Annotated in this window: 111 protein-coding genes, 1 other RNA gene and 2 pseudogenes (2 of these 114 running past the window's edge); 34 read left to right on the top strand and 80 right to left on the bottom strand. The window is 42.4% G+C overall.

The window, feature by feature from the left end; genetic code table 11:
- Together ACIPK1_RS07630 and ACIPK1_RS07625 are read left to right on the top strand one after the other, a co-directional pair.
- Nucleotides 1-268, top strand: partial view of a TVP38/TMEM64 family protein gene (locus ACIPK1_RS07630; protein WP_005229140.1) — the final stretch only. It extends 332 nt beyond the left edge of the window; the window shows 268 of its 600 coding nt (coding positions 333-600); its start codon lies beyond the left edge, outside the window; the stop codon is at nucleotides 266-268.
- Nucleotides 269-438: 170 nt separating this feature from the next.
- Nucleotides 439-2,241, top strand: coding sequence for a glycerophosphoryl diester phosphodiesterase membrane domain-containing protein (locus ACIPK1_RS07625; RefSeq protein ID WP_086299271.1), 1,803 nt, complete (start codon nucleotides 439-441; stop codon nucleotides 2,239-2,241).
- Between the two features lie 61 nt (nucleotides 2,242-2,302).
- Here the strand turns inward: ACIPK1_RS07625 and ACIPK1_RS07620 are convergent, their stop codons facing one another.
- From ACIPK1_RS07620 to gdhA, 3 genes are all read right to left on the bottom strand, one after another.
- The gene (locus ACIPK1_RS07620; protein WP_016619871.1) at nucleotides 2,303-2,512 is read right to left on the bottom strand and encodes a hypothetical protein; all 210 of its coding nucleotides are present in this window, start codon (nucleotides 2,510-2,512) and stop codon (nucleotides 2,303-2,305) included.
- A gap of 362 nt (nucleotides 2,513-2,874) precedes the next feature.
- The gene (locus tag ACIPK1_RS07615) at nucleotides 2,875-4,221 is read right to left on the bottom strand and encodes a glucose-6-phosphate isomerase (protein WP_005229134.1); all 1,347 of its coding nucleotides are present in this window, start codon (nucleotides 4,219-4,221) and stop codon (nucleotides 2,875-2,877) included.
- A gap of 102 nt (nucleotides 4,222-4,323) precedes the next feature.
- The gene (gene gdhA, locus ACIPK1_RS07610) at nucleotides 4,324-5,673 is read right to left on the bottom strand and encodes an NADP-specific glutamate dehydrogenase (protein ID WP_087664370.1); all 1,350 of its coding nucleotides are present in this window, start codon (nucleotides 5,671-5,673) and stop codon (nucleotides 4,324-4,326) included.
- Nucleotides 5,674-5,833: 160 nt separating this feature from the next.
- Between gdhA and ACIPK1_RS07605 the strand changes: the two genes are divergently transcribed.
- Both ACIPK1_RS07605 and ACIPK1_RS07600 read left to right on the top strand, forming a co-directional pair.
- Nucleotides 5,834-7,096, top strand: coding sequence for an NAD(P)/FAD-dependent oxidoreductase (locus tag ACIPK1_RS07605; RefSeq protein ID WP_400450421.1), 1,263 nt, complete (start codon nucleotides 5,834-5,836; stop codon nucleotides 7,094-7,096).
- 139 nt (nucleotides 7,097-7,235) lie between these two features.
- Complete coding sequence (locus tag ACIPK1_RS07600; RefSeq protein ID WP_005237193.1) at nucleotides 7,236-8,273, top strand: tagatose 1,6-diphosphate aldolase; 1,038 nt, start codon at nucleotides 7,236-7,238, stop codon at nucleotides 8,271-8,273.
- 55 nt (nucleotides 8,274-8,328) lie between these two features.
- Here ACIPK1_RS07600 and ybaK read toward each other — a convergent pair whose 3' ends face one another.
- The 3 genes from ybaK to ACIPK1_RS07585 are packed head-to-tail and all read right to left on the bottom strand — an operon-like array spanning nucleotide 8,329 to nucleotide 10,798.
- Nucleotides 8,329-8,820 carry a Cys-tRNA(Pro) deacylase gene (ybaK, locus tag ACIPK1_RS07595; RefSeq protein ID WP_005237194.1) on the bottom strand — a complete coding sequence of 164 codons (492 nt, stop codon included), beginning with the start codon at nucleotides 8,818-8,820 and terminating at the stop codon, nucleotides 8,329-8,331.
- A gap of 50 nt (nucleotides 8,821-8,870) precedes the next feature.
- Nucleotides 8,871-9,623, bottom strand: a complete 753-nt coding sequence (aroD, locus tag ACIPK1_RS07590; protein WP_005229128.1) for a type I 3-dehydroquinate dehydratase — start codon at nucleotides 9,621-9,623, stop codon at nucleotides 8,871-8,873.
- 5 nt (nucleotides 9,624-9,628) lie between these two features.
- Nucleotides 9,629-10,798: a class I SAM-dependent rRNA methyltransferase gene (locus ACIPK1_RS07585; RefSeq protein ID WP_400450418.1), complete on the bottom strand. Its 1,170-nt coding sequence runs from the start codon at nucleotides 10,796-10,798 to the stop codon at nucleotides 9,629-9,631.
- Nucleotides 10,799-11,035: 237 nt separating this feature from the next.
- On the opposite strand from ACIPK1_RS07585, the gene ACIPK1_RS07580 reads away from it, so the two are divergent.
- The 3 genes from ACIPK1_RS07580 (at nucleotide 11,036) to ACIPK1_RS07570 (ending at nucleotide 14,490) form a co-directional block, all read left to right on the top strand.
- The gene (locus tag ACIPK1_RS07580) at nucleotides 11,036-13,120 is read left to right on the top strand and encodes an LTA synthase family protein (protein ID WP_016613914.1); all 2,085 of its coding nucleotides are present in this window, start codon (nucleotides 11,036-11,038) and stop codon (nucleotides 13,118-13,120) included.
- A gap of 180 nt (nucleotides 13,121-13,300) precedes the next feature.
- Nucleotides 13,301-14,038, top strand: coding sequence for a hypothetical protein (locus tag ACIPK1_RS07575; protein ID WP_005237197.1), 738 nt, complete (start codon nucleotides 13,301-13,303; stop codon nucleotides 14,036-14,038).
- Nucleotides 14,017-14,490, top strand: a complete 474-nt coding sequence (locus ACIPK1_RS07570) for a hypothetical protein (protein ID WP_005237198.1) — start codon at nucleotides 14,017-14,019, stop codon at nucleotides 14,488-14,490. The genes ACIPK1_RS07575 and ACIPK1_RS07570 overlap by 22 nt, the downstream gene beginning before the upstream one ends.
- A 117-nt stretch (nucleotides 14,491-14,607) precedes the next feature.
- Here the strand turns inward: ACIPK1_RS07570 and ACIPK1_RS07565 are convergent, their stop codons facing one another.
- Genes ACIPK1_RS07565 through ACIPK1_RS07555 form a run of 3 tightly spaced genes read right to left on the bottom strand, consistent with a single transcriptional unit; the run spans nucleotide 14,608 to nucleotide 17,112 of the window.
- Nucleotides 14,608-16,068, bottom strand: a complete 1,461-nt coding sequence (locus ACIPK1_RS07565) for a sensor histidine kinase (protein WP_005237199.1) — start codon at nucleotides 16,066-16,068, stop codon at nucleotides 14,608-14,610.
- Nucleotides 16,068-16,781, bottom strand: coding sequence for a response regulator transcription factor (locus ACIPK1_RS07560; protein ID WP_005237200.1), 714 nt, complete (start codon nucleotides 16,779-16,781; stop codon nucleotides 16,068-16,070). The genes ACIPK1_RS07565 and ACIPK1_RS07560 overlap by 1 nt, the downstream gene beginning before the upstream one ends.
- On the bottom strand, nucleotides 16,762-17,112 hold the full coding sequence (locus tag ACIPK1_RS07555; protein ID WP_005237201.1) for an SdpI family protein: 351 nt from the start codon (nucleotides 17,110-17,112) through the stop codon (nucleotides 16,762-16,764). The genes ACIPK1_RS07560 and ACIPK1_RS07555 overlap by 20 nt, the downstream gene beginning before the upstream one ends.
- Before the next feature lie 145 nt (nucleotides 17,113-17,257).
- On the opposite strand from ACIPK1_RS07555, the gene ACIPK1_RS07550 reads away from it, so the two are divergent.
- Both ACIPK1_RS07550 and ssrA read left to right on the top strand, forming a co-directional pair.
- Nucleotides 17,258-18,028 (top strand): Cof-type HAD-IIB family hydrolase, encoded by a 771-nt coding sequence (locus tag ACIPK1_RS07550; protein ID WP_016619858.1) that lies wholly within the window; start codon nucleotides 17,258-17,260, stop codon nucleotides 18,026-18,028.
- Between the two features lie 62 nt (nucleotides 18,029-18,090).
- Nucleotides 18,091-18,454: a transfer-messenger RNA gene (gene ssrA / locus ACIPK1_RS07545) on the top strand.
- Nucleotides 18,455-18,777: 323 nt separating this feature from the next.
- Here the strand turns inward: ssrA and ACIPK1_RS07540 are convergent.
- Nucleotides 18,778-18,993 carry a helix-turn-helix transcriptional regulator gene (locus ACIPK1_RS07540; RefSeq protein ID WP_034872498.1) on the bottom strand — a complete coding sequence of 72 codons (216 nt, stop codon included), beginning with the start codon at nucleotides 18,991-18,993 and terminating at the stop codon, nucleotides 18,778-18,780.
- A gap of 114 nt (nucleotides 18,994-19,107) precedes the next feature.
- Here ACIPK1_RS07540 and ACIPK1_RS07535 point away from each other — a divergent pair, with 114 nt between their 5' ends.
- The 3 genes from ACIPK1_RS07535 (at nucleotide 19,108) to ACIPK1_RS07525 (ending at nucleotide 21,533) form a co-directional block, all read left to right on the top strand.
- Entirely contained in the window at nucleotides 19,108-19,407 is a 300-nt protein-coding gene (locus ACIPK1_RS07535) for a hypothetical protein (protein WP_016613909.1), read from the top strand.
- A gap of 147 nt (nucleotides 19,408-19,554) precedes the next feature.
- The gene (locus ACIPK1_RS07530; RefSeq protein ID WP_005237205.1) at nucleotides 19,555-19,923 is read left to right on the top strand and encodes an ACT domain-containing protein; all 369 of its coding nucleotides are present in this window, start codon (nucleotides 19,555-19,557) and stop codon (nucleotides 19,921-19,923) included.
- A 509-nt stretch (nucleotides 19,924-20,432) separates the two neighbouring features.
- Nucleotides 20,433-21,533 (top strand): mandelate racemase/muconate lactonizing enzyme family protein, encoded by a 1,101-nt coding sequence (locus ACIPK1_RS07525; RefSeq protein ID WP_400450417.1) that lies wholly within the window; start codon nucleotides 20,433-20,435, stop codon nucleotides 21,531-21,533.
- 53 nt (nucleotides 21,534-21,586) lie between these two features.
- Here ACIPK1_RS07525 and ACIPK1_RS07520 read toward each other — a convergent pair whose 3' ends face one another.
- Together ACIPK1_RS07520 and ACIPK1_RS07515 are read right to left on the bottom strand one after the other, a co-directional pair.
- Nucleotides 21,587-23,002 (bottom strand): glycoside hydrolase family 1 protein, encoded by a 1,416-nt coding sequence (locus ACIPK1_RS07520; RefSeq protein ID WP_400450415.1) that lies wholly within the window; start codon nucleotides 23,000-23,002, stop codon nucleotides 21,587-21,589.
- A gap of 15 nt (nucleotides 23,003-23,017) precedes the next feature.
- Complete coding sequence (locus ACIPK1_RS07515; RefSeq protein WP_015510115.1) at nucleotides 23,018-24,322, bottom strand: PTS sugar transporter subunit IIC; 1,305 nt, start codon at nucleotides 24,320-24,322, stop codon at nucleotides 23,018-23,020.
- 170 nt (nucleotides 24,323-24,492) lie between these two features.
- Here ACIPK1_RS07515 and ACIPK1_RS07510 point away from each other — a divergent pair, with 170 nt between their 5' ends.
- Nucleotides 24,493-25,194 carry a GntR family transcriptional regulator gene (locus tag ACIPK1_RS07510; protein ID WP_086338009.1) on the top strand — a complete coding sequence of 234 codons (702 nt, stop codon included), beginning with the start codon at nucleotides 24,493-24,495 and terminating at the stop codon, nucleotides 25,192-25,194.
- A 49-nt stretch (nucleotides 25,195-25,243) separates the two neighbouring features.
- On the opposite strand, the gene ACIPK1_RS07505 is transcribed toward ACIPK1_RS07510, so the two are convergent.
- From ACIPK1_RS07505 to ACIPK1_RS07490, 4 genes are all read right to left on the bottom strand, one after another.
- On the bottom strand, nucleotides 25,244-26,011 hold the full coding sequence (locus ACIPK1_RS07505; RefSeq protein ID WP_400450413.1) for a serine hydrolase: 768 nt from the start codon (nucleotides 26,009-26,011) through the stop codon (nucleotides 25,244-25,246).
- A gap of 36 nt (nucleotides 26,012-26,047) precedes the next feature.
- Nucleotides 26,048-26,959, bottom strand: a complete 912-nt coding sequence (locus tag ACIPK1_RS07500) for a C40 family peptidase (protein WP_008377632.1) — start codon at nucleotides 26,957-26,959, stop codon at nucleotides 26,048-26,050.
- Nucleotides 26,960-26,980: 21 nt separating this feature from the next.
- Nucleotides 26,981-28,054, bottom strand: a complete 1,074-nt coding sequence (locus ACIPK1_RS07495; RefSeq protein ID WP_400450411.1) for a dipeptide epimerase — start codon at nucleotides 28,052-28,054, stop codon at nucleotides 26,981-26,983.
- A gap of 183 nt (nucleotides 28,055-28,237) precedes the next feature.
- Entirely contained in the window at nucleotides 28,238-29,899 is a 1,662-nt protein-coding gene (locus tag ACIPK1_RS07490; protein ID WP_400450410.1) for a peptide ABC transporter substrate-binding protein, read from the bottom strand.
- A gap of 710 nt (nucleotides 29,900-30,609) precedes the next feature.
- Here ACIPK1_RS07490 and ACIPK1_RS07485 point away from each other — a divergent pair.
- Nucleotides 30,610-30,945 carry an antibiotic biosynthesis monooxygenase family protein gene (locus ACIPK1_RS07485; protein ID WP_400450408.1) on the top strand — a complete coding sequence of 112 codons (336 nt, stop codon included), beginning with the start codon at nucleotides 30,610-30,612 and terminating at the stop codon, nucleotides 30,943-30,945.
- 74 nt (nucleotides 30,946-31,019) lie between these two features.
- On the opposite strand, the gene ACIPK1_RS07480 is transcribed toward ACIPK1_RS07485, so the two are convergent.
- The 15 genes from ACIPK1_RS07480 to rpsP all read right to left on the bottom strand — a co-directional run bounded on the left by ACIPK1_RS07480 (nucleotide 31,020) and on the right by rpsP (nucleotide 41,421).
- On the bottom strand, nucleotides 31,020-31,793 hold the full coding sequence (locus tag ACIPK1_RS07480) for a hypothetical protein (protein WP_218193508.1): 774 nt from the start codon (nucleotides 31,791-31,793) through the stop codon (nucleotides 31,020-31,022).
- 168 nt (nucleotides 31,794-31,961) lie between these two features.
- A complete protein-coding gene (locus tag ACIPK1_RS07475; protein WP_005237217.1) occupies nucleotides 31,962-32,189 on the bottom strand; it encodes a hypothetical protein in 228 nt (75 codons plus the stop codon).
- A 181-nt stretch (nucleotides 32,190-32,370) separates the two neighbouring features.
- Nucleotides 32,371-32,832 carry a GAF domain-containing protein gene (locus ACIPK1_RS07470; RefSeq protein ID WP_400450407.1) on the bottom strand — a complete coding sequence of 154 codons (462 nt, stop codon included), beginning with the start codon at nucleotides 32,830-32,832 and terminating at the stop codon, nucleotides 32,371-32,373.
- Nucleotides 32,833-32,998: 166 nt separating this feature from the next.
- On the bottom strand, nucleotides 32,999-33,649 hold the full coding sequence (locus ACIPK1_RS07465) for an NAD(P)H-binding protein (protein WP_016613898.1): 651 nt from the start codon (nucleotides 33,647-33,649) through the stop codon (nucleotides 32,999-33,001).
- 130 nt (nucleotides 33,650-33,779) lie between these two features.
- A complete protein-coding gene (locus ACIPK1_RS07460; protein WP_008377620.1) occupies nucleotides 33,780-34,211 on the bottom strand; it encodes an Rrf2 family transcriptional regulator in 432 nt (143 codons plus the stop codon).
- A 192-nt stretch (nucleotides 34,212-34,403) separates the two neighbouring features.
- A complete protein-coding gene (locus ACIPK1_RS07455) occupies nucleotides 34,404-34,808 on the bottom strand; it encodes a VOC family protein (RefSeq protein ID WP_005237221.1) in 405 nt (134 codons plus the stop codon).
- 267 nt (nucleotides 34,809-35,075) lie between these two features.
- Nucleotides 35,076-35,795: an AraC family transcriptional regulator gene (locus ACIPK1_RS07450; protein WP_176257029.1), complete on the bottom strand. Its 720-nt coding sequence runs from the start codon at nucleotides 35,793-35,795 to the stop codon at nucleotides 35,076-35,078.
- 95 nt (nucleotides 35,796-35,890) lie between these two features.
- Complete coding sequence (adhP, locus tag ACIPK1_RS07445; protein ID WP_086299213.1) at nucleotides 35,891-36,904, bottom strand: alcohol dehydrogenase AdhP; 1,014 nt, start codon at nucleotides 36,902-36,904, stop codon at nucleotides 35,891-35,893.
- Nucleotides 36,905-37,677: 773 nt separating this feature from the next.
- The gene (gene rplS / locus ACIPK1_RS07440; protein ID WP_002357176.1) at nucleotides 37,678-38,025 is read right to left on the bottom strand and encodes a 50S ribosomal protein L19; all 348 of its coding nucleotides are present in this window, start codon (nucleotides 38,023-38,025) and stop codon (nucleotides 37,678-37,680) included.
- A 166-nt stretch (nucleotides 38,026-38,191) separates the two neighbouring features.
- Entirely contained in the window at nucleotides 38,192-38,938 is a 747-nt protein-coding gene (gene trmD / locus ACIPK1_RS07435; RefSeq protein WP_005237230.1) for a tRNA (guanosine(37)-N1)-methyltransferase TrmD, read from the bottom strand.
- Entirely contained in the window at nucleotides 38,928-39,452 is a 525-nt protein-coding gene (gene rimM / locus ACIPK1_RS07430) for a ribosome maturation factor RimM (protein ID WP_005237231.1), read from the bottom strand. Before rimM ends, trmD begins: the two co-directional genes overlap by 11 nt.
- 155 nt (nucleotides 39,453-39,607) lie before the next feature.
- On the bottom strand, nucleotides 39,608-40,432 hold the full coding sequence (locus ACIPK1_RS07425) for a hypothetical protein (protein ID WP_400450404.1): 825 nt from the start codon (nucleotides 40,430-40,432) through the stop codon (nucleotides 39,608-39,610).
- 86 nt (nucleotides 40,433-40,518) lie between these two features.
- Nucleotides 40,519-40,776, bottom strand: a complete 258-nt coding sequence (locus ACIPK1_RS07420) for a hypothetical protein (protein WP_400450403.1) — start codon at nucleotides 40,774-40,776, stop codon at nucleotides 40,519-40,521.
- 112 nt (nucleotides 40,777-40,888) lie between these two features.
- Nucleotides 40,889-41,134: a KH domain-containing protein gene (locus ACIPK1_RS07415; protein WP_005228918.1), complete on the bottom strand. Its 246-nt coding sequence runs from the start codon at nucleotides 41,132-41,134 to the stop codon at nucleotides 40,889-40,891.
- Nucleotides 41,135-41,145: 11 nt separating this feature from the next.
- A complete protein-coding gene (gene rpsP / locus ACIPK1_RS07410; protein ID WP_005228917.1) occupies nucleotides 41,146-41,421 on the bottom strand; it encodes a 30S ribosomal protein S16 in 276 nt (91 codons plus the stop codon).
- 254 nt (nucleotides 41,422-41,675) lie between these two features.
- On the opposite strand from rpsP, the gene ACIPK1_RS07405 reads away from it, so the two are divergent.
- Nucleotides 41,676-42,227: an NADPH-dependent FMN reductase gene (locus tag ACIPK1_RS07405; protein ID WP_016613846.1), complete on the top strand. Its 552-nt coding sequence runs from the start codon at nucleotides 41,676-41,678 to the stop codon at nucleotides 42,225-42,227.
- A gap of 83 nt (nucleotides 42,228-42,310) precedes the next feature.
- Here ACIPK1_RS07405 and ACIPK1_RS07400 read toward each other — a convergent pair whose 3' ends face one another.
- Nucleotides 42,311-42,844 (bottom strand): dihydrofolate reductase family protein, encoded by a 534-nt coding sequence (locus tag ACIPK1_RS07400; RefSeq protein ID WP_005237235.1) that lies wholly within the window; start codon nucleotides 42,842-42,844, stop codon nucleotides 42,311-42,313.
- Nucleotides 42,845-42,850: 6 nt separating this feature from the next.
- The gene (locus ACIPK1_RS07395) at nucleotides 42,851-43,429 is read right to left on the bottom strand and encodes a DNA-3-methyladenine glycosylase I (RefSeq protein WP_016619836.1); all 579 of its coding nucleotides are present in this window, start codon (nucleotides 43,427-43,429) and stop codon (nucleotides 42,851-42,853) included.
- A 100-nt stretch (nucleotides 43,430-43,529) separates the two neighbouring features.
- On the opposite strand from ACIPK1_RS07395, the gene ACIPK1_RS07390 reads away from it, so the two are divergent.
- Genes ACIPK1_RS07390 through ACIPK1_RS07380 form a run of 3 tightly spaced genes read left to right on the top strand, consistent with a single transcriptional unit; the run spans nucleotide 43,530 to nucleotide 45,967 of the window.
- Nucleotides 43,530-43,916 (top strand): GntR family transcriptional regulator, encoded by a 387-nt coding sequence (locus ACIPK1_RS07390; protein WP_008377404.1) that lies wholly within the window; start codon nucleotides 43,530-43,532, stop codon nucleotides 43,914-43,916.
- Nucleotides 43,913-44,794, top strand: coding sequence for an ABC transporter ATP-binding protein (locus ACIPK1_RS07385; protein ID WP_005237238.1), 882 nt, complete (start codon nucleotides 43,913-43,915; stop codon nucleotides 44,792-44,794). The genes ACIPK1_RS07390 and ACIPK1_RS07385 overlap by 4 nt, the downstream gene beginning before the upstream one ends.
- Nucleotides 44,795-44,806: 12 nt before the next feature.
- Nucleotides 44,807-45,967, top strand: a complete 1,161-nt coding sequence (locus tag ACIPK1_RS07380; protein WP_400450399.1) for an ABC transporter permease — start codon at nucleotides 44,807-44,809, stop codon at nucleotides 45,965-45,967.
- Between the two features lie 46 nt (nucleotides 45,968-46,013).
- On the opposite strand, the gene ACIPK1_RS07375 is transcribed toward ACIPK1_RS07380, so the two are convergent.
- From ACIPK1_RS07375 to ACIPK1_RS07360, 4 genes are all read right to left on the bottom strand, one after another.
- Entirely contained in the window at nucleotides 46,014-46,214 is a 201-nt protein-coding gene (locus tag ACIPK1_RS07375; RefSeq protein WP_008377398.1) for a CsbD family protein, read from the bottom strand.
- 398 nt (nucleotides 46,215-46,612) lie between these two features.
- A complete protein-coding gene (gene ffh / locus ACIPK1_RS07370) occupies nucleotides 46,613-48,031 on the bottom strand; it encodes a signal recognition particle protein (protein ID WP_005228902.1) in 1,419 nt (472 codons plus the stop codon).
- 14 nt (nucleotides 48,032-48,045) lie between these two features.
- Entirely contained in the window at nucleotides 48,046-48,384 is a 339-nt protein-coding gene (locus ACIPK1_RS07365) for a putative DNA-binding protein (RefSeq protein WP_005228897.1), read from the bottom strand.
- Nucleotides 48,374-48,847, bottom strand: a complete 474-nt coding sequence (locus ACIPK1_RS07360; RefSeq protein WP_016608717.1) for a DUF523 domain-containing protein — start codon at nucleotides 48,845-48,847, stop codon at nucleotides 48,374-48,376. Before ACIPK1_RS07360 ends, ACIPK1_RS07365 begins: the two co-directional genes overlap by 11 nt.
- A gap of 150 nt (nucleotides 48,848-48,997) precedes the next feature.
- Between ACIPK1_RS07360 and ACIPK1_RS07355 the strand changes: the two genes are divergently transcribed.
- The gene (locus ACIPK1_RS07355; RefSeq protein WP_005228895.1) at nucleotides 48,998-49,705 is read left to right on the top strand and encodes a response regulator transcription factor; all 708 of its coding nucleotides are present in this window, start codon (nucleotides 48,998-49,000) and stop codon (nucleotides 49,703-49,705) included.
- Nucleotides 49,702-51,438 (top strand): two-component system histidine kinase PnpS, encoded by a 1,737-nt coding sequence (pnpS, locus tag ACIPK1_RS07350; RefSeq protein WP_400450397.1) that lies wholly within the window; start codon nucleotides 49,702-49,704, stop codon nucleotides 51,436-51,438. Before ACIPK1_RS07355 ends, pnpS begins: the two co-directional genes overlap by 4 nt.
- A 147-nt stretch (nucleotides 51,439-51,585) precedes the next feature.
- Here pnpS and ACIPK1_RS07345 read toward each other — a convergent pair whose 3' ends face one another.
- Nucleotides 51,586-52,494 (bottom strand): phosphate ABC transporter substrate-binding protein PstS family protein, encoded by a 909-nt coding sequence (locus ACIPK1_RS07345; protein ID WP_016608721.1) that lies wholly within the window; start codon nucleotides 52,492-52,494, stop codon nucleotides 51,586-51,588.
- Between the two features lie 194 nt (nucleotides 52,495-52,688).
- Nucleotides 52,689-53,858, bottom strand: coding sequence for a pyridoxal phosphate-dependent aminotransferase (locus ACIPK1_RS07340; RefSeq protein ID WP_400450395.1), 1,170 nt, complete (start codon nucleotides 53,856-53,858; stop codon nucleotides 52,689-52,691).
- Between the two features lie 177 nt (nucleotides 53,859-54,035).
- On the opposite strand from ACIPK1_RS07340, the gene ACIPK1_RS07335 reads away from it, so the two are divergent.
- Nucleotides 54,036-54,755 carry a DUF2087 domain-containing protein gene (locus ACIPK1_RS07335; RefSeq protein WP_061053872.1) on the top strand — a complete coding sequence of 240 codons (720 nt, stop codon included), beginning with the start codon at nucleotides 54,036-54,038 and terminating at the stop codon, nucleotides 54,753-54,755.
- Between the two features lie 160 nt (nucleotides 54,756-54,915).
- Here ACIPK1_RS07335 and ACIPK1_RS07330 read toward each other — a convergent pair whose 3' ends face one another.
- From ACIPK1_RS07330 to map, 8 genes are all read right to left on the bottom strand, one after another.
- Entirely contained in the window at nucleotides 54,916-55,443 is a 528-nt protein-coding gene (locus tag ACIPK1_RS07330; RefSeq protein ID WP_005237249.1) for a type II toxin-antitoxin system Phd/YefM family antitoxin, read from the bottom strand.
- A gap of 101 nt (nucleotides 55,444-55,544) precedes the next feature.
- On the bottom strand, nucleotides 55,545-57,869 hold the full coding sequence (locus ACIPK1_RS07325; RefSeq protein WP_400450393.1) for a heavy metal translocating P-type ATPase: 2,325 nt from the start codon (nucleotides 57,867-57,869) through the stop codon (nucleotides 55,545-55,547).
- A 118-nt stretch (nucleotides 57,870-57,987) separates the two neighbouring features.
- On the bottom strand, nucleotides 57,988-58,197 hold the full coding sequence (gene copZ, locus ACIPK1_RS07320; RefSeq protein ID WP_005237251.1) for a copper chaperone CopZ: 210 nt from the start codon (nucleotides 58,195-58,197) through the stop codon (nucleotides 57,988-57,990).
- A 37-nt stretch (nucleotides 58,198-58,234) separates the two neighbouring features.
- Nucleotides 58,235-58,681: a CopY/TcrY family copper transport repressor gene (locus ACIPK1_RS07315; protein WP_008377382.1), complete on the bottom strand. Its 447-nt coding sequence runs from the start codon at nucleotides 58,679-58,681 to the stop codon at nucleotides 58,235-58,237.
- A 141-nt stretch (nucleotides 58,682-58,822) separates the two neighbouring features.
- Nucleotides 58,823-59,809: an aldose epimerase family protein gene (locus tag ACIPK1_RS07310; RefSeq protein ID WP_061053870.1), complete on the bottom strand. Its 987-nt coding sequence runs from the start codon at nucleotides 59,807-59,809 to the stop codon at nucleotides 58,823-58,825.
- A 286-nt stretch (nucleotides 59,810-60,095) separates the two neighbouring features.
- Nucleotides 60,096-61,316, bottom strand: coding sequence for a glycosyltransferase family 4 protein (locus tag ACIPK1_RS07305; protein WP_061053869.1), 1,221 nt, complete (start codon nucleotides 61,314-61,316; stop codon nucleotides 60,096-60,098).
- Between the two features lie 19 nt (nucleotides 61,317-61,335).
- A complete protein-coding gene (locus ACIPK1_RS07300) occupies nucleotides 61,336-62,259 on the bottom strand; it encodes a YihY/virulence factor BrkB family protein (RefSeq protein WP_005237256.1) in 924 nt (307 codons plus the stop codon).
- A 79-nt stretch (nucleotides 62,260-62,338) separates the two neighbouring features.
- Complete coding sequence (gene map / locus ACIPK1_RS07295) at nucleotides 62,339-63,103, bottom strand: type I methionyl aminopeptidase (protein ID WP_008377375.1); 765 nt, start codon at nucleotides 63,101-63,103, stop codon at nucleotides 62,339-62,341.
- A gap of 176 nt (nucleotides 63,104-63,279) precedes the next feature.
- Between map and ACIPK1_RS07290 the strand changes: the two genes are divergently transcribed.
- Nucleotides 63,280-63,726: a flavodoxin gene (locus tag ACIPK1_RS07290; RefSeq protein WP_005237258.1), complete on the top strand. Its 447-nt coding sequence runs from the start codon at nucleotides 63,280-63,282 to the stop codon at nucleotides 63,724-63,726.
- A gap of 54 nt (nucleotides 63,727-63,780) precedes the next feature.
- Here ACIPK1_RS07290 and ACIPK1_RS07285 read toward each other — a convergent pair whose 3' ends face one another.
- Nucleotides 63,781-64,356, bottom strand: coding sequence for a TetR/AcrR family transcriptional regulator (locus tag ACIPK1_RS07285; protein ID WP_005228861.1), 576 nt, complete (start codon nucleotides 64,354-64,356; stop codon nucleotides 63,781-63,783).
- Nucleotides 64,357-64,587: 231 nt separating this feature from the next.
- Between ACIPK1_RS07285 and ACIPK1_RS07280 the strand changes: the two genes are divergently transcribed.
- The 11 genes from ACIPK1_RS07280 to vanS all read left to right on the top strand — a co-directional run bounded on the left by ACIPK1_RS07280 (nucleotide 64,588) and on the right by vanS (nucleotide 76,049).
- Complete coding sequence (locus ACIPK1_RS07280; RefSeq protein ID WP_008377373.1) at nucleotides 64,588-65,823, top strand: aminopeptidase; 1,236 nt, start codon at nucleotides 64,588-64,590, stop codon at nucleotides 65,821-65,823.
- 142 nt (nucleotides 65,824-65,965) lie between these two features.
- Nucleotides 65,966-66,613, top strand: a complete 648-nt coding sequence (locus ACIPK1_RS07275) for a metal-dependent transcriptional regulator (protein ID WP_008377371.1) — start codon at nucleotides 65,966-65,968, stop codon at nucleotides 66,611-66,613.
- A 9-nt stretch (nucleotides 66,614-66,622) separates the two neighbouring features.
- Nucleotides 66,623-68,149, top strand: coding sequence for a glucose-6-phosphate dehydrogenase (gene zwf / locus ACIPK1_RS07270; RefSeq protein ID WP_008377369.1), 1,527 nt, complete (start codon nucleotides 66,623-66,625; stop codon nucleotides 68,147-68,149).
- 103 nt (nucleotides 68,150-68,252) lie between these two features.
- A complete protein-coding gene (gene thiD / locus ACIPK1_RS07265; RefSeq protein WP_400450388.1) occupies nucleotides 68,253-69,041 on the top strand; it encodes a bifunctional hydroxymethylpyrimidine kinase/phosphomethylpyrimidine kinase in 789 nt (262 codons plus the stop codon).
- A complete protein-coding gene (locus tag ACIPK1_RS07260) occupies nucleotides 69,038-69,517 on the top strand; it encodes an ECF transporter S component (protein WP_005237264.1) in 480 nt (159 codons plus the stop codon). The genes thiD and ACIPK1_RS07260 overlap by 4 nt, the downstream gene beginning before the upstream one ends.
- Before the next feature lie 5 nt (nucleotides 69,518-69,522).
- Nucleotides 69,523-70,068, top strand: a complete 546-nt coding sequence (locus ACIPK1_RS07255; protein WP_008377364.1) for a TIGR01440 family protein — start codon at nucleotides 69,523-69,525, stop codon at nucleotides 70,066-70,068.
- Nucleotides 70,069-70,413: 345 nt separating this feature from the next.
- A complete protein-coding gene (gene vanC / locus ACIPK1_RS07250) occupies nucleotides 70,414-71,466 on the top strand; it encodes a D-alanine--D-serine ligase VanC (RefSeq protein WP_194188534.1) in 1,053 nt (350 codons plus the stop codon).
- Nucleotides 71,463-72,035, top strand: coding sequence for a D,D-carboxypeptidase/D,D-dipeptidase VanXY (vanXY, locus tag ACIPK1_RS07245; protein WP_194188533.1), 573 nt, complete (start codon nucleotides 71,463-71,465; stop codon nucleotides 72,033-72,035). Before vanC ends, vanXY begins: the two co-directional genes overlap by 4 nt.
- Nucleotides 72,032-74,134 (top strand): membrane-bound serine racemase VanT, encoded by a 2,103-nt coding sequence (gene vanT / locus ACIPK1_RS07240; protein WP_400450386.1) that lies wholly within the window; start codon nucleotides 72,032-72,034, stop codon nucleotides 74,132-74,134. Before vanXY ends, vanT begins: the two co-directional genes overlap by 4 nt.
- A gap of 99 nt (nucleotides 74,135-74,233) precedes the next feature.
- Nucleotides 74,234-74,929: a vancomycin resistance response regulator transcription factor VanR-C gene (vanR-C, locus tag ACIPK1_RS07235; protein WP_400450385.1), complete on the top strand. Its 696-nt coding sequence runs from the start codon at nucleotides 74,234-74,236 to the stop codon at nucleotides 74,927-74,929.
- Nucleotides 74,919-76,049: a vancomycin resistance histidine kinase VanS gene (gene vanS, locus ACIPK1_RS07230; protein ID WP_034872467.1), complete on the top strand. Its 1,131-nt coding sequence runs from the start codon at nucleotides 74,919-74,921 to the stop codon at nucleotides 76,047-76,049. The genes vanR-C and vanS overlap by 11 nt, the downstream gene beginning before the upstream one ends.
- 83 nt (nucleotides 76,050-76,132) lie before the next feature.
- On the opposite strand, the gene ACIPK1_RS07225 is transcribed toward vanS, so the two are convergent.
- From ACIPK1_RS07225 to ACIPK1_RS07135, 19 genes are all read right to left on the bottom strand, one after another.
- Nucleotides 76,133-77,572 (bottom strand): glutamate synthase subunit beta, encoded by a 1,440-nt coding sequence (locus tag ACIPK1_RS07225; RefSeq protein ID WP_086299199.1) that lies wholly within the window; start codon nucleotides 77,570-77,572, stop codon nucleotides 76,133-76,135.
- A gap of 1 nt (nucleotide 77,573) precedes the next feature.
- The gene (gltB, locus tag ACIPK1_RS07220; RefSeq protein WP_400450382.1) at nucleotides 77,574-82,079 is read right to left on the bottom strand and encodes a glutamate synthase large subunit; all 4,506 of its coding nucleotides are present in this window, start codon (nucleotides 82,077-82,079) and stop codon (nucleotides 77,574-77,576) included.
- Nucleotides 82,080-82,445: 366 nt separating this feature from the next.
- On the bottom strand, nucleotides 82,446-85,241 hold the full coding sequence (ileS, locus tag ACIPK1_RS07215) for an isoleucine--tRNA ligase (RefSeq protein WP_400450381.1): 2,796 nt from the start codon (nucleotides 85,239-85,241) through the stop codon (nucleotides 82,446-82,448).
- Between the two features lie 668 nt (nucleotides 85,242-85,909).
- On the bottom strand, nucleotides 85,910-86,665 hold the full coding sequence (locus tag ACIPK1_RS07210) for a DivIVA domain-containing protein (RefSeq protein ID WP_005237274.1): 756 nt from the start codon (nucleotides 86,663-86,665) through the stop codon (nucleotides 85,910-85,912).
- 20 nt (nucleotides 86,666-86,685) lie between these two features.
- Nucleotides 86,686-87,468 (bottom strand): RNA-binding protein, encoded by a 783-nt coding sequence (locus ACIPK1_RS07205; protein WP_016613826.1) that lies wholly within the window; start codon nucleotides 87,466-87,468, stop codon nucleotides 86,686-86,688.
- 18 nt (nucleotides 87,469-87,486) lie between these two features.
- On the bottom strand, nucleotides 87,487-87,750 hold the full coding sequence (locus ACIPK1_RS07200) for a YggT family protein (RefSeq protein ID WP_005228822.1): 264 nt from the start codon (nucleotides 87,748-87,750) through the stop codon (nucleotides 87,487-87,489).
- Between the two features lie 26 nt (nucleotides 87,751-87,776).
- Nucleotides 87,777-88,430, bottom strand: coding sequence for a cell division protein SepF (locus ACIPK1_RS07195; protein ID WP_400450379.1), 654 nt, complete (start codon nucleotides 88,428-88,430; stop codon nucleotides 87,777-87,779).
- A 16-nt stretch (nucleotides 88,431-88,446) separates the two neighbouring features.
- On the bottom strand, nucleotides 88,447-89,118 hold the full coding sequence (locus tag ACIPK1_RS07190) for a YggS family pyridoxal phosphate-dependent enzyme (RefSeq protein ID WP_008377340.1): 672 nt from the start codon (nucleotides 89,116-89,118) through the stop codon (nucleotides 88,447-88,449).
- Nucleotides 89,119-89,130: 12 nt separating this feature from the next.
- Nucleotides 89,131-90,375, bottom strand: coding sequence for a cell division protein FtsZ (ftsZ, locus tag ACIPK1_RS07185; protein WP_005237278.1), 1,245 nt, complete (start codon nucleotides 90,373-90,375; stop codon nucleotides 89,131-89,133).
- Nucleotides 90,376-90,406: 31 nt separating this feature from the next.
- The gene (ftsA, locus tag ACIPK1_RS07180) at nucleotides 90,407-91,729 is read right to left on the bottom strand and encodes a cell division protein FtsA (protein WP_005237279.1); all 1,323 of its coding nucleotides are present in this window, start codon (nucleotides 91,727-91,729) and stop codon (nucleotides 90,407-90,409) included.
- A 153-nt stretch (nucleotides 91,730-91,882) separates the two neighbouring features.
- The gene (locus ACIPK1_RS07175; RefSeq protein WP_005237280.1) at nucleotides 91,883-92,875 is read right to left on the bottom strand and encodes a cell division protein FtsQ/DivIB; all 993 of its coding nucleotides are present in this window, start codon (nucleotides 92,873-92,875) and stop codon (nucleotides 91,883-91,885) included.
- An 86-nt stretch (nucleotides 92,876-92,961) separates the two neighbouring features.
- Nucleotides 92,962-94,056: an undecaprenyldiphospho-muramoylpentapeptide beta-N-acetylglucosaminyltransferase gene (gene murG / locus ACIPK1_RS07170; protein ID WP_005237281.1), complete on the bottom strand. Its 1,095-nt coding sequence runs from the start codon at nucleotides 94,054-94,056 to the stop codon at nucleotides 92,962-92,964.
- A 15-nt stretch (nucleotides 94,057-94,071) separates the two neighbouring features.
- A complete protein-coding gene (murD, locus tag ACIPK1_RS07165; protein ID WP_005237282.1) occupies nucleotides 94,072-95,430 on the bottom strand; it encodes a UDP-N-acetylmuramoyl-L-alanine--D-glutamate ligase in 1,359 nt (452 codons plus the stop codon).
- Nucleotides 95,431-95,442: 12 nt separating this feature from the next.
- Complete coding sequence (gene mraY, locus ACIPK1_RS07160) at nucleotides 95,443-96,405, bottom strand: phospho-N-acetylmuramoyl-pentapeptide-transferase (RefSeq protein WP_400450377.1); 963 nt, start codon at nucleotides 96,403-96,405, stop codon at nucleotides 95,443-95,445.
- Nucleotides 96,406-96,420: 15 nt separating this feature from the next.
- Nucleotides 96,421-98,616 carry a penicillin-binding transpeptidase domain-containing protein gene (locus ACIPK1_RS07155; RefSeq protein ID WP_008377336.1) on the bottom strand — a complete coding sequence of 732 codons (2,196 nt, stop codon included), beginning with the start codon at nucleotides 98,614-98,616 and terminating at the stop codon, nucleotides 96,421-96,423.
- Nucleotides 98,617-99,036, bottom strand: coding sequence for a cell division protein FtsL (gene ftsL, locus ACIPK1_RS07150; protein ID WP_008377334.1), 420 nt, complete (start codon nucleotides 99,034-99,036; stop codon nucleotides 98,617-98,619).
- A 5-nt stretch (nucleotides 99,037-99,041) separates the two neighbouring features.
- Nucleotides 99,042-100,001, bottom strand: a complete 960-nt coding sequence (gene rsmH / locus ACIPK1_RS07145; RefSeq protein WP_008377332.1) for a 16S rRNA (cytosine(1402)-N(4))-methyltransferase RsmH — start codon at nucleotides 99,999-100,001, stop codon at nucleotides 99,042-99,044.
- A 25-nt stretch (nucleotides 100,002-100,026) separates the two neighbouring features.
- On the bottom strand, nucleotides 100,027-100,458 hold the full coding sequence (gene mraZ, locus ACIPK1_RS07140) for a division/cell wall cluster transcriptional repressor MraZ (RefSeq protein WP_005228792.1): 432 nt from the start codon (nucleotides 100,456-100,458) through the stop codon (nucleotides 100,027-100,029).
- A 198-nt stretch (nucleotides 100,459-100,656) separates the two neighbouring features.
- Entirely contained in the window at nucleotides 100,657-101,025 is a 369-nt protein-coding gene (locus ACIPK1_RS07135) for a DUF3397 domain-containing protein (RefSeq protein WP_005237289.1), read from the bottom strand.
- Between the two features lie 332 nt (nucleotides 101,026-101,357).
- On the opposite strand from ACIPK1_RS07135, the gene ACIPK1_RS07130 reads away from it, so the two are divergent.
- Nucleotides 101,358-101,477 carry a DUF4044 domain-containing protein gene (locus ACIPK1_RS07130; RefSeq protein ID WP_005237290.1) on the top strand — a complete coding sequence of 40 codons (120 nt, stop codon included), beginning with the start codon at nucleotides 101,358-101,360 and terminating at the stop codon, nucleotides 101,475-101,477.
- Between the two features lie 62 nt (nucleotides 101,478-101,539).
- On the opposite strand, the gene cls is transcribed toward ACIPK1_RS07130, so the two are convergent.
- The 13 genes and pseudogenes from cls to ACIPK1_RS07065 all read right to left on the bottom strand — a co-directional run.
- A complete protein-coding gene (gene cls / locus ACIPK1_RS07125; protein WP_005237291.1) occupies nucleotides 101,540-102,985 on the bottom strand; it encodes a cardiolipin synthase in 1,446 nt (481 codons plus the stop codon).
- A gap of 123 nt (nucleotides 102,986-103,108) precedes the next feature.
- Entirely contained in the window at nucleotides 103,109-103,993 is an 885-nt protein-coding gene (ftsX, locus tag ACIPK1_RS07120; protein ID WP_400450430.1) for a permease-like cell division protein FtsX, read from the bottom strand.
- Entirely contained in the window at nucleotides 103,986-104,672 is a 687-nt protein-coding gene (gene ftsE / locus ACIPK1_RS07115) for a cell division ATP-binding protein FtsE (protein ID WP_005237293.1), read from the bottom strand. The genes ftsX and ftsE overlap by 8 nt, the downstream gene beginning before the upstream one ends.
- 112 nt (nucleotides 104,673-104,784) lie before the next feature.
- Nucleotides 104,785-105,892, bottom strand: a protein-coding gene (prfB, locus tag ACIPK1_RS07110; RefSeq protein ID WP_400450373.1) for a peptide chain release factor 2 whose coding sequence is annotated in 2 segments (ribosomal slippage) — nucleotides 104,785-105,819 and nucleotides 105,821-105,892 — 1,107 coding nt in all. Because the reading frame shifts where the segments join, the coding sequence is not laid out codon by codon here.
- An 88-nt stretch (nucleotides 105,893-105,980) separates the two neighbouring features.
- Nucleotides 105,981-106,055 (bottom strand): annotated as a pseudogene (locus ACIPK1_RS07105) (SEC-C metal-binding domain-containing protein); the annotation flags it as partial.
- 45 nt (nucleotides 106,056-106,100) lie between these two features.
- Nucleotides 106,101-108,485: pseudogene (gene secA, locus ACIPK1_RS07100) on the bottom strand (preprotein translocase subunit SecA); the annotation flags it as partial.
- 247 nt (nucleotides 108,486-108,732) lie between these two features.
- Nucleotides 108,733-109,548 carry a DUF1189 domain-containing protein gene (locus ACIPK1_RS07095; protein ID WP_086299192.1) on the bottom strand — a complete coding sequence of 272 codons (816 nt, stop codon included), beginning with the start codon at nucleotides 109,546-109,548 and terminating at the stop codon, nucleotides 108,733-108,735.
- 10 nt (nucleotides 109,549-109,558) lie between these two features.
- A complete protein-coding gene (locus tag ACIPK1_RS07090) occupies nucleotides 109,559-110,392 on the bottom strand; it encodes a sugar ABC transporter permease (protein WP_005237297.1) in 834 nt (277 codons plus the stop codon).
- Between the two features lie 2 nt (nucleotides 110,393-110,394).
- Complete coding sequence (locus ACIPK1_RS07085; protein ID WP_005237298.1) at nucleotides 110,395-111,684, bottom strand: carbohydrate ABC transporter permease; 1,290 nt, start codon at nucleotides 111,682-111,684, stop codon at nucleotides 110,395-110,397.
- A 160-nt stretch (nucleotides 111,685-111,844) separates the two neighbouring features.
- Nucleotides 111,845-113,110 (bottom strand): extracellular solute-binding protein, encoded by a 1,266-nt coding sequence (locus tag ACIPK1_RS07080; RefSeq protein ID WP_061053856.1) that lies wholly within the window; start codon nucleotides 113,108-113,110, stop codon nucleotides 111,845-111,847.
- Between the two features lie 156 nt (nucleotides 113,111-113,266).
- A complete protein-coding gene (locus tag ACIPK1_RS07075) occupies nucleotides 113,267-114,214 on the bottom strand; it encodes a LacI family DNA-binding transcriptional regulator (protein ID WP_086316959.1) in 948 nt (315 codons plus the stop codon).
- A 187-nt stretch (nucleotides 114,215-114,401) separates the two neighbouring features.
- Nucleotides 114,402-114,959 carry a ribosome hibernation-promoting factor, HPF/YfiA family gene (hpf, locus tag ACIPK1_RS07070; protein WP_005237301.1) on the bottom strand — a complete coding sequence of 186 codons (558 nt, stop codon included), beginning with the start codon at nucleotides 114,957-114,959 and terminating at the stop codon, nucleotides 114,402-114,404.
- 137 nt (nucleotides 114,960-115,096) lie between these two features.
- On the bottom strand, nucleotides 115,097-115,343 hold the end of the coding sequence (locus ACIPK1_RS07065; protein ID WP_008377318.1) for a ComF family protein. 437 nt of this gene lie beyond the right edge of the window; only the last 247 of its 684 coding nucleotides appear in the window; its start codon lies off the right edge, out of view; it ends in the stop codon at nucleotides 115,097-115,099.

Here is a 115,343-nt window from a genome sequence, read left to right as displayed (position 1 = left end):
ATTCATTTTAAGTATGATCAGTGACAAAACTTACGATAAATATATCGGCTGGTTAGACAACCAAAGCCGATTTGAAAAACTTTTCGCCCTTGCAATCTTTCTACCGGTTGCCCCTGATGATGCCCTTTGTCTAATGGCTGGCTTGACCAACATGACGGTGAAGAAATTTACGTTGATTATTTTGTTGGCAAAACCTGCTTCAATTTTCTTGTACAGTATGGCATTGATTTACGGTGGAACATTCTTAACTGGTTTGTTAGGCGGATAAGAATCATATGTAAGAAAAACGATCAATTCAGCGAGCCGAACGTAAAGAAGCTGCTTTTCAAACAGGGAACTATGCCTGTGGCAAATGTGCTTCTAAAACTGTTCGGCTCTTTTTTACCGCCTTTCTAGAATAAATTGAACCACAATACTTACTTTGTTAGGATGACGACCATGAATTATTTAAAAAACAGCTTAGTCAACACGTGGGATTTTTTGAAAGACAGCAATGCCTACTTCCGTGATGTTTTATTGATGCACGGTGCCTTGTTGTTCTTAGTGATCCCGATATTATCGGCTTCCACCAAGTTCGTCTTAAAGCGCGGCGGCTTGCCTTACCTTTCTTTCGATAATATCGGTAGTATCTTTACAGATCACCCTGTTGTGTTGCTCTCATTAACCCTGATTTTGCTTTTGATCTTATTAGCCGTCTTTTTTGAATTTACTTTCTTGCTGCTGAGTGTCTATTTTATCAAAAAGAAGCAGCCCATCAGCTTGCGGCAATTGTTACGAATGACTATTTTGCAATTGCGCAAATTACGGCCGATGACCTTTTTATTTTTCCTTTTTTACTTCTTACTGATTTTACCCATCGGTGGATTGAGTTTTAATTCGGATTTACTCGCAAAAATCAAAATCCCTGCTTTTATCATGGACTTTATTTTTGCCAATCGTGTCTTGATCATTGGGGCAGTGCTTTTGGTTTATGTTTTGTTGATTTACTTGGGGATTCGCGTGATCTTTGCCTTACCGGAAATGATTTTACGTGATCTGCCCTTTCGAAAAGCGATCAAAGAAAGCCTCCAAGTAACAAAACGCCGTTTTTTTGCCATCGTTGGTCAATTTGTCTTTATCGGTGGTAGTATCTTATTGATCACGACTCTGGGCTTCACGCTGCTGATTACCCTTCAAGCGGTGATTGAAGTTGTTACACCGGACTATGCGTTGTATAGTGCTGTTTTTATTATGACTTTCTTGCAGTTTATTTTGTTACTGAATGTCATTTTATCGACCGTGGCTATTTTTTACATCATCGTTGATTTCATGGATGATGAAGGCTTTTTACCAGAGATCCCTTCGTGGTTCCACCAAGAACCATTGAACCAGCGACATTTTCTAGGACTGAAAAGTTCCTTGTTTACCTTGGTCACGGTACTTTTTGGTGTTGGGGTTAGTCTGTATAATATGAACTATCTGACCTCAGCTGCTTCGATCCATCCGGTAACGATCTCCCATCGAGGGGTAAGCGACGGACAAGGGGTCCAAAATTCCCTTGAAGCGTTACGATTTACTAGTGAGAAATATCAGCCGGACTACGTGGAAATGGACGTCCAGCAAACAAGTGATGGTCATTTTATTGTCTACCATGATTTTTCTTACCGGCCTTTGACAGGCGGCAAAGGAAAACCCGAGCAATTGCCCTTGAGTTACGCCGAATCACTGACGGTTTCAGAAAACAACCAGACAGCCCGTATTCCAACTTTTGACGAGTACTTGGCGCTTGCCAATCAGTTGGACCAAAAATTACTGGTGGAGATCAAAACCCAACAAAAAGATACTGCGGCACTCGTAGATGCCTTCTTAGACCGATACCAAGAGGATTTAGTTGCAAATGGGCATATTATGCAAAGTCTCTCCTATACAGTTGTTGAAGAATTAAAAGAGAAGGCGCCTGAATTGACATCGGGATACATCATGCCTTTCAATGTCGTAGGGCCGCCACTGACCAGTGCCGACTTTCTGACAATGGAATACAGTACGATCAACCGCAACTTCATCGCTTCTGCCCGGACCGATGGCAAGGAAGTGTTCGTTTGGACCCCCAATGATGCGGATACTATCAGCCGAATGCGTTTTTACGGTGTAGACGGGATCATTACTGACCAAATGGGGATTTTAAATGAAGAGTTGAGTTTGTCGGAAGAAGACATGACTTATTCAGACAAACTATTGAATTTCGTGATTGGCGTTGGCTGATCTCACACAAAGAAAAATACTGCTCACGGTGATCCGTTGAGCAGCATTTTTTGCTAGTTGGTTAGGCAACGTTCGTTTGCGTACAAATTTTATTGAAACTGACGATCATCCGACGATTACAAGCTTCTACTTGTGCTTGATCTTCTTCTTCATAACTTGAAACGACGATCAACGCCGTATGTACGTATAGTTTTTCCACCACACCAATCACAGGCTTGCTCGCCCCGACAGGTCGGCAGACATATTTTTCACCGATCGTAATATTCTCCATATCCTCACCTCAACCGTTTTCTTTCATAAAGATATAATAACAAAAAAGCATCAAATTGAAAACGTTTTATTTCAATTTATCACGCATTTGTCACCAAGAAATGACAGTTTCGTTCGTTCAAACGCACTGGTTTGTTCGTGCCACTTCTTAAAAAGCATTTTATACTAAAGAAAATCAAAAGGAGATGAGTCAAATGCCAATTATTCAAACCTGTATCTTTGGACTATTGTCTGCTGCGTTGCTTTGGGGATTAAAAGAAGACCGCTGATTTTTTGGATCAACTATCGAGTAACACAACAAACGCGAAAATAAAACAACGCCTTGAGCCAATCAGAACTGGCACAAGGCGTTTCTTTGTCGAATTATAGGCGTTCGTTCAATTCTTTTGCAAGATCTTCGAAACCTGGTTTGCCAAGTAAGGCGAACATGTTTTTCTTGTACGCTTCAACCCCTGGTTGGTCAAATGGGTTCACACCGTTTAAGTAACCAGAGATACCTACAGCGATCTCAAAGAAGTACATCGTGTAACCTAACGTGTACGCATCCATTGTAGGAATTTTTACTAACAGATTAGGTACATCCCCATCTGTATGGGCAAGTAACGTTCCTTCAAAAGCTTTCGTATTAACAAAATCAACTTCTTTTCCTTCTAAGTAGCCAAGACCATCAAGATCTGCTTCTTGTGTAGGGATCGCAATTGATTTGCGTGGTTTTTCAACTTTTACGACAGTTTCAAAGATATTGCGACGGCCTTCTTGGATGTATTGACCAAGAGAATGCAAATCTGTTGAGAAGTTTGCACTTGAAGGATAGATCCCTTTTTGGTCTTTTCCTTCAGACTCACCGAATAATTGTTTCCACCATTCTGAGAAGTATTGCATGCCTGGTTCGTAGTTGATCAGCAATTCGGTTACTTTGCCTTTGCGATAAAGGATGTTACGCATTGCTGCATATTGATACGCTTCATTTTTTTCAAGGTCGTCACTTGCGTAAGCATCGCTAGCATCTGCTGCCCCTTGCATCAAGGCATCGATATCTGCTCCGCTGGCAGCGATTGGTAATAAACCAACAGCAGTCAATACAGAGAAACGGCCGCCGACGTCATCTGGAATCACAAAGGTTTCCCAGTTTTCGGCATCTGCTTCAACTTTTACTGCACCTTTCGCTTTATCCGTTGTTGCGTAGATCCGTTTGTTGGCTTCTTCTTTGCCGTATTTTTCAATCAAACGTTCTTTGAAAACACGGAAAGCGATCGCTGGCTCAGTAGTTGTTCCTGATTTTGAGATCACATTCACAGAGAAGTCACGGTCACCAATGATTTCGATCAAATCTGCTAAGTAAGTTGAAGAAATCGAATTACCGGCAAAAAAGATTTGTGGTGCTTTGCGTTCTTCATTTGGTAACAAGTTAAAGAAAGAATGATTTAAGAAATCAATCGCTGCTTTCGCTCCTAAATAAGATCCGCCGATCCCGATCACGACTAGTACTTCAGAATCAGATTGAATTTTTTCCGCCGCTTTTTTGATACGCGCAAATTCATCTTTGTCATAATTTTTAGGAAGGTCGATCCAACCTAAAAAGTCGCTACCAGCACCTGTTCCTTCGCGTAATTGTTTGTCTGCTGCTGTAACTTGACTTTGCATGTAGCTCAATTCGTATTCGTTCACGAATGGTGCTACTTTCGAATAGTCAAACTTGATGTGTGACATGATTTGTCCTCCTTGAAAAAATAGTTTTTCATACACTACCTACTTTACGTTTTTTTCCAACTTTTTTCAAGTAATTCCTGATAGATAGCCTGTCAGGTGATTTTAGACAAGTCCTTGAGCAAACATTGCTTTAGCAACTTTTTCAAAGCCTGCGACGTTCGCACCTAACATAAAATTATTTTTTTGATCGAAGGTTTCAGCTGTATCACGGCATGCTTCATATATCGACTTCATGATATCATCCAATTTGGCATCGACTTCGGCTTTTTCCCATTGCAATCGTTGGGAGTTTTGACTCATTTCTAAAGCAGAAACGGCTACGCCGCCGGCATTGGCTGCTTTTCCTGGGCAGTAGAAAATTCCTTCTTCAATAAAATATTCTGCTGCTTCTAATGAGCTAGGCATGTTCGCGCCTTCAGAAACGACCCGGACGCCATTGGCTTTTGCACGTTTGGCTTGCGAGAGATCAATCTCGTTTTGGGTCGCACAAGGAAAGGCTAATTCCGCTGGAGTATCAAAATCCCAGACAGTTGCCCCTTCATGATATTCCGCTGTTGGCCGTTCCTTGGCGTAAGCCGTCAAACGTTCGCGTTTCACTTCTTTGATCTCTTTTAATAAGGCCAGATCAATGCCGTCTTTGTCATAAATAAAACCAGAGGAATCAGAACATGTGACAGGGGTCGCACCTAATTCTTGCAATTTCTCAATTGCATAGATCGCAACATTGCCGCTTCCAGAAACGATCGCTTTTTTGCCTTCAAATGTTTCATCTAAGTCTGTCAATAAATGCTTAACGAAATAAACAGCGCCATAACCCGTTGCTTCTGTGCGGTTTTTACTGCCCCAGAAGTCTAGTGGCTTACCGGTTAAAATCCCGGCATCGTATTGTTTCAATCGTTTGTAGGCACCAAACAAATAGCCGATTTCCCGACCTCCGACACCAATGTCGCCAGCAGGAACATCTAGGTCAGGTCCGATATGTTTTGACAGCTCCGTCATAAAGCTTTGGCAAAAACGCATCACTTCGGCATCTGATTTGCCTTTTGGATCAAAGTCACTTCCGCCTTTGCCGCCGCCGATCGGCAGACCCGTCAAGCTGTTTTTGAAGATTTGCTCAAACGCCAAAAACTTCAAAATACTCAAGTTTACACTTGGGTGAAAACGCAAGCCGCCTTTGTAAGGCCCCATTGCAGAGTTGAATTGAATCCGATAGCCACGGTTTACTTGCCAGTTGCCTTGATCGTCTTGCCACGGGACTCTGAATTGGATAAAACGTTCTGGTTCAGTTAAGAGTGCAAGGATATTTGATTCAATATATTCTGGATGCTCCTCTAAAAAGGGAACGATCGTAGGTAAAAATTCGTCAATTGCTTGAAGAAATTCCGGTTGGTGTTGGTCTTTCTCGTGAATCTTCGCTTGAATTTCTTTCACGTAAGCTGAAGCTTTGGTCATAGTGCATTACCTCCTTTAAGATATTTTCTATTTTAAAGAAATTTTCTGAAATTGCACGCTTTTTTTTAGAATTGTCAGAATTTTTTATCATTCGAAAAAAATCGCCCTCTCCTTTCAGCAGTCATAGGCGATGTGTTACAATCCCAAAGAGGTGAGAAGAATGGAAAAAAACTATGATGTCATCGTTGTTGGTGCAGGTACGAGCGGTATGATGGCTGCGATCACCGCTGCCAAACAAGGTGCTAGGGTCTTATTAATCGAAAAAAACAAAAAAATCGGCAAGAAACTATTGATGACTGGCGGCGGACGCTGCAATGTAACCAATAATCGGCCGGTAGATGATTTAGTTGCTCATATTCCAGGAAACGGCAAGTTTTTGTATAGTACGTTTTCCCAATTCAATAACTATGATGTAATGGCGTTTTTCGCAGACTTAGGTGTCGTCTTAAAAGAAGAAGACCACGGACGGATGTTCCCTGTGACGAACAAATCAAAAACCATCGTCGAAGCGCTGCTTCAAGCAATCAACGATCATCACGTCACCCTGTTGACGAATACGGTCGTAACCAAGCTGATCCATGATGGCAGCCAAATACGCGGCGTACGAACCGAAACCGATGAGTTCTCTGCCCCAAGCGTGATTTTGACGACGGGTGGCCGCACCTATCCTTCCACGGGCGCGACGGGGGACGGCTATAAGATGGCGAAAAAAGTCGGGCATACCATTACGCCGCTTTATCCAACCGAATCGCCGCTTGTTTCAGAAGAATCTTTTATTCAAGAACGGACCTTGCAGGGCATTTCCTTACAAGACATCACCTTGAGCGTCTTGGATCAAAAAGGAAAGCCCATCGTCGCCCATACCATGGATCTTTTGTTTACCCACTTTGGGTTATCTGGTCCAGCTGCTTTGCGCTGTTCCTCTTTTGTGAACCAAGAATTGAAAAAGCAGCAACCAGTGACGCTTGTTCTGGATTGTCTGCCGACGAAATCCCAGGAAGCCTTGACCCAAGAATTGATTCAGTCTGCGGCTTCGAAGAAACAATTGCCGAATGCTTTAGCTGGCTTTTTGCCTGAGCGCTTGATGACCTTCTTTTTGCAGCAGCTAGACTTGCATGAGCTGGTTGCTGAAAAAGCCTCACCGGAACAGTTGACGGCGCTCGCTTCCTTGATCAAAGGCTTTTCAATCACCATTGTCCGCACGTTCCCATTAGAAAAGTCCTTCGTGACGGGCGGCGGGGTCCATCTGAAAGAAATCAACCCTAAGACCATGGAAAGTAAAAAAATCAATGGCTTGTATTTTGCCGGTGAATTGCTGGATATCAATGGTTATACAGGTGGTTTCAACATCACCGCTGCGTTTTGCACGGGTCATGTTTCTGGAAAAAACGCAGCAGAAACAGCTAGTTATTTCAATTATTGATCGACGACCCGGGTGTTCGCAGCAATATCCTGGCCTGTAGCTGCGAACACCTGGTTCTCCCCCTCTTTTTGCTTATTAGTTGGGTTTTTCTCAAAGTAGGCGTAGACTAAAGATAGCAAGATCGAGGGAGGTTTTTTTTATGAAACGAATTTCAAGAGGTAAATTTGAACGAATGCAAAAACTTTCAAATGAGGACGGTGTGATTGCCGCACTAGCGATCGACCAACGTGGTTCCATGAAAAAAATGATGAAGGCGGCAACTGGACCGGATGACTTTACGATGGAACACATTTATGAATTCAAACAGTTGGTTTCCCAAGAACTGACCAAATATGTCAGCAGTATTCTGTTAGATGAGGAATATGGCTTCTTAGGGATCGAAGCAAAGAATCCCAATGCTGGCTTGATCCTTTCCTATGAAAAAACAGGCTATGATGTCAACACGCCGGGTCGTTTGCCAGAGATTTTACCCAATGAATCGTTGCAGCGCTTGGTGAAAAAAGGTGCGGATGCTGCAAAAGTCTTGGTTTATTATAATCCAGATGAACCCCAAGAGATTTTAGATACCAAACATGCGTTTTTGGAGCGTTTAGGTACGGAGGCACAGGCGGCCGATATTCCCTTATTTGTGGAACCGATCGTCTATGATGATGAGATCACAGATGACAAATCACCTGCTTTTGCCAAGATCAAACCGAGCAAGGTCATCCGAACCATTCAGGAATTGACGAAAGATCACTACCATATCGATATTTTGAAAGTCGAAGTACCGGTTCAGTTCGACTTAGTGGAAGGCTTCCAAAAAGAAGGCTTAGAGGCCGTCTATACGCAAGAAGAAGCAGCCAATTACTTCAAAGAAGCCAGTGACGCCGCGACTCGGCCATTTATCTATTTGAGTGCGGGAGTTCCAGCGAATGTCTTTCGCGATGAATTGACCTTTGCTGGTCAACACGGTGCTAAATTCTCAGGAATCTTAGGTGGGCGAGCAACTTGGCGCGATAGTGTGGAAATTTATGGGAAACAAGGTGCCAAAGCGTTGTTGGAATGGCTGGACACCCAAGGGAAAGAAAATGTTGAAGAATTAAACGCCATTCTAAAACAATATGCCACTCCATGGTTTGACTTTTATGGTGGTTTAGAAAATATTGAGGTTTTCGATATTGAAGTAATGGAATAAAATAGTACAAAATAATCCCCGTGAACGGCATTTCAAGATGGTTCACGGGGATTTTTTATTCGTGTTCAGGTGCCAACAAATCGGCAAAGATCGCCCTAGTCAATTGTTGCAACGCTTGTGGAGCAAGCCCCATCTGCAACCCGCGCTTTCCTGCAGAAACCACGATTTCTTCCAGTGTCTGCGCCCCACGATCAATATAAGTAGGAAAGAGCTTTTTCATCCCGATCGGCGAACAGCCGCCGCGAATATAGCCAGTCGTTTCTTCTAAATCTCTCAGATGCAGCATCTCTACTTTTTTGTTTCCACTGACTTTGGCTAACTTTTTCAGATCCACTTCTCTGTTTCCAGGAATCACAGCCACTAGCGGACCTGTTTTGTTGCCCACTGCCACCAGCGTTTTGTAGATGGCTTGCGGGCGTGCTAGTTGCACAGCGACGGATTGCGCATCGAGATGGTCTTCCGACCACTCATAGGTGTATTCGTTATAAGCGATTTTCTGTTGTTCTACTTGACGGATCGCATTGGTTTTTTGTTTCTTCTTCGCCATTTTATCCCTCTTTTGTTTTGGTTTCTTTTAAGAGAAGGCCTTGGCTGGTCTTACTCATTGAGTGAAAATTCTTGTAAGTAGTTGGTCATTCGTTCGATCGGTATTTGTCCAGGTGCTGAAGCACCTTGCAACGAAGCAAAAGTAAAAACCGAACCAGTCAATGCCCCACTAACCCGGCTGATTTTCCCCAGCTCCCCCATCGACATGATCGCCAACGGCAGTTGGTTGAAGCCACGCGCTTTAGTAATGATCCCCATCAAACGTAAAACATCTTGGACTTGCTTGGGCATCATCGCTAACTTGCCAACATCGGCACCAAATTGATTCATTACGCCGATCTTTAAAATCAACACAGCATCTTCTGGCGTTTTCTCAAAATCATGATTGCTCAATATCAGCTTTACCTGTGCCTTTTTGATTTCTTGAATAAAGGCTCGACCTAAAAATTCAGCTTTCTCTAATTCGACATCGATCCAATCGATCAAGCCTGAATCAGCAGCAGCTAAACACAATTCTTTGTACTGGGTCAATGTGAACGCCCGCTCGCCCCCTTCTTCCAAGGTTCGAAAAGTGAAGAGCAGCTCTTTGTGCTTTAATGTCGTGCGAATATGTGATAACGCATCTAAGACCGCTTGCTGGTCTTCGACATGTTTGTAATGATCAACACGCCATTCGACGATCTGTGCCTCTGATTCCTCAGCAGCAATGGCTTGTTTCAAGATCTCTTCATTGGTTTTCCCAATCAATGGCACACAAATCAACGGTGTTTTCCCGTCTAACGTTACTGGTTTTGATCGGCTCATCTACTTCACTCCTTTTTCATTTGATAAAAGAATACTTTCAGATAGTTCCCTTCGGAAAAATGCTTATCTACCGCAAAATCAGCTGGTAGACGATAACTTTGAATACATTCATAAGCAACGTGTGCTTTCTCTAAGGATGCTTCGATCATTTCTTGAAACTTCCTCGGTGAAAGATTGGCCGCATTCGTTGAGGCGATCAACAAGCCATCAGGCGCTAAAATCGCCAAACTATCAGTGACTAAGTCGCCATAATTTTTCGCAACCGAGAAGACCTTTTTCTTGTTGCGGGCAAAACTCGGCGGATCTAAAACGATCACATCAAAGCGCAAGTCTTTTTTGCTGGCATAATTGAAGTAATTGAAAACATCCATGACATGGATACGCTGGGTATCTGGATCAATGCCGTTGACTGCAAATTGTTCGCGGGTCTTTTCTAGACTGCGTTTTGCCAAATCGACGCTCGTTGTTTGAGCAGCGCCACCGACAGCAGCAGCGACAGAAAACGCCCCCGTATAACTGAACATATTTAAAACCGTCTTGCCAGCTGCCAAGCCATCAACAAGTTGCCCACGAACTTCTTTTTGATCCAAAAAGATGCCCGTCATTAGTCCTTCGTTCAAATACGTCGCATACGTGACGCCATTTTCCTTCACCAGTAAGGGTTCAGGTGCCGTTTTTCCATAGACCCATGCTGATTCAGGCAGCTCAGACGTAAAGCGGATTTTTTCATAAGCCCCTTTGATCTCGGGAAATATTTGACGAAAAGCCGCCACGATCGCTTTTTTATGTTGATAAAGGGTGGCATTGTACCAAGAAAAAACGACATACTCGCCATACAAATCTACTGTAAGTCCCCCCATTTGATCCCCCTCGCCATTAAACAGACGAAAGGCATCTGTCAGGTCATCTTGATAGTAAGCAATGCGTTTGCCTTTTGCTTTCGCAAAGCGTTGCGCAAAGAATGCTTGGTCGATCACTGTTTCTTCAAAGGATACGACCCATCCGATCCCTTTATTTTGTTCCCCAAGATAGCCGACACCTAAGAAATGGTTGGCCTGATCAATAAAGGTGACCCACTCCTTCGTCTCGATTGCTTGTTGAAGATCTTCTCGTTGGATCAACGGATTCTTTTTGCGAAGCTTCGCTGATCCTTGCTTCGTTAGTTTTATTTTCATGTTCATCTGCTCCATTCATTCTCCTTTTTAGTATAGCAAAAAGCGACAGTATTGTCTGTATCCTTGAAAGTAAAGAAATACTTAATTCCGCGTCATGACAAGGAATTCATTTGACACGTCTTTCACAGCCTAGTAAAATGTACTGTGATGTAAAATCGTAATTTACCGGTTATACTGGAAAAAGAGAGGACGATTCCTTTGAAAAAAAATAAAGTATCCACCTTTGTGAATACAAGAATGGGCTTTTTTTTCCTATTAGCCCTATTATTTTGGCTAAAAAATATCTTTGCCTATATGGTGGACTTCCACCTAGGTATTGAAAGCAGCATTCAGTACTTCATCTTATTCATCAATCCGATCGCAACGACTTTGTTGTTGCTGTCGATCGCATTGTACGTAAGAAGAACCAAAGCAGCTTATATCACGATGCTTGTGATCTATTTCTTGATGACTCTGCTGTTGTTCTCTAATGTTTCGTACTATCGAGAATTCACTGACTTTATCACCATCAACACGATGCTCGGTGTAGGAAAAGTAGCAAGTGGTCTAGGAGAAAGCGCAATTCGCTTGTTCCGTCCCTACGATGTGTTGTACTTCATTGACTTTATCGTGCTGATTGCAGCCTTTTCAATGAAAAAAATCAAAATGGACACTCGTCCTGTGCGGGCACGGATGGCTTTTGCGATCTCAACCTTAGCTGTCATGGTCTTTTCTGCCAATCTTTTCTTAGCAGAAGCGGATCGTCCTGAACTGCTTACTCGAACGTTTTCTCGTGACTATTTAGTCAAATACCTTGGGATCAACGCCTTTACGGTTTATGATGGGGTACAAACTTATCAAGCTTCGCAAGTACGTGCCGAAGCGAGTCCCAACGACATGAACGAAGTAGAGAGCTATGTTAAAGAACATTACGCAGAACCAAATGATGATCTGTTCGGTATCGCAAAAGGCAAGAATGTCATTTATATTCACTTAGAAAGTGTTCAGCAATTCTTGATCGATTATAAATTGAAAGATGAAGATGGCGTGGAACATGAAGTCATGCCGTTTATCAATAGTTTATACCATAGCGATAGTACCTTTAGTTTTGATAATTTCTTCCACCAAGTAAAAGCTGGGAAGACCAGTGATGCCGAAACATTATTCGAAAATTCCCTGTTTGGATTGAATCAAGGAGCGTTATTCACTCAACTGGGTGGGAAAAATACCTTTGAGGCAGCTCCAGATATTTTAGGTCAAACGCAAGGCTATACCAGTGCTGTTTTCCACGGAAATACCGGTACCTTCTGGAACCGAAATGAAACCTACAAACGGTTTGGCTATGATTATTTCTTCGACGCATCTTATTATGATGTCAATGATGAAAATTCATTCCAATACGGTCTACATGACAAACCGTTCTTTGAACAATCCGTACAATACTTAGAACGTCTGCAACAACCGTTCTATTCAAAATTCATTGCGGTTTCTAACCACTACCCATATTCTGAATTTACCAATGAAGAAGGCGGCTTCCCGCTAGCGAACACTTCTGATCAAACGATCAATGGCTATTTCGCAACCGCGAATTATTTGGATAAAGCCGTGGAAGAGTTCTTCAATTACTTGAAAGAAAGTGGCTTATACGAAAACTCAGTCATCGTTTTATATGGTGACCATTACGGAATTTCCAATTCTCGTAACCGTAACTTAGCAGAATTGCTTGGAAAAACAAGTTCTACATGGACAAACTTTGACAATGCCTCGTTACAACGTGTGCCTTATATGATTCATATTCCAGGACAATCAAACGGCGGCATCAATCATACGTATGGTGGCCAAGTCGATGCCTTGCCAACCCTATTGCACTTACTGGGTGTGGATACATCAAACTATATCCAATTAGGACAAGATTTATTCTCTGATCAAAACGAACAACTGGTTGCTTTCCGCGATGGCGACTTTGTGACACCAGACTACACCTACTACAGCAGTACATTGTATGACAATCGTACCGGCATGCCGATCAACGATCCATCCGATGAATTGCAAGCCAAAGTCGATGAATGGAAAGCCAAAGTCGACAAGCAACTTTCGGTTTCTGATCAGATCAATAATGGTGACCTTTTACGATTCTACGCGAAAAGCGGTCTAGAAGAAGTTGATCCTTCGACCTATAACTACAAAGACGCCCTTCAGCAAATGATGGACATTGAAAAGAATCTAGGCAGTGATTCAACTAGTGCCTTTTCTCAAAATGGCAATCAATCGACCGTCGATCTGTATCAAACAAAAACCTTCCAAGAATACCAGCAGATGACGGAACAAGATAGCGGCGAGTAAAGTAAGAACAACCAATAATCAATCCAGTAAGGCACCTGCCTTGCTGGATTTTTTTGCACTATTTGATAGGAAAAAGTCGAACTTTCTTGCCACTTTTTTAGCTTCGATATTTTACTACAAGAACTTCATACTTTATTCAAACTCCCCTTTTATACTATGTACTAGGATGAGGTGACTTAGATGAAAACTATACATTTTGCGATTGCCAGCATTTTTTATCATAAAAAAGCCATGGTGCTTTATACGCTTGTATCCTTCTTTGCCGTGATTGGCTTGATCGTGACGTTTGCCTTGATCTATTCGATGGATCAAGTGATCGCTCAAACAAGAGATCTCTTGGCGACAGAAGATCTGCAAACGAAAGTAGCCGAAGAGATCCAACCAGTCACGACAATCTATCATCAACTGTTCTATTTGATTTTTAGTGCCTTTACACTGGTCTTTATTGGCTTTCAAGTTTACTATCAATTATATAAACGCTCGGAATACACAGCTTGGTTAGCAAGTGGCGCCACCACCAGACAATGGGTAGCGATGCAGATCATTGAAATGCTCTTGCCGCTCTTAGCAGCCGCTGTGATCGCCTTTGTCTTATTGCTACTCTTCCAGCCTTATTTCCAGCGGGAATTACTCAGTGGGCATATCATTGCCCTTGATCGAGAGCGTGCTTCTGATAACTTTTGGGAGGCTGTACAAAGTCTTCCTGGACAAGAATTCGCCATTACGATTCCGCAGAATAGTCAAATTCTGGTCCAAAATGTCGATTTGAACAGCACCACTTGGCTTGCTATTTTATTTGAAAGCACACGCCACACACTTGTCGTCTTACTTGCCGCTGTTACCAGTTTTACTGGTTTGATTGCCAGCGGACATAGTCTGTATTGGAGGAAAAAACAATGGAAAAACCAACTCAGCTAACGAAACCAATTGGTTTCTATTATGTTTCGAAAGACAATGAAACAAAAACTTCTGAATTAAGTTTGCTGCTTTCACAAAAAAAAGCCATCTTGATTCGTGCTCAATGGCCTTCCGTTCCCTTTTTATCCGTCATGGACAATGTATCTCTTGCAAATAAAAAAGGGGGCGATTTAGAGGGTGTTCTGCCTTATGTTCAGCTTCCCTTATCGGCTTTGAAAAAAGAGCGGACAGAATTAGGCCCCTTTGAGGAGATCAAAATTCAGCTGCTCTTAGCGTTACTTTCAGAAAGAGAAACCCTTTTAATCGAAAATGTCTTGAGCACGTTAACAACAGAAGAGGTCCAAATCCTGCTACCTTTGTGCCAAGAAATCGCCGAACAATTTGCTGTTGCCATCTATTTGATCCATGAAGACGAATGCTTTGCCCATACGCCCTATACCACTTATCTATAGTTTACATAGCCCTCATACAAAAAGGCTTGCTTGCAAAAGCAAGTCTTTTTGTTTGGGCTGCTGCCAATGAACCGCAAAAAAATCGACCGGCTAAGCGAATTGCTGCCGGTCGATTCCTTATTCTTCATTTAAGTCGATATCTGGAAAAGAGATTTTAAAGGTCGTGCCTTTGCCAAGTTCACTTTCTACACTGATCTTTCCTTTGTGCAGGCGTACGAGCTGTTCAACGATTGATAAGCCTAGACCTGATTCGCCAAATTGACGGTTTTTACGGGACGGATCGACTTTGTAGTAACGATCCCAAATATTTTTGACTTGTTCTTCAGACATACCGATCCCCGTATCACTGATTTCGATAATCGTTTCTAAATAGCCTTTTTCTATTCGGACCCGAATTTCTCCATCTTCCGTAAACTGGATCGCATTTTGTAAAATATTGACCATGATCTGGACGAAACGATCATAATCCGCGTAGACATCGATTGGCTCGGTTGTTTCTAAAATCAGCACATCTTTGGCAATTTCTGCCTTGCTCTCCAGTTGCGTCAACAGATTTTTGATGGTTTGCGTCGCATCAAATTTTTTGATGACCATCGAGATTTGATTGGTCCTGATTTTTTCGTAGTCAAGGTTTTCGTTGACTAATCGAATCAAGCGATTGGTTTCATTTTTCATCAAGCGGATCGCATTGTCTTTTTGATTCTCAGGAATTGCGTTGTACTCTAAGCCCTCCAATAAGCCATTGATGGTCGTCAACGGGGTACGCATCTCATGAGAAGCATCCGCCATAAATTGCCGACGACGTTCTTCTTGCCGTTCAATTTCTTCTTGGGATTCTTTTAAGGATTTCGTCATTAAATTAAAATCTTCGGCTAATTCATCAAATTCATCCCGATTATGCACCGGCAAGAAAATATCAAAATTGCCATTAGTAATTTCTTTGGTTGCTCGTTTCATTCGATTGATCCGTCTTACTTGGAACGTAGCGAAAAGGTAACTGATCAATAATGAGACAACGATCGAGATCAAACAAACTTTAAACAAGTTTTGATTAAAAGCACTGACAAGATTCAAAATACTGCTTGCCGATTGCGAAACCACCATTACACCGTAAAAATCCGTGCGATTGACAGAAAAAGGTATCAACACATAGGAAGTCAGTTCTTTTTCCCCGTATAAATTTGTGGCGGAAGTCAGTTGTAGACGCGCCCCATTTTCTAAGGATTGCCAGTCTTTTTCAGAGATCGGAAAATCAACAGCATGAGCGGTATCTAGTGGATAAATAATGTCATCAGGACTTTTAAAGAAAGCAAAAGAGATATCTTGGTTGCTCAAAATATTCTCAGCCAAACGCAAGGAATACTGTAGATAGCCATCCCGGGTCATATTTTGCTGTAAATATTCTGAATCACTGATTTGCGAAATCGTCGCGACCGACGAAGCATACCCCATTAACTGCTCATAATTCCGTTCTTGTAACGTTTGGCGTGTCATTTGAGTAAACGCAATACCAATCGTCATCAAGATCACGAAGATCACCACGAAAAATGCAATCAGCTGTTGATACAGGTAGCGCATTAAGCAGCACCCGCATCATCAAATTTGTACCCAACGCCCCAGACGGTTTGAATGATCTGTGGCCCCACTTTTTCAATTTTTTGTCTTAGTTTTTTGATGTGTGCATCAACGGTCCGTTCATCGCCAAAGTATTGGTAATCCCAAACCAGTTCTAACAGCTGTTCTCTCGAAAACACTTGTCGCGGTTTTTTCGCTAACGTATAAAGCAAATCAAATTCTTTCGGCGTCAACCCATCGATGGGTTTGCCATTTAAATAGGCTTCCCTTGTTTTTGTGTTCATTTTGAAATGATCGGTGACGATATCAAAGGTGGCATCGGAAGCTTCAGGTGTTGTTTTTTCAACCAATTCACTGCGGCGGTGTAATGCCTTGATCCGTGCAATCAAGGTCAATGGACTAAAGGGTTTCGTCACATAGTCGTCCGCCCCCATCTCTAACCCGATGACTTGGTCGCTTTCTGAATCACGGGCCGTCAACATAATAATAGGAACTGTACTAGAGATTTTACGAATTTCGCGCGCCACCATCATGCCGTCCATGGAAGGAAGATTCAAGTCAAGGGTGATCATATCCCACTTGTCTGGTTCAGCAGCAAAGGCCTCTAGTCCTTCTTTGCCATCGTATTTAAATACTGCTTCCCATCCTTCATTCAAGAAAAACATTTGCATCATTTCAGAAACAGATTCATTGTCTTCAATCATTAATATATTCATTTTCTTCACCTCTATGTTCTTTATCAAATCGTTGCAGATTTTCTTCGATCAGGCCAAAGATCGGCACGATGAACCAAGGGATCACGATCATTTCAACTAGAAAAAAATTGGTCCATTCTTGCCATTTCAAGACAAACCCAATGAGCGCCATGATTCCGCCAAAAAGCAGAAAGAATCGGGCAGATAGTTTTTGGGCCTGTCGCCAATTGCGTTCATTTTGTTTTGCTAGATAGGAACGGTAGCCATAAATAAGGTTCATTTTTTTTGATGGAAAAAGAAAAAAAGTGAGACCAATCAAGAAAAAAATGCTGCCAATTACTAAAAAAATCATCGTTTCACTCCATTCTTCCTATAGTATACTCGAATTTCTTTCTTCTACCAACAACTTCACCGATTATTCATAAAGGTTTGCCTTTTTTTCAATCTTTGATAAGATTGTGAGTGGACTATGACTATAAACCTTAGGAGTAAGATACATGACCTATAAAGCATTAACTTTTTTTGATCTTGACGGTACACTTTTAGATGAACACTCGCAAATCACTTCGGAAATTGCTGAGGCGATGGCGAGGTTGCGAAAAAACCAAGTACTGCCGATCATTGCAACAGGCAGAACCGAACCTGAAGTTACCGCTATTCGTGAAGCAGCTGGTATTACCTCGAACATCGTCATGAACGGTGCTTTTATCCGCATTGATGGCAAAGAAGTTTTTTCCGATACCCTTGAGCCTGAGCTTTGCGCAAGGATGTACCAAGCCGTCAAAGACAATGGCGATGAGCTGTGTTATTACAATGAGAAAGGCTATTGGGCGACTGGTCACACCGAGGAAATGGTTGGTGCATATAACTACGTCCGTAGCCCTCTACCAGAAATCGATCCTCTGCATTATGAAACTGATCGGACCAATATGTTGTTAGTTTTAGGTGTCGGCAACGATGCTTATTATCATGAGCGTTTTCCCGAACTAACTTTTTATCGTAATACGCCCTTTTCAATCGATGTCGTAAAATCCGGGACTTCTAAAGGGACTGGCGTAAAAACCTTGGTAGAATTATTGGGTCTAGAAGATGTACCTACCTTTGGCTTTGGTGACGGCAGCAACGATTTCGCCCTTTTAGAAGCTTGTGACCACAAGATTGCAATGGGAAATGGGATTCAAGAGTTAAAAGAGCTGGCAGACTTCGTGACCTTGAAAAATACCGAAGGCGGGATCGTACACGCCCTGAAACATTTTGACTTAATCTGATTCTTTGCACACGCACGAAAATATGGTATACTAGTGAATGGTAGCGATACCCCTTTTATCAAGGGGATGTTACGGATTCGACAGGCATAGTTGAGCCTGAATTGCGCTTCGTAGGTTACGTCTACGTTAAAACGTTACAGTTAAATATAACTGCTAAAAACGAAAACTCTTACGCTTTAGCTGCCTAAAAACAGTTAGCGTAGATCCTCTCGGCATCGCCCATGTGCTCGAGTAAGGGTCCTATTCTAAGTGGGATACGTTTTATCTTTCCGTCTGTAAGATAAAAAAGAGATCATCAGACTAGCGATACAGACTGCCTGTCACTCGGCAAGCTGTAAAGCGAATCTACAAATGAGTTGACTATGAGCGTAGATTTTTAGGTAGCAATATGTTTGGACGCGGGTTCGACTCCCGCCATCTCCATTTTAAACTGTCAGTAAGTGACACTAAGAGCCAAAACCTTGATTTTACAGGGTTTTGGCTTTTTACTTGTGCCAGTATGTGACACTATTTGACTACCAATCTAAATAGTTTTTTCAAAAGCACGCAAAAAAAATCCCGCCACTCCGAAAAGTGGTGGGCTAGAAGTGATGCCGTCCGCTGGCGTGCTTCCTAAATCCTTCTGTGTCGCCTTCTCTGATTTCTATAGGATATAAAAACAAAGAGAACCTTAGAATAGTCACGTCGCTACAGTGTGATTACGATATTCTAAGTGTTCTCTTTTTTGCCTTAGCCTACTTTTCAAAAAGTTATTTTTTCGTGAGTCTGATAATTTCTGAAATATCGTCAATTTCTAATGCATTAGCGATTCTTTCAATATGTTGAAGGTAAACTTTCTCTCGTTTTCCATTTGCCAGCTTATTAATAATCGAAGGTTCAATATCCGATAAGCGTGCTAACTCTCTTAGAGAAATTCCTCGGCTTTTTACAAGCTCTTTTAAGCCTATTTCTATTCTTCTGTTCATGTGTTCCCCACCTTTTCTGCAAACAGATGTTGTTCCTAGAGACATCATATAGTAAAATAGGATTAAAAGTGGTGTCTATACAAACATCAATAAAATCAGAATGGAGGCGTTACGTTGAAAGAAATAGAAAAGATGGGTATTAAGACGAGTAATAAGCAGCCGGTAAAAGAAATTAGCTACCAGGACATATATGGTTTAGGAGATACTTTGGAGCAATTGAAATCTTGGCAAGAACCACTCGGTGTATTAGAAAAATTTTTCAGTGACAAAAAAAGACCCGTGAATAAGCAGAAAATCATCCGAGATTATCATGCCTGCTCCTTATTATTCCATGTTTTTCTCACAGACTTAGGTAGCTCCCTCGAAAAACTGGAACTCCAGATTGGTGATTTAAAGACTCGAAGAAAAGTTTAATACCAGAACGATAGGTTGAGCTCCTATCAAGGTATAGACTATCGTTCTCTTTGCTAATTGGTTTGATAATTGAAAATGTTTAACAGCTTATTCCCTTAGTTCTTCCCATTTGATATGATGAAAGCATCAAACGAAGGACGTGATTAGATGAAACTAACCTTACTGGCTCCCTCTTTTTCTGTCATCCAAGTAAAGAGTATTGATCCTTCGATACTGAAGATTGTTCCTCTTTTTTTTGCCCATACGTCAGAAGAACTTTCTTTGGTGTTACCAACTGCAAACGTTCCAGCTGAAACGCTAAACAGAGAAGATGGATGGAAAGCGATGAAAATAATTGGTGTGCTGGATTTTAGCTTGATTGGCATTATTGCAAAAATCTCTTCCCTTCTAGCCGAGGAGTCAATCAGTATTTTTGCTGTTTCTACCTTCAATACTGATTATATTTTAATCAAGGAGCATCAGGTAGAACAAGCTCGTACTGTTTTAACCGCCAATGATTATTCTTTTGTCAATTGAGAAAAAACTTTTTCTTCCTTACTACAAGTTACTCTCGATCGCTTTATGAAATACAAAAGAACGACTGAACCAAAGAAGTTCAGTCGTTCTTTTGTATTTCACTTGTCGTTGAAGAAAGATAAGAGTACTGGGTATCCCAAATAAAAGACTTCCCCAAGCTTTCATTTTCCCCAGTACTCTTCATTGCTCGTTGTTAAGATAATCATAATACAAAAATGATTTTTATTCAATAACTATGCTTTAAAAATAAACAAAATGCTATTTTGTGACAATTTATAGGGGTTTCACTTCATTTCTAGCTAATATTCCCTATATCTGTTTATATTCTAAATCGTTACGTGAAGCATCAGTTGATGAGATGCGATCCCTTCGATAGCGATCCTCCTTCTTTTAAAGTTTTGAATTTGAGGAAATTCAGCCTTGTCAATCTCGCATTCCCATGCTAACATGAATATGCAAACGTTAACATTAAAATGCACACGTGAACATTAGTTTGAGGAGGATTTTTAATGGCAAAAATTACAGATGTACAAACAGTGTATTATCGGATACCTCTTCCGGAAATCATGGAAGATGCGAAGCACGGCTTACACACCCACTTTGAAGTGCCTATCGTCAAGATCGTTACTGATGAGGGACGTGAAGGTGTGGGCTATACGTATACTGGTGGCTTCGGTGGCGAATCGATTGCCAAACTGATCGACAAAGAACTAAAAGCAATCCTTTTAGGGAAAGATCCAGCATGTGTGGAGGCCTTGTGGGATCAGATGAACTGGGGCATTCACTATGTTGCCAGAGGCGGTTTAGCGAGTTTCGCCATTGCGGCTTGTGATATTGCCTTATGGGACTTACGCGCGAAAAAAGCACAAGAACCCCTCTACAAACTTTTAGGCGGCGCAAGTAACAAAGTCAAATGCTATGGTGGTGCGATCGATCTAAACTTTTCTCTTGAAAAACTCTTAGCCAATAATCAAAAATATTTAGACATGGGATTAAAAGCGGTCAAAATCAAATTGGGTCAAAAAACACTTGCCGAAGATATTGCTCGAATAAAAGCGGTCAGAGAATTGATTGGTCCCGATGTTGTCTTTATGGTGGATGCCAACATGAGCTGGTCTGTTGAAAAAGCAATCAAAGCCGCCAAACTGATAGCGCCTTATGACATTTTGTTCCTTGAAGAACCAACAATCCCCGAAGATTACGAAGGCTACGCTCGTATCGCTAAAGAAGGGCAAATTGCGGTCGCAGGCGGGGAAAACTTGCGCACCCCTATTGAGTTTGCTCATATGATCAAATATGGCAATGTCGATTTTCCACAACCCGACGCTTCCAATTGCGGTGGGATCACCGGATGGTTGAAAATTGCTACCTTAACACAAACAAGTAACTTATCTGTTTCTACACATGGCATGCAGGAATTACACGTCAGTCTACTGGCGGCGATGCCTAATGCTGGGTATCTTGAAATGCACAGTTTTCCAATCGATCAATACACCACGAGACCATTAGTGATCGATCCATCCGATGGCCGTGCGATTGCACCAGAAGAACCAGGGATTGGTGTCATATTTGACTGGGAGAAACTTGCTCCTCATAAACAACCCTTTTAACTGAAAACCCACGATTATTTCCTTTAGGATTAGGAAATAATCGTGGGTTTTTATTACAGAATCAATGGCTTTTCTTCAAATGGAAGCCACCGTTCATCAATAAGGGAACGATACCAAGCGGCTGATTTTTTTAATGACCGGGTCCGTTCTTCATTTAACTCAATTCGGACGAGACCATAGCGGTTCTTAAATGCATTCATAGGTGAAACACAATCGGTAAATGCCCAAAGCATATAGCCTTCGCAGTTGGCGCCTTCCTCGACGGCTTTTAGCAGCCAGTAAAGATGTTCGGTAATAAACTGAATCCGATAATCATCTTGGACTTGACCTGTGGCATCCATATACTGTTCTTCATTTTCCCGCCCCATACCATTTTCAGTGATCAGCCATGGAATATTGCCATAATTCTCTTTAAGATAATTAGCCATATCGTACATGACCTTCGGATAGATTTCCCAGCCACGAGAGTTATTCATTTGTTTTCCTGGCAAATCAAAGGTCTCATAAAACATTTCTGGATGAAATGGTGTATCCGAATGCCATTGATATCGTGGTGCCCGCACGCGTTTCGGGTAGTACTGATTGACACCTAAGAAATCCACCGTATGGGTGCGGATCGTTTCCAGATCTTCTTCTGTCGGATCAAAGTAGATGCCATAGGTTTGGCAAAGTGTGATAAGTTCCTCTGGATAATGACCTTTGACCATTGGATCAAAAAAGATCCGGTTGAAAAAGAGATCATACATTTTTTGCGCTTTTTGATCCTCCGGTGAGGAAGAGCGTGCGTAAACCATTTCTGGATTCAGCACACAACCGATGCGCCCCTCATAGCCTTTTTCATGATAGGCAGCCACTGCTTGGGCGGATGCCAATACTTTGTGATAGTTCCAAAGCATCCATTTTTTCGTATTTTGTTCATGGGGCCAGCGAATCGCGTCAAGATAACAACGGGTTTGAATAACGATCGGCTCATTGAAGGTGAACCACTGTTTGACTCGATCACCGTAACGTTCGAAGGCAATCTCGGCATAACGGGTATATAGATCGACCACTTTACGCGAGCTCCAACCATCATAGGCATCCATCAAACTAGCTGGCAGTTCATAATGTTCCAAACAAAGCATCGGTTCGACACCAGCCGCAAGCAATTGGTCGATAAGCTGATCGATATGAGCAGCATAGTCTTCATCAACGATCAGCTGCTCATGATCGGTAAAGAAGCGCGCCCAGTTGATCGATGTTCGATAATGGGTCAAATGAACCTCCTGCATCAGTTGAACATCCTCTGAAAACTTTTCCATAAAATTCGTCGCAACAGCAGGCCCGTAGCCATTATGCCAGACAAAGCGTTCTTCTTTGTACCAGCGATCGAGATACGAATCTTGCCCTTCTTTCTTTCCCTGCCAGCCTTCTGTCTGCCAAGCAGACGAAGCAGCCCCTAAAATAAATGTTTCAGGTATTTTTACCATTTTTTCAAAACTCCTTTATGCAACTTCATTGGTCGTACGATTCATTACCAAAACAAAAGGTAGATAGATCAAAATCGCCACGACAATACAGATCACTTGCGTGATCACAGCCCCGATATCTCCGGCAGTAGCTAGATAAGCATTGACGATCGGTGGCATCGGCCATGGGACCATTACCACCGCTTTAGCGGCAAAGCCTAGACTTGTCGCCACGTATCCAATCGTTCCTGTTACTAACGGTGTGAGGATAAAAGGAATCGCCAAAATGGGATTCAGCATGATCGGCATTCCGAAGATCACCGGCTCATTGATATTGAAAATTCCAGGTGCTAATGACAATTTAGTGATTTGACGCATGTCCTCCCGTTTACCGACGATCAAAATCGCAATCAGCAAACCAATCGTCACGCCAGAGCCGCCCATACTCATATACATATCCCAAAACGGCATCGTAATGATATTGGGTACTTCTTTCCCAGCTTCAAAAGCTTCCGTGTTGACGGCGATCGCTGCCAGCAACAATGGTTCTCGAATGGGTTTGACCATCTGGTTCCCATGAATCCCGATGACCCAAAAGACTTGTGCGATAAACATCAACAACAAGATGCCTGGTAAGCCTTGGACGATTCCTTCCAGTGGTCGTTGGACGACATTGTAGATGATATCGTAGGCATACATCCCTGTGAGTGCTTTGATAGCAAAACCAGCGGTGGCGATGATGGTCACGGTGAAAATCGTTGGAAACAATGCCGAAAAACTTGCCGAAACATTCCCTGGAACACTATCAGGCATCGTGATCTGCAGCCGTTTTTGTCTTCCTAACCACGCATAAAGCTCGATGGAAACGATCGCAACGAACATGCCTAAAAATAGGCCTTTCGTGTCAGTATATTGCTTAGCCAGCACGTTTTCGGCAACCACCGTCGCATCTTCGTGCAAAAATTCAAAGATCATTGGATTAACAGAAAGATAAGACATCACGGCGATGATTCCTGGAAAGACCCCAGAAATCTTATTTAATTTTGCTAGCTCAATCCCAATCAGGAACACTGCATAGATCGTTAAGAAACTCAACGTCACATAACTGACCGCAGATGAGATCGGTTTTAAACTTTCTAAGAAGCGCAGTGCCTCGATTTGTGCCAATCCATTTTCAGCATCAAAAACCATTGCTGAAAACAAAGTACCAAATGCCCCGGTAATTATTACTGGAATCAAAGCAGCAAAGGCATTTTTAATGACCATGATGTAGCGTAAATTGTTGATCCTGTTGGCAAATTTTCCCAAAACGTCAGCGAGTCGATCCATAAATCCTTGCATAAAACTCCCTCCTATACCCTATTCTTCAATTGACAGAAAACGATTACATTACAAATGTAATTCATTTCTTGAAGAATGTAAACGCAGGAAAAGCCTTTAAAACAGGGTATGTAAAGCTCCACGTTTACATACTTCGTTTTATCACTTATTATTATTTTGAGGTGAAGCAAATGGCGAACTACCATGACATCGCTGCCGATTTACGGAGCAAAATCAATCACGGGTTTTACGAAGAAGAGAAAAAATTGCCGAAGCAATCCGAACTGGCTGCGGATTATCAAACGAGCCGCGTGACGATTCAAAAAGCATTGAATATTTTACAAATGGAAGGCATTATTTACGGTAAAAAAGGCACGGGTACGTTTATCAGCGATTCCTATTCAACCTTCGATTACAACGCCAAGATCAATCGCGGGCTGACCAAGCGCCTTGGAGAAACAGGAAAGATCACCAGCAAGATCATTTCTTTTGCCATTCTTTTTCCCGATGAGAAAGAACAAGAAAAACTAAACATTCGCAGTGACCAGCAAATTTATGATATCGTTCGTTTGCGTCTATTTGACGATATACCCGTTGTTTTAGAATATACCATCATGCCGCTTCATGTCATTCCTGGCATTACCGAAGAAGTCTTAGCCTCTTCCGTCTATAGCTACATCACGAACCAACTCCACTCCTCGATTGGAACATCTGTCCGTCGTATCAAAGCGGATCGTGCAGACACCTACGACCAGCAATACTTAGCTTGTGCTGCCACCGATCCCATTTTAGAAGTGGAACAAACGGTTTACCTCGGCGATGGGACGCCTTTTGAATTTTCCCAATCACGGCACCGCTATGATATGGGGGATTTTATTGTTGTAAATAATTAATACGCTGCGTATCGATCCTCACTCAGAGGCACTCGATACGCAGCGTATTTTACTTAAAATACTGCTGATAGACTGTTTGACCAATTTCTCTTAGCCAACTGATCCCTCGGCCACTACCGGCTTTATCATAGGAAAATGCCGCAATGATGATCGTCGTTTCATTGGCTTGTAAATATGCTACATCGTGTTCGATGCGGTCAAGACGACCTGTCTTATTAAAAATGCGGCAAGAAGGCTGCGCAGTTTCAGCAAAATTCCCCGCTAATCCATCTTGAAATTGCTGCTGATTTAAAGGTGAAAATCCTAGTGCAGCTTCTTCTCGTTCCACACACCTTAGTAGCAGTTTGGCAGCCACCGAGGGTGTCAAGCGGTTCTCTTTGTCTTTGATCGGTCGCATCATATACCGTTCAAATTGGATCTCCGGCTCCTGAATCCATGCCTGAAGCGTGGGCAACCCTACTAAGTCCAATAGTACATTGGTCGCAGTATTATCAGATACGGCGATCATTGCCGTGAGAAGTTCACTGATGGTCCAACCTTTCTTTTGAGGAAAAAGACGGATCACCCCAGCACCCCCTGTCAGATCAACAGGGCTCACACAAATTACCTGTTGGGGATCGATCTTTTTTTCGATGATTTGTTCAAGATAATACGCGTACAAAACAAGCTTACTAATACTCGCTGCCGAAAACGACTTTTGACCCTGATAGTCAACAAGACATTCCGTTAGCGTACCGATCCATACCCCCATTTCCAACGTTGCCTGGTAGTTTTTTAGAATAGGATCAATTGCTACACGCAAGTCATCTTTTCCCATCAAATGCCCCTTTCCTTACGATCATGAAAAGAATGTTCATGAGTATTCCTGTGATTCATTCGGCTGGTTTTGCCAATAACGCGCCACAACTGCGAGTTCTGGTTCATAATTAGAGCCAGTGATTTTTGTTTTCATGACCCGTGACCCAGGTGTTCTTGAATGAATCATTTCGTCATCCCCCAAATATAGACCGACATGATGGACTTCGCCTTTTCCTTCTTCATAAGCAAACAACAGCAGATCCCCTGGTTGTGCCTGACTGTAAGGTACGATGTTTGCTTGTTGTGCTTGCTCGATCGTATCTCGGGGGATTAAAATACCATGAAGTCGATGCAGCGAATACATGAATCCAGAACAGTCAAAGCCACTGCCGCTAATGCCTGCCCAGACATAGGGCTGGTTTATAAATTGTTCTGCCAAGGCTATTATTTTTTCTGGGAGCTTTGCCCATGTGTCCGATAGGACGTGAGCAAAAGCTTTAGCGATCGTTGCTGGTCCATTAGGCGTAGCCACTTGATAGGAATCTGCGGTTTCCCCAACAAGTGGTAAAACTGTTCCAAAAGAAACAAGTCGTGTGGTCGAGTCAAAAACAAGCACGGCTTCTTTTGCAATCACACCAATCCTTCTTTTGGCTGTTGCATAGTCTGGTGACAATGGCTTCAATACCTCGTTCGGCAGATAACCCGGATACCCGAGTGGGTGTTTATTGCTTATTTGATCCAAGACGATCACATGGGACCAACCATCCGTTTGGGCGATGACTTCTACAATCGTCCCATATAATACTTCGGAGTCCACTAAGCTTTCCTGATAAAGCCGCATCGTATCTTCATCAGTCAAAAAAGTGTGCAGTGCTTCTAAAGGAAATGCTTTGATTTTTGCTAGTACTTTGTTTTCTTTGGGTTCCTTCCATAAGAAGGAAGAGCCAGCCTGAACAATTTGTTTCATCTTTGCTCCTCTCATAACTGTTTATTCGTTGATTCCTAGTCCGATGCGTTCGGTGACGCTCAAGCTTCCTGGACGCTGAAGAATCCCTTGCATTTCAGGGGAAGTCGTTTGGGTCTCCCACATAAAAGGAACATCCAGATCATAAAATTGGACATCCGCCATCCCCAAGGCAAAATGGGCGGCTGCAGCCATTCCCCCATACCCTTCAATCATCGAACCGACCATCACCGGCATTTGATGCTCTTTTGCCAATTGATAAATTTTTTGTCCCTCTTTGATCCCGCCGCTTTTCATCAATTTAATGTTCATATAATCGCAGCAGTTTTCAGCAATCAAACGTTTGGCATCCTCATAGGAAAAAAGACTTTCGTCTGCCATGATCGGAATCGTCGTCCGAGCAGTCACATAGCTGAGTCCAGCAAAATCATTGGCTTTGACGGGTTGCTCAACAAACTCGATCGGAATGTCTTGCCATTGGTCTAAAATCTGCACCGCTTCTTCTTTGGTCCAGCCTTGATTGGCATCAATTCGAAAGGGGATCTTTCCTGCCAAGCGTTCATTGATGCAGCGAATTTTCGCAACCTCCTCTTCGATCGCGCCTACTCCTAGTTTGATTTTCAAGGAGCGAAATCCCGCCTGGACTTTCGCTTTGGCATCATGCAGCATCTGTTCCTGTGAACCAACACTGATCGTATAGTCGGTTGTCAGTGTATTGGCAGAACCACCTAAATAGCGGTAAAGAGGCAAGTTTGCCGCTTTTGCCAGTGCATCATGCAACGCGATATCAATCGCCGCTTTAGGGCTCGTATGATGCTGGATCAACGCATGAAGCTCATCCATTACCAGCAATTGGGCATCTACCTTTCTTCCTAACAGGAACGGGGTAAAGACAGTTTCGATATCTGTTAAAATACTTTCTTTTGTATCACCGGTGATCACTTCGGTAGGTGCTGCTTCTCCGATGCCAACGATCCCATTGTCAAAAGAAAGCAGCACTCGAATCACTTCGACGGCGTGCACTTCTCTGAGCGCCGTTTTAAAGGGTGCATTCAGCTGGATCGGAATTAGCTTCGTTTCAACTGCTGTGATTTTCATTCGTGTTCCTCCCAAAAGGAAAAGCCGTTCTTATCTAGCTGGAATGAATGATTCCTCTTCACTGCTAGATAAAGAACGGCTTTATTCCTTGCTCTAGTTGCTGAACGCTTGGCGTTCCTCTTTTCTGCAGTACTGTTTGACTACGTCAGTCGGTAGATGTATGAAAGAATTGTTTTTTTTTACTTATTCTTCGACAAACACATTTTTATAATCATAGGCAGCACCGACACTATGAACGATGAGGCCTTTGATCTTAGGCGACCGCAGATGTGCTTCTGCACTTTGGAAAAGCGGTATAACGCCCAAATCTTCATTTAAGATTTTTTCTGCTTCCACCATATTTTCCCAACGGGCTTCTGGGTCGTTGGCATTTTCATTGGAGGCTTGTTCGATCAATTGGTCGTAGTCATCATTTAGCCATTTCCCACGATTGTAGGAACTGTCTTTTTTGAACAATTCCAAAAAGTTGATTGGATCTGCATAGTCCCCGATCCAATTGTTCATGACCATCTCAAAATCGCCGCTATTGGAACGATCCAAACGAACAGAAAAAGGAACGTTTGTGACTTCGACAGTCAATCCATCCAGTGTTTGCTGCAAGGTTCCTTGAATGTATTCCGCCATTTTTTTCGATTGGTCGGTATCTGAGGTCAGCAGCTCGAAAGACAACGTATCGATCCCCAGCTCAGCTTTGGCCTTTTCCCAATACTCTTGGGCTTTTTCTTCGTCATAGTCTAACGTCGTTGCCGCATCCTCAACAAAGTCAGCTTTTGTCTCTGGATTGAAAGCTAGGTCAGAAGGAACAAAACCGACAGCCGGTAATGAGCCGTTGCCTAAAATATTCTCAACGATTTGTTGCCGATTCATGCTATAAGAAATGGCTTGCCGCAAATTTGCATTTCGAAAAGGCGAATCTTCTGGTGCTTGATTCATTTCTAAATACTGAGTGGTTGCACTAGGCTGAACAATGTAATCAGGATGATTCACATTCTGCATCGCCAATTCACCGCTTAAAATAATGTCATCGGCTTGTCCGCTTTCGTACAAGTTATAAGCAGTCGATGAGTCTTTCACGACATCGAAATTAACTGTTTCAAGTTTGACTGAATCGGCATCCCAATAATCCGGATTTTTTTCCAATGACCACTGGATATCGGTGCCTGGGCCAGCATAATTGGTCAATAGGAATGGTCCATTGTACGCCGCGTTTTCACTTGTTAAGGCGTATTGATCACCAAATTCCTCCACGACACGTTCGTTTTGTGGGAAGAAGGTTGGAAAAGCCAGTAAAGATAAAAAGTAAGGTGTTGGTTTTTCTAACGTGATTTTCAACTCATGATCATTGACTGCTTCGATCCCTAACTCGCTTTTATCTAGCGTCCCATCTGAAATAGCGGCAGCGTTTTTAACGGGTGCCAGCATATAGGCATAATTGGAAGCAGTGGCTGGATCAACTGTTCGCTGCCAACTAAAAACATAATCAGCCGCAGTAACTGAATCGCCATTGGACCATTTTGCCTCTTCCCGCAGTGAAATGGTGTAGGTCAGCCCATCTTCACTGACTTCAGCTTCTTCACTTGCCCCGGCAATCACTGGAACATTGTTCTCATCCAAGCGATAAAGGCCTTCATAAGCATTGTTCAGAGTAATAAAGCTATAAGAGTCGGTTGCTAAAGAAATATCGGCACTGCCCATCTCCGCCGAAAATTGCACATTGATCACTTGCTCTGCGGAAGAAGCTGCTGATGAATCCGTCTCGTTTTCTTGATTGCCATTTTGACAAGCTACTAAAAAAAAGCTGCTTAGTAACACAAGCGATACTGCATATTTGCTGCGTTTCCCCATTTCTACTCATCCCCTTCTAACATTCAGATAATTCAAAAAATTCTGTTTGTTGTACCGAGTTTACCGCATGTTTATGCAGCCTGTCAATTTAACACGACCAAAAAATGTAAGAGGTTACATAGTTGTGTCAGAAGTTCTCTTCTGAATGTTAAAATTAGAAAAGAGCGACTTTATGCTAAATATCGTTGAAAGGAGTAGTTCCAAGAAACCACACAAAAAAGTTCTGATCTCCTAGCGATCAGAACTTTGGCTGCTCTCTTATACATCATTTCGAAGAAAAATGGATAAAAAAACTCCCACTATTTTCCTAACATTTCGCAAAAAAAAAGAAGACACAAATTTTGTCTTCATAGTGCTTTCTCAGAACCTTCCCACTTTTTCGGCTTTCACCTCAAGGAACAAAAGAAATCTCCTCAGAAAGTAAAATAAACGTATCTATTTTAAAAAGAGAGTGGTACACTAAACAAACGAAGAGTACTGCACGTGAGAAAAGAAAGACTTCCCCAAGTATCCATTTTCTCCAATACTCTTCGGACTCTTCAGTACGTATATTAATTATACGTACTTTTTTCATTTGTTCAAGGCTTTTGAGGAATTTGATCAAAAAATGACTATCGATAAAAAGATTACAAGATTCCATAGCTAATTGACAATCATTCTCAATTAGCGCTATACTAAACCAAATCGTCCCGAGTCAAAGGAGGAATTTCATGTATATCCGTACCGTTGCGTTTGAAGTCATTCCAGAAGGAAAAGAACTCTTTCTTGCTAAAATGAAAAAAGATACCGCCTCAATGAAAACATTTGCTGGCTGTCACTCTGCTGAAGCATGGTTTTCAGAATCAAAAGACAGCCTCGTTTTCCAGTTGGTGTCAAAATGGTCTGAGAAAAAAGCCTTTCAAGCTTGGTTAAAACGTCCCGAACATTTGCAAAAGCACCGAGAGGCGTATCGAGCAGAAAAAGAAGGAACTGCAAAACCGAAACTTGTTTTGTCCAAGACCGGTCAAGAATTTGTCTTGATCGATGAAGAGGCTACTCCTAGTTAAACTATAAGAGCGATCCACCAAAGCAGATTGATTTAGCTATGGTGGATCGCTTTCTTGTTCAGTGCCTCTCTTTTCTACTCCACCGTTCGCTCGTTCAAGGTTCTTCCTTGCTGATCTTTTAATTGTAGCCAACCATTGGTGCCCCCATAGTAAAGAAACATTCCTACCTCGTTGACACTTTTTAATACAACGTCTTCAATCGTGTGTCCCTCTTTGATCGCCGCTTGGTTTTCTTGCCGAATTTTTTCCGCTAAACGAGCAGAAAAACCAACCGATCCGTCTTTATTCAAGGGAATCTCTTGACTCAAAATTGCGCCTTTTTCAATTCGAACCTCGTTGCGTTTTTGCCAATAGACCCTTGCTTTACTTCCTTGATAGTCAACCATGAAGGGTTCATCTTGTAATTCTTTTGACCATTTGTGTCTTGGTTTGCCCCCTTTTTTTGCCTCTTTTGTCGTCTTTTTGCTCGTAGATCCATAGCCAAGAAAATCGATAAATCGATCAAATGGTTTTGCGCTAGCAGCAATGGTTTGCTGCAACTCTTGTGGGATGCCGATGGATGCTTTGGACCCATTGGTTAACTGATATTGTTCTTGATAATAGGCTACTAAGTAAGGAGCCATGATCTCCCAAGGTGGTGTGAGGATCATCAAGCGGTCGTATTCTAACTGGTCGTCAAAGGTTTTATCGTCTGCTACTGAGAAAATTTGGCCGTCTTTGATAAAAAATAGCACAGTATTTTCTTTGACTTGCGCTAAACTTCCCTTAACAATTTGCAGTTGGCCTGCTTCATTCGGCCATTCAAAAAGCAACTGCTGTTCCTCAACCATCGTCTTTTTTAGTTCCATCCTATTCCCTGCTTTCTGTTGTTTTCTCGCCTATTATAGCACTTCTTTTGCTAGGTACCTGAGTCTAAGAATCAAAAAAGAGACTGCTTCTGAGAAACAGTCTTTTTTTAAGGGAATTGGTTTACATGCATGGTTTCATTTTATTTTGATTGGGTGATTACCAATGGATCAGCTAAAAAAGCATTCAACTAGCGCTGGTTGATAGATCTCATTGTATTTTGCAACTACTCGTCCGCAACGTTCTTCGATATCTTCATGATCGATCCCATCGTAGCGGATCACATTTAATACGACACACCGTTCCATTTTTCTGACCACTTCACCGATCACGCGGCTTTGTAAGCCGACTGGTTTACATTCATATGCTTTACCTAATACAATTGTTTCTGCTTCCATAATTCTCTCCTTAAAAACTCGTTTTTCTAATTGTATTATCATATTATCATCTAATTTTAATTAAATAAAGTAATATGCCCTTCATTTTTAAATAATAACTAAAAAAAGCGTTCATTATTCAATGAACGCCCCACTTAAAAACATTATGTTGTTTTATAGTTAAAATTAAAAAACAAGTACTTTATTGACGTCTTGCTACCAATAAAGCAGCAAATTCTTCCAGATATTTCTGATCGATCGCATCATAGCTGTTCGTTTTTCCACTATCGATATCCAGCACTCCAAGCAACTGATCATCAACCACCATGGGAACTACGATTTCAGACATCGCTGCTGAGTCACAAGAAATATAATTTTCATGTTCTTTGACATTGGGTACGATCAATGTGGTTTTTTTCTCCGCTGATTCCCCACAAACCCCTTTGCCTAATGTGATTCTGGTGCAAGAGACTCTTCCTTGGAATGGACCTAAAATCAGCTCGCCTTCTTCAAACAAATAATAGCCGGCAAACACTGTATCTTCCAATGTTTCATTCAGTAAAGCAGAAGAGTTGGCTAGGTTGGCGATCCAATTACTCTCCGCTTCTAGCAACCCTTTTAATTGCAGAAGCATCAATTCATACGCTTCGATTTTTTTATTCATTTTATCACCTCTGTCCTTGATTATAAGCAAAGACAGAGGATTTGTCTTGTCTAAATTATTGGGTATTGGAAACAAAAATTGTGAAAAAAGATGTTGCCTGAAACAGTCTACTTGCCAACCTATGCAGCTATCGATTCTGATCGATTGGGTCAATCATTTGTTGAACCTACTCTGCATCAATCACAGTAAAACGAGTATTTTCATGTTGCACTGTTTCAATTTCATCAAGAATTGCTTTGGCTAACGTACCGCTGGAAGTTACTGATTTCTTTTGGTCGTTGAAAAGCAAGTGATCTTTGCCTAAAATCGCTGGTTTAGCTGGTCCCTCTTGAAATAGATTTCCTGGAGAAATCCCGACCCAATGAACATTTTTGACGGTTTCTAAAAAGAGATATTCATCTAACTGATTTTCTGGGATCGCGATCCAGCTTTCACTTCCTGGGGCTTTTTTCAATTCGGTAAGATTGCGTTCACCCGCTTCATTGAACAAGCTGCCAGCTCCTAAAATGAAGAACAAGCGCGTGTTCTTTTCTCGAAACAAATGAACCAATTTTGCTGCCAGATCCACATGCAAGTACGCTTGGTCAGGACTTGTCGCAAACGCATCGACCAACACATCAAATCCGTCGAGGTCTTCTTCTGTTAACGAAAAAGCATCTTTTGTAAGTGTTTTGACTGTATCACCAAATTGTTCTTTGGCTTTAACTTCATTTCTAACAATAGCAGTCACTTCATGTCCTCGCTGTACTGCTTCTTGATAAATAGCTGAACCTGCATTTCCTGTTGCGCCAATAACACCGATTTTCATGATAATCATCCTTCCTCATCTTTTGTTTGACTAAAATAGTTGTTACTAATCAAGTTACAACTAGAGTATAAAAGAAACTTTCTTTCCTGTCAAGAAATTGCTTAGCAGGTGAAAGTTCTTTTTACTGTGTTGTGTCCGTTCAATCTACTTGATCGGCCTCTCCTTGAATGCCTTCAATGATTGATTGCAGCGAGATGGCGCTCATCTCTTGCTCGATTTTCTTTTGCAGCACATCATAGGTTTCTTCTAATACCGCTTGGATATTCCCCCCAATTAAGCAGTTGGGGTTGGTTTTTTTGTCTGCATGTAAAAGATGGTGATCTTTTTCAACACTCGCATAAATGTCTAACAAAGAAATCTCATTTGGTTCCTTCGTTAGTTTAGGGTTTGGTTTTCCTCTTTGGCTTTCGATCAATCCAGCAACCCGTAAATCACTCATAATCCGGCGAACATAAGCAGGATTCGTTTCAACGCTCTGGGCGATCCGATCACTTGATAAATCAGTTCCTTTAAAGAGGTGGATGTAAGCGAGGATGTGAATGGCGTCGCTGTATTTGGTTGAATATTTCACTTCGTCTCCACTCCTTTTTCTTGTATCATACCTCTTTTTTAGCATTTAGACAAAGGGGACTGATCAATCTTACAAAACTCAAGAATCCCGTCAAGAAAAAGCAGCCCTCAAAAAGTTAGTACAAAAGCCTAACTTCTTGAGGGAACTGCATCCTGAACCACTTTTTTACTTTTTATTTAAACAATCACTTTGCTAATAGCCATTCATCCATGCAGATTCAAGCTGATTGCCGTCGGGATCAACGATTTCATAGCCGACCATCATATCCTCTGGAATCCCCATATCAACTTGGAACGATTGGCCACCATTTGCTTCTGCAATCTTTGCAAAATTCTTCGCTTCTTCTGGCGTATCAAAGCTAAACGCGATCAATGCACTACTCGTGTTCTTCGTATCCCCAATACGTCTGCCATTCAGAAACTGTTGATAAAACTCATGTTCTAACAACATTATCCAAATCGATTCACTCCAAACCATTCCGCTGCTAGTCTCGTTTGAGAACTCTTCATTTTTGACAAATCCCAACGCTTCATAAAAGGAGGTTGCACGTTTGATATCAGTGACAGGCAAATTTATAAACACCATTTTATTCGCCATTTTCTTGCCTCTTTTCTTTGATAAGTTGTATTGATGAATCCGCTCTCATTATAGCATCTATCGTTGGATTCACAAAAACATCAGACCTTATCCTACGCCGTTGGTTTCTATCAGCTCATTCAAAACTCGTTTTTCCAAGCAAAAAAACCTTTTCATGAAAGGCCTTTTGCTTTTATCATCTATGGAAAAGTAACCAGATACGCATCACATAGAAGTCATTTTTTCGCTAATCAATTCAACTGCAAGCTGATCTGTTTTTTTCAATACTTAAAGCTCAAGTCTTGAATCGATCACGGTAGCTTTCCCACGATAAATTTTCCGATACTCTTTTGGCGTATAAGTAGTTGCTTTTTTAAATTTCTTACTAAAATAATTTGGATCATTGAATCCTGCTCTGACAGAGATTTCACTGATTGATCGATCACTTGTTGATAGTTCTTTTTTGGCAACTTCAATACGATAAATCATCAAGTACAAAGAAAAGGTCATTCCTAATGTATTCTTGATCAAACGACTGGTGTGATACCGGCTTAAATGCAGGTGATCTGCTAAAGTATCTAACGTAATATGTTCTCTATAATTTTCATGAATATAGCGCAATATCTTATGTCTTAAAGAAAGCGAAGGAGAAGCCTCATTATTTTTCTCGATGTGTAGCAAGGAAATCTGATTGATGGATTGAATTCCCCGATCCAATGCATAAACAAAATCATTTGTGATCGGTTCGACCAAGTAATCAATCAAGCCGTAACGCAACGCTTTTTGAGCGATAGCAAAACTTTCTACAGCAGAATACAAAATTGCTTTTGCATTAGGGCAAAATGAAAGCAATACTTTATATAATTCAAAAGAGTCCTCTTCGCCATCCGCATTAATCACTGCAATTTCAACCGGCTGCTCAAGACAGGTACGCTGAAGCGCTTTTTTTGAACAAACCGTCGGAAGCAAGATGACATTCGGAAAATGACGATCGATCAAACGAATCATATCGTTAACTGCTCCATGCTCTTTGCTATCAATGATCAATAAGTTACACACGAAATCTTCTCCTTCGTTTAAAATTCACCCGTTGGTTTTTCTATTTATTTCTCTTGAAAATCAATGACCATTCGCCCTTTGATTTTTCCTGAAAGCATTTCATCAAAAATATCATTGATCTCTTCTAACTGACGCATGACAACTTTAGGAACGACTTTTCCTTCAGCTGCGAATTGGAAAGCTTCTGCTAAATCAGTCCGTGTTCCAACAAGGGAACCGACGATTTTAATACCGTCCAATACAAGTCGAGGAATGTTCAAGTCCATGCTTTCTGGTGGAAGACCAACCGCTACAATCGTACCGCCCGCACGAACGGCATCGACAGCAGAATTGAAGGCTGCTTTTGAAACAGCTGTTACTACAGCTGCATGTGCGCCGCCGGTTGCTTCTTGAATGATTTTTGCCGCATCTTCTTTCGCAGGATTGATCACAAGGTCAGCGCCATGATCTTTTGCAAAGTCCAATTGTTTCTCGTTGATATCAATCCCAATCACTTTTGCATTAAAGACATTTTTTGCATATTGCAAGGCTAGGTTTCCTAATCCTCCTAAACCATAGATCGCGATCCATTGACCTGGTTTAATGTCAGAAACTTTTACCGCTTTATATGTGGTTACACCTGCACAAGTAATGCTGCTGGCTTCAGCAGAACCTAAGCCCTCTGGTACCTTCACTGCATAGTCAGCTACAACGATACACTCTTCAGCCATACCGCCATCTACAGAATATCCGGCGTTTCTAACGGAACGGCATAATGATTCATTCCCGTTCACACAGTATTCGCATGATCCACAGCTTTCATATAACCAAGCGACACTTGCACGGTCACCGATTGCTAGAGAAGTAACATCATCACCGATCGCGACCACTTTACCGATTCCCTCGTGACCGAGTACGATTCCAGATGCATCTCCGAAGTCACCATCTTTTACATGCAAGTCCGTATGGCAGACACCACAACACTCCATTTTCAATAATGCTTCATTCGGACGAAGCGCTCTCAATTCTTTTTCCTCAATTTTTACAACCTTATCGTTTGATACTACAGCTGCTTTCATAAAGACACCTCTTTCAATTCATTTAAATAAAGAACTTCCTTTTATTTGTGAAGTAATTAACTAACACGAAGAGGTCAGCAATAGCTAGATAAAAGAAAGTTCCCTATCGAGAAGGTTACCATAGAAACCATCAAAAAAAGGGGAATATATTGCTTTTTTTCTGTAATCATTTATGAGAAAAAAATAATGAAATAATTCAAGTTTTTTTCTTATATTTCAAATTCAATAAACTACAAGGACTAAAAAAGCGAAAAAAACCATCATATAAATAACAAAAGTTTTAATAAAACCTATCAAGAGGAAATTACATAAACATGTAATCTTGGTCTTCACTGTTATTCTCTAATCCTTTTTTTATCAATTCGGTGATTTGCGATTTATTTTCTTTCAGCGCTGAATGTCATATTGGTATTTAACGTGATGTCCCTCATCAGTGTTTTTCTAACAATTTTCACTCCCTTTTTCTCCTTCTCTGCACATAAAAGCAACTAGTGCTGAAAGGTGATCGATCAAACAATCGACAACCTGCAATCTGTCACTATCGGATAGCCGATAAATGTCCACAAAAAGTTTCAGTCGATGGCATTGTGTTTTACTCAGACGACTGTTCCCATCAAAATACAAGGGTACCCAGCGGTATGCAGCAATGATCCCCTCCTGTTCTTATAGTCGTTTCATGATTTTATCACAACGAATAGAAAGTTTTTTTCACCTCAGACAAAAGAAAAAAGCCCTTGAAATCAAGGGCTTTTGCTTCATCTGATAATAAATGATTAACGACGAATTTCTTTGATACGAGCTGCTTTTCCGTGTAATGCACGTAAGTAGTACAATTTTGCACGACGTACTTTACCGTAACGAACAACTTCGATTTGTGCAACACGTGGTGTGTGCAATGGGAAGGTACGTTCAACACCTACACCGTTTGATACTTTACGAACTGTATAAGTTTCGCTGATACCAGCACCGCGGCGTTTGATGACAACACCTTCAAATAACTGGATACGTTCGCGAGTTCCTTCGACAACTTTCGCGTGAACGCGAACAGTGTCCCCAGGACGGAAAGCTGGGATGTCAGTACGTAATTGTTCTTGAGTTAGTTCTTGAATCAATGGATTCATGTTTATCATTCTCCTTATTCCCAAACATTCTTAAAGCATGAAAGCTCCAGCGGAACATCGTAATAGTTGAGTTTACACTCACTGAAACATCTTACCACAGTCGACCACAGGCTGTAAAGAGAATTTTCTTGTCATCGCGCAGAATATCAAAAAAACTGGCACTATTTTAGTTGCCAGCTTTCGCTTCTTCTTCAATTTCTTTTAAAAGCTTCTGCATTTCTTCCGTCAACGGATAATTTTCTAGCATATCAGGTCGGCGCTGAAAGGTGCGGCGCAATGATTCTTTTAATTGCCACTGCTCGATCAATTTATGATTGCCATTCATCAAAACTTCTGGTACTTTCATGCCTTTAAACTCTGCTGGGCGTGTATATTGCGGATGTTCTAATAAACCAGTGGAATGAGAATCGGTTTGTGCGGAGGTTTGATTGCCTAAAACTTCTGGTAATAGTCTGACCGTCGCATCGATCATGACCATTGCACCCAATTCGCCGCCAGTCAAGACGTAATCTCCCAGTGACACTTCATCAGTGACCAATGAACGGATTCGTTCATCGTATCCTTCATAATGACCACAAATGAAGACGAGGTGCTCTTCGGTAGAAAATTCTTCTGCCATCTTTTGATCAAAAGGTTTCCCCGCTGGGTCTAAAAGGATCACGCGTTTCTTCGTTTCTGGTGCTGCTTCTTCGATCGCTTTGATATTGTCATAGACAGGTTGGACTTTTAATAACATTCCTGCTCCGCCACCATAAGGATAGTCATCCACTGTTTGATGTTTGTTGTCGGAATAGTCACGGAAATTTGAGACGTTGATTTCTAACAGTCCCTTTTCCCTTGCTTTGCCAATGATCGATTCTCCTAGAGGACCTTCGAACATTCGCGGAAATAGTGTCAATACATCAATTCTCATCGTCTAACAACCCCTCTGGGATTTCCACAGTGACCTGACCATTTTCAAGATCGATCGTGTGGACAACCGACTCGATATAAGGAATCAAGGCATCCTTCTTCCCTTTTCGTTGAACGACCCAAACGTCATTGGCACCTGGTGAAAGGATCTCTTTGACTTTACCAATGATTGTGCCATCTTCTTCGACGACTTCCAGACCAATAATTTCATGGTAGTAAAACTCATTTTCTGCTAAATCCACCAAATCATCCTTGGTAACTTTTAAAATGCCGTTACGAAACGGTTCAACATCGTTAATATTGGGATAGCCCTCAAACGTCACTAAATCAAAGTTTTTGTGTTTGCGATGACCTGAAACAATCAATGTTATTGGCTCTTTATTTTCACGAAAAAGTGTCAATTCGGCCCCTTTACGGTAGCGTTCTTCTGGAAAATCCGTTTGTGATATCACACGTACTTCTCCACGGATTCCATGTGTATTGACGATTTTTCCTACGTTTAAATATTCTGTCACGTTCGTTCCCCATTTCTTCTAACTTCTGTTCTATTTTAGCATAGCAAAGTAGCGAATTCTAGCCGTTTCCTAGCGCCCCATGTTTTCCTCAAAATCATCGCGCGAAAAATGCCCCTTCGACGCTTGATCAAAGGGGCATTGTCCTAATATGAACCTTATTGATTCATAGAAACGGCCATTTTCAATGCTGAACGTGCATCTTGATGTTGCACCGTTCGAAGGGTCTTTTCTTGTTGCCAAACCACTGTAGTTGCTGTATGTTCATTTTTTCCCATATCGATAGTGATTTGACCGACCTCAGGCGCTGGGAGCATAGCTTCTTCCAGATACGCTACCACTTCTTTGGCAACCGGAACTGGATCTTGTTCCTCTTGATTGACTGCTCGAACAGTCAATGACCAATTTCCTTCTTGCCAGCTCAAATAACTGGAGCCAGCAGCTCCTTGCATATGCCCAGTAATGCCATATCCGAGATCAACGGCTTGTCCGCCATCATCAGCTGTTACATTGACCGCTGCAGCAGCTTCATCCGCTGATTGATAGTCTTTTGATTGAAAAGCAGCAATCGGTGTTTCCTCGTTCAAAGCCTTGTCATTGAGAGGCAGCTGCTTATCAAGTCCATAATAAAGAATCGAAGCATCGGACTGACTGCCAGCTGTGGCCGCATTCAACACTTTACCTGAAGCAAGTGGAATGTCCTTGGGCAAGACAAGATCAGGGAATGCCGCTTGTATTTGAGCGTAGATATCTGCAGTACTATTCGTGTTTGAAGAATCCCTAGAAGCCGCCTGACTAGAAGACGTACTTGATTGACTTGTTTCTGATTGACTACTTGCTTGCGTTTGGGTACTTTCCACCATACTCGTCGCTGTTGTTTCGGCACTACTGGCTTGACTGGTTTCTGGTTCCTGTTGATTATTGCAGCCAGCTAAGGCGCCCATCGTCAGCAGCGTAACGAATAATCCTAGTTCTTTTTTCATGATGTTCCCCTCCTTATACAAAGAATACCCCTCAATAAAAAAAATGACAAACAAGTCAGATTGTCTGTCATTTTTTTGTTGATTTTTTAAAGATTTGTCACCCAATTTTGCAGTGATTGAAAGCCAGCCTTGATCCATTGCCAAACTTGATTGGCGATCGTCGATAGGTCGCCCCAACGAAAGTTTTGTGTCCATTGGTTCAATTGCGTCATGATCTCCTCACGATAGACCCAAATTAAAAAGAGCAACAACAAGATCCCTAGCGTTCGCCAAAGAAAAGAACCAATTTTATAAATAAAGACGAGGATCAAAAGAACGACGATCCATGCGATTAGTTGAGACATACAAGCACCTCCTCCTTTTGATTATCTCAAAACCACCTTTTTTTGTCCTCCATCTTAAGCATGAATTTTACAAAAAAAGCATTCCTCAAAGAGAAATGCTTTTCATTCTTGCTTATTTACCATCAATGATATTCAAACGAACTTTTTTTGGTCCATTTGTCCGTACACTGTAAACGATTGTTCGAATTGCTTTGGCAACCCGACCTTGTTTACCGATGATACGACCAATATCCTCTGGTGCCACAGTAAGATTATATTCCAAGAAATCATCTGACTCTACCAGCTCAAGCTTGATATCCTCAGGTTTGGTAACAAGTGGTGAAACGATCGTTAAGACTAATTCTTGCAAATCTTTCATCCAAAGTCACCTTATTTCTTAGTGAATTTTGCTTCGTGGTGTTTTTTCATAACGCCTTCTTTAGAAAGGATGTTACGAACTGTATCTGAAGGTTGCGCACCTTTAGATAACCAATCAAGAACTAAATCTTCTTTGATTGTCACTTCAGCTGGGTCTAGTAAAGGATTGTAAGTACCAACTGTTTCGATGAAACGTCCGTCACGAGGAGAACGTGAATCTGCTACGACGATACGGTAAAAAGGTTTCTTTTTAGAACCCATGCGTTTTAAACGAATTTTTACTGCCATTATTTACACCTCCATTGATTTAATCACAAGAGCTAGTTTAACAGGTTTTTCCGATGGTGTAAAGAGTTTTTTCTTTACAGCTAAAAAAAGTTTCTTCTTTCTTAATTTCTAAGCATGGTTATCTTTTGCCAGAATGAATCAGGACGCGTATCATTAGTAATAGAGAAACTTTTTAAAGTCAAATCGTTTTATTTGCACCATCCACTTACTTTTGGTAAGCTTAATGAGTAGAAAACAACAAGGAGGAAATTTACATGACAAAAAAAATTGGTTTTATCGTCGGCAGTTTACGGGAAGGATCATTTAATAAACTCGTAGCGAAAAAATTCGCATCATTATTACCAGAAGGTTTTGAAGCATCTTTCATCGAAATCGGCAACTTGCCTTTTTACAATGAAGATTTGGAAGTTGAAGGAAAAGTTCCTGCTGAATGGACAGCATTTCGGGAAGCATTAAGCGCCGTTGACGGGGTCTTCTTCTTTACACCAGAATACAATCGTTCTGTTCCTGCAGCATTGAAAAATGCATTAGATGTTGGTTCTCGTCCTTACGGTGCTAGCAGTTGGGGTGGCAAACCAGCTTTGGTTGTCAGCGTTTCTCCAGGAGCGATCGCTGGGTTTGGTGCAAACCATCACCTACGTCAATCATTAGTCTTTTTGGATATGCCTACTCTACAACAACCAGAAGCCTATATCGGTGGAATCACCAACTTGATTGATGAAAACAACGAAATCAACCCAGATACAGTAAGCTTCTTTGAAACGATCATTGCAAAATATATTGAACTCTTTCAACGATTCAACTAATTAAGAATCCAAACAAAAAGACCAAGAAACTCGGCACTGAGTTTCTTGGTCTTTTTACTGTGAAGAATAATCGTTTGCGCTTTTTACTCGCTGCCTGACACAGACTTTCGGACAAAATGAAGTTCTGTCAGTTCCCCCATCTGTTTTGTTTCAACAAACGTCAAGCGTCTCGCATAATCCCCCGGTTCAAACAGTCGCTTGCCCTCTCCTAAAAACACCGGCGCGATTTGAATAAACCATTCATCGATCAAATCAGCTTCCAGCAATGGTTTTAATAAGGAACCCCCACCTACTACCCATACGTTTTCCTCTTGTTTTAATGCTGAAACAAATGCAACTGGATCCGTTGACACTAGGGTTGCATCCGGCAGCGGCTCTTTTCGGGTACGAGAAAAAACATAGTTGGTCTTTTCAGGATATAGCAGTCCATCATCCATCAGTTTTTTTGCTTCTTGATAGGTCTTTCTTCCCATCACGGTCGCGTCGATGGTTGCAAAAAATGCTTCATAGGTCGTTGCAACACCGGTATCAGTTTGAAACAGCCAGTCCAGTTGATCCTCCATACCTGCTAAATAGCCATCGAGGCTGATTGCACCATAAAATACCACTTTTCCCAATTAGGCTCACTCCTTTATTTTTACGATTGCTTCTGACCTTCGACAAACACAAGTGACTAAGTGATCATTAACCATGCCGACCGCTTCCATAAACGCGTAAATAGTTGTCGTTCCGACAAATTTAAAGCCTCGCTTTTTCAAGTCTTTTGCTAGCTGATCGGAGATTTCCGAATGGGTCGGTACATCGGATTGCTGCTGAAATTCATTGATGACTGGCTCATGATTGACATATCGCCACAAGAATGCGGAGAAACTGCCGTATTCTTGCTGGATTTTTAAAACTTCTTGGGCATTGATGATCGCTGCTTCAATCTTTCGTCGATTGCGAATGATTCCTGGATTCATCATCAGTTCTTCCACTTTTTCTTCCGTATAGTTCGCTACTTTTATGATATTAAACTGATCGTATGCTGCATCGAAATTCGCCATCTTGTTTAAAATCGTTTGCCAGCTCAATCCTGCTTGATTCATATCTAACACCAGTTTTCGAAACAACTGCTGATCCTCATACTCAGGTTTTCCCCATACCGTATCATGATACTCCTGCATTGCTGGTGTACTGTTGGCCCATTCACATCGCTCCATTGTCCTCATCAGCTCCTTTTTGTTTATTTTATCATAAATGACTTTACTTCCACCAGTGTACTACGTATACTAGTACACATAAATGAAAGGAGCTGATTTTGTGGTTCGCATTAACAAAGCCAGCAGCAAACCTTACTATGAGCAATTGGTTTTAAGTATCAAAGAAGATATTCTGAACGGTGTTCTAACCGCCGGAGACCAAGTACCTTCGGTTCGTGAAATGGCCAAGCGCCTGTTGATGAATCCAAATACCGTCAGCAAAGCCTACAAAGTATTGGAAAATGAGCAAGTACTTGTCACCATCAAAGGAAAAGGCACCTTTGTGAAAGTTACTGAGGATCTGCCACGCGATGAGATTCGGATCTTACAAGTGAAAGAACGTTTGAAAGAATTGGTGATCGAAGCACGCCATTTACAGATCAGCATGCGTGAGCTGAGCGATTGGATGAATGGCTTTGAACAAGAGTTAGGAGGCGATCCACAGTGAAGATCGAGCATGTGACCAAGAAAATGGAACAAACAATTGTCTTAGAAAACGTGAACTTCTCTTTGGAAAAAGGAGAGCTCGTAGGATTAATCGGCCGCAATGGTTCTGGGAAAACCACGTTGTTTCGGACGATTGCTGGGCATTATTTACTAGATGATGGGGAGATTTCCATCGATAACCAACGCCTGGATCAGCATCCGCAATTAAAAGAACAACTTTTTTATATTGATGAAAAAGAAAACTTTCTTTCGGCCTACTCTTTGAAAAAGCTCAATCAATTTTATCGGCTTGCTTATCCAAATTTCGATCAGAATCTTTACTTAGAATTGATGCAAAGTCACGGTCTTCCTCTGACGCTTTCCTACCGACGGATGTCAAAAGGTATGCAAGGTCTTTATAAAATGATTCTTGCGATCGCCTCAAATGCGACGTTCTTACTGTTAGACGAACCTTTTGATGGGCTTGATGTGATCGTCCGTAAAAAAGTGATTGGATTATTGCTGGAAAGCCTCAGCGAGTCGAATCGTACCGCCTTAATCGCTTCTCATAATCTAAATGAATTAGAACATATTATTGATCGTGCCTTGTTGATCAAAGGGAAAACGATTGAAGGAGACTACCGTTTGGAAACGATTCGCGAACAATCTCGCAAACTCCAACTCGTCTTTCGCAGCAAACAGATTCCTCCCCTTATCAAGCAGCACTCCAAGCTGATTCAAAAACAAGGTCGAGTCTTGACTGCTTTGTTTGACAATTACACAGAGGAGCTGGCGGCTGAGATCCAGCAACTTGATCCTTTGGTTTTCGAAGAATTACCTTTGACTTTGGAAGATCTGTTTGAAGCAAATTTACGACAAGAAGCATTGGTGGAAGGATAGAGGTGGAAAACGATGTTAAGCAATATATTTAAAGAACGCTACGGTAAGCTGTTGATCGGTTTTTGTTTTGTCGTGCTCTTCATGTATCTTAGTGCTGGCTGGCAATCACAAAATTCTTGGCACCAGCAAGAACGTTATTTGGCATCTGAGGAATTTATCAAAGATTTTAACGAAAATCGAGAATACTATGTCAAAAGCTACAACGGTGAAACCCCGGTTTACTTTGATTCGGCAGCAGAGTACCGCGATGCGGTATTGACAATCAACAAAGAGTACTCAGATGATTTTTATTACAATCGCCCGTATATGACCACCATGAATAAATTTGTGATTGTCTTCCTGTTTATTTGGGGCTTTTTGTCCTTTTTTGTCGATGGCCGCACCAATTTCAATCGCTTTTTATTTGCTTTACCCTTTAGCAGAAAGCACGTCTTTCGCAAGAAACTGCTTTTTATCGGCTTACCCTTGACCGCTTGTTTAGTGTTGGGCCTGTTAGGTCATATCCTGATCGAATACACAATGATCCCGGCTCGCTATCTCGCTGTGCCGCTTCAAGACGTGCTGCTTTCCGCCCTTAGTACTTTGGCAACGAATCTACTAGTATTTGCTGTCGGCATCTTGTTGGGCGTTTTACTGGGGAATCTGTTTACTGGCGTGCTGTCGGTGTTCTTCACTCTTTCTCTAGGAACAATGGGGTATAGCTTTTTCCAATGTACCCGCGAGTTTTTTAGTTTTGTATTTCTTGGTCATGGGGATTTTCTGCTTCCTTTTCAAACGTGGATCGATTGGCCGCAAGGATATGTCTATCCTTGGTGGCTACTGCTCCTTTACCTCGGTTTGAGCGGCTTGCTGATTCTTGCTGCCGAAAAAGTGTTCTCGAAAATTTCTTTAGAAAATGACGGTGATTATTTAACGATCCCTAAATTGCGCGCCCCGGTTTATTGGCTGCTTTCTTTAGGAACCTGGTTCTATCTATCCATGATTTCTTATTACCCGCTAGAAATTTTTTACCGTGATCTCTATGAGGGGTATGATGTCAGTCTTTGGAACATCATCCTTCGGCTTGGCTTGTTGCTGGTTGCTTGCTTATTCATCAGTTTATTGCTTGTCTATCCTAAAGCACTGATGAATTGGTGGTACAAACGAAAAAACAAACAGGTCAGCAATATTTAAAAAAGCGTCCCTACAACAAGAAATTGTTGCCGGGACGCTTTTATGTTTAATGTTTAGGTTTGTCGTCGTCTTTTTTGTCAAAGAAGTCATTTACTTTGCGAGAAACATCATCCGCAAAATCTTCAACCTTATCTTTGGCTTTCCCATATTTATTTTGGGTTTTCCCTTTTAACTCCTCGGAGTCATCTCCTGTAAGTTTCCCTTTTGTTTCGGTTACTTTTCCTTCAATGCGATCCTTGTTTGTCATCGTAAAAACTCCTTTCATACTTGCTATAAATTAATAGTAGCATCATTTGCCAGAAAGCACGAATGTTCTGCTTCTATCTTATCCTTTGAGTTGTCCGCAACGATAGTTCTTCGCTATTTTTGACTCTTGGACGATTTAGGATATTCAGTAGAAAGCTGGCTTTCTCTATAAAAAGGGATGTTCTTTAGATGTTCTATTTGATGTTCTTTGAAGGAGTTCATTTAAAGAGGACACTGTGAACATAAAAAAACCATGACCTGAAAGAAGGCAATCTGAGGAGCTGCAGCTGCTAGAATCAGGAGGTACAGCTTCTCGATTTGGTGTCTTTTCAGGTCATGTTTTTTTTAATTGTACCCTAAGAGAAGGTTCGGTTCTTAGTTCCTATCAGTGTTAAACGATTATTTGCGTTTTTTCTTTTTCTTCTTTTGTTTTTTGACCATACGATTCATGGCCATTTTTCCAAGTTTCCCTTTGACACCGCCGCCAAACATTTGATCCATGCCAGGAATGTTCATATTCCCTTTGCTCATTTGCTGCATCATTTTGCGGGATTCTTTAAATTGTTTGATCATGCGGTTGACTTCGACGACACTGTTGCCAGAACCGGCGGCAATCCGGCGACGACGGCTTGGATTTAACAAATCAGGATTTTCACGTTCTGCTGGTGTCATGGAATAAACCATGGCTTTTTGACGGGCAATTTGTTTTGGATCAACTTTGACATTCTCGATGCCAGGCATTTGGCTCATTCCCGGAATCATTTTCAAAAGATCTTCAATTGGGCCCATGCCCATGACTTGATCGATCTGTTCAACAAAGTCATTGAAGTCGAAGGAGTTTTCCTTCATTTTTTGAGCAAGTTCTTCTGCTTTTTTCTCGTCGTAATCTTGCTGTGCTTTTTCGATCAAAGTCAGCATATCACCCATACCGAGAATCCGACTAGACATCCGATCTGGATGGAATACTTCAAGGTCGGTCAATTTTTCACCGGTACCAGTGAACTTGATTGGAGCGCCTGTAACTTGACGAATCGACAATGCCGCCCCGCCACGAGTATCGCCATCTAGCTTGGTGATGACTACCCCTGTGATCCCCAGTTGTTGATTGAAGCTTTCCGCCACGTTGACAGCATCTTGTCCTGTCATCGCATCCACTACCAGTAAAATTTCATTTGGCTGTGCCAAGTCCTTGATTTGTTTTAGCTCTTCCATCAAGTTTTCGTCGATATGCAAACGACCCGCCGTATCGATCAAAACGTAGTCATTTTTCTTTTCCCGAGCCAAAGCCAATCCTTGGCGGACGATTTCAACTGGGCTGACATCAGTTCCCATATCAAAAACAGGTACATCCAATTGCTGCCCCAATACTTTCAACTGGTCGATCGCAGCTGGTCGGTACACGTCACCAGCGATCATTAATGGACGTGCGTTTTCGGTTTTGATCAAATGGTTGGCTAATTTCCCAGCAAAGGTGGTTTTCCCTGCCCCTTGCAAACCAGCCATCATGATGATCGTTGGGATCTTCGGTGATTTTTCGATCCCAACTGTTTCTGATCCTAATGTTTTGGTTAATTCTTCATCAACGATCTTAACGATTTGTTGCGCTGGAGATAGGCTTTCTAATACTTCTACCCCCACTGCCCGTTCACGGACATTTTTGGTAAACTCTTTTACAACTTGCAGATTGACGTCGGCTTCTAATAAAGCTAGACGAATCTCACGCATCATTTCTTTTACATCTGCTTCAGATACTTTTCCTTTTCTGCGCAGTTTGCTCATTGCCTGCTGGAGGCGTTCAGTTAAACTTTCAAATGCCATTTTTTTTCATTCCTTTATTCTTCGATTTCTTGGAGCTGTTGAATAAACCCCTGTAAGGTTTCGTCTTTTGGATAGTGGGTTTTCGTATACTCGCTTAGCTGATCCAGCAAGTCTTCCCGCATGATATAATCCGAAAACATATGTAGTTTTTTTTCATAGTCTTCTAAAATACGTTCGGTGCGTTTGATGTTGTCATAGACTGCTTGACGGCTAACTTGATACTCTTCAGCGATTTCTCCTAGAGAAAAATCATCTGCGTAATACAATTCCATGTAATTCATCTGTTTTTCCGTCAATAACGTGGAATAAAACTCAAACAACGCATTCATGCGATTGGTCTTTTCAATTTCCATTTGCTTCCTCCTGTTTTGCAAGCCATTCGACATCGGACAAAACAGTCATGCCTTGTTGTCGAAAATAGGCACAAGCGACACCGACCCCTGTTTTTTTGATTCCAGAAAAATTGCCATCATAAATCGTCTGACTGCCACAAGAGGGACTTTTTTCTTTTAAGATCAGTTGGGTGATGCCTTGCTCTTGTAATTTTTGATAAGCAATTTTCGCGCCTTTAGTAAATTGTTCCGTCACGTCTTCTCCTGAAATGGTGACGACCTTCGCTCGTTGCGCCCAAACATCCACCCCATCGCCACCGACGATTTCGGCCGGTTCGCGTGGAATCGGCAAGCCGCCAAGAACTTCTGGACAGACCATCATTGCTTGACCCGCACGAACAAGTTCGATCAATTGTGGTACTGCTTGATGTTTTCCATCGTAGCGGCAAAGGGCACCGCCTAGACACGCACTGATTCCAATCATTTAGCACCCTCAGCTTTCCTATGAAATCGTCCTTTATTATAGCATTTATTTAGTGGTTGCAATAGTACCAATTGTCTATTCATGCTAAAATAGGACTTGTTCGTTGAAATTTAATCGTTTCTTGAAAAAAAGAAACGAAAGGAGTCTATCATGAAAAAAATACTCGTTGTCGATGATGAACCTTCAATCGTCACACTTTTAACCTTTAATTTAGAAAAAGAGGGCTACCAAGTCGTTTCCGCCTCAGATGGTCAAAAAGCCTTCGACTTGGCGTTGTCAAAACCTTTTGACTTTATCATCTTGGATGTCATGCTGCCGAATTTGGACGGCATCGAAATCACAAAGAAATTACGGCAAGAAAAAATCGAGACACCGATCCTCGTCTTGACCGCAAAAGATGATCCGATCGACCGGATTTTGGGTTTAGAGATCGGGGCTGACGACTACTTGACGAAACCCTTCAGCCCTCGAGAAGTATTGGCTCGAATGAAGGCCATCTTCCGTCGCTTAGAACCTCGTCAACAAGCACGAGAAGAAGATCAACCTGCAGAAATCTTGCAAATCGGCGGAATTCAAGCCGATCTGACCAATTTCCAGGTCAGTGTGGATGGGGAGAAAATCTTCCTGACCCCGAAAGAGTTCGAGCTGCTGGTTTACTTTATGAAACGTAAAGGCCGCGTGATCGATCGCGATACCTTACTCAATCGTATTTGGAATTTTGACTTTGATGGACAAAGTCGCATCGTGGATGTTCACATCAGTCATTTAAGAGAAAAATTGGAAGCTGATCCCAAGCGTCCAGAATACTTGGTGACCGTTCGAGGATTTGGGTATAAATTTCAGGAGCCGACCCAATGAAAAAACGCTATGGCTATGGTTTATGGTCAATCGGTCTATTGCTGATTTTTTTCCTGTGTTGGCAAGTTCTAAGCAGTTTTTACCGTCAGCAAGTCATCGCCCAGCAAGTGGATTTTCTGCAAGAGAAAGCCGCTGTATTTTTGAATCTCTCAGATAACCAAACCGCGGCCTTAGAACAGTTTGCGGATACCTATGTTGAAGACAGCAATAGCCGCATCACTTTGTTAGATGATCAAGGCCAAATCATTTTCGATACTTATGATCATACCCTCCATGAAAACCGCTCCGATCGTCCAGAAGTTCAAGCCGTTTTGCGCGGAAGCGCCGTTGGTCAATCGTTGCGGGAAAGCGACACCTTGCATGAAGAATTGCTTTACGTGGCGATTCCTGTCAAAGAAGATGGAAACTTAACTCAAATCTTGCGGATCGCAGAACCGACTGCTGCTTTTTTTGCGAAAAACCAAGGAATCAAGCAATCGATCTTGATTGTCTATCTTGTCTTTTGTTTCTTGATCAGCCTGCTGATTTTTCACACGCTGCGTCAGCGGAATCGTCCAATCCAAACGATTCTGCCCGTCGTAAAAAAAATGATCACCTCGCCCGATCAACAAGCAATCATTATGCAAGAAACCCCTGAACATGATGAGTTGTATCAACTGATCAATCAGCTGAGCGAACAAATGAGCCAGACCTATCGTGCCTATGCGGCATCTGAACAACAGCTGTACGGCTTGCTCAGTGAACTGATGATCGGTGTCTTTATCATTAATGAAGAAAATCAACTGCTGCTGTTGAATCCGACGATGCAAGAACAGTTGGGGATGGAAAATGCGCCAACCTTGCCGCAGCCCTTCACTGAAGTGATTCATGACACACAACTGATCCAATTGATCTATCAATTTAACGACGAGACCCCTATTTTCCATGCGGAAACCACCCTTAGCGGAGAACGTTCAAAAGTCTTGGATGTTACCTTGCGAAGCTTCCAAGAAAACCAGTTGATTGGTATTTCTTATGACTTGACGCGCATCCGACAATTAGAAAAAATGCAAAAAGATTTTGTCGGCAATGTTTCCCATGAATTAAAAACGCCGGTAACTTCCTTGATTGGGTTTACCGAAACACTGCTGGACGGCGCCAAAGAAGACCCAGAAACATTGCAGACCTTTTTAGAGATCATTCAAAAAGATGCTTATCGCTTGAAAAATCTAATACAAGATATCATCCAACTGTCTCAAGACAGTGATTCTTTCCAGTATGTCGACCAACCGATCAACTTTTCTGAGCTGCTGCAACAAGTCGTTCAAACCTATGGTCCCGCAGCTGCTAAGAAGCAATTGACCTTTCAATTTGAAGGACCCGAACCCTTCATTTTATCTACCAAAAAAGAGCTGCTGCAGCCCATCGTAAAAAATCTGGTAGAAAATGCTGTCACCTATTCAAAACCTGGTGGTGTCATCACATTATCCTATTCAGAGCAAGACGACCAGCTGTTATTTCAAGTGCAGGATCAAGGCATCGGCATCGATGAAGAAGATCAGGAACGGATTTTTGAGCGGTTTTATCGGGTGGACAAAGCCCGCGCCCGCAATTCTGGCGGCACTGGACTTGGGCTGGCTATCGTCAAAGACTATACCAAATTATTAGGTGGCAGCATCAAGGTTGACAGCTTCCCCAAAATTGGTTCTACCTTTACGGTGACTTTGCCGCTTCATGAAAAAGATGATTATTGATAAAAAACAGCCGATAACAGGTGAATAATTGTTATCGGCTGTTTTTGTAGTTGTTTTTCATTACCAAATGAAGCACCAGTCAATAGCATCTTCTTGATGCTTTAAACACAAAAAAAGAAGGAGCATTCTCCTTCTTCGGTCATTCCACTATTCAACATTCGTTACTTCGCCGTCTACACTGCGTTCTACTTTCATATCAGTGATTGGCAAGTAACCTAATTCGATAACGATTCCTTGTTGGACATCGTCTGTCATGATGTAATCAAGAAAGGCTTTGACGTTTGCATCTGGCTCGCCGTTCGTGTACATATGCTCGTAAGACCAGATTGGCCATTTGTTATCTGCAATATTTTCAGGAGTCGCTTCTACCCCATCAAGAGATAGCGCTTGGATCGAATCGTCCAAATAGGATAAAGCAAGGTAGCTGATTGCTCCTGGTGTTTCAGCAACGATTTTACGGACTGTTCCAGAAGAATCTTGCTCTTGTGTTTGAATCGTCTCTGCACCATCTAAGCCCCATTTTTCAAAGGTCGCTCTCGTACCGCTGCCTGATGCGCGGTTGATTACAGAGATTTCTTGATCTGCTCCGCCTAGTTCAGACCAATTCTTCACTTTGCCTGTAAAGATATCGATTAAATCTTGTTGGCTAAGATCCGTAACGCCTGCGTCTTTATTTACCACTGGTGCCATACCAACTACAGCTACTTTATGGTCAACTAATTTGCTGGCATCCACACCATCTTTTTCATCCGCAAACACATCGGAATTGCCGATCGTCACAGCGCCTGCTTCTACTTGACTTAAGCCAGTTCCGCTACCGCCACCTTGAACCGTAATTGTATAATTGGGATTGTCTGCTGAGAAGCTTTCACCTGCTGCTTCAACCAAGGGTTGCAATGCCGTTGAGCCCACAGCTAAAATTTCTACATTTTCATTTGATGCGGCACCTGATGAAGATCCGCCTGATGCTTGACTGCTCTCAGTGCTTGCGCCACCGCTCCCACAGCCAGCTAATAATAATCCAGTTGCAAAAAATAAAAGTCCCAATTTTTTCATTTAGTAAATCTCCTTTCGTTATATGCTTAGTTTAGCAAGGCGGTGTAAACCCTTGATGGATTTCATGTAAAGAATCGATAAAGCGATGTAAATCTTTTGTAAAGTTCGTCGATTGCCTAAAAAAGCCCCCGCTGCATCCATCAGAGGGGGCTTACTTTATCTAACACTTATGAACTAAAGAAACGTTTGTAGAATCAATTGCTTTGCATATAGCGTGTCAAGCGATCCATCGCTTCCACCAAGTTTTCCATACTTGCCGCATAGCTTAAACGAACATAGCCTTCTGCTTCGGGACCAAAGGCGATCCCTGGAATGATTGCTAATTGATTCTTTTCGGCTAAGTCGACACAAAAAGCCATGGAATCTTGGTTGAAACCTGCTGGTATTTTGGCAAAAATGTAGAATGCACCAGATGGCTTCGCCATGTCAAAACCAAGGGCAGTCATCTTTTCAAACAAGTAATCTCGGCGTTCACGGTAATCGGCTTTCATGACTTCTGCATCGTTGATGCCTTCGATCAATGCCCGCACTGCGGCTTTTTGAGAAATCGTTGATGCCGCGGTCACTAAGTATTGGTGGACCTTAATGATCTGAGCAGTCAACGCTGCTGGTGCAAAAATGAAGCCGACGCGCCAACCAGTCATCGCGTGTGATTTCGACAAGCCGTTGATCACGATCGTTTGATCCCGCAAGTATTCAGCAATGGACACATGGGTTTCATCATAAGTCAACTCACTATAAATTTCATCGCTAATAACAAAAACGGGGTATTTTTCTAAAACTTCTGCCAATGCTTTGACTTGTTCTCGGGTATAAACGACCCCTGTTGGATTGCTAGGATAATTTAAAATGACTGCCTTGACTTGCTCCCCATGTTCTTTTAAGGCTGCTTCCAAAACATCTGGCGCTAAAACAAAGTCATTGTCCGTCGTATCAAGATAGATCGGTTGGGCATGGGCTAAATGGATGACTGGTTCATAGCCTGGATAAATTGGTGCCGGTAGGAGAACTTTATCGCCAGGTTCCAACGTGGCTAATAAAGAAGCTGAGATTGCTTCCGTTGCACCGATCGTCACTAATACTTCTGATTGAAAGTCGTAATCAAGCTGATATTTATTTTTCAAAAAGAGGCTGGCTGCTTGCCGAACATCTGCTAAGCCGGCCATTCCAGAATAGTGGCTAAAATTTTGTTCGATTGCTTGGACACCCGATTTTTTCACGTGCTCTGGTGTGTTAAAATCCGGCTCGCCTAACGTTAACTTTAAAATATCAGGAATTGAAGAAACCCGTTCATCAAATTTACGAATCAATGAAACAGCTATATTGTACACTTCGTGATTGAAGCGTTGGCTTACGTCTGCCATAGTATCACTCCTTTGAATTAAGCAAATTCATTCGCTATTGTTGTTAATCCTAACACAAAAAGGCGACAATTTTAAGCAACGGATGAAATTAATCTAATAACCACAATTACGTTTGTTTATTTACAAACAAAAACATTTTATGTTAGTATATAATCAAACAAAAAAGGAGAACCCAAAATGAAACCTTATCAAGAGTTTACCATTTCTGATTATCAGCAAGGATATGTCGAAACAACAACGGATTATTGTTGCGTATTTTGTCAGGAGACCTTCGACAAAGAAGAAATCTATCCCGTTGATGGCGCCTTTTTTACGGCAAAAAAACGAATGATACAACATATCACTGAGCATCATGGAACCGTTTTATCCGCATTATTGGCTTTACCCAAAGAACAAACAGGCTTATCAGAAAGCCAGCAGGAGATTTTACAACTGTTTGCCCAAGATGTTAGCGATACTGTGATTGCCCAGCGCTTAGGTATCTCTTCTTCGACTGTCAGGAATCATCGCTTTAAGCTAAAAGAAAAGCAGCGACAAGCGACTGTTTTTATAAGTATCATGTCCTTGTTGCAAGAAACCCCGTTGCTGCCGCCTCACAAAGGGGCGACGATGCTTGATGATCGCTATGCCATTACGGCTAGTGAAAGAGAAAAGATCATTGCTACTTATTTTGATGAAGCGGGGTTTATCAAACAGTTTCCGAGCAAAGAAAAGCGCAAGATCGTTGTCTTAAGTGTGCTGGCACAAAAATTTGATCCGAAGAAAAATTATTCAGAAGCTGCCGTAAACGATGTATTAAAACAAGCGATCACCGATTATGTCACTGTCCGACGATATTTGATCGAGTATGGATTTATGCAACGGACGAAAGACGGAAAAACTTACTGGCTGACTTAAAACCCAGTCTGTAGTTGGATGGAATTTTTGTTGGTTGGATGGACAGTATCTTTCACAGTTTTGAAAAGTTAACAAGCTCCAGTTTTTTACAAAAAAAGACAAAGTACGAAAACACCCGTACTTTGTCTACTGTCTGAAACGCTGGGACAAGTTCCAGCGTTTATTTTTCTTTTAGAAAGATTTTTTTGATGATCAATTTATCAAATAATTGCGTTTGATTGTCTTGTTCCCCAATGACTTCAGCAGTCACTGATTTGCCGTCTTGTTTTTTGCGCAACTGATAAACAATCTTACCTGTTTCTTTCAATTCGTTCACCATGTCGACGACACCGCCAAAACCTGTTTTACGAGTGATGAAGCCTAACGCCACCATCCGCTCATCTAAATTTTTTGCCGAGATGCTGGCACCGGTGATCAGTGCTTGCCGCATGATTTGTAAGAATTCTTCTAGCCCTGCCACTGGCGGCTGTTCAGGCTCTTCTTCCATCAGCGGTCGCTGACGCAAATAATCTAATTCCTGCAATAACGTTTCGTACTGCTCTTGTGTCAACATGACCCCCGCCACTTTTTCACGATTGAATACATATACTGCTGTTCCTGCTTCTCGCGCTTGATTAAATACATCCATCGGAGATTTTTTTACTTCAGTAATTGAAGTAGTGGGAACATCCAACTTCTTCAGTTCCATAATCAACGTCCTCCTTGTCTCAACGAACACATTATAGCATAAATCCAGAAGCAGATTATAGAGGTATTTCACTGCTCCTAGGAAAAGAAACAAAAAAGCGGCTAATCGCCGCTTTTTTCGATTGATAAGGTCATTGCATTGATGGCAACGATGATCGTACTCATAGACATCAAGACAGCTCCGACTGCTGGGTTCAAAATGATCCCGATTGGTGCGAGCACGCCAGCTGCCAAAGGAATAGCAAAAATATTGTATCCTGCGCCCCACCAGAGATTTTGAATCATCTTGCGCCTTGTTTTTTTCGCCAAAGTCAAGAAGTGCAAGATGTCTTGAGGTTCGCTATTCGTCAAAACGACATCGGCTGAATCGATCGCTACATCGGTTCCAGCTCCGATCGCAATCCCGATCGTCGCTCTTGCAAGACTTGGGGCGTCATTGATCCCATCGCCTACCATTACGACGCGCTTGCCCTCTTTGACATAGTCACTGACTAGACGTTCTTTATCGTCTGGTAACATTGCCGCATGGAAGGCTTCGATTCCTAGGTAATCGGCTACGGCTTGCGCCGCTTCTTGGTTGTCCCCAGTAGCCATAACTGGCGTGATGCCTAAGTCTTTCACTTTTTGAATAAATTGACTCGCTTCTGGTTTCACCTTATCCCCTAATGCGACGATTCCTTCCACTTTGCCGTCATGAACCAAATAGCTAATGGTATTGCCCTGCTCTTGATAATTTTTCAAGGATTTCCCTTGATACTGGATGGTTAATTGCTCCAATCCTTTTTGATTGACGATCAACCACTTTTGTCCATCGATTACGCCTTCCAGGCCAATACCCGTCCTTGTTTGAACATCAGTCGCCTTTTTGGCTGTGATGTTTTCCTTTTCTGCTTGGGCTAAAATGCCTTCTGCGATCGGATGATTGGCGGTTTTCTCAAGACCTGCTAGGTAAGCTAGTACTTCTGATGCAGAAAGGCTGCCTGTCGCCTCGATGCCAGTTACGGTAAACGTTCCTTCTGTTAACGTACCGGTCTTATCGAGGATCAGATAATCAACATGATGCGCATTCTCCAGTGCGTTGCGATTTTTTAAGAGCAAGCCGTTTTTGGCAGCGATCGATGTTGAACGAGCCACGACGAGGGGAATCGCTAGGCCTAACGCATGGGGACAGGCAATGACGAATACCGTGACCATTCGATCAAGAGCAGTCGGTAGGTCAGCAACAAACAGCCATACAGCAAAGACCAAAACACCAGCAACTAAGGCGATATAGAACAACCATTTCGCCACTTTGTCCGAAAGTGCTTCTAAGCGGGATTTATCAGCTTGGGCTTTTCGTACCATTTCCATGACTTTTGCCAAATAGCTGTCTTCGCCAGTCCCTGTGACTTCCATCGTAATGGTACCATTGCCGTTGACAGATCCTCCAATGACAGTACTGCCGATGGTTTTAGGTACCCGTCTGGATTCACCGGTCACTGCCGACTCATCGATCGTTGTTTCCCCTTCAAGAATCGTTCCGTCTGTAGGAATCTTATCTCCTGAGCGAACGATCAGCTGTGTTTTGTTGGTCACTTCTTCTAATGGAATCTGTTCTTCTGATCCATCTGCATTTTTCCGAATCACTTCTTTTGGCAACAGTTCTGCTAATTTCTGTAATGCATTGCCGGCATTAGAAACGGCATTCATCTCGATCCAATGCCCCAACAACATGATCACGATCAGAGTCGCTAGTTCCCAGAAGAAATCCATTACATGAGGAACAGCAAGAAAATGATTAGCGATAAACGCGTAAAGACTATAAAAATAAGAAACCGTGATCCCCATAGCAATCAAAGTCATCATGGCTGGGCTTTTTTGTTTCAATTCCATTTTTGCACCACTTAAAAACGGCTGCCCCCCATAGAAAAACAGGATCGTTCCTAAAATCAATACAACCCAATCTGAGCCGGGAAACGTGAACTGAAAGGGCAATTCGATACCCATCATTGGTGATAAAATGACGATTGGAATCGCCAAAACCAAGGATAGCCAAAACTTTTGCTTAAAATTTCCCATATGCATACTATGATCCATACCAGACATCTCATGATCCATATGACTGTGATCCATGCCAGACATCTCATGATCCATGTGGCTATGATCCATGCCAGACATCTCATGATCCATGTGGCTATGGTCCATACTGGAAACCTCATGATCCATGTGAGCATGGTTACTATCGGCGCTTTCATGCTCCTGCAGTTTTGATGTCGCCCCTTGATGATCCACCCCATTCATCTCATGGCTTCGGGGCTCAGGGACTTCCTCCGCCTGTGGGTGTGTGAGTCCTTCTTGCCCTTTATTATCCTGCTCATTCCTAGGTTCATGCCTATGATGGCTTGACGTCTGACGATTGTCTGCAGGTGACGTTTTTTTCTGATTCATCCTAGTATTCCCCTTCCTATTTCACTGAATATCCGTACAGTCTTGCGCCTTCATACAAAAGCTTCAAGCGGCTGGACTTTCTAGATTTTTCTCCTTATCACTTTAGCGTTTGCATCGCTTATTCAAAAACACCTTGATAACCAGCTTCAGTTATTGCACTGATTAAGGCTGTTTCTGTCACTTGCGACTCGTCAAATTTGACCGTCCCACGAGCTTTTTTCAAGTCGACTTTAGCTTTTTTCACACCCGGTACTTCATTTAAGGCTTTTTCAACTTTTGCGGCACAATGGGCGCAATTCATTCCGCTGATTTGCATATTTTTTTTCATTACTATTCCTCATTTCTTTTAACAGTTTGTTGGCTACTTATTTTGTTGCATGGGTTTTGCATTGGCACTGACCAGGAATACAATTACACGAAATCGCTGCTACTGGCACTTTTTGGTCGACTGCTGCTTGGAGCATCGCCAAATCTTCTGCCGTCAATGCTGCTTCTTGGATCATTTCTGCTAATGTTTGTCCGACTTTTTTGGCACAAATATGAGAAAAAAGATTCTCAGCTGCACTGCGAACAGTGGCTTCTTCTGAAACAAGTGGCGAGTAAACAAACTTTTTCCCTTGGCTTTCTGTTTTCAATACGCCTTTTTTAACAAGTCGTCCTAAAAGCGTTTTGACTGTCGCTGCTTTCCAATTTTTATTTTCGCTTAACAAAGCGGTGATCTCTTTCGCATCGGATTGTCCCAATGTCCAAATCACACGCATGACTTCCCATTCAGAATCGCTGATTTTGATTGGTTCGACCACTGATTGCATTTGTCCACTTCCTTTCATAACTGATTCACATTTTTAAGTTTACATCTGTAATCGTATTTTGTCAAAAAAAAGCATCGCCAAACTTTCTGCATTTTGGCAATGCTTTTTTCTATTTCGTTAAAAATGGTTTGGTTCCAACGTTTAAAAGTGGACCTGATACGTCGTCACAGAGTGGAAGGGTTCTTCTGGGCGCAGCACGATCTCACCAAAGTGGGTGAATTTCTCAGAGCCAGGAACACCTTGTGTTTCGATCGCCATCCCGCCATGTTTGGCAAAAGGACCGGTCTTCATTGGGGCCCCAGCTTCTCCCTCACCTGTTGTGTAAATAACAACAGCAGGACGGTCAGTAGTTACAGTCAGCTGCACTTTTTGATCGGGACTGGTTACTTTCAGATCCCACTCTTGCTCATGATCCAATAAGAATGGATCATCCAACATGGTCGTTCCCATTGGGCGTTCTTGTCTAAAATCAAACTTTGTGCCTGCGACAGGCGTTTTTTCACCGGTGGTCGTCACGTCATCGTTCGTTTCAGCCACATGTTCGGCATTGATTTGAACCAAGTGGTCATCGATCGGCTGTTGGGTATCACCTGTCAAATTGAAATAACCGTGGTTCGTTGGGTTAAATAAAGTCGCTTTGTCTGTGTTAGCGTCATATGCAAGCAATAGTTCATTGTCATTAGTCAACGTATAGGTGACTTGATAACGAACATTTCCTGGAAAGCCGCCGTCGCCATCTTGTCGTGAGGTAGTAAAAATCACGCCGGCTCTGTCTGCTTCCTCAAAAGTTTCAGCGATCCAGATATCCGTGTCAAGCCCCTTTGAACCACCATGAAGCGTATTGCCGCCATCATTGTCCTCCGTTTGGTATTCTTGCCCCTCAACCTCAAAGCGGGTACCTGCGATCCTTCCCGCTACTGGACCGATCGTTGCACCATAATAGCGTGCTTGGCGATGTCCTTCGATCGTATCATAACCGACCACAATGTCGCGGCCTTCTTCTACTGGAACGACCCAATCCAATAAGCGTGCGCCTTCGGGACTCAGCCTTACGATGGTACCGCTATCATTGGAAAGCTCATAAATCGTTCCCATTTTTTCTGAGGTCGTTTGTTTCACATTTGGCATTCGTTCATATCCTTCTTTCTTTGTTTAGTCTGCTACTCTTTTTAAGTATAGCCGTTAAGGGCTAGATCCGTCAATTCAAGACGGACGGATTCAGTAAGCATTCATTTTATGCCGGGCCGTCTTCACACAAATAAAAAGCGGCAAGAATGCCCAACTGGTTGATTGAATCATGGTCAGCTGATCGTGAGAGAAAGTACTAGGAGAAGCGCTGGCTGCTCCTGTCTTTTCTTCAATAATCAATCACATTCGCTTCGCCTGTTGGGCTCCTATGCCGCAATTGTATCGTTTATTTTTTGTGTTTTGCTTGGTAATGTTTTCTCTTTCGTCGCTTTTCTTTAGTCTGAGAAACATTAGCAGCTAAATCTTTGTTTTCTTTTTCTTGATCAGCATTTCTTCTTTCAGCACGTTTAGTTAGTACACTTTGTCTGAATCGCCGATTTCCCAGAAACTTTAACGCACACATGAGTGGTTGACGATTTTCACCGACTAATCCGATCAGCTCAATAAACAGCTCAATTCCAAAACCTGTGCTAATGATTAATAAAACAATCGCTGTATTGCTCGCGTAATTCATTAGTAAAGCAATAAAAGAAAAGACTAATGCTAAGGCATAGATCGTTAACACTGTGCCGCGATGAGAAAATCCTAACGACAACAATCGATGATGCAAGTGCATTTTATCGGCAGAGGAAATCTTCTGTTTATTAAACTTTCTTCGGATCATCGCATAAACAGTATCCGTGATTGGTACACCGAGAATAAACATGGGCGTCAGAACAGAAATAAAAGTTGCGTTTTTCAATCCTTGTAGAGAGAGGACCGAGATCATAAACCCTAAAAACAATGCACCGGTATCTCCTAGAAAAATGGTTGCTGGATAAAAATTATATGGAAAGAAACCGATGATTGCTGCGATCAAAGTAAAAATGACCATTGGTACTTCCACAAAATTCGGCAGAAAGAAATAGCTGATAATCCCTATCGTCGTCAAACTGATAATAGAGACGCCGCTCGCCAAACCATCGAGACCATCGATTAAGTTCACCGCATTGGTAATTGCCAGTATCCAAATCAAAGTCATAGGCAATGCAAACCATCCCAGATCAATAAAGCCAAAATAAGGAATCGTGACTGTGCTGATTTTTATTCCAGCAACGAAATAAATTTCCAGCGCTGCAAATGTCAGACCTATTAATTTTTGCATTGGCGACAGTTCAAATATATCATCGAGCAATCCTGTAATCACCACTATTGTTGCACCTAAAAGAATCGGCCAAACGAAGTCGAAAGGAATCATTGTTCGAAATTCCCAAAGCAGCGCAAAGGAAAAGGCTAAAAAAATACTTAATCCCCCAGCTGAAGGCATAGTCTTCGTATTGATCCGACGCTCTCCTGGACGATCAACTGCACCAATCTTGCAAGATATCAATTTGATGACCGGTGTCAATAATAAAGACACGATCATTGTTATAAATAAGCGCATTACAAATTTGAATGCAAAATCCATCGTTTATTCTCGCTTTCCGTTATTTCTCTTTATTGGTAAATGTATCTTCGATTTTCGAAGAAATCCGCTGAACAGGATCTGTTCGTTCTTTGATTTCTTGTCCTGATACATACTCTTCTACCACTGCGTTGATGATTCCACCCAAGATAATAATCGTCGCAGCAAGATTCAACCAGATCATTAAAACAATAAAACTTCCAATAATTTGATAGCCAATGATTTTCGCAGCAAAGTAACGGGCGTATAAGCCAAACACTTGTGACAGCAACATCCAGCCAATCGTTGCAAAGATCGCCCCCGGCAAAGTCGAACGCAACTTGACCTTTGCATTCGGCACTAACCAATAGATCAGCATCATGATGAACAGCAAAGCAACGATCGTGACTGGCCATTTGACTGTTTGGAACGTATCGATCAGATTGTCTTGAAACTTAAAAATCGGCTGCAAAAAATCAAGAATGATTTTTCCAAGCCCAAATACCATCGTAACACCAACGATCGCAATCATAAAGAGCAGGATGATCACAAATGATACTGCGCGCACCACGATAAAATTGGAACGCTGGTCCACACCGAAGGCTTTGTTCATCGCAATTTGCAAGGCATTGATACTTTGACTCGCAGACCACAACGCAGCCAAGGCGGAGATCGATAACAGTCCGCCAGAGCTTGTGGTGAGGAGGTTTTCGATCGCTGGTCCGATAAAATCATAGATTTGATTCGGGATCAATTCCTGTACATAAGATAAAACCGTGTTCGGATCAATTGATAAATAAGGCAAAAGATTCCCCAGCGCAATCATTAACGGGAAAAGTGAAAGCAATAAATAGTAGGCCACAACGACTGATGTAGTCCCCATTTCTGAATCGGTTATTCTATTTTGCGTTGTTTCAATGAAACGCATCAGCTTTTGATTGCTTTTTACTTTATCAACGATTTTCATGTTTCTTCCTCCGCCAGCGAATCATCTGCCTTTTTTTCTTTGTCATACGTAACAATCAGAAGTCTCCTACCACCAAAATTTAGTAGGTTCCTTCTTCTCCTTGAGAAGTTAAAATTCTCGGACCATCTTTGGTGATCGCCAAACTATGTTCATATTGGCAGCTTAAGCCGCCATCTAATGTATAGGCGGTCCAGCCATTAGGATCCATTTTCATTTTCCACGTCCCTGTATTGATCATAGGTTCGATGGTAATAACCATTCCTTCTTTTAAACGTAACCCTTTGCCGGCTTCTCCGTAGTGAGGGATCATCGGACTTTCATGGATCGTTGGGCCAATGCCGTGTCCTACGAAATCACGCACAACCCCATACCCTTCTTTTTCCGCATAGGTTTGAATGGCATGACCGATGTCACCGATTCGGTTGCCCACTTGGGCTTGTTCGATTCCTAGATACAACGCTTTTTTGGTTACTTCCATTAATCGATCAATCTCAGGCGTCGAGTTCCCTACGACATAACTCCAACAAGAATCAGAAATGGCGCCTTTTAAATCAATACACATGTCGACTTTGATCAGATCGCCGTCTTTCAATGGTTTTTTTCGAGGAAACCCGTGGCAAATCTCATCATTGATACTGCAGCAAGTGGCATATTTGTAATCTTCAAAACCAATTTGGGCAGCGATGCCGCCGTGGCTTTCAATATAATCTCTGACAAACACTTCGATATCCCAACTGGTGATACCTGGTTTGATGAAACTGCGTAATTGTTTGTGGACATCTGCTAACAGCGCGCCGGATTCGGCCATGCGGTCAATTTCTCTGGCAGATTTTAATGTAATCATGTTCTCGTCTCCCTTAATTAAATTCCTCTTATTTTACCATAGAAATCCCTTATTTTACAAAATTCACAGACATTGTAAAGAGTTTTTCAAGTTTTGTTTTCAAACTTTCGTGCATTTGCTATAATCTGTAAGAGAGTTTTCCTTGAGAATAGGAATGAGATTGGAGGAAAAAGCCCATGGCTTTAGCAAAAATCGTCTATGCAAGCATGACGGGGAATACGGAAGAAATTGCGGATATCGTTTCTGAAGCCCTTGAAAATCTTGACATGGAAGTAGAAATGAATGAGTGTACCCAAGTGGATGCAGATGACTTTGAAGATGCCGATATCTGTATCGTCGCAACGTATACATATGGAGACGGGGAGCTACCGGATGAGATCGTCGATTTTTATGAAGATTTGCAAGAACTTGATTTAAGCGGCAAAATCTTTGGAGTCTGCGGCTCCGGTGATACTTTTTATGATGACTTTTGTAAATCCGTTGACGACTTTGAAGCCGCCTTTAGCAAAACTGGTGCGACAAAAGGAGCTGACAGCGTCAAAGTTGACTTGGCTGCAGAAGAAGACGATATTCAAAACTTAGAAGCCTTTGCCAAAAAACTAGCAGAAGCATTCGCTGAATAAAACAAGAAAACCTCTGACAAAATCAATTGATTCTGTCAGAGGTTTATTGTTTGCTTAATGATAACTGATATCGATGGGTGTTTCTCTTGCTAAAATATTATCGGTGGTTTCCGTCATCAGCTTAGCAATCTGATCTTCTGTCGGATGAATGATTCCCGAAGACATCAATGCCGCTAAGCCGGTAGCGACGATCCAGACACCGGTGTGCAAAGATTGTAATTTTACATCAGATAGATCTTGATATTTTGGTTCTTTTTTCACTGATTTCACAAAAAGGTCAAATGAAAACTGTTGCATGGAATCCCCACCACCATGCTCTTCTAAGTATAGCGCTCGGTATAATCGTTTTTCTTTATTTGCAAAGCCAATATAATTTAGCGTTAAGTCAACGATGACATCTCCCCGTCTTTCAACTGGAAAAACTTCTGTCGCTAAGTAGTCGTAAATCTGATTGATCAATGCATTTTTTAAGTCATCCATATTTTTAAATTCTAAGTAGATCGGTTGCGTTGAACATTTCATCTTCGCTGCGATATTGCGTGCGGTAAAACGTGTAAATCCTTCGGTTGCGACAACTTCATAGGCAGCTTTTAAAATCTGGTCTCTAGTAATAGTTTTCTTTCTTGCCATAATTTTTTAATCTCCTTAATTCTGCTATACATCGCTTTCAGAAATACCTTTTACTTATTGTATCATGTTTTTTTAAGTTTGCAAAAAAACTTTTAAAATTATTGCCCTTAGTGTTTCCAGTTTTTCAATTTGAAGACCACTGTTTTTTTGCTCACTTTTTCGTTTGTTTTCAAAAATACTTAGTGCTATCATGAAGACAGTTATAAATTTAGAATAAATGGAGGAATTTTAATGGTTTTACCAAACTTTAATCAGAACCTTGAAAAATATGCCCAACTGATCACTGAAGTTGGCGTAAATGTCCAAAAAGGGCACACGATCGTCATCCAAATCGCCGTGGACCAAGCACCTTTAGCTCGTCTATTAACGAAAAAAGCGTATGAATTAGGTGCAGACGAAGTAATCGTCCAATGGACCGACGATGAGATCCAAAAAGAATTTCTTACTCATGCGGCCGAAGATCGTTTGTCTACGATTCCTCAGCACAAAATTGACCAAACAGAAGATTGGGTTGAAAAAGGTGCAAGCCGCATCAGTGTCGTTTCTGCCAATCCCGATGCGTTAGCGGGCGTCGACTCAGACCGAGTGGCAACCTTCCAAGCTGCTTCTGGTAAAGCGATGATGAAATTACGTCAAGCAACACAAGCCAACAAAGTCAGCTGGACTGTGGTTGCGGCGGCTGGTCAAGATTGGGCCCAAAAAGTATTCCCTGACGCTTCCCCTGAAGAAGCACAAGACAAGCTTTGGGATCAAATTTTCAAAACGACACGTATCTATGAAGAAGATCCTGTCGCAGCTTGGAAAAAACACGATGAAACCTTGCAAGTTAAAGCTGAAGAATTGAACAAAGAACAATTCAGCGCATTACACTATACAGCACCGGGTACCGATTTGATCATCGGTTTGCCTAAAAATCACTTGTGGGAAGGTGCTGGCAGTTACAATACCCGCAATGAAAAATTCATGGCGAACATGCCAACAGAAGAAGTCTTTACTGCCCCAGATAATCGTCGCATTGATGGCTATATTTCAAGTACGAAACCATTGAGCTACGCAGGCACCATCATCTCTGGGATGAAGTTCACCTTCAAAGACGGCAAAGTCGTGGACTTTTCTGCGGAACAGGGCGAAGAAGTGTTAGGCAAACTGCTAGCAATCGATGAAGGAGCAAAATCTTTAGGTGAAGTCGCATTAGTTCCTGATCCTTCCCCTATCTCACAATCCGGCATCATATTCTTCAATACGTTGTTCGATGAAAATGCCTCAAACCACTTAGCGTTAGGCTCCGCTTATGCCTTCAGCTTGCAAGGCGGCACTGAGATGAGTGAAGAAGAACTGGCAGCTGCTGGCTTGAACCGCAGCCAAACCCACGTAGATTTCATGGTTGGCTCTGACCAAATGTCCATCGATGGCATCAAAGAAGATGGCACCACGATTCCTGTCTTTCGCAATGGTGACTGGGCTTAATAAAAAAAGGCTGAGGTGGAGTTGCTCCCCTCGGCCTTCTTTTACATAGAATATTGGAAACCGGCGGGTTTTTTCGTAGTAATCAGCCGGCTTTTTTGATAAAATCTACTTTGATAGTCTTTGATAAGAGAGGATGGATCCGATGACACCAAATCGTGAAGATTATTTAAAGCTCATCTTGGAGCTTGGTGGTGACCAAAAGAAAATCAATAACAAACAAATCGTGTCAGGTCTGGACGTCTCAGCAGCTTCAGTAAGTGAAATGATTTCAAAATTATTAAAAGAAGGCTTAGTGGAACATTCACCTTATCAAGGGGTACAGTTGACTGAAACTGGTTTAGCTTCTGCAAGTGCTCTGATCCGCAAGCATCGTTTATGGGAAGTCTTTCTTGTGGAGCACCTGCATTACTCATGGAATGAAGTTCATGATGACGCAGAAGTTTTAGAACACGTCACCTCGGAAACACTGGCGAGCCGCTTAGAAGCCTACCTTGATCATCCTCGGTATTGCCCACATGGCGGAATGATCCCCGAACAAGGAGAACTCATTCACGAAGGCGAAAAAAACACCATGAGTTCCTACCCGGTAGGAACCAAGATTCGTATCGCCCGTGTCCTTGATGAACGAGAACTGCTGGATTACCTTGTTTCGATCCAATTGAATATTCATGAAGAATACGAGATCATCGATGCGGCAGCATACGAGGGTCCGATTACGATAAAAAATGACACAAAAGAAATTGCTGTCAGCTACAAAGCCGCCAGCACGATTTTTGTTGATAAACTGTAAGGAGTGAAGATGATGGAAAAAAAGGTCCTTTTTACGATTTTTGGCGGTACGGGCGACCTTGCCCAACGCAAACTATACCCTTCTTTGTTTCGGTTGTACAAAAAAGGCGATTTGAAAGAAGATTTTGCAGTCATCGGTACTGCTCGCCGTCCTTGGTCGGATGAACACTATCGTGAAGTAGTGATAGGTACGATCAAAGAATTGAGCGACTCACAAGAGCAAGCAGAGACATTCGCTTCTCATTTCTACTACCAATCACATGATGTAACAGATACGAGTCATTATGATTCATTAAAGGATTTGGCGGAAACCTTAGATCAGAAATACCATTTAGAAGGCAATCAGATTTTTTACTTAGCAATGTCCCCTAATTTCTTTGGGACGATCGTTTCTCACTTGAAATCCCAAGGAATGCTGGATACTGACGGCTACCATCGGGTGATCATCGAAAAACCATTTGGAAGCGACTACGACTCAGCAAAAGAATTGAATGAAGAGATCAATCAAGTCTTTACAGAGCAAGAAATCTACCGGATCGATCATTATTTAGGAAAAGAAATGATCCAAAACATTTCTGCGATTCGTTTTGCCAATAACATTTTTGAGTCGATGTGGAACAATCGGTACATTGACAATGTTCAGATCAATATCGCAGAAAACTTAGGTGTTGAAGAACGCGGTGGGTATTATGATAAGAGCGGCGCCTTGAAAGATATGGTCCAAAACCATATTCTGCAGATCCTTTCCTTATTAGCCATGGAACCGCCAGTGGCTTTTTCTGAAAAAGAATTACGGACGGAAAAAATCAAAGCCTTAAATGCGATCCGTATTTACTCCGAAGAAGAAGTGAAACAACACTTCGTTCGTGGTCAATACGCCAAAGGACAATTAGAAGATAAGGAATTTGCTGGCTACCGAGAAGAAGCCAATGTCGATGAAGAATCGGCAACGGAAACCTTCGTTGCTGGAAAATTCTTGATCGACAACTTCCGCTGGTCCGGCGTACCTTTCTATGTACGAACCGGGAAACGCTTGACGGAAAAAGGCACTCGAATCAACATTGTCTTTAAACAAGTCCCTGTCAATGTCTTTAAGCAAGACCTGAATGAACAAAAGCAAAACGAGAGTTTGGCACCGAATGTGCTGACAATCTACATTCAACCGACAGAAGGCTTCTCTCTTTCCTTGAATGGAAAAGAAATTGGCCAAGGGTTTGAGACATTGCCAGTGAAGCTAGATTATCGGAATAGTACTGAAATCGTCGAAAACACCCCTGAAGCCTACGAAAAATTGATTTTAGATGCTTTGAACGGGGATGGCACTAACTTTACCCATTGGGATGAAGTTGCCCAATCTTGGCGCATCGTTGATGTGATCCGTCACGCTTGGGACCAAGAAACACCTGATTTTCCAAACTATGCCGCAGGAACGATGGGACCCCAAGCTGCCTATGATCTCTTAGCTGCCGATGGTTTTGAATGGATCTGGCGCCCCGATGAATGGTATCGTGAGCGAGATTTACTAAATGAAAAATAAGCAAATGGTCAATTGGATGAGGAAAAAACATCCAATTGGCCGTTTTTCTTTTTTACCAACTGTTTATAATAGAAAGAAATGAGAAACGAAAGGAGCAGCAGACATGAAACAAGTCTTATCGATCGCCGGTCTCGACAGTTTGGCAGGTGGCGGCATGACGGCTGATTTGAAAACATTTGAGGAATTCGGGGTGTTTGGCCATGCCCTATTAACGTGTGTGGTCGCCATCAATGATGATCTTTTGTTCCATGACCTCCCGGAATTTGTGGTTCAAGCACAATTGCATTCCGTGCGCTCGGTCATTTCCTTGGATGCAATCAAAATCGGGCTGCTTCATCAAACGGCCATCATTGAATTGCTGCGGGATTTTTTACAAACATTTACCGGACCGATCGTGCTCGATCCAGTTCTTGCCTTTAAAGAAGGAGATACTGCCTTTAACCACTCCTATCAAGCAGGATTGATCTCATTGTTTCCTTACACAGCATTAGTAACACCTAATCTGCTCGAAGCACAACACTTATCTGGACAAAGCATTACCTCTTTAGCAGAGATGAAAACGGCGGCAAAAAAAATCCATGCGCTTGGTGCCCCAAATGTCCTGATCAAAGGTGGCAGTCGACTAACTGGAGAAAAAGCCTACGACCTTTTATACCACTCTGGGCAATATACTGTTTTCGAAGCAGAAAAAAGTACCCGAACGACTACCAACGGTGCTGGGTGTACCCTTTCATCGGCGATTGCCGCTTTACTTGCCAAAGGCACTTCATTGGAAACAGCTGTTCAAACTGCAAAAGCATTTGTTTGGGCAGGGATCGAAGACGGTCTGCCTTTAGGAACCTCTGGCAACGTCAATCAGCTCGCCTATTTTAAAAAGGAGGAACACCTATGAAAGTAAGAAACCTAACCATGATCGCTATGCTGACGGCACTTACCTGTGCACTTTCTTTGACCTTTATCATTCCTGTTCCACAAACGAAGGGCTTTGTGACCTTATGTGAAGCAGGGATCTATATCTCGGCCCTTTTGTTCGGACCTAGCGCCGGGGCCTTCGTAGGCGGAATGAGCGGTGGCATCATTGATTTTCTATCAGGCTATCCTGAATGGGCCTTCTTTTCCATTGTGATCCATGGTGTACAAGGCTGGATCGTGGGTAGAATGAACCATCGACCACTAGCAGCCGTTATTGTTGGCAGCTTGATCATGATTGCCGGCTATGCAGCAGCAACAGTTTTACTATTCGGTTTAGGGGCAGGGATCGCCTCAGTTCCAAGTAATTTGATCCAAACGGTCTTTGGCAGCATCGTTGCTTTACCGCTGACCCATGCCTTACGCCGCACGAAAAAGTTTTCTTTAAATGAAAGGTGATTCTCATGACAGATATCAATCAATTAAAAACGGATTTAACTACGATCGTTGAAGAAGTCATTACGACAGCGAACGTTGATGAAAATGATCTTTTTGTTCTCGGCTGTTCAACAAGTGAAGTGGTTGGTGGCTTGATTGGCAAAAATTCCAGTCAAGAAGTAGGCATGGTTATCGTTGAAACACTACGAGCGATCTTGCGTCCCAAAAATATTCATTTAGCCGTTCAAGGCTGTGAACATCTCAATCGGGCTTTAGCCGTTGAGCGTGAAACGGCTCGACTATATCAATTAGAAGAAGTCGCAGTAGTGCCCCAGCTGCATGCAGGCGGTGCTTGCTCAGTTGCGGCTTTCCAGTTGTTCGATGAGCCTATCGAAGTGGAGCACATTGTGGCCAAAGCGGGTATCGATATCGGCGACACAGCGATCGGTATGCATGTCAAACATGTTCAAATCCCGATCCGTCCCTCTATCAAGACCCTTGGCGCTGCCCATGTCACAGCTCTGGGATCACGGCCCAAATATATCGGTGGTCCTCGTGCTCATTACGCATAATAAGCGAATCGTATAATGAGCGAAAAACCATCTTCAAAAGGAAAAAGCATGCTTCGGCGTGCTTTTTTTGTGTCAACGTTCCTGCTATTGCCTCTCCTTTCCTTCCTTAAAAGTGCTCTCCTTTCACTATTTTCTCCGCTCCATCTTATGGCAGCTTTTTCTACTTCAAATTCTGTTTCCTTTCTTGCGTAAAAAGAGCGGCAGTTGTCGCCTTCCTTTTGTCATAAATTCGTCACAATTTCATCACAAAAAGAAAAGAAAGATACCAGTAAGCCCGTAAATTTCTTTTTTCTTTCCTTGATAGACTGAATGTAGCAAGAATCGAAAAGTGGAAGGAAGAAAAATATGAAAAAAATCGCCATTATTTTTGGAGGCAATTCACCGGAGTACGCCGTTTCTTTAGCCTCAGCAACTAGCGCAATCGAAGCACTCCAATCATCTCCCGATGACTATGACCTCTCTTTGATCGGGATCGCCCCAGATGCTATGGATTGGTATTTGTATACAGGAGAACTGGAAAACATCCGACAAGACACGTGGCTGTTGGATACGAAACATAAACAGAAAATCCAGCCGCTTTTTGAAGGAAACGGCTTTTGGCTAAGTGAAGAGCAGCAAACGTTGGTACCTGATGTTTTATTTCCCATTATGCATGGCAAATACGGGGAAGATGGCAGTATCCAAGGATTGTTTGAATTGATGAAGCTGCCTTATGTAGGCTGCGGGGTGGCAGCCTCTGCCTTATGTATGAACAAATGGCTGCTGCATCAAGCTGCAGCAGCCATTGGCGTACAAAGTGCTCCTACGATTCTCTTGACAAATCAAGACAACCAGCAAAGACAAATCGAAGCCTTTATCCAGACCCATGGCTTTCCGGTTTTCTTTAAGCCTAATGAAGCTGGCTCCTCAAAAGGGATCACAAAAGTGACTTGTGTCGAAGAAATTGCTCCTGCCTTGAAGGAAGCCTTCGCTTATTGTTCCGCAGTGCTCTTACAAAAAAATATAGCTGGCGTTGAGATTGGTTGCGGTATCTTGGGCAACGACTCTTTGACTGTCGGTGCTTGTGACGCTATTTCATTAGTAGAAGGCTTTTTCGATTTTGAAGAAAAGTACCAGTTGATTAGCGCCAAGATCACCGTTCCTGCACCATTGCCTGAAACGATTGAAACCAAGGTCAAAGAACAAGCTCAGCTGCTCTATCACAGTCTTGGTCTTAAAGGACTTGCTCGCATCGACTTTTTTGTCACGGATCAAGGAGAACTATACTTGAATGAAATCAATACTATGCCGGGCTTTACGAGTCACTCCCGCTATCCTGCCATGATGGCAGCAATCGGCTTATCCTATCAAGAACTACTACAAAAACTGCTTGTCTTAGCAAAGGAGGAAGGCAAATGAATCCCTATCTACAGTTAGTTAGCAAAGAGTTTCCATTAGAAAAAAACCAAGAGCCGCCCCACCTCGTCCTTGCTGCTTTTAGTGAAGAAGAAGTTTACTTGCAGCCTGAAGCAGCCAAACAATGGGAACGCCTCGTCAAAGCCTTAAAACTTGAAAACGAGATCTGCTTATTAGACGGCTATCGAACCGAAAAGCAGCAACGGCATTTATGGGAATATTCCTTAAAAGAAAATGGATTAGCCTATACGAAACAATTTGTGGCGTTGCCCGGCTGCAGCGAGCATCAGTTAGGCTTAGCGATCGATGTTGGTTTAAAAGCCCAGCAAGGTGATTTGATCTGCCCACGGTTTCGTGACAGCGCAGCGGCGGATTTATTTACACAGGAAATGATGAACTACGGATTTATTTTACGCTATCCCGCAGACAAACAGGAGACTACAGGGATTGGCTATGAACCATGGCATTTTCGTTATGTCGGTCTGCCTCATAGTCAAATCATCGCCAGTCAACAGTGGACATTGGAAGAATACTATCAATATCTTGAACAAACCGCGAGGCAGTTCGCATGAAGAAGAATCAAGGAATTGAGCAGTTTCGGGTGATTTTAGCGATGATGGTGGTCGCGATCCACTGTCTGCCCCTTCATCGATTGTGGCCCGATGGTGATATCCTGATCACATTGACTCTTTTCAGAATCGCCGTCCCCTTCTTTTTTATGATCAGCGGGTATTATGTGTTCAGTGATTTAGCCACCCAAAACAGCTATCCTGCCAGACAACGTATCTGGTTATTTATCAAAAAACAGCTGCAAGTCTATCTCATTGCCACACTGCTCTTTTTGCCGCTTGCTTGGTACAGCGGCATACTAGGATTGAACATGCCACTAGACACTTTTATTCAAACTTTGCTAGTCAACGGCATTCTTTACCATCTTTGGTATTTTCCTGCGATCATTACCGGCGGTCTACTAGTGATGGGCCTCTTGACACGTCTTTCTTTCAAGCAGGTGTTTTTCATTGCTGTCGGTTTGTATGTGGTTGGTTTAGGTGGGGACAGTTGGTCTGGACTGGCTGCACAAACACCCATCACGCCACTCTATTCACTGATTTTCCAACTATTGGATGGAACTCGCAACGGCATTTTTTTTGCTCCCTTATTTTTGATCTTAGGGGTACTAGCCAGAAGATTTGCCAAAAAACCTGCTTCTCCCCATCGCTATAGTTATCTGATGATTAGTCTTATTTGCTTGCTTCTGGAAAGTTATCTCTTGCATCACTTTACTACACCTAAACATGACAGCATGTATGTCTTTTTGCCCTTCGTTCTCTTGTTTTTATTTCCGATCATTCAGCAATGGCAAGCACCCGTGATCTGGAAACAAGCGGGTCGTCTGTCCCTTTGGCTCTATTTGCTCCATCCTTATACCATTGCAGTAACCCATTTTCTTAGTCAGAAACTGCCCTTGCTTCAAAACAATCTAATCAATTACTTCGTGGTCTTAGGATTGACCATCGGGTTGATTTATGGTCTCTTTGCTTTGCAAAAGCTGTTCCCGTTTCCAAAAAAAACGCCGCTCCACTTGCAGCGGGCAGCCAAAGAATTCTCAGCCCCCGCCCTGTTGCACAACTTGCAGGAAATCAAACGAGTGATTCCATCCACAACAAAAGTGATGGCGGTGGTTAAAGCAGATGCCTATGGTTGCGATGCACAATTGGTCGCTCGTACCTTAGAAAGAGTAGGCGTCGATTTTTTTGCTGTTGCCACCATAGAAGAAGCCATCGAATTACGGCGAGCTGGCATTAAAAGTCGCTTACTGATTTTAGGGTACACTTCTGCCCAACGTGCCAAAGAGCTGAACCGATATTCCTTAATTCAAACAATCGTCAGTGAAGCGCATGGACAAGCGTTAGCCCGAACAGGCCTTCCAATCGAATGCCATTTAGCGGTAGATACCGGCATGCATCGTCTAGGCGTTGCCCCTGACCTTGAAACAGTTAGAAGGCTTTATGCCTTGCCATCCCTCAAGATCACAGGCATTTTTTCCCACCTAGGCTCTTCAGATCAGCTAGATACGGCAAGTATCTTACGGACACAAGCCCAAATCATTTGTTTTGATGATCTATTGGCTGGCTTATCCGCTAGAAATATCGCCTATGGTCTGACGCATCTGCAAAGCAGCTACGGCATTTTGAATTATCCAGAGAAACACTATGATTATGTGCGCCCAGGTATTCTTTTAACTGGTTCATTGAGTGTCTCGAATGAACCAACAAAACAGAAGATAAACGTACAGCCGATTCTGACCCTAAAAGCTTTACTAGTGGACAAAAAAACAGTCGCCGCTGGTGAAGCGATCGGCTATGGACTAGCCACTGTTTTTGATCGACCTACCACGATTGGGATCGTTAGTATCGGCTACTGTGACGGAGTCCCCCGTGCCCTATCAAATCAAGGATTCCAATTGTCTTATCAAGGGGTTTTACTCCCGCAGGTTGGGTTGGTTTGTATGGATATGCTCTTGATCGATTTAACGGACTATCCAGAACTGGCGGTCGAAAGTTGGTTAGAAGTAATCAGCGATTGGACGAATACAGCTGATCAAGCACAAACCATTCCCAATGAATTGATCAGTCGACTAGGTTCCCGCGTCCCTTCAATGTCAAAGTAGAAAACGAATGCATTCGCTTACCGATTACGGTATGATGTGGGTAGAGTAAATAGTAGTTTAAATGAAAAAAAGATCGTAGATAGTTGGAGTGAATCAAGGATGGCAGAAAAAATAATTGTTGTTGATGATGAAAAAGAAATCGCCGAGTTAGTCACGACGTTTCTAAGGAATGAAGGCTTTCAAGTGGAATCTTTTTATGATGGAACGAGTGCTTTGGCTTATCTCGAAAAAGAAACAGTCGATGTGGCAGTTTTAGATGTGATGCTGCCGGATATCGACGGCTTTCAGCTGTTACAGACCATTCGCAAAACCCACTTTTTTCCAGTACTGATGCTCACTGCCAAAGGAGAAGATCTGGATAAAATTACCGGTCTAAGTCTAGGTGCAGATGATTATGTGACTAAACCCTTCAATCCATTAGAAGTTGTTGCTCGGGTCAAAACGCAACTACGGCGATACCAACGATACAATCAGTCAGCTGTTCCGCAGAAGATTGAAGAATACGAAAAGGAAGGCTTACTGTTGAAAATCAACAGTCACCAATGTTTTCTTTATGGCAAAGAGGTTTTCTTGACCCCCATCGAATTTAAAATCCTGCTTTACTTATTTGAACACCAAGGATCGGTCGTTGCCTCGGAAACCCTTTTTGAAGCAGTCTGGAAAGAAAAATATTTAGACAACAATAACACAGTGATGGCACATATTGCCCGTCTGCGGGAAAAGCTAAACGAACAACCCCGCAAACCGAAATTAATCAAAACTGTATGGGGGGTCGGCTATATCATTGAAAAATAGAAGTCCATTGATCCGGAAACTTTTGACTCAATACTTTATCACCACAGGTGTTTTAATGCTCCTTTTGATTCTGATCCCTTTAACTGTTCGCTTTGTAGCAGGATTGAGGGTTTGGTACGGCTATGAGCCCATTTATCAAATATTACGGCTTTTTGCTGATTATTGGCTCGTCTGTCTAGCGATCGGTGCCTTGCTGATTTGGGTGAGCACAACGATTTATTATATGAGTAAAGCCATCAGCTATTTGAATGAAACGATTCAAGCCACGAATCAATTGATTGCTGAACCTACGAAGCGAATCGTTCTTTCCAGCAATCTGATCGACGTGCAAGAAGAAATGAACCAGTTGCGGGAAAAAAACCTACAGGATCAACGAGCTGCCAAAGAAGCAGAGCAGCGGAAAAATGATTTGATCGTCTATCTCGCACATGATTTACGCACACCTTTGACCAGTGTGATCGGCTATTTGACACTTCTAGAAGAAGAACCGCAGCTTTCTTCCGAACTACGCGCACGCTATACCAAGATCGCCTTGCAAAAAGCCCAGCGGCTAGAATTATTGATCAGCGAATTTTTCGAAATCACTCGTTTTAATCTTACAACGATCGCCTTACAGACCGAAACCACGGATCTTAGCTTGATGCTAGAACAGTTGACGTTCGAATTTTTACCGCTGCTAGAAGAAAAGAACCTTCATTGGCAACTGCAGCTACAGAAAAAAGTCTATGCGACTGTCGATACAGAGAAGATGGAACGCGTCTTTGATAACTTGATTCGCAATGCCATCAATTATAGTTATGCCGATTCCCCCTTGCATTTAGCCATCAGTGCCTCTGATGATATCCTGATTCGTTTGACCAATCATGGAAAAACGATCCCTGCTGAAAAGATTGGCTTGATTTTTGAGCCTTTTTACCGCATGGACGCTTCCCGAGCAACGGCGACGGGTGGGACCGGTCTGGGGCTGCCGATCGCCAAAGAAATCGTTGAGGCATTAGGTGGAAAAATCTGGGCGGAAAGCCGTGACGAAACCATCGTCTTTTCGATTCGTTTACCAAAGGCAGCAATGGAAAAAAATGAACAGCGATCAAAGCCCCATCCATCTGAACCAACTGCTTAACAGGCAAACAACCTGAGCATTTCGCTGTTCCCCTTCTAATTCAGAAGGAGGAAGAGCTGCTCAGGTTGTTTTTTATTGATTGCTTATTGATACACCAATGATCGTAACGCTTGATCGACTTTTTCTGCCGCTAAGCGTCCTTCACGAATCCCCCAGATGACTAAACTCGGTCCTCTTTTAGCATCTCCTGCGACTAACACTCGTTCATTGTTCGTCGTGTAATCATCGTACACTTCTCGCACACCAAAGGCATCGAAGAGTTGGGTCTCTGCACCAACAAAGCCCATTGCCAACAAAACCAAATCCGCCTTGATCACTTGCTCTGTGCCAGGGATCGGCTGAAACTGTTGATCTACTGAGACCGTTTCGATGGCGATCAACTGGCCGCGTTCGGCGCCGATAAAGGCTGTTGTGGACACCCCATGATACGTCACTTGTGTTTGCAGGACTTCAGCCGCTTCTTCTTGCCCATAGCCTGTGCGGGCTGTCATTGGGTATTCAGGCCAGGGATTGCTGTCGGTACGTGTCAATGGCAGTTGGGGCGTGATCTCCAATTGACGCACAGAAGCGGCTCCTTGCCGAATCGCTGAACCAATACAGTCATTTCCAGTGTCGCCGCCGCCAATCACGACGACGTGCTTGCCAGCAAGTTTTTTACTTGTTGCCGCTTTGCCATGCTTTAAGACATCTTTGGTTGCTTCCGTCAGATAATCGACTGCAAATTGCACCCCAGTCAATTCACGACCTGGAATCTTCAAGTCACGAGGAACACTAGCTCCTGTTGCCAAAATGACCCGATCATACTGAGCGGACAATTCTTCTGCTGACAAGTCACGACCGATCTCCGTATTAGCGACAAAGGTCACGCCTAGCTCTGCCATCAAGTCAATACGTCGCTGCACAACATCTTTATCTAATTTCATATTTGGAATACCATACATCAGTAAACCGCCAAAGCGATCACTGCGTTCATAGACCGTCACTTGATGTCCTAGTTGATTCAAGCGCCAAGCAGCAGATAAACCAGCCGGTCCGCTACCAACGATTGCCACCTTGAAACCAGTCGCTTCTTGAGGCAACCCGGAGGCTTTGACCCAATCGTTTTCAAAAGCAGTATCGATAATAAAGCGTTCATTGTCGTGGATCGTGACACCTGAGCCATTCAGTGCCTCGGTACAGCCTTTTTCACATGGAGCTGGACAAACACGTCCAGTCATTTCCGGTAATGGATTGGTTTTGGCAAGACGCTCAAAGGCGGCTTGGAAACGCCCTTGATAAACCAGATCATTCCATTCAGGAATCAGGTTGTCATTGGGACAACCTGAAACCGCCCGTTGCCCGCCGTAAAAAGAACCAGTATGACAAAAAGGAATGCCACAATTCATACAGCGCGCCGCTTGCTCTTGACGCTCATTTTCAGGCAATGGCGTCTGTAATTCTTGCCAGTCTTGGATACGTTCTGAAACCGGTCGGGTAGGATTTTCTACTCTTGGGTACTTTAAAAAACCAAATGGATCTGCCATATTAGTCGCGCTCCTTTCCTGGAATAGTCAATTGTGGACCGACGACGGCTTCGAAAGCTTTCGTCACAAGTTCCTCCCCGATAAATCCTTGCTCAGCCAAAGTCTCCGTTGCTTGGATCATCTGATGGTACTCTGTCGGATAGACTTTGATGAAATGTTGCTGCTGATTTTCCCAATCTTCTAAAATCTCAGCCGCCTTCAATGAATCTGTATAGGCAAAATGCTGCTGGATCATCTCCTTCAGCTGATGGTCATCGCCACTTTCGCCAATCCGGTACAAATCAACCATTTCCCGATTGCATTTTTCTGCAAAAGTTTGATCAGGGTCATAGACGTATGCCACGCCACCGGACATTCCGGCACCGAAGTTGCGGCCGGTTTTTCCTAAAATCACCACGACGCCGCCAGTCATGTACTCACAGCCATGGTCCCCAACACCTTCTACAACGACTTTGGCTCCACTATTACGGACGCAAAAGCGTTCGCCAGCAATGCCGCGGAAATAGCCTTCACCCCGATTCGCCCCAAAACAAGCAACGTTACCGACAATCGGTGAATGCTCTGCGTCATAAGCGGCATCATCAGGCGGCACAATGATCAAACGGGCACCACTCAGTCCTTTGGCTACATAATCGTTGGCCTCGCCAATCAGTTTCAACTGGATGCCCTGGGTGGCAAACGCCCCAAAACTTTGTCCAGCAATGCCGCGGTACGTAAACTGCAACAAGCCTGGCGTTACTTCGTAATTGCCAAAGCGTTCTGCGATCCAGCCCCCTAAACGAGCGCCGACTGAACGTTGAACATTATTGATCGTATGATTCATAACGATTTCTTGATTATTGTCGATAGCTGCTTGGGCAAAAGCGTCTAACTCTGACCACTGTCGTTTCTCAAGGAATGGGTCCGTCACTTTGCGCTCGATTGGGATCGTCGTCCCAATCATTCTAGAAAAGTCTAACGACTTTGCTTTGCCTTTGGCAACGAAGCGTGGTGTCAACACTTCCGCGTGTCCTACCATCTCATCAATCGTGCGAAACCCTAGCTCGGCCATTGTTTCCCGTAAATCTTCTGCTAAAAAGTACATCGTATTGATGATGTGCTCAGGTTTCCCTGCGAAAAATTTGCGCAACGCTGGATTTTGCGTAGCAATGCCGACAGGACATGTATTGATACTGCAAACCCGCATCATGACACAACCAATCGCAACTAGCGCTAAAGAGGCAAAGCTATATTCTTCTGCTCCTAAAAGAGCAGCAATCGCGATGTCTCGACCCGTCATTAATTTTCCATCTGTCTCTAAGGTCATTCGCTGCCGCAAATGATTCATAGCTAACGTTTGATGGGCTTCTGCAAGCCCCATCTCCCAAGGCAAGCCAGCATCACGAATCGAATTTCTCGGAGAAGCACCGGTCCCACCGTCATAGCCTGAGATCACGACTACGTCTGCGCCGGCTTTGACGACACCGGTAGCGATCGTACCCACGCCCGTACTAGAAACCAATTTGACATTGATCCGTGCATAGGGATTGATTGCCTTTAAGTCATAGATCAGCTGGGCTAAGTCTTCAATCGAATAAATGTCGTGATGTGGTGGCGGCGAAATCAATCGGACCCCAGGTGTTGAGCCACGAATCTCAGCGACCCATGGGAAGACTTTGTTGCCTGGCAATTGCCCCCCTTCACCAGGTTTCGCCCCTTGCGCCATTTTGATCTGGAGTTCGTCCGCACTCATTAAATATTCGGCGTTGACACCAAAACGGCCAGAAGCTACTTGTTTGATGCGACTATTATAATTAATGCCCTTCACTGGTTTGAAACGATTTCGGTTTTCGCCACCTTCTCCACTGTTGGATTTTGCCCCGATCGCATTCATTCCTTCAGCAATACAGCGATGTGCCTCTTCACTTAGAGAGCCGTAAGACATCGCACCGACTTTAAATCGTTTGACGATCGTTTCAACTGGCTCCACCTCAGCTAATGGAATACTGCGTCTTGTGTTCGCAAAAGTCCACATAGAACGGAGGGTCGTTGGATTCTCTAACGCGTCTTGGTTCATCTCCGCCGCATATTCTTTATAAAGCGCATAGCTGCCGGTACGAACAGCTTTTTGAAATCCATAGATTGTTTTTGGATTGAACAGATGATGTTCCCCGTCAGCTTTGTATTGGAAACTACCACCCGAATCAAGATAATCCACGCGTTTCTCGCCATACGCCGCTTCATAACGCGTTAAGTATTCTTGCTCGATTTGCGCTAATGAAAGTCCACCGATACGAGTAACCGTGCCGGTAAAGTATTCGGAGATAACTTTCTCAGAGATACCAACAGCTTCAAACAATTGCGCCCCATGGTAACCGGCAATCGTTGAAATCCCCATTCGTGACATGATTTTGACAATGCCCTTTTCACATGCCTTACGGTAACTTTCGATTTTCTCTGAAAGCTCAAAATGTGCCAATGTCTGGTAAGCCCCATAAGGGTGGACCCCACTTACTCCGTAGCCGACTAACATGGCATAATGATGGACCTCACAGACTTCCGCAGTATCCGCAACGATTGATGCCAAGGAACGTTTGCCTTTTCGCACCAAGTAATTGTGCAGACCTGATACCGCCAAAAGGATCGGAATCGCCACTTTTCCTTCTTGCGCTTGGATGACTTCCCGATCACTTAAAATGACGATCGTTGCCCCAGAATCGATTTTTTGCTCCGTCTCTTTAAAAAGCGCTTCTAATGCTTGTTGCAAAGCTGCCCCGTTTTCTGGTACATAATCATAAAGAATCGACTGTAAAGCCGCTTTTTGACCATTTTGATCTAACTGTTTGATTTTTTCATATTCACTCGTTTTTAACACCGGACTAGCAATCTTCAGCTTATTACAATTGATTCGAATGTCCTTTGAAACATCCCCATCTCGACCTAAAAACAGCTCGGTACCGATCACCAATTTTTCGCGAATCGCATCGATTGGCGGATTGGTCACTTGGGCGAATTGTTGCTTGAAGTACGTAAACAAGGATTGGGGACGTTCGCTCAAAATAGCTAAGGGTGAATCAAACCCCATGGAGATCACTGGTTCTTCTCCCGTTTGAGCCATTGGTAAAATCAACGTGCGAATGATCTCATCCGTGTAACCATTTCGTTTCCAAAGGGTCTGGATCGCATCATCTGCTGTTTCCTCCTGCTTCTCAGTCTCAGGAAGCAGCTCTGGTGTCAATAAGTGATCCGCTAGCCACTCCTGGTAAGGATGGGCATTCGCATAATGCGCTTTGATTTCTTGATTGCGTAAGATCACCCCTTTTTTGGTATCCACCAAAAACATATTTGCTGGTCCAAGCACCCCTTTTTCAATCACTTCCGATGCTGGAAGATCCACAACGCCTGACTCAGAGGCCACGACCACAAAACCAGTTTTCGTGATCGAGTAGCGAGATGGCCGTAACCCATTTCGATCGAGTGCAGCCCCTACCAAATCCCCATCTGTAAAACATAAAGCTGCCGGTCCATCCCAAGGAGCCATAAAGCTTGCGTTGTACTCATTAAAAGCCGTCAGCTCCGGTGACAATCCAGCTTCTTTGGACCACGCTTCTGGCACCATCATCAACAGTGCTTGAGGAATATCTCGCCCTTGACGGTACAAATATTCCATACAATTTTCTAGTTTCGCCGAATCAGAATTTTCATCATCATAGACTTCGATCTGATGTCCATGCATCCAATTTTCTGCCCCGCGTAACGTGTTGATTTCGCCATTATGGGCTAAGAAACGAAAAGGTTGCGCCCGACTCCAACTTGGAAAGGTATTTGTCGAAAAACGAGAATGGGTCAAAGCAATACTCGAAGTCATTTCTGCGCTTTGAAGATCTTTGAAAAATAAGCCAACTTGATAGGCATGCAGCATTCCTTTATAAACAACTGTCTTACTGGACAAGCTGCAGATAGACAACTCATCGGTATGATACGTTTTTTCCAGTTTACGTCGTAGCCGGTAAAGCTGATCTTCAAAGAGACGTCCAGCAGCTACATCGACAGGTTTTTCAATAAAGACTTGCACAAATGAGGGCATGACTTTTTGCGCCCCCGGTCCACACTGATAATAATCATAAGGCACATCCCGTTGCCATAAAACGGTAAAACCCATTTGTTGAATATCTTTGACTACTTCTTCTTGGACCTGTGCTGCTCGGAGCTTTTCTTTCGGTAAAAAAAACATCCCAACAGCATAGGCGCCTTTTTCAGGCAATGAGATTTCGGCCTCTTTTGCTCGCTGTTGAAAAAATGGGTCAGGCATCGCCATCAAAATTCCAGCTCCGTCACCTGTGTCAGGTTCAGCGCCAGTTCCCCCTCGGTGGTTCATCCGTTCTAACATTGTTAAGGCATTTTGCACAAGTTCTCGGGAATAGCGACCATCTTTTTGTGCAATAAACCCCATCCCACAAGCATCTTTTTCAAAAGCGGCATCGTACATCGTTTGGTTCGTTTTCCTCATCATCTCTAAATCACTCATGGAATCACACTTTCTTTCAATATTCTGAATATTCCGATTTTTAACAGTTTACAACCTGTTTTTCTATCTGGCAAGTTTTTTTTACTTGATCCGAGCTCGTTGGTTTCTTCTGTTGACAGTGAAATACTCTATCTCGAACAAACAATTGACTACAGACCTTAAAGAAGAAACTTCGTCTAGTAAGGTTTTTTTATTATACAATAAACTGTCGAAAAATTATTGCAAACAAATGAGAATCGTTATCAATTGCCACCTATTTTCTCATATTCATGTCAGAAACGTGCGTTTTTCTCCCATTCTCAAGGAATAAGAATGAGCAAGCGCAAAAAAAGATGACCCGCAATGGGGTCATCTTTTTTCGTTCTTTTATTTTTCAAAGCCTTCTGCAACTGCTTCGGGATAGTTTTCTTTGACGATGGTTGCACAATGCCCACAAAGTGTTGGCAGTTGCTCTTCTACACCAACATCTACCCGGACTTGGCGACAACGTTCACATACTTCCCCTTCGGCTTTTTCAACTAAGATCGCCACATCCTCAAATTGATATGCCGCTTCAGGAGCTGCTTCACCGGCTTCTTTGATCGTTAAGAAGTCTGGTGAAATGATCAGCAGTTGTGCAATATCTGAATCGATAGATTTTAGCAATGCCGCAACTGGCTCAGTTGGATAAACAGTGACTTTCGCTTCAAAGGACTTTCCGATCAATTTTGCATTACGCGCTTCTTCTAATGCTTTTAAGACATTGTCACGGAAATCAAGGAAGGCCCGCCAAAGATCGAGCAGTTCTTCTTGGTTAGCAAATGTATCATAGCCAGGGAACTCCGCTAACTGTACGTATTCCTCTTCTTCTTTCAAGTGTGACCAGATTTCTTCTGCGGTATGCGGAATGATCGGTGTCAATAATTTAGTCAATGCAACCGCTGTTTGATAAAAGACAGTTTGCATAGCACGGCGTTGGAAATCATTTTCAGCTTCGATATAAACGACATCTTTCGCAAAATCCAAATAGAAGGACGACATATCGACTGTCAAGAAGTTGATGACTGTCCGGTAAATATGCAAGAAGTTATATTTTTCATAGCCATCTTCCCGAATCGTTTTGATGGTTTGATTCAAACGAACCATCATGTATTTATCGACAGAACGCAAGTTTTCAAAAGGTACGCTGTCTTTTGCTGGATCAAAATCACTCGTGTTCGCTAATAAGAAACGCATGGTATTGCGAATCTTCCGATAGACTTCTGACACTTGATTCAAGATATCCATAGACACTCGGACATCCGCTTCGTAGTCAACACTGCTGACCCAAAGACGCAAAATATCCGCACCCATTTGATTGATCACTTTTTCTGGTGCAATGGTATTACCAAGAGATTTACTCATCTTGCGACCTTCGCCATCTAAGGTGAAGCCTTGAGACAAGACGGCTTTATATGGTGCGACTTCATTGATCGCAACACTAGTCGTGATACTTGAGTTGAACCACCCACGATATTGGTCAGAACCTTCCAAGTACATGTCAGCTGGGAACGTCAATTCTGGACGTTGACGTAACACGGCTTCGTGAGAAGAACCTGAATCAAACCAAACATCCATGATGTCAGTCTCTTTCGAGAATTTGCCATTTGGTGAGCCCGGATGCGTGAAGCCAGCTGGCAGTAATTCTTCTGCTTCTTTTTCAAACCAAATCGTTGAACCATGTTCAGCAAACAAGTTTGCCACATGCTCGATCGTTTCAGGCGTAATGATGGCTTCGCCGTTTTCTGCATAAAAGATTGGCAACGGAACGCCCCACGCACGTTGACGAGAGATCACCCAGTCGCCGCGGTCGCGAATCATATTGTATAAACGAGTTTTGCCCCATGGAATGATCCAATCTACTTTTTCGATTTCATCCAAAATATTTTGACGGAACTTATCAATAGACGCAAACCATTGTGGTGTTGCCCGATAGATGACTGGTTTTTTCGTCCGCCAATCATGTGGATAGCTGTGAGTAAAGAAGTTTAGTTTTAGTAGGGCTCCTTTTTCTTCTAAAAGCTCAGTGATCATTGGATTGGCTTTGTCATAAAAGACCCCTTCAAATCCTGGTGCTTCTTCTGTGAAGACCCCACGGCTATCGACTGGTGATAAGACATCTAGACCATATTTTTTGCTGACGATGTAGTCATCTTCCCCGTGTCCTGGTGCAGTGTGGACCAAACCAGTACCGGCATCCAATGTCACATGGTCCCCTAACATCAATAGAGACGTACGATCATAAAAAGGATGTTGTGCCGTCATTTTTTCCAATTGATCGCCAGCCAATTCTTGTAATACTTCGACAGATTCCCAACCGATCTCATTCGTCACGGTTTCTAATAAATCTTTTGCCACGACGAATTTGCGGCCATCGGCCAAGATTTGAACATAGGCAAAGGTTGGATTCACAGAGATTCCTAGATTCGCTGGTAAGGTCCATGGCGTCGTCGTCCAGATAACAAAAGATGTATCTGAATCAAGCAAATCTTTGCCATCTGCTACTGGGAAAGCCACATAGATCGATGGTGATTTCACATCTTTGTATTCGATCTCAGCTTCTGCTAATGATGATTCACTAGATGGTGACCAGTAAATTGGTTTCAATCCTTTGTAGATGTATCCTTTTTCTGCCATTTTTCCGAACACGCGGATTTCTGCTGCTTCATAGTCTGGTGTCAATGTGATATATGGATGATCCCAGTCACCAGAAACGCCTAAACGTTTGAAATCAGCTCTTTGTGTATCCACTTGTGTCAAAGCATATTCTTCACATTTTTTCCGATATTCTGCCAAGCTCATTTCTTTGCGCTTGATTCCTTTATTGGTCAGTACTTGTTCGATCGGCAAACCATGAGTATCCCAACCAGGTACATAAGGTGAACGGAAACCTGACATCGATTTGGAACGTACGATGATGTCTTTACTGATTTTGTTCAATGAGTGTCCAATATGGATGTTTCCATTTGCGTAGGGAGGGCCATCGTGTAAGACAAAGGTTGGCTTGCCTTCATTTAATTCTTGACGACGTTGATACAATTGATTTTCTTCCCATTCTTTTTGCCAATCCACTTCGCGGTTCGGCAAGTTGCCTCGCATTGGAAAAGCGGTTTTTCCAAGATGCAGTGTTTCTTTCATTTTCATTCTTGTTTCGCTCCTTTTCGTCTCTCAACGTTTTGGTATAGTTTCAAAATCCATCGACTCGATCAACCGATTGCTTCTATTGAACCTGTCAAATGGATTGGTTGCCATAAACTCAATGCATTTAGGATTCACTGATTGTTAACAGTTGATCAGCGTGATTCCTAATTTGGTTACTACGCTCCCTACGGTCGCCTAGTACTGTTCATCATCTATTCTGTCTTCCTTCGTAAGCCAATCATAGTGATTCTTAGTACGGTTACTACGCTCCCTATGGTCGCCTAGTACTGTTCATCATCTATTCTGTCTTGCTTCGCAAGCCAATCATAGTGATTCTTAGTACGGTTACTACGCTCCCTATGGTCGCCTAGTACTGTTCATCATCTATTCTGTCTTGCTTCGCAAGCCAATCGCAGTGATTCACAGCAAAAAACACGTCCGTCCCTGGTAAGGGACGAACGTGTTCGTGGTACCACCCAAATTTTATTGTCGGTTGACAATTCTTTGATGATCGGTAACGGGATCAGGCGTCGTTCTCTACTCGAGTCTTTGAAAAGTCAGCTCTTTCAAGAACGCAACTCACAGATGATCTGATTTCTTACAGGGTTTTATTTGGCTTCCACTCTCCCAAACTCGCTTGAAAAATATAAGAAATTTTTCTGTTCTGTGTCTTAGTTATTATCTGTCTTGTTCAATTCGTCTAATAAGTTTCTCGCATCATCTAATGTTTTCACTTCAGGGCTTTCACTTACATCAACGATTTTTTCATCTGATTCAACAATGTCCACATCAAATGTTTCCACTGCTTCTGAGTTTACTCCAGAACCATTTTCACTGTCAAGTTCTTTTGACAAAACTTCTCTGATCACTTGGTGGGAATCTTGTACATAGCTTGAAAATGGCGCCAAAATTTCTTCCCACTCAGGACTCTTCACTTGTTCTAATTGCGTTTGCAACATAACTAATAAGTTGTTATGGAAGACTCTGGTTTTCTTCTTCAAGTCATTTGTTTCTGTCGCCAATTGACGGGCATTGTCGGTTGCATCCGTCAAAATCTCTTTGGCTTTTTCTTCCGCTGAGGTCATCAAGGCATGCGCATGTTTTTCTGCAGTAGCAACCATTTCATCCGCACGGTTTTGAGCAGAAGTAACGATTACTTCTGATTCTTTGCTTGCGCTTGTTTTTACTTTATCCGCCGTATCTTGAGCCACGATGATGGATTGATTCAAGGCATCTTTCAATTCATTGAAATATTCAAGTTTTTCTTCTGCGTGTTTCAACGATTTTTCTAACTCACGATTGCGTTGAACGGCTTCTTCATAATCACGAACGATCATATCCAAGAAGTCATCGACTTCATCTTGGTTGTAGCCTCTCATTTTTACTGAAAAGTTTTTATTTTGAATGTCTAATGGAGTTAATGCCATATTCTATACACCTCTTTGATTTATTTACGTAATACACCTAATAACAATCTAACTTTTTCTTTTTTCGTGGTTCCTTCTAACCCCTGTATTTGAATCCGACCAAATCCTCTTACTGAAACGATATCCAGTAAATCCAGAACAAAATCTGGTCGTAATGCTTCTGTCCAGTTTACTTTTACTTTTCCTGATTCGATCAACTGTTTCGAACGCTGACGAGAGATGTTGTACACGGCAGAGATCACTGTATCAAGACGCAATGAGCTAACCGTTTCTCTTTCCTCGGTCCAACCATCTTTAGGCACGATCAAATCGGTATATTTTGTTTCTTCCAATCGAACGGATACGTTACCGATTTTATCCACTTGGAGTTGAATAAAATGACTGACTTCAGTGGCAACGAATACTTGCCATATTTCACCATCGGAAAGAATGTCTCCAAAATATTCCCTCTTGACTCCAGTCCCCATTAATGTGCCTAAAACTTTTCCATGACTCAACACCGTAAATTTTTTCGGGTATTGAATCGTAAATAAAGTCATGTCAAACTCATCGGTGGTGGGCTCATAGTAATCGGGATAAATCAAACAACGTCGTCTCTCAGCAGCTTCATATCCACCAAAAAAGCGGAAACTTAAATCCGTTGATTGACGAATCAAGCTTTCTAAGATATACGCTTGTCTCGGATCTAAAAAATCAGTCAAGTAAGGCGCATACTGCATTTGCACTTGTTCGATCCATCCTTGAGCGGAATCAATAAAAGGGCGTTCATCGTTTCGAAAATGTTGATAGACATTTGCGTTCACCGATAACCACCCCTTACGTTAAAATAAAATTGATTGTAGGATCAATATCAATGCTTGTGATGCTAGCTGTAAGACAATAATTGCAAATGCAATCGTAAAATCGATACCAGCAAAACTTAATTTCAATCGATCAAATAAACTCAAATACGGTTCACACACTTTTGCTAAGAAACGGCCAAAAGCGGACTGATACCCTCCTGGAAACCAAGACAAAAGTGCATAGATCACTAATAAAATGGTATACAGATAAACAGCATCACTCAGTAATTTAACGAATCTCAAGAATAAAATTGGCGTTCCTCCTCACTTTAGATATCAAAAAAATTGGTATCTGCTAATGTTTGGGCAGTGCCTTCAATTTCCATACCCTTAGGCGTGCAAAGAAAAATTTCATCGCCAACACGCTTGATATCACCATCTTCAGCGTACACTGCTCCTGTTAAAAAATCAACTATTCGACGAGCTTGGTACTCTTCAATTAAATGAAAATTAACAAGTACAGCATCTCCATTGATGACTTGCTTCGCAATCCCCATAGCTTCTGAATAAACGCGTGGTTCTACGATCGTTATTTTTCCAGCCATTTGTGGAGAAGTTTCTTTAGCTTTTGTGTCTTTGACTCTCGTATTAGTTCTTTGTTGCGCCATTGGAACGACTTTTTCTTCCGTCTTAGGCACCGATCTTACTCGTTCAGCCGCCGCTGAGGATTGTTGATAGGCAGCAGTTTGAGGCTGCTGTCTGTATTGATAGGCTTGATTTTGTGGTTGACTTGTTGTATAAGAAGCCGCTTGGCTAGAAGCACGCGTACTCGCTGTTGTTCTAGGGGCGGTAAAAGCTCCTCCTTGGTTCACAGCTGGTTTCGCTGCCGTGCGTGCCGATTCTTCAGTGGCAAATGTTTCTTCATAATAATCTTCTTCGTCAGTCAATCCAAAAAAATTGGTCAGTTTCTCTTTGAGCGACATCGGTCAACCTCCTTTTTTATTGAAATAATGCTGTTCCTACACGAATAAATGTTGCGCCTTCTTGAATCGCAATGGGAAAGTCATTACTCATTCCCATACTCGTTTCTAAGCAAGGGGCATGTGTAAGATGCAGGTCAGCGATCTGTTGTTGAATCCTTTTTAATTCTTTGAAAATCTGATGCTGCTCGTCTTTGGAAGCAGTGAGCGGGGCCATCGTCATCAATCCAACAACACGAATTTTGTCGAACGAAGCGAGTGCTTCAATAAAAGCCACCACCTCTTCTACGAAAATCCCTTGTTTCGTTGCTTCCTGCGAAACATTCACTTCCACAAAGCAGTTGATCGGATGCTCTGCTCGTTTTTGAATTTCTTGTGCCAGTTTGATTGAATCCAACGCATGGAAAAAATCAATCTCATTTATAACTGATTTTACCTTTCTGCGCTGTAAATTACCAATAAAATGCCAACGGACATCTGGGTAATCAGTTAATGCTGCTTTTTTTTCAAGTAGCTTTTCTACTCGATTTTCTGCACAATCACGCACACCATTTTCTAGAAGTTCTCTTGTCGTTTCTGTATCGACGGATTTTGTCACAGCTGTCAAACAGACCTCACTGGCATTTCTAGAAACAAGAGCACAGGAGTCCTGTATCTCTTGCTGGATCTTGTGCAAGTTCTCAGAAATCATGTGCTCTGCCCCCTAGCGTTTACGACGGAAAAATGGTGGTGTGCTTAATTCGTCGTCATCATTCGAGCGTACTTCATCACGGCTGAAGGTGTCGAATTCTTTCTTTTCTACATTTTCAAATGTGTTTTCTTCTACTTTAGGTCGTACATTTTGTTCTTTACGGATATCCCAATCACCAAAACCATTGCTTTCTTCTGCTTGTGCAGGACGCGCTTGGTCCATATCTAAGGTTGGTTTTTGTGGGATAGAATGAATTTGGCTTTGACTTTGTCTGCTAGAGCGAGACCCACGTTCTTTTTTAGAAGGGTCAATGCCGGTTGCAATGACAGTCACACGGATTTCATCGCCTAAGTCTTCATTGATTGATGTACCTAAAATAATATTTACATCACCTGTTGCCGCATGAGCGACGATATCAGAAGCATCTTGTGCTTCAAATAAAGTCATGTCCAATCCGCCAGTGATGTTCAATAGCACTTGTTCAGCACCATCGATCGATGTTTCTAGCAATGGTGAAGAGATTGCTTTTTTCGTTGCTTCGATCACGCGTTCTTCGCCGCTAGCAACGCCGATTCCCATCAAAGCGGTGCCTTGATTTTCCATCACTGTTTTCACATCAGCGAAGTCTAAGTTGACATAGCCAGGTGCAGTGATCAAGTCTGAGATCCCTTGAACCCCTTGACGCAAGACATTGTCTGCTTCACGGAATGCTTCAAGCATTGGCGTTTTCTTGTCAACAACTTCTAACAAACGGTTGTTTGAGATGATCAATAAGGTATCGACATTCTCTTTTAATTTAGCGATTCCTTCAGCAGCAAAACGGCCGCGTTTTGGTCCTTCAAATGTAAACGGACGAGTAACGACGCCGACTGTCAATGCGCCGATTTCTTTGGCAATTTTAGCTACGATCGGTGCAGCACCGGTCCCGGTTCCGCCACCCATACCAGCGGTAATGAAAATCATATCCGCGCCTTCTAATGATTCACGAATAGAATCTTCACTTTCTTCTGCTGCTTTTTGACCAACTTCTGGTTGTGAACCAGCACCAAGACCACGGGTATATTTAGGGCCTAATTGAATGACTGTTTCTGCTTTTGAATTTTTTAATGCTTGAACGTCAGTGTTGGCTGCAATAAATTCTACGCCTTTGACATTTTCTTCGATCATACGATTTACTGCGTTGCCGCCACCACCGCCGACTCCGATGACTTTGATCACAGCGCCGTCATTGATGTTATTATCAATTGAAAATTCCATAGTTTATCTTCCTCCTGAGAATCGTTTTAGATTATTCAAAGATATTTGAGAAGAAATCTTTTACTCGGTTTGTGATCGACTCACCTTTTTTCTCTTCTTCTGTTTCTTCATAAGTTTCTTCTGGAGCTTCATATTGTTCGTAATGCACTTCTTGTTGTTGAATGGCAACGGGCTGTTGCGCGACTGTTTTTTCACCAGTGATCGCACTTTTGGCAAGCTGATAGACTTCGCTTAAGTTTGCTGAATAGTCAACGATACTGATTACATTGGTGAATACAGGATTTCTAAGTCCCATATGATTAGGAACGTAAAGCTTAACGTTTGTTTCGAATACTTCTTGAGCCAAATCTACGACACCCGGCAGGCTTGCAGCACCACCAGTCAAAATCACGCCACCTGGCAAATCAAGTCCATCAATTTCATCTAAGACTTCTTTTGATTTGGTAAAAATCTGTTCCATACGTGCTTCGATGATTTCTGACAAATAGCGTTCATCGATCTTCACAGGTTCTGATTTCCCAATCACATCCACTGGAAATTCTTCACTAGCGGACGTCCGTTCAGGATACGCATCCCCATAATTGATTTTTAACGCTTCTGCATTGTTGAAGGAGGTATTTAAAACTGTCGAAATGTCTTTTGTGACAAATTCGCCACCCTCTTGGTTCACATGGGTAAATTTCAATTGCTTGTCGTGCATCGCTGATGTCGTCGTTTGGCCGCCGCCGATGTCGATAACGATCGTACCAAAATCTTTTTCACCATCAGATAAAATCGATTCTGTCAGTGCTAATGGCGTAATGACTACTTCATTAACGATCAGACCAGATTTTTCCACACATTTACGAATGTTGTGAATGATGGTTTTTGGACCTGTATAAACCACACCAAACATCTCTAGGCGAACACCGATCATGCCACGAGGATCTTTGATCCCTTCAAAACCATCCACTGTAAATTCTTGCGGTAAGATAGCAATGATCTGTCTTTCAGGAGGGGTTGAACGTACAAGTGCTGCGGAAGCAACATTGCGGACGTCTTCGTCGGTGATCTCTTTTGATTCACTGTTGACAGCGATCATCCCTTGACAATTTTCCACTTCAAGAAGATTGGCTGGTACACCAACACTTACACTGCGAATTTGAATTCCTGCTTTTTCTTCTGCTTGTCTTACTGCTCTTTGAATGGCTTGTACCGTTTTATCGATATCTACAATGATGCCACGGTTGATTCCTTCTGATTTTGCATTTCCTACACCAATGATATTCATTTGGCTGTCAACGTATTCGGCTACTACAACTTTTACAGATGTCGTACCGATATCAAGGCCAACATACATTCCCGTTTTTGCCATGGATGGGGTTCCCTCCTACTTAAATTGGATATATAGCGAACCATCACAGTCCGTTTTTAGAGTTCATTCGAATAATTTGTTCACTGTTACCAATTCTACCATATAATGGCGCTTTTTAGAAACAAGTTAATGAAAAAAACTCTTGAATTTTTCCTAAGAATCACTATCAGCTGTTTGATTTTCGTCTGCATCGTCTTCTTGTGTATTTGAAATTGGATAAGTAAAGATCCCAACTTCCATATCCACAATACTGTCCTCGGTCAAATCTTTGGCAATTTGCGGATAATACTGCATTTGACTCACCATATTTGAGATATTGACAATCACTTGATTGCCATCATTCATAAAGAGAGTTAACAGTTCATCATTGCTGTCACGGGGGGTGTATTTGATTTGAGAAATGCCATCTCGAATTTCTGAACTTAATTCTTGATAGGCACTGAGTGTCGCCTTGATTTTGTCTTCAGCCGAAAAATTTTCTAAAACCGGCAATCCTTCCTCTGGCTGCTCACTGATATCATCCAAAACAGCGCCATTTTCCAAAACTGGTGCATAGCCGCCATCTTTGGCTAATAAAGCCACTTCCTGGAATTCAGTGACAGTGATATCAAAACGATTAATACCAGATAAAGAAATAGAAGCATTTTTTATGCGCGGCAATTCTTTTTTGATTGCTGCTACACTCTGATTCCGTTCAAAAAATTGCGGCCACATCTCTTCATTGACGGCTAGGTCAGAATTTTTGAGAATCGCTTCTGCGGATACTTCTTGATTGCCTTTGACCACCACATTAGCCAAACGACTAAGCGGCGAAACAAAATACAAAACAATCAGCAAAGGAATCATCAGTAAACCGATAATCAGCGCTAAACGGCGAATCAATACTTGATTGCGGTACGCCTTTAGATTAGGTAGCCGGTCAGCAAAGGAGCGAGCCTTTTTTTCTGGCTCAGGCAGCTCTTCTTTCCCAGCGTCGGTTTCTTCTATCGCTTGTTCTGCTTCAAAAAGTGCTTCTTCTGCCAACTCCTCTTCATCTTCATGCGCTTCTTTCATGTCTTCTGTTTCTTCAGAAGCGGGTGAAGACCAAGCTGGCTGATTGCCTTTTTCTTGCAAATATTTTAGATTTTCTTTTTGCCAAGGGGTCAACTCTTCCGTTGACGAGGGGGTTTGATCATCATGAGGTGTTTTGTCTTTACTAATGATAATCGCTCCTTTCTATCCCACACATTGTACTATTTGATTACCTCTTGCACAAGTCGAAATAATCGTTCTGAGGCATCGCTGATCCCTTGTTCTTTTGAGGCTTTGGCCATCTTACTACGAAGGGCTTCATCTTGCATGATACTATCTACTGCTTCCACGAGGTTTTGGCTGTTTAGTTCATGATCGGCAATCATTTTGACTGCTCCTGCATTAGCTAAACTTTGGGCGTTCTTTGTTTGGTGGTCATTAGTCACATAAGGGCTAGGAATCAGAATTGCTGGAATCCCTAATGCCGTAAATTCGGCAATCGATGTGGCACCTGCTCGTCCAATCAACAAATCACTATTTGCCATCACTTCTGCCATTTGATCGATATAGGGACGAATACTGATATTAGGGAAAGCATCTTTTGACATCCCGATTTTTTCTTCGATCTCTTTGTAATACCTTTCGCCAGATGCATAAAGTAACTGATACTCTTTTTGAGCAAAAAGCGGCAGCGCATCAATGATCGCTTGGTTGATTTTCAGAGCTCCTTGACTCCCACCAAAAACCAAAACCGTTTTTTTCGCCGGATTTAAATCGTAAGAAGACAAAATCGTCGACTTTTGACTATTCCGTACTTCTTGCCCCCTGGGATTGCCCACTAGCACCGTTTTCTTCGCTGGAAAGTATTGAGAAGCATCGTGAAAAGCAATGGCGATTTTATCCACATACTTGGTTAGAAACTTATTGGTGATTCCAGGAACACTATTTTGTTCATGAATAATGGTAGGTATTTTCAACTTCGCTGCAGCAAAGACCACGGCGCCAGAAACATAGCCGCCGGTGCCAATCACCACATCCGGTTGAAACTCCTTGATGATTTTCTTTGCTGCATAATAGCTTTTCATGAAAAGCTGGATCGTTTTTACGTTATCAAAAGACAGCTTACGCTTAAAGCCTTGGATCTCTAACGTTTTAAAAGGAATACCTGTTGGAGGGACGATTTTATTCTCTAAGCCCCTTGTTGCACCAATGTATAAAAATTCGGCTGTCGGGTCAATCTCTTTTACGTAATCGACAAAAGACAACGCTGGATAGATGTGGCCGCCAGTACCGCCGCCAGTCACAAGTATTTTCATGTCCTTCACTCATTTCTATTTAAGTTCTGCTACTGCCGCCATAAATTTGTCGCCGCGAACTTCAAAATTAGGGTATTGATCCCAACTTGCATTCGCCGGTGACAATAGAATCGTATCTCCAGCAGCACTTAAAGAAAAGGCAACTGGGACGGCTGTTTCAACATTGTCTGTCATTTCAATCGTTTTTACGCCAGCTGCTTGAGCGGCTGAGGCTAATTTTTCTTTTGTTTCTCCAAACACTACGATAGCTTTGAGTCCTTTTAGTGCTGGAACCAACTCATCAAAACTGTTGCCACGGTCCAAGCCGCCTGCCAATAAGACCAATTTCTCATTGTCAAAACCGCCTAAGGCCATTTCTGTTGCTAAGATGTTGGTTGCTTTGGAATCATTGAAAAATTTCACCTGATTGATTGTGGTGACATACTGGGTCCGATGAGGTACCCCAGTGAAGGTTTGCAACGCTTGTTTGATTGCTTCGTTTGGCATATTGCAAAGTTTTCCAACAGCGATCGCCGCTAAGGCATTTTCAATATTGTGTGCCCCTGGTACGCCAAGTTCCTCCGCTGCCATAATTGCTTCTTCTTTATAGTAGAGCATCCCATCAAGCATATATGCTCCTGCTACTTTTTCCTTGGTGGAAAAAGGAATGATTTTCGCCTTTGATTTGGCCGACAGTGCTTCTAGTTCCGGTTGGTTCCAGTTGATCACTAAATAATCGTCAGCGGTCATTCGTTGTTGCAAGCGCCATTTTGCTAAGACATATTCTGGGCGACTACCATGGTAATCGATATGGGCTTCATATATATTCGTGATGACAGCGATTTTCGGCCGTAAGGTATCGATTCCCATCAATTGGAAACTTGAAAGCTCCATCACCAAGCGATCTTCAGGCTTAGCTGTTTGAGCAACGGAACTTGCAGGAAACCCGATATTTCCAGAAAGCAATGCCTGTCCTTTTTCCATTCCAGCATTCAAGACATTGGCGATCATAGTCGTTGTGGTGGTTTTTCCATTCGTACCAGTAATACCGATAATCGGCGCTTCAGAGATTTGATACGCTAGTTCCACTTCCGTGATCACAGGAATTTTTTTCTCTAAAGCTTTTTGAACAAGAGGTTGTGAATAGGGGATCCCTGGATTTTTAACGACTAGCGAAAATCCTTCATCCAATAATTCAATCGGGTGGCTGCCAGTGATCACTTTGACCCCTAAAGCCAAAAGATCTTGTGCTTCTGGATTTTCAGCAAATGGCTTTCCGTCATTAACGGTCACAAGTGCGCCCAAATCATGTAACAATTTGGCCGCACTGAATCCACTACGCGCTAATCCTAGCACAAGAACTTTTTTATTTTGATATGTTGTAATTTTTTTCATTTTCTTCATCTCCTACCATACAAGGGCTATTGTGAGCAACGAGCAACCTAACGCGATACACCAAAACACAGTGTCGATCTTCCACTCAGACCATCCGCTCATTTCAAAATGATGATGGATGGGTGACATCTTGAAGATTCGTTTGCCTGTTAATTTGAATGAGGCAACTTGCAGCATCACGCTTGCTGTTTCACAAACATAGACCAGTCCGACAAGCAATAGGGTCCATTCTTGGTGTAAAAGAATCGAGATAGCTGCCAGCAGACCGCCTAAAGCCAGTGAGCCGACATCCCCCATAAAGATTTTTGCCGGTTTGCGATTGTAGGGAAAGAAGCCGATCAATCCGCCGATGATCGCAAGACAAACGATTAACACATCGATTTGATCTTGTCGCCAAGCAATCAGTGCGTAAGTTGAAAAAGAAATCGTGCCCAGTCCTGCGACTAGCCCATCGATACCGTCCGTCAAGTTGACTGCATTTGAAAAACCAACAAGCCAAAAAATGACGAACAAGCCATAAAAAATCGATAGCGACACGTCTATCCCAAAGAAATTCAGTACATCCGCATTGTCTTCGGATCGAAAAACAAAGTAAAAGACGAGTCCGCCTAAAATCTGTCCAATCAGCTTTTGCAACGAGTTCAGCCCCATATTTCGTTTGCGGAAAATCTTGATGAAGTCATCAAGAAATCCTAATGCACCATAAACCAAGGTAATGAACAAAAGAATGAACAATGAAGCAGTCAATTGATTTTGCCATGCTCCTACCCAGATGGCAGTGATCATTGCAGAAATCAAAAATACAAACCCACCCATCGTTGGTGTACCGGCCTTTACATTGTGCCATTTGGGGCCGTCACCACGTATTTCCTGTCCGTATTTCTTCATTTGAAAATAGCCGATAAACAAAGGCATTGTGGCTGTTACGATCGCAAAGCCACTTGCCAAAGGTAATATCATCTCTGTCCATTCCATATTGTTCTCTCCTATTTATTCGTTTTCACTTAGTGTAAACTTGATCGATTGTCCTGATAATTCGGTGTATGGTTCCACGCTTTGTTTGGTACAATAGCCGTTTCCTTCAAAACTGACGTCTACATTCAGCAGACTACCAAATTTGATTAAGTCTGCTTTTGACCAAGAAGTCGTATCCGGCATATAGTACTTATCGCTGTCGGTAACGAGCAGTACCCGTCCGCCAGGCATGATCGAAGTCCCACTGTCAACCGATTGGGCAATGACTTTTTCACCATCCCCGATGACTACCGGGATCAATCCAGCTTTTTGAACATCCGTTGCAGCCGATTCTGTATCGAGATTGCGATAATCCCCCACAGTTGTTTCGCTACCAGATGTTGTGCTTTCTTCTAATGCAGAGTTTTTCAGATCCATGACCCGTTTCATCAATGGATTGGCAATTTCACCCAACACGGTGCTTTCGTGCTTCTCTGGTAATTTAATCGTCAAATACAAAATGTATTCTGGTTCTTCTGAAGGAAACATCAAAACAACGGAATATAGATAATTGGTGCCACCAGACAAATACTTACCGGTTGTTGGATCGGCTACTTGGGCCGTCCCTGTTTTTGCAGAAATGTTGTAGCCAGGTAATTCATAAACGCCATAGGCACTTCCATAATTTTCACTCTCGACAACATCACGCATATATTCACGGACCTCTGTTGCAGCCTCTTTTGTGATCGGATGGCCGACCTCTTCTGGTTGCGTGACCGTTTCTTCTCCAGTATTGCCATCAACGATTTTACTAATAAATTGTGGTTTCAGCATCGTTCCATTATTTGCGACCGATGTGAAAGCCTGCATCATTTGGAAATTCGTCACACCAATCGCTTGACCAAAGGAAGTCATCGCTTGGCTGACAGGATTATCTTCTGGGGTGATTCCAGTATTTTCGTTAGGCAATCCTGAATAGGTGCTACGGCCAAAGCCAAATTCTTTTAAGTATTGTTGCCAACGATCAGCCATCCGCTGCTCCAAGGTCACCATTCCGATATTACTGGACCATGAAAGAGCTTGGCGCATCGTCAGTGTTCCTTTTTGACCAAAGTCCCAGTCATTGATGGTTGCATCGTAAAGTTTTAATCCATCAGGACTTGGGGTAAAGGTTTCATTCTCATTGAAGATGCCTTGATCGATGGCAGCTGCTGTCGTCAAAATCTTCATGGTTGATCCTGGCTCATAGTTGTCTTCAACTAACAGATTTTGCCAATCATTGATCGAATCCAAATTTTCTGGATTGTAGGTTGGTCGTTGTGCCATCGCTATGATTTCGCCGGTTTTGGCATCCATTAAGTTCGCTGTTAAGTTTTCTGGTTTGTTTTCTTTAAAGACGCTGTCCATCAGCGTTTCCAAATAGCTTTGGATTCGACTATCGATGGTGGTATAAACGTCTTTTCCGTCAACGGCTGCGACGGTCTCTGCTACTGTTCCGGGCAGCGGGTTTTGATTGTTATCTTTTTGATAAACGATCTCACCATCAGTTCCCGATAATACATCATTGTAAGCAGCTTCCAACCCAGTTTTGCCGACTAGACCAGTATCGTCATCATTGGCAACAGCATACCCGATAAAGTGAGAAGAAAAGACCCCATTCGGATAAAGGCGAGCTGGATGGCTATCAAAATGGAAGCCGGCAATATCTTCTTTTTCCATTGCATCTTCGATCGCATTTTTTTGTTCTAATGTAATATTATTTCCCTTGCTCCCAAAAGAGACCCGCCACAATTGTTGCTCAAGGCCATCCTCTAACGTATTGACTGCTGTTTCTTGATCAATGGACAATACATCTGACAAAATTTTGGCCAACTTATTGAAGTTTGCTTTTTCTGCAAAGAGATTTTTGTTGCCATCTTTGTAATTCTGATTCAAAACAGCATAAATGGAATACGAGGTCACATCTTCGGCAATCGGAATCCCATTACGGTCATAGATTGTTCCACGTTTCGCTTTGATCACTTCGCTGCCTTCATAAAGATTTTTGGTCTTTTCTGCTAATGAAGTTCCCGCGACATCCCCGACAATGACGATATAGCTCAAACGCGTGACAAACAAAAAGAACAATCCAATACTCGTAGCAAAGAGAATAATACCTACTTTTTTGCGATTGTTCGTTGTAGTTTGATTGTTCTTTTTTAAGTATTGCTTGAATTTATCTGTTAACTTCATTTAGTCCACTTTCCTTAAATTGCCATCATCAATCGACAATCCATTATCCTCAGCAATCTTTTGGATGCGCTCGGTTTTAGAAAGTTCATTTTTCTCTTGTTCCAACTGTTCTGCTTGTGTTGTTTTCTCAGTGATATCCGATTGGATCAAGGAAATATCATGCTCAACTTGGCTGATATTGGTCCGAATATTGATGGTCAAGATTGCCAACGTCAATACAGCGATAATCACAAAGGCAGCAATCAGTTTTTCTAGAGTAGAAATACTTTTTAACCGACGAGCCGGAGATGCTGGTACACGGATGACCTCAGGACGCTGGGGATCAGTAGGCAGTTTTTCAGTTGTCGGTTCAGAGTGATCCAAAGGTTGTGATTCAAGAGGTTCTCTGAATTCATAGTCATGAACTTTTAGTTCTGCCATAGTTGTTACCCTTCGCTTTCCTTGATTTTTTCCGCGATTCGTAGTTTCGCACTACGAGAACGATTATTTTCAGCTACTTCTTCCTCAGTAGGAAGCAGTGGTTTTCTTGTTATAAGTTTTAGTGTTGGTTGAAATTCTTCTGGTATCATCGGCAGACCTGGTGGCATATCCTTTGGTGTACTGTATTCCTTGAACATCGATTTCACAATGCGATCTTCTAATGAGTGGAACGTGATCACACTGACACGTCCGTTGACTGCTAAAAGATGAATGGCTTGTTCAAGTGATTCTTCAATTACACCTAGCTCATCATTGACTGCAATTCGAATGGCTTGGAAAACCCGTTTTGCTGGGTGACCGCCCTTTCTTCTTGCTGGAGCTGGAATGGCTGTTTTGATGATATCGACCAATTCCCCTGTTGTTTCGATGGGATGATCTTGTCTCACCCGCTCGATTTCCCGAGCGATTTGTTTTGAGAATTTTTCTTCTCCATAACGGAAGAAGATTTTGACTAATTGATGGTAGTCGAATTGATTGACCACTTCATAGGCAGTCAATGCTGCAGTTTGATCCATCCGCATATCCAGCGGTGCATCTTGGTGGTAGCTAAAGCCACGTTCGGCTTCATCTAATTGGGGTGAGGAAACACCTAAATCATACAAAATACCATCGACTCGGCTTACGCCGTGTTGATTCAATGCTTCCTTTAAATAGCGGAAATTACTTTTAATAAACGTGACCATCCCTTTAGCAACATAAGGTGCTAAACGTTCTTTTGCATGGTCGATGGCGGTTTGGTCTTGATCAAAAGCAAAGAGATGTCCTTCTTCAGACAGTTGTGACAATAAATATTCACTATGACCAGCTCCACCTAATGTACAATCGACATAGACGCCTTCTGGACGAATTGATAATCCATCAACGGTCTCCTGTAGCATAACGGTGTAGTGTTGAAAATCTGCCATGTGTTTTTTCCTCTTCCTATCAAGCCTATAAGCCAAAGTCGATCATTGTTTCAGCAATTTCATCAAAGTTTTCTTCTGCTTCTTCAGAGAATGCTTGCCAACGCGTTTCATCCCAAATCTCGATTCGATTTGAAACCCCGATGATCACGCAGCTTTTAGTAAGGTCTGCATGATTTCTCAATGTAACAGGGATATTGATTCGTCCTTGTTTATCGATCTCGCACTCTGTTGCAGCAGAATAAAAGAAGCGGACAAATGTCCGAGCATCCTTTTTCGCTAAAGGCATTTCGTTTAGTTTTTCTTCAAGTTTTTCCCATTCAGATAAGGGGTAGCCAAATAAACAGCCATCTAATCCACGTGTCACAACAAATTTTTCTCCGAGTTTTTCTCGTAGTTTTGAAGGGACGATTAGTCGGCCTTTTGCATCTATCGAATGTTGAAATTCTCCCATAAACATCGATAAATAACCCCCGATCTCCACCTGATATTCACAGTCTACCACAATCCCCCACTTTCTACCACAAATTATATGAAATTTGAAAGGGAAGTTGTTTGACTTTTCTTTACCAAATGAACAAAAAGAGGAAATCAGACTCCTTAAAGTCTTTAAAAAAACTTTAAGTGAAAAAATGGACGTTTATCAAGGGGCAAAACACTATAAGTAACTTACGATATTTAGAATGATCAAAACGACATGAAAGATGATCGTAAATAGAAAAATACTGCGCCAATACATCTTAAAATAGCGACCATATTGGATCTCTTCATAGTAGTACGCCTGAAAGACGGCCAGTAGAATGCCTAATAAAAAAATGGAGATCAAATAATACAATGTGATTGCTTGATCAAAAGTATATTTTGATAATTGATGAATCCCCACCATTAAAAATGGTACCGCTAAATCCGGTGCCTTCACATGGAAACGATCATTCAACGAAAGTGCAGAAACGATAAAACGACAAGCAAAATAAACGAGCACAGGAAAAATATACCAAAACAAAACGATTGGATTAAATCCAGACATACAGCAAAATCCTTTCTAACAACTAGTGTCACTATACTTTATTTTCTTTACATCCATGTTTCAGTTCTTTTAAAAATCTAAGCCGGAATAAGACAGCCATGAAATTTTTTAAGGAGGCTCTTATTTCAACAACTAACTTTTGAAAGTTTTAAAGAATGTATTTCTTTACCTATTAAAACAGAAGGGCGTAGCTTCAACAAGCCTATCTTGCCATTCTAACGAATTTTTTTATAGTGAAATTGAAATTTCCTTAATTTCTCCTTGGATCAACTTGAGTTCTTGAGAAATTGAGGGTAAACTGTCACTAGAATAACTCTAAAAGGTGGATTAGAATGAACGAGAAAAAACCAAAAAGTACCTTTGCAAAAATCACGCAAGTCGTGATCTGGACCATGCTTATTCTCACTGTCGGCTCGATTTTCTTAGCAGCGTACACAAGTATTATGGGTTAATCCTATTAAAAAATGCCCTTTTCCAAAATGATGGCTTCCATCTTTTGGAAAAGGGCATTTTTTTACAGTAACGGTGACACAAGACGTGCCAGGCCTTCCTTGATCTTGATCGTCAATTTTCTTTGTTGATACGCTTCGATCGTTAACGGTTTGGAATCGATCGAATCCGCCAGAAACGCTTCTTTTGTTTGAGTCGCAAGTTGCGCATCATAGATAATCGTATTGACTTCAAAATCTAAGCGAAAGGATCGAACATCGATATTTGCTGAACCAATCGATACAAGTCCACTATCTATAATCATCGTTTTCGCATGCATAAACCCTTTCTCATAGGTTTCAATGATTGCACCAAAATGAAGCAGCTCAGCCGCAAAGGAATAGGTCGCCCAATATACCAAGGGATGATCCGGTTTATTAGGGATTTGGATATGGACTTTCACCCCAGAAAGCAGTGCCAACTTTAAGGCATTGTGAATAGCTTCATCCGGAATATAGTAGGGCGTTTGGATTAGAATTTCTTTTTTGGCTAAATTGATCATTTTCAAATACGTCATTTTTATTTCTTCATGTTCCGTATCAGGACCACTAGTGATAACTTGGGCTGCGACTGTCCCCGCTTGTTTGATTTCAGGAAACAAAGAAGGATCATATTTGATCTCCAAGGCATGTTGTGAATTCCAATCCATCAAAAACCGATTTTGCAGCGAATAGACAGCTGAACCGGCAATTCGCAAGTGATTGTCTCGCCAATAGCCAAATTTTTCCACTTGTCCTAGATATTCATCTCCCACATTAAAACCGCCTGTATAACCAATCTCACCATCAATCACCACGATTTTACGATGATTCCGATAATTGATTCGCGGATTGACATAAGGAACGAACAAAGGAAAGAAAAAGGCAATTTGCCCGCCATGCAGACGCAATTCATCAAAAAACTTCAATGATACCTGGGTACTGCCCCAAGCATCTAACAAGACTCTTACTTTTACGCCTCGCTTTGCGGCTCGTACCAATGCTTCTTTGACCTCATTTCCCAATGCATCACTGCGATAAATATAATATTCCATATGAATGTGATTTTTTGCCTGTTCGATATCCGCGATCAAGGCATCAAATTTCTGCCGCCCATCGGTATAAAGTGTCATGCTATTGGCTGTCGTATAGAGGGATTGACCAAAGACCGTCAACAGATAGACTAACTGCTGGACTTCTACTTGAGCAGTCGGCGGATGCGGAAACAAATGACGCGCGAGTGCTTGTTTTTGTTCTTCTAATTCAACGTTTAGACCAATCTTTGCTTGTGAGCGCATATCGAAAATCTTTTCCTTGGAAATTCCTCTACCAAAGAAAAAGTAAAGCACAAAACCAACGATTGGGATGAACATCAAGACCAAAAGCCAGGCCCATGTCTGAGCAGTCTGACGTCTCTCTCTGAAAATGATAATGATTGATAACAAAATATTAACTATAAATAAAATGGTTACCAAATTATCCATTACAACCATTTTTCCACCTCTTCCCCGATTTCCCGCTACTAAAGCATATCAAAAAATAGTACCTAAAGTAAAGAAACACTGTGATGAAACAAAAAAAGCCGATCTGACGATCGACTTTAATAAAACATACGTTTAGAATTTTAAGAATCGGCGCATTGATAAGATGGAACCAAGCGAACCAATCACGATACCAATCAGTGCCATCACACCGCACACTTGTATTAGAAACATATTTGGTGCAATTAAGCTGTAATTTGAACGTAGCAAGGATGGATTGACCATTGCATAAACTTGATGATACCCGAAGTACATCAACGCAATTGGGACAATTGATCCTAAGAGTCCGATCCAGCCGCCTTCAAGGAAGAATGGCCAACGAATGTAGCCGTTTTTCGCCCCAACCAGACGCATGATTTGAATTTCTCTTTGACGGGACAAAATCGTGATCCGAATCGTATTAGAGATTAGGAACATTGCCACAAAAATCAGTAAGACAGCAGCAGCTAAGCCCCAAGTCCGCACAGCCGCAGACAATTCAAAGATTCGGTCAGAAGAATCTCCACCGTAATCGGCTTTAAAGACATTCGGCAAATCCCCAGCTTGTTCTGCGATCTCTGTCGTATACTCTGGATCTGTTGCACTTACAACAAATACGTTATACAGTGGATTACTGTCGCCTTCGAACAAGTTCCATGAATCCCCCATGGCATCCTGGATCTTCTGCAATTCTTCGTCTCGACTAGAAAATGCCACTTCTGAAACGTTCGGCAGATCATTTAAGGCCTGTTCTAAAGCATCCATGTCTTCTTGTTCTGTACCAATATCAACGAAAACCGACACGTCCACATTCTCACGAATATCTTCGGCTAGTTTTGTTGCATTTAAGATTACACCTAGAAAAATACCGACTAATGTTAATGTGATCGTCACGGCACTCAATGACGCGATAGTCATCCAGCCGTTACGCTTTAAACTTTTAATACTCTCCAGGAGATGACGGAAAAATGTTCTAATCATCGTAACCATATTCTCCTTCCGCTTGGTCGCGAATAATGCGGCCATTCTCAATCGCGATCACGCGATGACGAATCGTATTTACGATCGTACTATTATGGGTCGCCATAACGACCGTTGTTCCTTGTGCATTGATTCGATCAAGCAATTTCATGATTTCCCATGAGTTTTCAGGATCTAGATTTCCGGTTGGTTCATCCGCAATCAATACCTTCGGTGTATTTACGATGGCACGAGCGATCGACACCCGTTGTTGTTCCCCACCGGAAAGTTCACTTGGAAAGACCCGAACTTTATGTTTCAGTCCGACCAAATCCAAAACTTCCATCACCCGTTTTTTGATATCACGGGGTTTGCGTCCGATAACTTGCATTGCATAAGCAACATTTTCAAAGACCGTTTTCCGCGGTAAAAGTTTGTAGTCTTGGAAGACCACGCCGATTTCCCGGCGCATCAAAGGGATCTCACGGTTTTTCATGCCGACCAAATCATATCCTGCGACATTCAAAACGCCTTTTGTTGCTCTTTCTTCTCGATACATCAATTTGATAAAGGTTGATTTTCCGGCGCCGGATGGTCCAACGACATAGACAAACTCCCCTTGATCAATTGAAATCGAAAGGTTACGGATAGCAGTCGTACCATTAGAGTACTTTTTCATTATATCTTTCATTTCTATCATACAGCTATCTCTCCATCTCAAATTTTCATTCTGGCTTATTATAGCATGAATATATTTCACCTTGCTTGCAACAGATTACAATTGTGTTTCAATCTGTTTAAGTCATACCAGGTTATTTTTGATTCAGTTTCAGCTTCAAATAGGCATCGATAAAGCCGTCCAAATCGCCATCCATGACTGCCTGTACATTCCCAGTTTCGAAATTCGTTCGGTGATCTTTGACCATTGAATAGGGATGGAAGACATAAGAACGGATTTGCGAGCCCCAACCAATTTCTAACTGCTCGCCTCGCAAGGCTGCTGCTTCTTGTTCTTTCTTTTCCACTTCTAATTGATACAGCTTGGCTTTCAACATCCCCATCGCCTGCTCACGGTTTTTCAATTGTGAGCGCTGGGCTTGGCTAGCGACCACCGTTCCTGTCGGAATATGGGTGATCCGCACAGCAGATTCGGTTTTGTTGATGTGCTGTCCACCAGCGCCACTTGCGCGGTACGTATCGATCTTCAAATCATCTGAGTTGATCTCCACATCGATCGCCCCATCTAATTCTGGCATCACATCCACCGAGCAAAATGACGTATGCCGTCTCTTAGCAGAATCAAAAGGTGAAATACGGACCAAGCGATGCACGCCTTTTTCCGACTTCAAATAGCCATAGGCGTTGTGGCCTTTCACAAGTAATGTGACACTTTTGATCCCCGCTTCATCACCGGCTTGATAGTCCAAAGTTTCCACCTGATACCCATGTTGTTCGCAAAAACGAGTATACATCCGTAACAGCATGCTGCCCCAGTCTTGCGACTCGGTACCGCCTGCTCCCGGGTGCAGCTCGATGATGGCATTGTTTCGATCATAGGGTTCATCTAACAACATCGACAATTCATAAGAAGCCATTTTCTCATTTAACTTACCGATTCGCGCATCAAGTTCTGCTTCCATTTCCGGATCGGATTCTTCTTGAATCATTTCCAACATCACTTCGAGTTCTTCCAATTCTTCTGCTAGCTGATTGAATTGATCGTAAGTCTCTTTGTTGGCATTGTTGGCGTTAATGACTTGTTGAGCTTTTTCTGAATCATCCCAAAAGGTAGGATCTGCCATTTGGTGTTCCGCTTCCGCAATGTCCTCTTCTAACTGATCTAAGTCAAAGAGACCCCCTAAAACTGATTATTTTTTCATTCATCTGGGTCAATTGATTCCGAATATCTGCGATTTCCATTAAAATTCCTTCTTTCTTTTTTTCTTACAAACGAAAGTAGACTGGACAAAAACGTCTGCCAGCCTACTCTCACCTTTTTCAAAACTTGTTACATATTTTTCCCGTGGCAATTCTTGAATTTTTTCCCGCTTCCGCAAGGACAAGGATCATTGCGGCCCACGTTTTTGAAACTTGGCGCTTGGGCAGCCGGTGCTTCTTCTACCCCTTGTGCTTCTCCTTGGGCTACTTGTTCCCGTTGAACGTTTTGGCGGATTTCTGCCTTCATAAACAGACGAGTTACTTCATACTCGATGGCTCCAACCATGTTTTCAAACATATTGAATCCTTCTGTTTGGTATTCAACTAACGGATTGTTTTGTCCATAAGCCCGTAACCCAACCGATTGGCGCAATTGATCCATGGCATCGATGTGGTCGGTCCACTTCGTATCAACGACTCGTAAAATCACTACTTTTTCAAATTCCAGTAATTGTTCTGGACTATTAAGTTGTGTTTTCTTTTGTTCAAAGACTTCTTCTGCCCGTTGGTTTAGATAATCTTTAATCTCTTGAGCTGATTTGCCCTTGATGTCTTCAATACTGATGGTATCTTCATGAACAAGTGCATTGGCAGCAAAATCAACGATTCCTTCATAATTCCAATTGCTTTCTTCTAATTGCGTATGACTGTCAACGACACGGCTGATGGAACGTTTCACCATATTCATTAATTGTGGTGAAAGATCCGTTTCTTCCATGATTACTTCTTGACGTTGTCCGTAAATAACTTCCCGCTGTTCTCGCATTACGTCATCGTATTGCAAGACGTTTTTCCGGGTATCGTAGTTATTCCCTTCCACTCGTCTTTGGGCAGATTCTACTTGTTTTGAAAGCATCTTGCTTTGGATCACGGCATCGCCTTCATCGATTTTCATCCGATCTAAGAACACTTTGATTCGTTCAGAACCAAAACGTTTCATTAAATCATCTTCTAGCGACAGGTAAAATTGCGACATCCCTGGATCTCCTTGACGTCCCGCACGTCCCCGCAACTGGTTGTCGATCCGTCGTGATTCGTGACGCTCGGTACCAATAACTGCCAATCCGCCTAGTTCTGCAACACCAAGACCCAACTTGATATCCGTTCCCCGACCAGCCATATTGGTCGCGATCGTTACAGCACCTTTTTGCCCAGCATTCAAAATGATTTCCGCTTCTTTAAAGTGATTCTTGGCATTCAATACTTCATGAGGAACTTTCTCCCGATCAAGCATTGATGATAGTAATTCAGAAGTCTCAACAGCGACCGTCCCTACAAGGACTGGTTGCCCTTTGCGGTGGCGTTCTTTGATGTCTTGAACGACTGCTTGGAATTTGCTGGTAAGTGTTGGATAAAGCAAGTCCGCACGATCATCCCGTAAGATCGGTTTGTTCGTAGGAATCTGAATGACTTGCATGTTATAGATTTCTCTAAACTCTTCTTCTTCCGTTTTCGCAGTACCGGTCATCCCAGACAGTTTTTTGTACATCCGGAAGTAGTTCTGGAATGTGATCGTCGCCATCGTTTTGGTTTCATCTTCGATCTCGACACTTTCTTTTGCTTCGATCGCTTGATGCAGCCCGTCAGAATAGCGGCGGCCATCCATGATCCGACCTGTAAATTGGTCAACAATCATTACTTTGCCATCTTGCACCACGTAATCAATGTCACGAATCATGATGTAATTCGCCCGCAACGCTTGGTCCAAGTGATGGGTCAATGCGGTGTTTTCGATATCATACAAGTTTTCTAAGCCGAAGGTCTCTTCCGCTTTTTCGATCCCGCGTTCTGTCAAGCCGATCGTTTTTGATTGAATATCGATTTTGTAGTCTTCTTCTTCCGTCAAGCGTTTGACGAAATTGTCGACCCGATTGTATAGCGCGGTCGATTTTTCTGCTTGTCCTGAAATGATCAATGGCGTTCTCGCTTCATCGATCAAGATCGAATCGACTTCATCGACAATGGCATAGTTTAATGGACGTTGTACCATTTGATGACGATAAACCACCATGTTGTCCCGCAAATAGTCAAACCCTAATTCATTGTTTGTACTATAAGTGATGTCACAAGCATACGCCGCACGTTTTTCTTCTGCTGATTTTGAGTTGATGTTCAAACCGACTGTCAATCCTAAAAAGTTGTACAGCTCTCCCATCTCAGTCGAGTCACGAGTTGCCAAGTATTCATTGACGGTTACGACATGGACGCCTTGACCACTCAAGGCATTCAAATAAACAGGTAATGTCGCCGTCAAGGTTTTCCCTTCACCGGTACGCATCTCTGGAATATTCCCATCATGCAAGACGATCCCACCCATTAATTGGACGTGGTAAGGATAAAGACCCAAAACGCGTTTTGCAGCTTCACGTACTACTGCAAAAGCTTCAGGTAATAATTTATCCAAAGTCTCTCCCTCTTGGAAACGACGACGAAATTCATCGGTTTTCCCGCGTAATTGTTCATCAGATAAAGCGGCCATTTCATCCGCATGTGATTCAACTTGATTCGCAATATGGTCAAGACGTTTTAATTCTTTTTTGTCGTTTTCGATTAATTTTCTAAAAAAATTGGCCATACCTTAATAATTCTCCTTTTACTTCTACATTATCCTAGCTGGAAACTCTCCTAACTATTTTAGCACTAGTTCACCATAAATGAAATATTTTTCGATAGAACTATCGCATCAATCTTGCGTGATAAACGGATTCTTAACCTTTTTTCACAGATTTTAAAGAAACGAAGGGAAAAAATACGCAACAAGCCATCGATCGGTGCCCAAAGTCCAGCGCACGTCCATATGACTTGTTGCGAATATTTGCAAATTAGGCCGTTTTAAAACGGGTTTTTAAGAAAGCTAAGAAGAGCATCAGCAGCATGCCTAAAGATTGGATCCCAATCATCAAGATGATGTCCGCGCCAATAAATCCTGCCAACATCGCCACCAGAGAGCCTGCCCCCAGTGCATTCAAAATCACGTTGGTACTTTCTTTGAAACTGCTGATCGTCGACAGTCGCGACTTTTTCGTCAGCCAGAGGAAAAACGCTGCGCCCATGACGAGGATACTATTCATTGCCACCAATAAAAATGCCACCGTGATCGTCTGGCTGAAGAAAATCGCCGTCTCGTTGTTGCGATAAAAGCCGTCTTCGATCACTTTCTGAAACGAAGCCGCATCATGCACTTGATCAGGCATCATTTCCGCCGTGTAACGCATCTCATAATGATAGGTTTGTCCATCGATTTCCTCTTTGATGGTCCAGTCTGTTTCACGAAAATTGATAGCATATTTTGCTCTTGAAAGGTCCGCTTCTGAAAGCGCAACACCTATAATGCCCGCTTCTGTTTGCGAAAAGACTTGTGACTCATCCGTTAAAAGTTTGCCATCTTCCAGCTGCAGTTCACTGTATTCGGCTGCTGTTTCAGCAGTCATGAGTGTTTTTGCATGGGGGAAAAATGCTGCAAAGGCTTGATCCGTTTGCTTGCTGATCATCAAGGTCAGCGGGATCATCAGCAAGGACATCAAGAAAATATAGACAAACACTTGCTGCCAGCGATTTAATTTTTTACGCCATGCATAGACTTTTGTTGGAGAAAATATGGCCCCAAAGTATGTTAAGGGAAATCGTTGTTCAGACATCCTATCATTCCTATCCTTTTGTTCCGCCCGAGGTCAAACCTGAAACAAAGTATTTTTGTAAGAAGAAAAACAGTGCAGCAATCGGTACGGCGATCAAAATCGCACCAGCCGCAAAGAGTGCGACCCGTTGATTACGGGCATCGTTGATAAAGGTCTGCAGCCCGACTGCGACGGTCAAACGCTCTTGTGAGCGAAGCAAGAACCGCGCCAGCAAGAATTCGCCGAATGGCCCCATAAAGGCCCACAATGCTTGGACGGCAACCATTGGTTTTACGAGGGGCAAAACGATTTGCCAAAAGATGCGGAAATGCCCTGCACCGTCAAGTTTCGCTGATTCATCCAAGTCGATCGGTACCGTATCAAAGTACCCTTTCATCAGCCAAGTATTCATGGGAATCCCACCACCGATATAGATCAGTGTCAAGAACCAGAAACTATCTAGGCCGTTTGCTAATAAGCCCATGACATAAAAAGCGGTCAACGCCGACATCGTTGGCACCATCTGAACGATCAAGAACACCATCAAACTGCTCTTACGACCGGCAAAGCGATAACGACTGTAAGTATACCCTGCCAGTGTTACGATCATTACTTGGATCACCATCGTGGAAACAGCCACGATCAAGGTGTTTTTATACCATGTCAAATAGGGGGTTTCATTGAACAATCGTCGAAAGTTGTTCAATGTCCAATCCGCATCAAAATCCAAGCGAAAGGCGATCATATTCCCTGCCTTGAAGGCTGAGGTTGCGGTAATCAACAAGGGATAGATGATAACGATCGATAAAGCGATCATAAACAAGTAGGTAAATAATTTGCTGAAAGAAAACTTTTTCTTTTTCATCCTCAATCCTCCATATTAAATGCATTCGTCTTTTTAAACACCAGTAATGAAATGGAAATCACCACAAAGGAAATGATCAAGGTCAATGCAGAAGCAATCGAGTATTGTGGCGAGCCGCCCGTCGTCAATTTGTAGATCCATGAAATCAAAATATCCGTCGAACCGGCATTTCCACCTAAACTTCCTGGACCACCTTCGTTAAAGAGATAGATCATGGAGAAGTTATTAAAGTTCCCTGTATATTGCGTAACGAAGGTTGGTGCTGCCACCAAAAAGATCGCCGGTAACGTAATATTGCGAAAACGCTGAATCGCATTTGCTCCATCCATTTTGGCTGCTTCATACAAATCTTCAGAAATGGATTGTAAAATCCCTGAGACCATAACATAAATATATGGAAACCCTAACCAACCTTGAATCAAAATAATCGCGGTCTTTGTCCAAAACGGGTCGGTTTTCCAAGCAATATTGCCAATATCAACAAAAGGCAAATTGTTCAATAGCGGGATCACCTGTGTATTGATTGCTCCAGCGGTATCATTAAACATGTTCGAAAAACTCATGATCGTGATGAACGCTGGCACCGCCCAAGGAAGCAAGAAAATCACCCCGAAGACCCGACGGAACTTCACAAATTTTTGATTGGCAACAACTGCTGTCAGTATTCCTAAGGTAATTTGCAAAGTAGTTGCTAAAACGGTCCAAATCACCGTCCAACTAAACACTTTTACAAAGGTGTCGCGGTAAGAACTCAAGGTGAAGATATTCGTAAAATTCGAAAAACCGATCCAGTCGATTAAGTTTGCTGGCGGAATATGTCGAAAATCATAGTTGGTAAACGCCATGAAGAGTGTCACCATTACCGGAAAAATAATTGCTACGATCATCACCAGATAGGCTGGGATCGTCAATAGATAAGCGAAACCATCCTCATACAATTTATTGAAAAACTCTTTTCTCGTAACTGCCACCGGGAACCCTTTTTCAATACTTTGGCGAACTTGATAGGCATCTTTGATATTTAAAACCCAAAAGATAATGAAAATAACGGTAACGATGACCTGTAGCGTTCCTTCGATCAACAAGAACAAAGAATTGTGTTCCATCGGTACTGATCCCAGTGTGACAAAGTTATATAATGCTTGTCCACCGAACAAAAGCATTTCGCCTAGAAAAATTAGAAAGACCGCAAAAAAGAGTCCCGCTTTAAATTTCTGACCATTTTTGAATTGTCCCACCCCAGGGATGATTGAAAGAAGCGCTGTCTGCGTGGCTTTTGAATTCGTCCTCATATGTATCCTCCTTAAAATCGAAAGTCTGCCAAGCGGCCGACGATCCATAGAAATCAATCTCATCAAGCAATTTCTTGCGTGCTACGTTGCAAGGAATCCTTTTGACAAACATCCTCTATAGAATCGTCGACATGAATGACAGACCGTAATCGGCTATTTATTAATATTTCTGCTCAATCGCTTCTTCGATTGTTTTGGCAGCATTATCCGCTGCTTCTTGAGGAGTCATATTGCCTGAACCTGCATCAAACAGCATGTTCTCAGCCCCTACCCAAACCTCAGACATTTCAGGGATATTTGGCATTGGTTGCGAAACACTGTATTGCTCGATCACTGCTTTTGCTACTGGATCATCAGAAGCAGCAACTGTTTCTTGAGCCATAATGTTTGCTGGAATATCATGACGCATTTCATACAATTTCTCTTGATTAGCTTCGTTTGTTAAATATTCGACAAATTGTTGAGAAATGTCTTTGTTTTGTGAGTAGTTGGAAACAACCCATGCTTTTCCACCACCAAACGTTTCATAATCATTGCCATTGCTCAGCGTTGGGATTTTCGCTACGCCATAGTTAATCCCTGCTTCTTCAAAGCCGTTCACGCCCCATGGTCCGTAAATGATGGCTGCTGTTTTGCCTTGGTTAAAGTAATCTAACATCAAGTTTTCGTTGGCTGATACATCCAGCATTCCTTGCGGCCAGACATTTTGGAACCAATCAGTTGCGTACGTGATTGCTTCAACAGAACCTTCATTGTTGATCCCTAAATCAGATGGATCTGTCCCTTCATCCCCAAAGACATAACCACCATAACCAGCTAATAGACCGTACGTATAATAAAAGTCTGTCCAACGAGCTAAGAAACCAACATTGTCATCGCCTTCTGCAAAACGATCATCTTTTGCTAGCTCTTCTAAATCAGAAAAAGTTGCTGGCGCTTCATCGATCAAATCTTTGTTATAGAACATGACAACTGCTTCAATCATTGCTGGTGCGCCATAGATTTTATCATCGATCGTCACTTGTTGCTTGTCTGTATCGCTGTACCGTCCATCATCTGGCAAAGTCATTTCTGCCAAATGCCCTTGCGAGCCTACTTGACCTACACGATCGTAAGGAGACATCGTAACATCTGGACCTTTCCCAGCAGGACCGTCTAGTTGAAGCGCATCCATTTGATCGAACATATCCATTTCTACAACGTTGATGGTAACATCATTTTCAGATTCAAAGTCAGATTTCACTTCATTGATATAATCAATATAGTCTGCGCCTACAGAGACCGTGAGCGTTTTTTCATCGCTCCCTGAACCTGCATCTGCATTACTACCATCGGTACTACCGCCGTTGCCGCCACACGCTGCAAGCGCTAACAACGCACTTCCTGAAACTAATCCTAGAGCTGCCTTTTTCCAATTCACTTTCATCCTGTTTACCTCCTGCAATTTGTAACTCCATTATGCAACCGGTTTCTTAAAATGGCAAACCTTTTCTAAATGTTAGCGATAACAAAAATAGAAAAAGCCTTTAAATTAAGATGTCGAGGAATCAAAAAGAAATTGCGCAACCATTTGCTTAATTTTTCATTTTGTGGATTCACGAACCACGAGTTGAGGTAAAAAGCGCTGTTGTCGCTGGCTCGTATCATTATGTTCGATTTTTTGGATCAATAATTCGCCGCAAACTTCCCCCATTTCCACGATGGCTTGCTTCATCGTTGTCAATTTTGGCGAACTTACCTGATCAAGGAATACGCCATCGTAGCCGATGATCCCAAAATCATCTGGCACCTCCACTCCGATCGACTGTAAGCCTTGATTGATGCCTAACGCTAAACGATCTGTGGCACAGATAAAACAAGTGTTTTTCATTAAATGCTCATTCTGCGATTGGATAAACTTGCGGGCGGCGGAAGATCGGTTGTCAAAACGATAGATTTTTGGTGATATTCCCGCTTTTTTGACTGTATCTATGTACCCTTCTTCTCGGCTTTTCGTAAACGCTTCTTCCAACTCTAAACCAATATAGACCAATTGTTGATAGCCGGTGTCGATAGCATGTTTGCATGCAGAAACGATTCCTTGGTAGTTGTCACTGTCAACAAAACTGAACCCAGCTTCATTTTCGCCAAACAACACCACAGGCTTTCTTAAATTTCTTATCCAGTCCATGTCAGCCTGGCGAAAGCCCGTAATGATGCAGCCATCTGCTGGACCACGATCCACCCCGTCAGTCGTAACTAGCTGCAAAGAATAGTGTGCTTTACCAATAGAACGAGCGATCCCAACCAATAAGTTCATATAGTAAGGTTCCGTCGTATCCATCTCCTCTAAAATATACACTTTGATGATATGGGAACGCTTGGAAACTAATGATTTGGCAGCAATATTCGGCTGATAATCCAATTCAAGCATCGCTTGATGAACCAGCTGCTTTAACTCTTCAGTTACTTTGTCCGGATGATTGATCACTCGAGAAACGGTCATTGCGGAAACATTTGCTTTTTTAGCAACATCTGCTAGCGTAGTCATGATTCACTCTCCTTGTATTATTTCATCTATAGTATAACATAATAAACCAAAAGAAGAACCAAGACACTCTCTATATAAAAAAGATTTCCAGCCAATTTAACGAGTATAAAAAAACAGAGTAGCTTCTCAGCTACTCTGTCAAAAAAGACTATTTTTTGGGGTGTCGAGAAAAAGGTATCAACACTTGTTAATCGGTTTCGATCAACCCGTATTTGCCATCTTTTCGACGATACACAATGCTCGTTCCATTCGTTTCCGCATCTTCAAAGATAAAGAAGTTGTGTCCAAGCATGTTCATTTGTAAAACAGCTTCTTCACTGTCCATTGGTTTTAAAGACAAACGTTTTGTACGTACGATGTCTAATTCAGAACCATTGTTTTCTTCATCGTTTGCTTCAGTTGTGAACAAATCACCATCTGTTGGCGGAACCAATGCTGTCTCGCGAGATTTGCGGTTGATTTTTGTTTTAAATTTGCGGATTTGGCGTTCCAATTTGTCAACAACCAAATCGATACTAGCATATAGATCAGGTGAGGTTTCTTCCGCACGCAGAACTAAGAATGGTAAAGGAATCGTTACTTCTACTTTTGCTGTTTTTTCAGTATAAACTTTCAAATTAACATGTGCTGTTGCTTCCGGCACATCATTAAAATAACGTTCTAATTTACCTACTTTTTTCTCGACGTAATCACGGATCGCTTCTGTTACCTCGATATTTTCGCCGCGCACATTATATCTAAACATAAAAATTACCCCTTTCGTCTACCAGTAAAGAAGGAAAAGGACCACTCTTTTCTTCTTCTTAACTCTATTATATCGAACTCTTGCTCATTTGCCTAGTAAATCGAACAAATTTATTTAAGCGTTTTCAAAATAACGATTCAACGGGCAAAGGAAAAGGATCGAATCGACTGGGGGCCAAAGGTCTGCAATGCTTCAGCTGCGTGATATAACGTTCTACCGGTAGTGTAAACATCATCGATCAACAACAGTTTCTTGTTTTTTATTTCAACCGTTGCCTCTGGCTTCACCGCAAAAGGTTGCGCCTCCTCTAATCGTTGCTTGCGAGAACGTTGAGCTTGTGGTGCGGTATCAACCACTTTATCCAGCCATTCTTTCGACTTAACT

The organism is Enterococcus sp. NPDC086594, assembly GCF_044746145.1.
In the GTDB taxonomy this organism is placed as follows: domain Bacteria; phylum Bacillota; class Bacilli; order Lactobacillales; family Enterococcaceae; genus Enterococcus_D; species Enterococcus_D entomosocium.
The sequence above is the reverse complement of the archived record's forward strand: the minus strand, read 5'-3'. Positions and strand labels throughout refer to the sequence as shown.

Coding starts and splice junctions, on each gene's coding strand:
- vanT (WP_400450386.1), top strand. CDS start 72,032: ATGAAGAAGAATCAAGGAATTGAGCAGTTTCGGGTGATTTTAGCGATG.
- ACIPK1_RS07095 (WP_086299192.1), bottom strand. CDS start 109,548: ATGTCTGAACAACGATTTCCCTTAACATACTTTGGGGCCATATTTTCT.
- ACIPK1_RS07130 (WP_005237290.1), top strand. CDS start 101,358: ATGAACGAGAAAAAACCAAAAAGTACCTTTGCAAAAATCACGCAAGTC.
- ACIPK1_RS07080 (WP_061053856.1), bottom strand. CDS start 113,110: ATGAAAGTGAATTGGAAAAAGGCAGCTCTAGGATTAGTTTCAGGAAGT.
- ACIPK1_RS07280 (WP_008377373.1), top strand. CDS start 64,588: ATGGTTTTACCAAACTTTAATCAGAACCTTGAAAAATATGCCCAACTG.
- pnpS (WP_400450397.1), top strand. CDS start 49,702: ATGAAAAAACGCTATGGCTATGGTTTATGGTCAATCGGTCTATTGCTG.
- thiD (WP_400450388.1), top strand. CDS start 68,253: ATGAAACAAGTCTTATCGATCGCCGGTCTCGACAGTTTGGCAGGTGGC.
- ACIPK1_RS07255 (WP_008377364.1), top strand. CDS start 69,523: ATGACAGATATCAATCAATTAAAAACGGATTTAACTACGATCGTTGAA.
- ACIPK1_RS07340 (WP_400450395.1), bottom strand. CDS start 53,858: ATGGCAGACGTAAGCCAACGCTTCAATCACGAAGTGTACAATATAGCT.
- aroD (WP_005229128.1), bottom strand. CDS start 9,623: ATGAGCCGATCAAAACCAGTAACGTTAGACGGGAAAACACCGTTGATT.
- ACIPK1_RS07495 (WP_400450411.1), bottom strand. CDS start 28,054: ATGAAAATCACAGCAGTTGAAACGAAGCTAATTCCGATCCAGCTGAAT.
- ACIPK1_RS07500 (WP_008377632.1), bottom strand. CDS start 26,959: ATGAAACAAATTGTTCAGGCTGGCTCTTCCTTCTTATGGAAGGAACCC.
- ACIPK1_RS07075 (WP_086316959.1), bottom strand. CDS start 114,214: ATGACTACGCTAGCAGATGTTGCTAAAAAAGCAAATGTTTCCGCAATG.
- gdhA (WP_087664370.1), bottom strand. CDS start 5,673: ATGACCAAAGCTTCAGCTTACGTGAAAGAAATTCAAGCGAAGATTCAC.
- ACIPK1_RS07600 (WP_005237193.1), top strand. CDS start 7,236: ATGAAACGAATTTCAAGAGGTAAATTTGAACGAATGCAAAAACTTTCA.
- ftsA (WP_005237279.1), bottom strand. CDS start 91,729: ATGGCAAAAACGGGAATGTATGTTGGCCTTGATATCGGTACGACATCT.
- ACIPK1_RS07360 (WP_016608717.1), bottom strand. CDS start 48,847: ATGATTGGAATCAGTGCGTGTCTAGGCGGTGCCCTTTGCCGCTACGAT.
- ACIPK1_RS07090 (WP_005237297.1), bottom strand. CDS start 110,392: ATGAAAAAGAAAAAGTTTTCTTTCAGCAAATTATTTACCTACTTGTTT.
- ACIPK1_RS07470 (WP_400450407.1), bottom strand. CDS start 32,832: ATGAATAAAAAAATCGAAGCGTATGAATTGATGCTTCTGCAATTAAAA.
- ACIPK1_RS07515 (WP_015510115.1), bottom strand. CDS start 24,322: ATGCAAGGATTTATGGATCGACTCGCTGACGTTTTGGGAAAATTTGCC.
- ACIPK1_RS07605 (WP_400450421.1), top strand. CDS start 5,834: ATGGAAAAAAACTATGATGTCATCGTTGTTGGTGCAGGTACGAGCGGT.
- ACIPK1_RS07465 (WP_016613898.1), bottom strand. CDS start 33,649: ATGATTATCATGAAAATCGGTGTTATTGGCGCAACAGGAAATGCAGGT.
- ACIPK1_RS07275 (WP_008377371.1), top strand. CDS start 65,966: ATGACACCAAATCGTGAAGATTATTTAAAGCTCATCTTGGAGCTTGGT.
- ACIPK1_RS07555 (WP_005237201.1), bottom strand. CDS start 17,112: ATGATTTTTTTAGTAATTGGCAGCATTTTTTTCTTGATTGGTCTCACT.
- ftsX (WP_400450430.1), bottom strand. CDS start 103,993: ATGATTAGAACATTTTTCCGTCATCTCCTGGAGAGTATTAAAAGTTTA.
- murG (WP_005237281.1), bottom strand. CDS start 94,056: ATGAAAATACTTGTGACTGGCGGCGGTACTGGCGGCCACATCTATCCA.
- ACIPK1_RS07155 (WP_008377336.1), bottom strand. CDS start 98,616: ATGAAGTTAACAGATAAATTCAAGCAATACTTAAAAAAGAACAATCAA.
- ACIPK1_RS07520 (WP_400450415.1), bottom strand. CDS start 23,002: ATGGTAAAAATACCTGAAACATTTATTTTAGGGGCTGCTTCGTCTGCT.
- ACIPK1_RS07195 (WP_400450379.1), bottom strand. CDS start 88,430: ATGTCGCTCAAAGAGAAACTGACCAATTTTTTTGGATTGACTGACGAA.
- ACIPK1_RS07425 (WP_400450404.1), bottom strand. CDS start 40,432: ATGAAAAAAGAACTAGGATTATTCGTTACGCTGCTGACGATGGGCGCC.
- ACIPK1_RS07485 (WP_400450408.1), top strand. CDS start 30,610: ATGTATATCCGTACCGTTGCGTTTGAAGTCATTCCAGAAGGAAAAGAA.
- ACIPK1_RS07615 (WP_005229134.1), bottom strand. CDS start 4,221: ATGTCACACATCAAGTTTGACTATTCGAAAGTAGCACCATTCGTGAAC.
- gltB (WP_400450382.1), bottom strand. CDS start 82,079: ATGAGTGATTTAGAGATGATGAGGAAAACGAACCAAACGATGTACGAT.
- map (WP_008377375.1), bottom strand. CDS start 63,103: ATGATTACATTAAAATCTGCCAGAGAAATTGACCGCATGGCCGAATCC.
- rsmH (WP_008377332.1), bottom strand. CDS start 100,001: ATGGCAGATTTTCAACACTACACCGTTATGCTACAGGAGACCGTTGAT.
- zwf (WP_008377369.1), top strand. CDS start 66,623: ATGATGGAAAAAAAGGTCCTTTTTACGATTTTTGGCGGTACGGGCGAC.
- ACIPK1_RS07530 (WP_005237205.1), top strand. CDS start 19,555: ATGAAACTAACCTTACTGGCTCCCTCTTTTTCTGTCATCCAAGTAAAG.
- ACIPK1_RS07190 (WP_008377340.1), bottom strand. CDS start 89,118: ATGATTTCTGAGAACTTGCACAAGATCCAGCAAGAGATACAGGACTCC.
- vanR-C (WP_400450385.1), top strand. CDS start 74,234: ATGGCAGAAAAAATAATTGTTGTTGATGATGAAAAAGAAATCGCCGAG.
- ACIPK1_RS07290 (WP_005237258.1), top strand. CDS start 63,280: ATGGCTTTAGCAAAAATCGTCTATGCAAGCATGACGGGGAATACGGAA.
- ftsE (WP_005237293.1), bottom strand. CDS start 104,672: ATGATAGAAATGAAAGATATAATGAAAAAGTACTCTAATGGTACGACT.
- mraY (WP_400450377.1), bottom strand. CDS start 96,405: ATGGAATGGACAGAGATGATATTACCTTTGGCAAGTGGCTTTGCGATC.
- ACIPK1_RS07210 (WP_005237274.1), bottom strand. CDS start 86,665: ATGGCATTAACTCCATTAGACATTCAAAATAAAAACTTTTCAGTAAAA.
- ffh (WP_005228902.1), bottom strand. CDS start 48,031: ATGGCATTTGAAAGTTTAACTGAACGCCTCCAGCAGGCAATGAGCAAA.
- ACIPK1_RS07380 (WP_400450399.1), top strand. CDS start 44,807: ATGTTAAGCAATATATTTAAAGAACGCTACGGTAAGCTGTTGATCGGT.
- ACIPK1_RS07260 (WP_005237264.1), top strand. CDS start 69,038: ATGAAAGTAAGAAACCTAACCATGATCGCTATGCTGACGGCACTTACC.
- ACIPK1_RS07345 (WP_016608721.1), bottom strand. CDS start 52,494: ATGAAAAAATTGGGACTTTTATTTTTTGCAACTGGATTATTATTAGCT.
- ybaK (WP_005237194.1), bottom strand. CDS start 8,820: ATGGCGAAGAAGAAACAAAAAACCAATGCGATCCGTCAAGTAGAACAA.
- trmD (WP_005237230.1), bottom strand. CDS start 38,938: ATGAGAATTGATGTATTGACACTATTTCCGCGAATGTTCGAAGGTCCT.
- ACIPK1_RS07565 (WP_005237199.1), bottom strand. CDS start 16,068: ATGCGCTACCTGTATCAACAGCTGATTGCATTTTTCGTGGTGATCTTC.
- vanC (WP_194188534.1), top strand. CDS start 70,414: ATGAAAAAAATCGCCATTATTTTTGGAGGCAATTCACCGGAGTACGCC.
- ACIPK1_RS07085 (WP_005237298.1), bottom strand. CDS start 111,684: ATGAGGACGAATTCAAAAGCCACGCAGACAGCGCTTCTTTCAATCATC.
- ACIPK1_RS07585 (WP_400450418.1), bottom strand. CDS start 10,798: ATGAAAATAAAACTAACGAAGCAAGGATCAGCGAAGCTTCGCAAAAAG.
- ACIPK1_RS07355 (WP_005228895.1), top strand. CDS start 48,998: ATGAAAAAAATACTCGTTGTCGATGATGAACCTTCAATCGTCACACTT.
- ACIPK1_RS07475 (WP_005237217.1), bottom strand. CDS start 32,189: ATGGAAGCAGAAACAATTGTATTAGGTAAAGCATATGAATGTAAACCA.
- ACIPK1_RS07455 (WP_005237221.1), bottom strand. CDS start 34,808: ATGGCGAATAAAATGGTGTTTATAAATTTGCCTGTCACTGATATCAAA.
- ACIPK1_RS07405 (WP_016613846.1), top strand. CDS start 41,676: ATGACAAAAAAAATTGGTTTTATCGTCGGCAGTTTACGGGAAGGATCA.
- copZ (WP_005237251.1), bottom strand. CDS start 58,197: ATGAAAAAAAATATGCAAATCAGCGGAATGAATTGCGCCCATTGTGCC.
- cls (WP_005237291.1), bottom strand. CDS start 102,985: ATGGTTGTAATGGATAATTTGGTAACCATTTTATTTATAGTTAATATT.
- ACIPK1_RS07510 (WP_086338009.1), top strand. CDS start 24,493: ATGGCGAACTACCATGACATCGCTGCCGATTTACGGAGCAAAATCAAT.
- ACIPK1_RS07365 (WP_005228897.1), bottom strand. CDS start 48,384: ATGGAAATTGAAAAGACCAATCGCATGAATGCGTTGTTTGAGTTTTAT.
- ACIPK1_RS07620 (WP_016619871.1), bottom strand. CDS start 2,512: ATGGAGAATATTACGATCGGTGAAAAATATGTCTGCCGACCTGTCGGG.
- vanXY (WP_194188533.1), top strand. CDS start 71,463: ATGAATCCCTATCTACAGTTAGTTAGCAAAGAGTTTCCATTAGAAAAA.
- ACIPK1_RS07395 (WP_016619836.1), bottom strand. CDS start 43,429: ATGGAGCGATGTGAATGGGCCAACAGTACACCAGCAATGCAGGAGTAT.
- ACIPK1_RS07580 (WP_016613914.1), top strand. CDS start 11,036: ATGGGCTTTTTTTTCCTATTAGCCCTATTATTTTGGCTAAAAAATATC.
- ACIPK1_RS07225 (WP_086299199.1), bottom strand. CDS start 77,572: ATGGCAGATCCATTTGGTTTTTTAAAGTACCCAAGAGTAGAAAATCCT.
- murD (WP_005237282.1), bottom strand. CDS start 95,430: ATGAAAAAAATTACAACATATCAAAATAAAAAAGTTCTTGTGCTAGGA.
- mraZ (WP_005228792.1), bottom strand. CDS start 100,458: ATGTTTATGGGAGAATTTCAACATTCGATAGATGCAAAAGGCCGACTA.
- ACIPK1_RS07325 (WP_400450393.1), bottom strand. CDS start 57,869: ATGAATCAGAAAAAAACGTCACCTGCAGACAATCGTCAGACGTCAAGC.
- rpsP (WP_005228917.1), bottom strand. CDS start 41,421: ATGGCAGTAAAAATTCGTTTAAAACGCATGGGTTCTAAAAAGAAACCT.
- ACIPK1_RS07480 (WP_218193508.1), bottom strand. CDS start 31,793: ATGGAACTAAAAAAGACGATGGTTGAGGAACAGCAGTTGCTTTTTGAA.
- ACIPK1_RS07310 (WP_061053870.1), bottom strand. CDS start 59,809: ATGCCAAATGTGAAACAAACGACCTCAGAAAAAATGGGAACGATTTAT.
- ACIPK1_RS07505 (WP_400450413.1), bottom strand. CDS start 26,011: ATGGGAAAAGATGACTTGCGTGTAGCAATTGATCCTATTCTAAAAAAC.
- ACIPK1_RS07305 (WP_061053869.1), bottom strand. CDS start 61,316: ATGGATTTTGCATTCAAATTTGTAATGCGCTTATTTATAACAATGATC.
- ACIPK1_RS07540 (WP_034872498.1), bottom strand. CDS start 18,993: ATGAACAGAAGAATAGAAATAGGCTTAAAAGAGCTTGTAAAAAGCCGA.
- rplS (WP_002357176.1), bottom strand. CDS start 38,025: ATGAATCCATTGATTCAAGAACTAACTCAAGAACAATTACGTACTGAC.
- ACIPK1_RS07315 (WP_008377382.1), bottom strand. CDS start 58,681: ATGCAATCAGTGGTCGAACCAATCAAAATCAGCGATTCTGAATGGGAA.
- ftsZ (WP_005237278.1), bottom strand. CDS start 90,375: ATGGAATTTTCAATTGATAATAACATCAATGACGGCGCTGTGATCAAA.
- ACIPK1_RS07285 (WP_005228861.1), bottom strand. CDS start 64,356: ATGGCAAGAAAGAAAACTATTACTAGAGACCAGATTTTAAAAGCTGCC.
- ACIPK1_RS07300 (WP_005237256.1), bottom strand. CDS start 62,259: ATGAAAATCGTTGATAAAGTAAAAAGCAATCAAAAGCTGATGCGTTTC.
- ACIPK1_RS07570 (WP_005237198.1), top strand. CDS start 14,017: ATGGAAAAACCAACTCAGCTAACGAAACCAATTGGTTTCTATTATGTT.
- ACIPK1_RS07375 (WP_008377398.1), bottom strand. CDS start 46,214: ATGACAAACAAGGATCGCATTGAAGGAAAAGTAACCGAAACAAAAGGG.
- ACIPK1_RS07335 (WP_061053872.1), top strand. CDS start 54,036: ATGAAACCTTATCAAGAGTTTACCATTTCTGATTATCAGCAAGGATAT.
- adhP (WP_086299213.1), bottom strand. CDS start 36,904: ATGAAAGCAGCTGTAGTATCAAACGATAAGGTTGTAAAAATTGAGGAA.
- ACIPK1_RS07420 (WP_400450403.1), bottom strand. CDS start 40,776: ATGTCTCAACTAATCGCATGGATCGTCGTTCTTTTGATCCTCGTCTTT.
- ileS (WP_400450381.1), bottom strand. CDS start 85,241: ATGAAAATGAAAGAAACACTGCATCTTGGAAAAACCGCTTTTCCAATG.
- ACIPK1_RS07575 (WP_005237197.1), top strand. CDS start 13,301: ATGAAAACTATACATTTTGCGATTGCCAGCATTTTTTATCATAAAAAA.
- ACIPK1_RS07490 (WP_400450410.1), bottom strand. CDS start 29,899: ATGGGGAAACGCAGCAAATATGCAGTATCGCTTGTGTTACTAAGCAGC.
- ACIPK1_RS07450 (WP_176257029.1), bottom strand. CDS start 35,795: ATGATTCGTTTGATCGATCGTCATTTTCCGAATGTCATCTTGCTTCCG.
- hpf (WP_005237301.1), bottom strand. CDS start 114,959: ATGTTTAGATATAATGTGCGCGGCGAAAATATCGAGGTAACAGAAGCG.
- ACIPK1_RS07550 (WP_016619858.1), top strand. CDS start 17,258: ATGACCTATAAAGCATTAACTTTTTTTGATCTTGACGGTACACTTTTA.
- ACIPK1_RS07135 (WP_005237289.1), bottom strand. CDS start 101,025: ATGTCTGGATTTAATCCAATCGTTTTGTTTTGGTATATTTTTCCTGTG.
- ACIPK1_RS07625 (WP_086299271.1), top strand. CDS start 439: ATGAATTATTTAAAAAACAGCTTAGTCAACACGTGGGATTTTTTGAAA.
- ACIPK1_RS07560 (WP_005237200.1), bottom strand. CDS start 16,781: ATGAATATATTAATGATTGAAGACAATGAATCTGTTTCTGAAATGATG.
- ftsL (WP_008377334.1), bottom strand. CDS start 99,036: ATGGCAGAACTAAAAGTTCATGACTATGAATTCAGAGAACCTCTTGAA.
- ACIPK1_RS07415 (WP_005228918.1), bottom strand. CDS start 41,134: ATGAAAGATTTGCAAGAATTAGTCTTAACGATCGTTTCACCACTTGTT.
- ACIPK1_RS07525 (WP_400450417.1), top strand. CDS start 20,433: ATGGCAAAAATTACAGATGTACAAACAGTGTATTATCGGATACCTCTT.
- ACIPK1_RS07330 (WP_005237249.1), bottom strand. CDS start 55,443: ATGGAACTGAAGAAGTTGGATGTTCCCACTACTTCAATTACTGAAGTA.